At 68.3% G+C, this 113,831-nt stretch carries 108 protein-coding genes, 1 tRNA gene and 1 pseudogene (2 of these 110 only partly in view); 68 read left to right on the forward strand and 42 right to left on the reverse strand.

The features are described 5' to 3' along the window. The 7 genes from ACMGER_RS13535 to ACMGER_RS13565 all read right to left on the reverse strand — a co-directional run. On the reverse strand, positions 1-1,398 hold the 5' portion of the coding sequence (locus ACMGER_RS13535) for a glycosyl hydrolase family 28-related protein (RefSeq protein ID WP_436812884.1). It extends 129 nt beyond the left edge of the window; the window shows 1,398 of its 1,527 coding nt (coding positions 1-1,398); its start codon is at positions 1,396-1,398; the stop codon falls past the left edge of the window. Positions 1,399-1,770: 372 nt separating this feature from the next. After that, complete coding sequence (locus ACMGER_RS13540) at positions 1,771-2,988, reverse strand: hypothetical protein (protein ID WP_436812659.1); 1,218 nt, start codon at positions 2,986-2,988, stop codon at positions 1,771-1,773. A gap of 8 nt (positions 2,989-2,996) precedes the next feature. Next, positions 2,997-5,174: a GumC family protein gene (locus ACMGER_RS13545; protein WP_436812660.1), complete on the reverse strand. Its 2,178-nt coding sequence runs from the start codon at positions 5,172-5,174 to the stop codon at positions 2,997-2,999. A gap of 54 nt (positions 5,175-5,228) precedes the next feature. Then, positions 5,229-5,846, reverse strand: a complete 618-nt coding sequence (locus tag ACMGER_RS13550; protein WP_436812661.1) for a polysaccharide biosynthesis/export family protein — start codon at positions 5,844-5,846, stop codon at positions 5,229-5,231. A gap of 141 nt (positions 5,847-5,987) precedes the next feature. Continuing rightward, positions 5,988-7,358 (reverse strand): O-antigen ligase family protein, encoded by a 1,371-nt coding sequence (locus tag ACMGER_RS13555; RefSeq protein WP_436812662.1) that lies wholly within the window; start codon positions 7,356-7,358, stop codon positions 5,988-5,990. 263 nt (positions 7,359-7,621) lie between these two features. After that, positions 7,622-9,565: a glycoside hydrolase family 2 protein gene (locus tag ACMGER_RS13560; protein WP_436812663.1), complete on the reverse strand. Its 1,944-nt coding sequence runs from the start codon at positions 9,563-9,565 to the stop codon at positions 7,622-7,624. Positions 9,566-9,576: 11 nt separating this feature from the next. Then, entirely contained in the window at positions 9,577-11,940 is a 2,364-nt protein-coding gene (locus ACMGER_RS13565; RefSeq protein WP_436812664.1) for a GH92 family glycosyl hydrolase, read from the reverse strand. Between the two features lie 372 nt (positions 11,941-12,312). Here ACMGER_RS13565 and ACMGER_RS13570 point away from each other — a divergent pair, with 372 nt between their 5' ends. The 4 genes from ACMGER_RS13570 to ACMGER_RS13585 are packed head-to-tail and all read left to right on the forward strand — an operon-like array spanning position 12,313 to position 16,673. Next, on the forward strand, positions 12,313-13,491 hold the full coding sequence (locus tag ACMGER_RS13570) for a fumarylacetoacetate hydrolase family protein (RefSeq protein WP_436812665.1): 1,179 nt from the start codon (positions 12,313-12,315) through the stop codon (positions 13,489-13,491). A 59-nt stretch (positions 13,492-13,550) separates the two neighbouring features. Then, a complete protein-coding gene (xylB, locus tag ACMGER_RS13575) occupies positions 13,551-14,333 on the forward strand; it encodes a D-xylose 1-dehydrogenase (RefSeq protein ID WP_436812885.1) in 783 nt (260 codons plus the stop codon). 1 nt (position 14,334) lies between these two features. After that, positions 14,335-15,219 carry an SMP-30/gluconolactonase/LRE family protein gene (locus ACMGER_RS13580; protein WP_436812666.1) on the forward strand — a complete coding sequence of 295 codons (885 nt, stop codon included), beginning with the start codon at positions 14,335-14,337 and terminating at the stop codon, positions 15,217-15,219. A gap of 41 nt (positions 15,220-15,260) precedes the next feature. Then, positions 15,261-16,673, forward strand: coding sequence for a sugar porter family MFS transporter (locus tag ACMGER_RS13585; protein ID WP_436812667.1), 1,413 nt, complete (start codon positions 15,261-15,263; stop codon positions 16,671-16,673). Positions 16,674-16,915: 242 nt separating this feature from the next. On the opposite strand, the gene ACMGER_RS13590 is transcribed toward ACMGER_RS13585, so the two are convergent. Both ACMGER_RS13590 and ACMGER_RS13595 read right to left on the reverse strand, forming a co-directional pair. Further along, positions 16,916-17,980: a LacI family DNA-binding transcriptional regulator gene (locus ACMGER_RS13590; protein ID WP_436812668.1), complete on the reverse strand. Its 1,065-nt coding sequence runs from the start codon at positions 17,978-17,980 to the stop codon at positions 16,916-16,918. 226 nt (positions 17,981-18,206) lie between these two features. Continuing rightward, the gene (locus ACMGER_RS13595; RefSeq protein ID WP_436812669.1) at positions 18,207-20,360 is read right to left on the reverse strand and encodes an alpha-glucuronidase family glycosyl hydrolase; all 2,154 of its coding nucleotides are present in this window, start codon (positions 20,358-20,360) and stop codon (positions 18,207-18,209) included. A 281-nt stretch (positions 20,361-20,641) separates the two neighbouring features. On the opposite strand from ACMGER_RS13595, the gene ACMGER_RS13600 reads away from it, so the two are divergent. From ACMGER_RS13600 to ACMGER_RS13620, 5 genes are read left to right on the forward strand one after another with little or no spacing between them, the layout of a single operon-like run. Next, positions 20,642-23,020: a glycoside hydrolase family 3 N-terminal domain-containing protein gene (locus tag ACMGER_RS13600; protein WP_436812670.1), complete on the forward strand. Its 2,379-nt coding sequence runs from the start codon at positions 20,642-20,644 to the stop codon at positions 23,018-23,020. Continuing rightward, positions 23,017-25,383: a glycoside hydrolase family 3 N-terminal domain-containing protein gene (locus ACMGER_RS13605; RefSeq protein WP_436812671.1), complete on the forward strand. Its 2,367-nt coding sequence runs from the start codon at positions 23,017-23,019 to the stop codon at positions 25,381-25,383. Before ACMGER_RS13600 ends, ACMGER_RS13605 begins: the two co-directional genes overlap by 4 nt. Before the next feature lie 13 nt (positions 25,384-25,396). Further along, complete coding sequence (gene manD, locus ACMGER_RS13610) at positions 25,397-26,608, forward strand: D-mannonate dehydratase ManD (RefSeq protein WP_436812672.1); 1,212 nt, start codon at positions 25,397-25,399, stop codon at positions 26,606-26,608. Continuing rightward, a complete protein-coding gene (locus ACMGER_RS13615) occupies positions 26,605-27,903 on the forward strand; it encodes an MFS transporter (RefSeq protein WP_436812673.1) in 1,299 nt (432 codons plus the stop codon). The genes manD and ACMGER_RS13615 overlap by 4 nt, the downstream gene beginning before the upstream one ends. A 13-nt stretch (positions 27,904-27,916) precedes the next feature. Continuing rightward, the gene (locus ACMGER_RS13620; protein ID WP_436812674.1) at positions 27,917-29,143 is read left to right on the forward strand and encodes an SGNH/GDSL hydrolase family protein; all 1,227 of its coding nucleotides are present in this window, start codon (positions 27,917-27,919) and stop codon (positions 29,141-29,143) included. Between the two features lies 1 nt (position 29,144). Here ACMGER_RS13620 and ACMGER_RS13625 read toward each other — a convergent pair whose 3' ends face one another. Both ACMGER_RS13625 and ACMGER_RS13630 read right to left on the reverse strand, forming a co-directional pair. Continuing rightward, on the reverse strand, positions 29,145-29,612 hold the full coding sequence (locus ACMGER_RS13625; RefSeq protein WP_436812675.1) for a hypothetical protein: 468 nt from the start codon (positions 29,610-29,612) through the stop codon (positions 29,145-29,147). A gap of 143 nt (positions 29,613-29,755) precedes the next feature. After that, positions 29,756-31,264: a YifB family Mg chelatase-like AAA ATPase gene (locus ACMGER_RS13630; protein ID WP_436812676.1), complete on the reverse strand. Its 1,509-nt coding sequence runs from the start codon at positions 31,262-31,264 to the stop codon at positions 29,756-29,758. Between the two features lie 239 nt (positions 31,265-31,503). Here ACMGER_RS13630 and rpmH point away from each other — a divergent pair, with 239 nt between their 5' ends. The 6 genes from rpmH (at position 31,504) to ACMGER_RS13660 (ending at position 35,148) form a co-directional block, all read left to right on the forward strand. Next, a complete protein-coding gene (rpmH, locus tag ACMGER_RS13635; protein ID WP_233783256.1) occupies positions 31,504-31,638 on the forward strand; it encodes a 50S ribosomal protein L34 in 135 nt (44 codons plus the stop codon). Between the two features lie 20 nt (positions 31,639-31,658). Next, on the forward strand, positions 31,659-31,979 hold the full coding sequence (rnpA, locus tag ACMGER_RS13640; RefSeq protein WP_436812677.1) for a ribonuclease P protein component: 321 nt from the start codon (positions 31,659-31,661) through the stop codon (positions 31,977-31,979). A gap of 130 nt (positions 31,980-32,109) precedes the next feature. Then, the gene (yidD, locus tag ACMGER_RS13645; RefSeq protein WP_436812678.1) at positions 32,110-32,322 is read left to right on the forward strand and encodes a membrane protein insertion efficiency factor YidD; all 213 of its coding nucleotides are present in this window, start codon (positions 32,110-32,112) and stop codon (positions 32,320-32,322) included. 24 nt (positions 32,323-32,346) lie between these two features. Next, positions 32,347-34,047: a membrane protein insertase YidC gene (yidC, locus tag ACMGER_RS13650; RefSeq protein ID WP_436812679.1), complete on the forward strand. Its 1,701-nt coding sequence runs from the start codon at positions 32,347-32,349 to the stop codon at positions 34,045-34,047. A gap of 15 nt (positions 34,048-34,062) precedes the next feature. Beyond that, positions 34,063-34,704 carry a ribosome biogenesis GTP-binding protein YihA/YsxC gene (yihA, locus tag ACMGER_RS13655; RefSeq protein ID WP_436812680.1) on the forward strand — a complete coding sequence of 214 codons (642 nt, stop codon included), beginning with the start codon at positions 34,063-34,065 and terminating at the stop codon, positions 34,702-34,704. Positions 34,705-34,719: 15 nt separating this feature from the next. Then, entirely contained in the window at positions 34,720-35,148 is a 429-nt protein-coding gene (locus ACMGER_RS13660) for a nuclear transport factor 2 family protein (protein WP_436812681.1), read from the forward strand. A gap of 30 nt (positions 35,149-35,178) precedes the next feature. Here the strand turns inward: ACMGER_RS13660 and ACMGER_RS13665 are convergent, their stop codons facing one another. Further along, complete coding sequence (locus tag ACMGER_RS13665) at positions 35,179-36,171, reverse strand: NAD-dependent epimerase/dehydratase family protein (protein ID WP_436812682.1); 993 nt, start codon at positions 36,169-36,171, stop codon at positions 35,179-35,181. On the opposite strand from ACMGER_RS13665, the gene ACMGER_RS13670 reads away from it, so the two are divergent. The 3 genes from ACMGER_RS13670 to ACMGER_RS13680 all read left to right on the forward strand — a co-directional run bounded on the left by ACMGER_RS13670 (position 36,170) and on the right by ACMGER_RS13680 (position 39,594). Then, positions 36,170-36,733 carry a sugar transferase gene (locus ACMGER_RS13670; protein ID WP_436812683.1) on the forward strand — a complete coding sequence of 188 codons (564 nt, stop codon included), beginning with the start codon at positions 36,170-36,172 and terminating at the stop codon, positions 36,731-36,733. The genes ACMGER_RS13665 and ACMGER_RS13670 overlap by 2 nt on opposite strands. A 216-nt stretch (positions 36,734-36,949) precedes the next feature. Continuing rightward, positions 36,950-38,707 carry a polysaccharide biosynthesis protein gene (locus ACMGER_RS13675; protein WP_436812684.1) on the forward strand — a complete coding sequence of 586 codons (1,758 nt, stop codon included), beginning with the start codon at positions 36,950-36,952 and terminating at the stop codon, positions 38,705-38,707. Positions 38,708-38,931: 224 nt separating this feature from the next. Next, positions 38,932-39,594, forward strand: a complete 663-nt coding sequence (locus ACMGER_RS13680) for a glutathione S-transferase family protein (RefSeq protein ID WP_436812685.1) — start codon at positions 38,932-38,934, stop codon at positions 39,592-39,594. A 119-nt stretch (positions 39,595-39,713) separates the two neighbouring features. On the opposite strand, the gene ACMGER_RS13685 is transcribed toward ACMGER_RS13680, so the two are convergent. Next, positions 39,714-40,175 carry a cupin domain-containing protein gene (locus ACMGER_RS13685; protein WP_436812686.1) on the reverse strand — a complete coding sequence of 154 codons (462 nt, stop codon included), beginning with the start codon at positions 40,173-40,175 and terminating at the stop codon, positions 39,714-39,716. Positions 40,176-40,186: 11 nt separating this feature from the next. Between ACMGER_RS13685 and dapE the strand changes: the two genes are divergently transcribed. Then, complete coding sequence (dapE, locus tag ACMGER_RS13690; RefSeq protein WP_436812687.1) at positions 40,187-41,311, forward strand: succinyl-diaminopimelate desuccinylase; 1,125 nt, start codon at positions 40,187-40,189, stop codon at positions 41,309-41,311. On the opposite strand, the gene ACMGER_RS13695 is transcribed toward dapE, so the two are convergent. The 4 genes from ACMGER_RS13695 to ACMGER_RS13710 all read right to left on the reverse strand — a co-directional run bounded on the left by ACMGER_RS13695 (position 41,272) and on the right by ACMGER_RS13710 (position 45,582). After that, complete coding sequence (locus ACMGER_RS13695) at positions 41,272-42,954, reverse strand: putative bifunctional diguanylate cyclase/phosphodiesterase (protein ID WP_436812688.1); 1,683 nt, start codon at positions 42,952-42,954, stop codon at positions 41,272-41,274. The genes dapE and ACMGER_RS13695 overlap by 40 nt on opposite strands. Before the next feature lie 77 nt (positions 42,955-43,031). Continuing rightward, the gene (locus ACMGER_RS13700) at positions 43,032-43,520 is read right to left on the reverse strand and encodes a Smr/MutS family protein (protein WP_436812886.1); all 489 of its coding nucleotides are present in this window, start codon (positions 43,518-43,520) and stop codon (positions 43,032-43,034) included. A 25-nt stretch (positions 43,521-43,545) separates the two neighbouring features. Beyond that, positions 43,546-44,820, reverse strand: coding sequence for a murein transglycosylase A (gene mltA / locus ACMGER_RS13705; RefSeq protein WP_436812689.1), 1,275 nt, complete (start codon positions 44,818-44,820; stop codon positions 43,546-43,548). 87 nt (positions 44,821-44,907) lie between these two features. Continuing rightward, positions 44,908-45,582: a Tim44/TimA family putative adaptor protein gene (locus tag ACMGER_RS13710; protein ID WP_436812690.1), complete on the reverse strand. Its 675-nt coding sequence runs from the start codon at positions 45,580-45,582 to the stop codon at positions 44,908-44,910. 132 nt (positions 45,583-45,714) lie between these two features. Here ACMGER_RS13710 and secB point away from each other — a divergent pair, with 132 nt between their 5' ends. The 3 genes from secB to trpS all read left to right on the forward strand — a co-directional run bounded on the left by secB (position 45,715) and on the right by trpS (position 48,911). Continuing rightward, positions 45,715-46,227 carry a protein-export chaperone SecB gene (gene secB / locus ACMGER_RS13715; protein WP_436812691.1) on the forward strand — a complete coding sequence of 171 codons (513 nt, stop codon included), beginning with the start codon at positions 45,715-45,717 and terminating at the stop codon, positions 46,225-46,227. 107 nt (positions 46,228-46,334) lie between these two features. After that, on the forward strand, positions 46,335-47,894 hold the full coding sequence (murJ, locus tag ACMGER_RS13720; RefSeq protein WP_436812692.1) for a murein biosynthesis integral membrane protein MurJ: 1,560 nt from the start codon (positions 46,335-46,337) through the stop codon (positions 47,892-47,894). A gap of 9 nt (positions 47,895-47,903) precedes the next feature. After that, positions 47,904-48,911, forward strand: a complete 1,008-nt coding sequence (trpS, locus tag ACMGER_RS13725; RefSeq protein ID WP_436812693.1) for a tryptophan--tRNA ligase — start codon at positions 47,904-47,906, stop codon at positions 48,909-48,911. A gap of 38 nt (positions 48,912-48,949) precedes the next feature. Here the strand turns inward: trpS and ACMGER_RS13730 are convergent, their stop codons facing one another. The 4 genes from ACMGER_RS13730 to mutM form a co-directional block, all read right to left on the reverse strand. Then, positions 48,950-49,438 carry a methylated-DNA--[protein]-cysteine S-methyltransferase gene (locus tag ACMGER_RS13730; protein WP_436812694.1) on the reverse strand — a complete coding sequence of 163 codons (489 nt, stop codon included), beginning with the start codon at positions 49,436-49,438 and terminating at the stop codon, positions 48,950-48,952. Positions 49,439-49,673: 235 nt separating this feature from the next. Further along, positions 49,674-51,053 carry a chromosomal replication initiator protein DnaA gene (gene dnaA, locus ACMGER_RS13735; protein WP_436812887.1) on the reverse strand — a complete coding sequence of 460 codons (1,380 nt, stop codon included), beginning with the start codon at positions 51,051-51,053 and terminating at the stop codon, positions 49,674-49,676. Positions 51,054-51,480: 427 nt separating this feature from the next. Next, entirely contained in the window at positions 51,481-51,744 is a 264-nt protein-coding gene (rpsT, locus tag ACMGER_RS13740; RefSeq protein WP_436812695.1) for a 30S ribosomal protein S20, read from the reverse strand. A gap of 90 nt (positions 51,745-51,834) precedes the next feature. Next, positions 51,835-52,647 carry a bifunctional DNA-formamidopyrimidine glycosylase/DNA-(apurinic or apyrimidinic site) lyase gene (gene mutM, locus ACMGER_RS13745; protein WP_436812696.1) on the reverse strand — a complete coding sequence of 271 codons (813 nt, stop codon included), beginning with the start codon at positions 52,645-52,647 and terminating at the stop codon, positions 51,835-51,837. A 60-nt stretch (positions 52,648-52,707) separates the two neighbouring features. On the opposite strand from mutM, the gene ACMGER_RS13750 reads away from it, so the two are divergent. From ACMGER_RS13750 to ACMGER_RS13790, 9 genes are all read left to right on the forward strand, one after another. Then, the gene (locus tag ACMGER_RS13750) at positions 52,708-53,439 is read left to right on the forward strand and encodes a class I SAM-dependent methyltransferase (RefSeq protein ID WP_436812697.1); all 732 of its coding nucleotides are present in this window, start codon (positions 52,708-52,710) and stop codon (positions 53,437-53,439) included. A 154-nt stretch (positions 53,440-53,593) separates the two neighbouring features. Beyond that, positions 53,594-55,126: a 2-polyprenylphenol 6-hydroxylase gene (ubiB, locus tag ACMGER_RS13755; protein ID WP_436812698.1), complete on the forward strand. Its 1,533-nt coding sequence runs from the start codon at positions 53,594-53,596 to the stop codon at positions 55,124-55,126. 5 nt (positions 55,127-55,131) lie between these two features. Next, a complete protein-coding gene (locus tag ACMGER_RS13760; RefSeq protein ID WP_436812699.1) occupies positions 55,132-56,253 on the forward strand; it encodes a hypothetical protein in 1,122 nt (373 codons plus the stop codon). Continuing rightward, a complete protein-coding gene (coaBC, locus tag ACMGER_RS13765) occupies positions 56,250-57,419 on the forward strand; it encodes a bifunctional phosphopantothenoylcysteine decarboxylase/phosphopantothenate--cysteine ligase CoaBC (protein WP_436812700.1) in 1,170 nt (389 codons plus the stop codon). The genes ACMGER_RS13760 and coaBC overlap by 4 nt, the downstream gene beginning before the upstream one ends. Then, the gene (locus ACMGER_RS13770) at positions 57,409-58,209 is read left to right on the forward strand and encodes an alpha/beta hydrolase family protein (protein WP_436812701.1); all 801 of its coding nucleotides are present in this window, start codon (positions 57,409-57,411) and stop codon (positions 58,207-58,209) included. Before coaBC ends, ACMGER_RS13770 begins: the two co-directional genes overlap by 11 nt. Beyond that, a complete protein-coding gene (gene dut, locus ACMGER_RS13775; protein WP_436812702.1) occupies positions 58,206-58,655 on the forward strand; it encodes a dUTP diphosphatase in 450 nt (149 codons plus the stop codon). The genes ACMGER_RS13770 and dut overlap by 4 nt, the downstream gene beginning before the upstream one ends. Further along, entirely contained in the window at positions 58,652-59,050 is a 399-nt protein-coding gene (locus ACMGER_RS13780) for a hypothetical protein (protein ID WP_436812703.1), read from the forward strand. Before dut ends, ACMGER_RS13780 begins: the two co-directional genes overlap by 4 nt. After that, positions 59,047-59,799, forward strand: a complete 753-nt coding sequence (locus ACMGER_RS13785) for a HesA/MoeB/ThiF family protein (RefSeq protein ID WP_436812704.1) — start codon at positions 59,047-59,049, stop codon at positions 59,797-59,799. Before ACMGER_RS13780 ends, ACMGER_RS13785 begins: the two co-directional genes overlap by 4 nt. Next, positions 59,778-60,086: a peroxiredoxin gene (locus tag ACMGER_RS13790; RefSeq protein WP_436812705.1), complete on the forward strand. Its 309-nt coding sequence runs from the start codon at positions 59,778-59,780 to the stop codon at positions 60,084-60,086. The genes ACMGER_RS13785 and ACMGER_RS13790 overlap by 22 nt, the downstream gene beginning before the upstream one ends. Here ACMGER_RS13790 and galU read toward each other — a convergent pair. Further along, entirely contained in the window at positions 60,083-60,952 is an 870-nt protein-coding gene (gene galU / locus ACMGER_RS13795) for a UTP--glucose-1-phosphate uridylyltransferase GalU (protein WP_436812706.1), read from the reverse strand. The genes ACMGER_RS13790 and galU overlap by 4 nt on opposite strands. A 167-nt stretch (positions 60,953-61,119) precedes the next feature. Here galU and wecB point away from each other — a divergent pair, with 167 nt between their 5' ends. Together wecB and wecC are read left to right on the forward strand one after the other, a co-directional pair. Then, positions 61,120-62,256 (forward strand): non-hydrolyzing UDP-N-acetylglucosamine 2-epimerase, encoded by a 1,137-nt coding sequence (gene wecB / locus ACMGER_RS13800; protein WP_436812707.1) that lies wholly within the window; start codon positions 61,120-61,122, stop codon positions 62,254-62,256. Further along, complete coding sequence (gene wecC, locus ACMGER_RS13805; protein WP_436812708.1) at positions 62,240-63,535, forward strand: UDP-N-acetyl-D-mannosamine dehydrogenase; 1,296 nt, start codon at positions 62,240-62,242, stop codon at positions 63,533-63,535. The genes wecB and wecC overlap by 17 nt, the downstream gene beginning before the upstream one ends. A gap of 495 nt (positions 63,536-64,030) precedes the next feature. Here the strand turns inward: wecC and ACMGER_RS13810 are convergent, their stop codons facing one another. After that, complete coding sequence (locus ACMGER_RS13810) at positions 64,031-65,050, reverse strand: M48 family metallopeptidase (RefSeq protein WP_436812709.1); 1,020 nt, start codon at positions 65,048-65,050, stop codon at positions 64,031-64,033. Between the two features lie 165 nt (positions 65,051-65,215). On the opposite strand from ACMGER_RS13810, the gene ACMGER_RS13815 reads away from it, so the two are divergent. Then, positions 65,216-66,028, forward strand: a complete 813-nt coding sequence (locus ACMGER_RS13815; RefSeq protein WP_436812710.1) for a metallophosphoesterase family protein — start codon at positions 65,216-65,218, stop codon at positions 66,026-66,028. A gap of 147 nt (positions 66,029-66,175) precedes the next feature. Further along, positions 66,176-66,430 carry a hypothetical protein gene (locus tag ACMGER_RS13820; RefSeq protein ID WP_436812711.1) on the forward strand — a complete coding sequence of 85 codons (255 nt, stop codon included), beginning with the start codon at positions 66,176-66,178 and terminating at the stop codon, positions 66,428-66,430. A gap of 267 nt (positions 66,431-66,697) precedes the next feature. Here ACMGER_RS13820 and ACMGER_RS13825 read toward each other — a convergent pair whose 3' ends face one another. The 3 genes from ACMGER_RS13825 to rpsU form a co-directional block, all read right to left on the reverse strand. Beyond that, positions 66,698-67,339: an FKBP-type peptidyl-prolyl cis-trans isomerase gene (locus ACMGER_RS13825; RefSeq protein WP_436812712.1), complete on the reverse strand. Its 642-nt coding sequence runs from the start codon at positions 67,337-67,339 to the stop codon at positions 66,698-66,700. Beyond that, a complete protein-coding gene (locus ACMGER_RS13830) occupies positions 67,339-67,923 on the reverse strand; it encodes an FKBP-type peptidyl-prolyl cis-trans isomerase (RefSeq protein ID WP_436812713.1) in 585 nt (194 codons plus the stop codon). Before ACMGER_RS13830 ends, ACMGER_RS13825 begins: the two co-directional genes overlap by 1 nt. A 92-nt stretch (positions 67,924-68,015) precedes the next feature. Continuing rightward, positions 68,016-68,222 (reverse strand): 30S ribosomal protein S21, encoded by a 207-nt coding sequence (rpsU, locus tag ACMGER_RS13835; protein ID WP_146570052.1) that lies wholly within the window; start codon positions 68,220-68,222, stop codon positions 68,016-68,018. A 152-nt stretch (positions 68,223-68,374) separates the two neighbouring features. On the opposite strand from rpsU, the gene ACMGER_RS13840 reads away from it, so the two are divergent. The 4 genes from ACMGER_RS13840 (at position 68,375) to ACMGER_RS13855 (ending at position 73,454) form a co-directional block, all read left to right on the forward strand. After that, positions 68,375-69,589, forward strand: a complete 1,215-nt coding sequence (locus ACMGER_RS13840; protein WP_436812714.1) for a nucleotidyltransferase domain-containing protein — start codon at positions 68,375-68,377, stop codon at positions 69,587-69,589. Between the two features lie 9 nt (positions 69,590-69,598). Continuing rightward, positions 69,599-70,579 carry an NAD-dependent epimerase/dehydratase family protein gene (locus tag ACMGER_RS13845; protein ID WP_436812715.1) on the forward strand — a complete coding sequence of 327 codons (981 nt, stop codon included), beginning with the start codon at positions 69,599-69,601 and terminating at the stop codon, positions 70,577-70,579. A gap of 205 nt (positions 70,580-70,784) precedes the next feature. Then, the gene (locus tag ACMGER_RS13850) at positions 70,785-72,071 is read left to right on the forward strand and encodes an MFS transporter (RefSeq protein WP_436812888.1); all 1,287 of its coding nucleotides are present in this window, start codon (positions 70,785-70,787) and stop codon (positions 72,069-72,071) included. A gap of 69 nt (positions 72,072-72,140) precedes the next feature. Continuing rightward, on the forward strand, positions 72,141-73,454 hold the full coding sequence (locus tag ACMGER_RS13855; protein WP_436812716.1) for a UDP-glucose dehydrogenase family protein: 1,314 nt from the start codon (positions 72,141-72,143) through the stop codon (positions 73,452-73,454). Between the two features lie 114 nt (positions 73,455-73,568). On the opposite strand, the gene ACMGER_RS13860 is transcribed toward ACMGER_RS13855, so the two are convergent. Beyond that, entirely contained in the window at positions 73,569-73,814 is a 246-nt protein-coding gene (locus ACMGER_RS13860; protein ID WP_436812717.1) for a hypothetical protein, read from the reverse strand. Between the two features lie 116 nt (positions 73,815-73,930). Next, on the reverse strand, positions 73,931-74,923 hold the full coding sequence (locus ACMGER_RS13865) for a cysteine synthase A (RefSeq protein WP_436812718.1): 993 nt from the start codon (positions 74,921-74,923) through the stop codon (positions 73,931-73,933). A 9-nt stretch (positions 74,924-74,932) separates the two neighbouring features. Between ACMGER_RS13865 and ACMGER_RS13870 the strand changes: the two genes are divergently transcribed. The 8 genes from ACMGER_RS13870 (at position 74,933) to aat (ending at position 80,441) form a co-directional block, all read left to right on the forward strand. Continuing rightward, the gene (locus ACMGER_RS13870; RefSeq protein WP_436812719.1) at positions 74,933-75,298 is read left to right on the forward strand and encodes a type II toxin-antitoxin system VapB family antitoxin; all 366 of its coding nucleotides are present in this window, start codon (positions 74,933-74,935) and stop codon (positions 75,296-75,298) included. Next, a complete protein-coding gene (locus ACMGER_RS13875) occupies positions 75,295-75,687 on the forward strand; it encodes a type II toxin-antitoxin system VapC family toxin (RefSeq protein WP_436812720.1) in 393 nt (130 codons plus the stop codon). The genes ACMGER_RS13870 and ACMGER_RS13875 overlap by 4 nt, the downstream gene beginning before the upstream one ends. Continuing rightward, positions 75,684-76,169 carry a DNA-deoxyinosine glycosylase gene (locus ACMGER_RS13880; RefSeq protein WP_436812721.1) on the forward strand — a complete coding sequence of 162 codons (486 nt, stop codon included), beginning with the start codon at positions 75,684-75,686 and terminating at the stop codon, positions 76,167-76,169. The genes ACMGER_RS13875 and ACMGER_RS13880 overlap by 4 nt, the downstream gene beginning before the upstream one ends. 221 nt (positions 76,170-76,390) lie before the next feature. Beyond that, positions 76,391-76,630 carry a hypothetical protein gene (locus ACMGER_RS13885; RefSeq protein ID WP_436812722.1) on the forward strand — a complete coding sequence of 80 codons (240 nt, stop codon included), beginning with the start codon at positions 76,391-76,393 and terminating at the stop codon, positions 76,628-76,630. A 47-nt stretch (positions 76,631-76,677) separates the two neighbouring features. Next, entirely contained in the window at positions 76,678-77,640 is a 963-nt protein-coding gene (locus ACMGER_RS13890) for a class I SAM-dependent methyltransferase (protein ID WP_436812723.1), read from the forward strand. A 92-nt stretch (positions 77,641-77,732) separates the two neighbouring features. Beyond that, on the forward strand, positions 77,733-79,073 hold the full coding sequence (locus ACMGER_RS13895) for a DNA polymerase Y family protein (RefSeq protein WP_436812724.1): 1,341 nt from the start codon (positions 77,733-77,735) through the stop codon (positions 79,071-79,073). A gap of 124 nt (positions 79,074-79,197) precedes the next feature. Then, positions 79,198-79,575: a hypothetical protein gene (locus ACMGER_RS13900; RefSeq protein WP_436812725.1), complete on the forward strand. Its 378-nt coding sequence runs from the start codon at positions 79,198-79,200 to the stop codon at positions 79,573-79,575. A 158-nt stretch (positions 79,576-79,733) separates the two neighbouring features. Beyond that, positions 79,734-80,441, forward strand: a complete 708-nt coding sequence (gene aat / locus ACMGER_RS13905; RefSeq protein WP_436812889.1) for a leucyl/phenylalanyl-tRNA--protein transferase — start codon at positions 79,734-79,736, stop codon at positions 80,439-80,441. 35 nt (positions 80,442-80,476) lie between these two features. Here the strand turns inward: aat and ACMGER_RS13910 are convergent. From ACMGER_RS13910 to ACMGER_RS13930, 5 genes and pseudogenes are all read right to left on the reverse strand, one after another. Then, positions 80,477-80,920 (reverse strand): annotated as a pseudogene (locus tag ACMGER_RS13910) (DUF2155 domain-containing protein); the annotation flags it as partial. Further along, positions 80,902-81,294, reverse strand: coding sequence for an NADH:ubiquinone oxidoreductase subunit NDUFA12 (locus ACMGER_RS13915; protein WP_436812726.1), 393 nt, complete (start codon positions 81,292-81,294; stop codon positions 80,902-80,904). The gene ACMGER_RS13915 and the pseudogene ACMGER_RS13910, both read right to left, overlap by 19 nt. Positions 81,295-81,467: 173 nt before the next feature. Then, positions 81,468-81,971, reverse strand: a complete 504-nt coding sequence (locus tag ACMGER_RS13920; RefSeq protein ID WP_436812727.1) for a DUF192 domain-containing protein — start codon at positions 81,969-81,971, stop codon at positions 81,468-81,470. Between the two features lie 2 nt (positions 81,972-81,973). Further along, entirely contained in the window at positions 81,974-82,519 is a 546-nt protein-coding gene (locus ACMGER_RS13925) for a cold shock domain-containing protein (RefSeq protein ID WP_436812728.1), read from the reverse strand. Positions 82,520-82,623: 104 nt separating this feature from the next. Further along, positions 82,624-83,118 carry a regulatory protein RecX gene (locus tag ACMGER_RS13930; protein ID WP_436812729.1) on the reverse strand — a complete coding sequence of 165 codons (495 nt, stop codon included), beginning with the start codon at positions 83,116-83,118 and terminating at the stop codon, positions 82,624-82,626. A gap of 169 nt (positions 83,119-83,287) precedes the next feature. On the opposite strand from ACMGER_RS13930, the gene ACMGER_RS13935 reads away from it, so the two are divergent. The 6 genes from ACMGER_RS13935 to ACMGER_RS13960 all read left to right on the forward strand — a co-directional run bounded on the left by ACMGER_RS13935 (position 83,288) and on the right by ACMGER_RS13960 (position 89,083). Continuing rightward, on the forward strand, positions 83,288-85,048 hold the full coding sequence (locus ACMGER_RS13935; protein WP_436812730.1) for a fatty acyl-AMP ligase: 1,761 nt from the start codon (positions 83,288-83,290) through the stop codon (positions 85,046-85,048). Positions 85,049-85,247: 199 nt separating this feature from the next. Continuing rightward, positions 85,248-87,608: a putative bifunctional diguanylate cyclase/phosphodiesterase gene (locus tag ACMGER_RS13940; protein WP_436812731.1), complete on the forward strand. Its 2,361-nt coding sequence runs from the start codon at positions 85,248-85,250 to the stop codon at positions 87,606-87,608. A 110-nt stretch (positions 87,609-87,718) separates the two neighbouring features. Beyond that, positions 87,719-87,794: transfer RNA gene (locus tag ACMGER_RS13945), tRNA-Trp, on the forward strand. A 164-nt stretch (positions 87,795-87,958) separates the two neighbouring features. Continuing rightward, complete coding sequence (gene secE / locus ACMGER_RS13950) at positions 87,959-88,156, forward strand: preprotein translocase subunit SecE (protein WP_436812732.1); 198 nt, start codon at positions 87,959-87,961, stop codon at positions 88,154-88,156. A 27-nt stretch (positions 88,157-88,183) separates the two neighbouring features. Continuing rightward, positions 88,184-88,720, forward strand: a complete 537-nt coding sequence (nusG, locus tag ACMGER_RS13955; RefSeq protein ID WP_436812733.1) for a transcription termination/antitermination protein NusG — start codon at positions 88,184-88,186, stop codon at positions 88,718-88,720. Between the two features lie 126 nt (positions 88,721-88,846). Next, positions 88,847-89,083, forward strand: coding sequence for a hypothetical protein (locus tag ACMGER_RS13960; RefSeq protein WP_436812734.1), 237 nt, complete (start codon positions 88,847-88,849; stop codon positions 89,081-89,083). Positions 89,084-89,341: 258 nt separating this feature from the next. On the opposite strand, the gene ACMGER_RS13965 is transcribed toward ACMGER_RS13960, so the two are convergent. The 4 genes from ACMGER_RS13965 to ACMGER_RS13980 form a co-directional block, all read right to left on the reverse strand. Then, a complete protein-coding gene (locus ACMGER_RS13965) occupies positions 89,342-92,893 on the reverse strand; it encodes an RHS repeat domain-containing protein (protein ID WP_436812735.1) in 3,552 nt (1,183 codons plus the stop codon). Positions 92,894-93,074: 181 nt separating this feature from the next. Beyond that, positions 93,075-93,491, reverse strand: a complete 417-nt coding sequence (locus ACMGER_RS13970) for a hypothetical protein (RefSeq protein WP_436812736.1) — start codon at positions 93,489-93,491, stop codon at positions 93,075-93,077. Positions 93,492-93,535: 44 nt separating this feature from the next. Further along, positions 93,536-93,742 (reverse strand): hypothetical protein, encoded by a 207-nt coding sequence (locus ACMGER_RS13975; RefSeq protein ID WP_436812737.1) that lies wholly within the window; start codon positions 93,740-93,742, stop codon positions 93,536-93,538. Between the two features lie 245 nt (positions 93,743-93,987). Next, on the reverse strand, positions 93,988-94,902 hold the full coding sequence (locus ACMGER_RS13980; protein WP_436812738.1) for a hypothetical protein: 915 nt from the start codon (positions 94,900-94,902) through the stop codon (positions 93,988-93,990). Between the two features lie 134 nt (positions 94,903-95,036). Here ACMGER_RS13980 and ACMGER_RS13985 point away from each other — a divergent pair, with 134 nt between their 5' ends. The 11 genes from ACMGER_RS13985 to rplL all read left to right on the forward strand — a co-directional run bounded on the left by ACMGER_RS13985 (position 95,037) and on the right by rplL (position 102,030). Further along, positions 95,037-95,360, forward strand: coding sequence for an ArsR/SmtB family transcription factor (locus ACMGER_RS13985; protein ID WP_436812739.1), 324 nt, complete (start codon positions 95,037-95,039; stop codon positions 95,358-95,360). After that, positions 95,357-95,788 carry an SRPBCC family protein gene (locus tag ACMGER_RS13990; protein WP_436812740.1) on the forward strand — a complete coding sequence of 144 codons (432 nt, stop codon included), beginning with the start codon at positions 95,357-95,359 and terminating at the stop codon, positions 95,786-95,788. The genes ACMGER_RS13985 and ACMGER_RS13990 overlap by 4 nt, the downstream gene beginning before the upstream one ends. A 26-nt stretch (positions 95,789-95,814) precedes the next feature. Beyond that, complete coding sequence (locus tag ACMGER_RS13995; RefSeq protein WP_436812741.1) at positions 95,815-96,042, forward strand: hypothetical protein; 228 nt, start codon at positions 95,815-95,817, stop codon at positions 96,040-96,042. Between the two features lie 4 nt (positions 96,043-96,046). Beyond that, the gene (locus tag ACMGER_RS14000; protein ID WP_436812742.1) at positions 96,047-96,481 is read left to right on the forward strand and encodes a DUF1801 domain-containing protein; all 435 of its coding nucleotides are present in this window, start codon (positions 96,047-96,049) and stop codon (positions 96,479-96,481) included. A 14-nt stretch (positions 96,482-96,495) separates the two neighbouring features. Next, the gene (locus tag ACMGER_RS14005; RefSeq protein WP_436812743.1) at positions 96,496-96,906 is read left to right on the forward strand and encodes a DUF1801 domain-containing protein; all 411 of its coding nucleotides are present in this window, start codon (positions 96,496-96,498) and stop codon (positions 96,904-96,906) included. A 252-nt stretch (positions 96,907-97,158) separates the two neighbouring features. After that, positions 97,159-97,590 carry a 50S ribosomal protein L11 gene (rplK, locus tag ACMGER_RS14010; RefSeq protein WP_436812744.1) on the forward strand — a complete coding sequence of 144 codons (432 nt, stop codon included), beginning with the start codon at positions 97,159-97,161 and terminating at the stop codon, positions 97,588-97,590. 4 nt (positions 97,591-97,594) lie between these two features. Continuing rightward, on the forward strand, positions 97,595-98,293 hold the full coding sequence (gene rplA / locus ACMGER_RS14015) for a 50S ribosomal protein L1 (protein WP_436812745.1): 699 nt from the start codon (positions 97,595-97,597) through the stop codon (positions 98,291-98,293). A 226-nt stretch (positions 98,294-98,519) separates the two neighbouring features. Continuing rightward, positions 98,520-100,073 carry a L,D-transpeptidase family protein gene (locus tag ACMGER_RS14020; protein ID WP_436812746.1) on the forward strand — a complete coding sequence of 518 codons (1,554 nt, stop codon included), beginning with the start codon at positions 98,520-98,522 and terminating at the stop codon, positions 100,071-100,073. A gap of 20 nt (positions 100,074-100,093) precedes the next feature. Then, complete coding sequence (locus ACMGER_RS14025) at positions 100,094-100,435, forward strand: hypothetical protein (protein ID WP_436812747.1); 342 nt, start codon at positions 100,094-100,096, stop codon at positions 100,433-100,435. Positions 100,436-100,976: 541 nt separating this feature from the next. After that, positions 100,977-101,492 carry a 50S ribosomal protein L10 gene (rplJ, locus tag ACMGER_RS14030; RefSeq protein WP_436812748.1) on the forward strand — a complete coding sequence of 172 codons (516 nt, stop codon included), beginning with the start codon at positions 100,977-100,979 and terminating at the stop codon, positions 101,490-101,492. Positions 101,493-101,646: 154 nt separating this feature from the next. Then, complete coding sequence (gene rplL, locus ACMGER_RS14035; RefSeq protein WP_436812749.1) at positions 101,647-102,030, forward strand: 50S ribosomal protein L7/L12; 384 nt, start codon at positions 101,647-101,649, stop codon at positions 102,028-102,030. Between the two features lie 196 nt (positions 102,031-102,226). Here rplL and ACMGER_RS14040 read toward each other — a convergent pair whose 3' ends face one another. Continuing rightward, positions 102,227-103,150: a LysR family transcriptional regulator gene (locus ACMGER_RS14040; RefSeq protein ID WP_436812750.1), complete on the reverse strand. Its 924-nt coding sequence runs from the start codon at positions 103,148-103,150 to the stop codon at positions 102,227-102,229. A 147-nt stretch (positions 103,151-103,297) separates the two neighbouring features. Here ACMGER_RS14040 and ACMGER_RS14045 point away from each other — a divergent pair, with 147 nt between their 5' ends. Next, positions 103,298-104,287 carry an aldo/keto reductase gene (locus ACMGER_RS14045; RefSeq protein WP_436812751.1) on the forward strand — a complete coding sequence of 330 codons (990 nt, stop codon included), beginning with the start codon at positions 103,298-103,300 and terminating at the stop codon, positions 104,285-104,287. Between the two features lies 1 nt (position 104,288). Here ACMGER_RS14045 and ACMGER_RS14050 read toward each other — a convergent pair whose 3' ends face one another. After that, entirely contained in the window at positions 104,289-105,428 is a 1,140-nt protein-coding gene (locus ACMGER_RS14050) for a hypothetical protein (RefSeq protein WP_436812752.1), read from the reverse strand. 136 nt (positions 105,429-105,564) lie between these two features. On the opposite strand from ACMGER_RS14050, the gene ACMGER_RS14055 reads away from it, so the two are divergent. Continuing rightward, positions 105,565-106,209, forward strand: a complete 645-nt coding sequence (locus tag ACMGER_RS14055) for a DUF4893 domain-containing protein (protein WP_436812753.1) — start codon at positions 105,565-105,567, stop codon at positions 106,207-106,209. Between the two features lie 63 nt (positions 106,210-106,272). Further along, positions 106,273-107,412: an alpha/beta fold hydrolase gene (locus tag ACMGER_RS14060; RefSeq protein WP_436812754.1), complete on the forward strand. Its 1,140-nt coding sequence runs from the start codon at positions 106,273-106,275 to the stop codon at positions 107,410-107,412. A gap of 298 nt (positions 107,413-107,710) precedes the next feature. On the opposite strand, the gene ACMGER_RS14065 is transcribed toward ACMGER_RS14060, so the two are convergent. The 3 genes from ACMGER_RS14065 to ACMGER_RS14075 form a co-directional block, all read right to left on the reverse strand. Next, the gene (locus ACMGER_RS14065) at positions 107,711-108,955 is read right to left on the reverse strand and encodes a threonine synthase (protein ID WP_436812755.1); all 1,245 of its coding nucleotides are present in this window, start codon (positions 108,953-108,955) and stop codon (positions 107,711-107,713) included. A 45-nt stretch (positions 108,956-109,000) separates the two neighbouring features. Then, positions 109,001-110,155 (reverse strand): helix-turn-helix transcriptional regulator, encoded by a 1,155-nt coding sequence (locus tag ACMGER_RS14070; protein ID WP_436812756.1) that lies wholly within the window; start codon positions 110,153-110,155, stop codon positions 109,001-109,003. Positions 110,156-110,364: 209 nt separating this feature from the next. After that, complete coding sequence (locus ACMGER_RS14075) at positions 110,365-112,299, reverse strand: CocE/NonD family hydrolase (protein ID WP_436812757.1); 1,935 nt, start codon at positions 112,297-112,299, stop codon at positions 110,365-110,367. A gap of 519 nt (positions 112,300-112,818) precedes the next feature. Between ACMGER_RS14075 and rpoB the strand changes: the two genes are divergently transcribed. Then, a protein-coding gene (gene rpoB / locus ACMGER_RS14080; RefSeq protein WP_436812758.1) for a DNA-directed RNA polymerase subunit beta crosses the window boundary here: on the forward strand, positions 112,819-113,831 show its start. 3,142 nt of this gene lie beyond the right edge of the window; only the first 1,013 of its 4,155 coding nucleotides appear in the window; the start codon lies at positions 112,819-112,821; the stop codon falls past the right edge of the window.

A 113,831-nucleotide genomic window follows, 5' to 3' on the forward strand; every position in this document is an offset into this window, starting at 1 on the left:
CGCCGCGCTCGCTCCCATGCTCCACAGCGTCTCCACCGCCGCCTTCTGCCCTGCAGCAACCATGTACTGCGCGGCCGGCGTCGGCGCCTCCGCGTCGCGACTGTTGACGGTCACATGCCACCGACACCGGGAACCGAGCCACGGCAGCGTCACGCGATGCTCCGTCCCCGCCGTCGCAACCTGCGCCAAACCGTGCACATTACGAATCGTGATCGGTCCGACGGAGTCGTTCTCGACCACGATGACGTCCCCTTTCACTTCCTCCACCGCTCCGCCTTCCACCTGCAGCGCGACCAGGCCGGGACCAACCCGGATGGCCTCCGAGGCGAGATGACGAAATGAACAGTTGATCAAGGAAAATCGGCCGTGTCCGGTCTTGATCCCTTTCGATGCGAGGCTCTGGTTATAGTCGGGGTTGGATCGCATACCGTCGATCACACAGCCGTGAAGCGACAGCGAAAGATCCACCCCCGCACCCTGATTGATCGCATATCCAGGCGCATTACGGAAAATGCACCCCGTTACGAGCAAGTCGCTTCGATTGGCTCGACAGTGGATGTAACCTTGGAAGGTTTTATAAGGGACGTTGTTGGTGAAGATGCAGTTCGCCACACTCACCGATCTGATCTCCTCGGCACCGTCGCCGAGAAGCAGCGCCACATATTTCGTGTAGCAGAATACAGCGTTGACGATGGCGATGTCCCAACAGCGCCCTTCCAGGGAAATACCGTAGTTCGCCGCATATACATTCAAATTCGACAGGACGATGTTCTGGCTCTTGCGGATTACAATGCCGTTAAGGCATTGATCGATCTCGACGTCCGACACGATCCCGTCGGCTGCCTCGATTTCGATGCCGATCCCGACGGCGGTCAGGAACAATCCACTGATCTGGAAACCGGGAATGGCCGCGTAGATGAAACCTTCATTCGCCGTTCCGCCCAGGCCCATCAGCCGCTCGATCCGCACCGGCAGGCCGCCGGGATCCTCCACTCCGCGCCCCTTGTCCCGCCGGCGGCCCATGATGAACGTGGAATGCTTCACGTCCGCCGCATCGATGTAGGTCGAGAGCCCCTCGCCGATCAACGACTGACCTTTGCGCAGATAGACCGTACCGGCGATACGATACCGTCCCGCTGGAACGATGATGGAACTGAGGAGGTCCCACGACCATTCGGCATCGGCCTGGGCAGCACGGTTGAAGGCTTCGGTATCGTCCGTGACTCCGTCGCCTTTGGCGCCGAAATCGCGCACGTTGCGCGTCCTTCCTTCCATCGGGGGGCGGGCTTCGGCCGGCACCTTGACGAGGCCGCTTCCGACCCCGGCGCTCGCGATGGCAAGCATCCTGCGACGCGAAAGATCGCTTCCCGCCTTATCTTGCCGGTCTTCATCCGCCATCTTGATCACCTCAATGACTTTTTACGCTTCCACCAATCCGCGGTGTCGGACCATGCGGTGTCAACATCTCGCGTGCCCTGGAATCCGATTGCGGCAAGCCGTGCCACATCGGCAACCATCAGCGTCGGCTCCCCGTCGCGGACCGCGCGCTCACCCACGCGCGGATCGGGACACCCGCCCCGACTTCCCGGCGGACGTCATCGCTATCTGGCGCACTTCAATGGCCTCGCCCGATCTATGTTGACCAGGCCCTCGGGCTCACTCCGCAGAAGGTGCGCCGGCGCACACGCCGCATCCGAGACATGATTCTCCGTTGATGTGCGTCGCACTTCCCGAGAATGCGCCGCAGGCGACCTGGCGAGGGGGGCTGGATCAATGCGACGAACCGTTCGGCGGCATCGCACGAACGTCGACATCATCCAGGATCCCGTCGATCGTCGTCTCGGCGGCTCCGGCATACAGCGTCACTTCAAGCGATTGGCTCGGGCAGTCGCGGGGCACCGCAAACTGGACTCCGCTACGCTCTCGCCCCGGTGCGGTAACAAGTCGGGTTTGCGCGATCCTCTGCCTCGACGGCATACAGAACAGCTCGATGACCGAGTCGCCGAGTGTTGCGCCCTCATCCGCGCGGGCCTTGAACGCCAGCGTGTAGGTCGCCGGCGACAGCATCAGTCGCTGACGCGCAACGCGCCCCCCCGAGCCGCTGCGTGCTTCGACGTGCAGTTCGCCGCCGCGTTCGCCGGGCAGGATCTCGGCGCGTGCGTCGCCACGATCCTCCAGCTGCCAATCAAAGACGGTGGGCGCCTCGACCGCCGCTTCGAAGCCGCCGTTGCGCATACCCAGCCTCCTCGCACCGGGATTGGCGCGCGCGTAGAGGAACCAGGCCCGCTCGACGTCGTTGGCATCCGTCAGCCGCTGGATCAGGAGGTTGCCGGGATTGCGAGGCACGCGTCCGCCCGCCGCATAGAGGTCGGTGACCAGCTGCGACGCCGATACGAGATTCGTCGTATTGGCGCTGAGATAGTCGAGGAAGCTTGACCCCCAAGGCACGCCGGACCGCAGCATCCGGGCCAGCGGAACACGAATGTTGGGGTCGTCGGTGGCGCTCACGAGCACCGGGAACAAAACCGTCGGCATGGACGATCCGACCCGAAGCGCGATGTCGTAATGATGCAGCGCCTTGTTGATGTCCCCGCGCTGCACCGCGGCCTCGATGGCCCATAGTTGGGTGGGAAGATCGCGCCGGGACATCACCTGCGAATAGGCGAGCAGGGCCACGGCATGTCGGTCGTCGCCTGCCTGCGCGACGGCCATGCCCAGGACCCCGGCGGCGGACGCATTGGTGGCATCCCGCAGCAGCGCCCGCCTCGCCGCATTGGCCGCGGCGGCGGGATTGCCCGCAAGCTCGCTTCGCGCCAACGCCGCGAGCACCAGCGCATTGTTCGGCGCCAGTTTCGCCGCCCAGGCCGGGTCGCCCTTCCGGGCTGCGATCGCCAGGCTGAACGTCACGGCCTGCCAGGCGAGGACCGCCAAGCCGATCAAAAGGAGAAGGTGCGCTCCTCGCCTGACCGTGACAGAAGGATCACGCACGACTGCCCTCACGCCTCGGCGTTGCTTTTACGACCGTAATCATATCCGTATTCATAGCCGTAGCCGACATGGGCACGGCGGGCGTCGAACTTCGTCAGCACCGCACCGATCACGCGCGCGCCCGCGTCCGCAAGCCGCTCGAGCGCGGTACGCACCTGGCGCGACCGAATGCCGTGGGACTCGACGACAAAGATGACCGCTTCCACCCGATTACCGATCAGCGGCGCGTCGGCCAGGCCCATCACCGGCGGCGAATCGATCACCACATGGTCGAATCGGGTGAGCAGCTGCTCGAGCAGCTTCGCCAGGCGATCGCTCGTCAGAAGCTCGGCAGCGTTCGGCGGCAACGGCCCTGCCGTCATCGCGGTGAAGCCGTACTGGTCGGCCTTCACGAGCATGTTCTCCAGCGTATCGTTGCCTGCCAGGTAATTGCTCAAGCCCGCCTCATGCCCGCGCCCCAGCAGGTGATGGACGGATGGCGACCTCATATCACCGTCCACCAGAACGACGCTGCGGCCGCTCCTCACCAGCGTGGTGGCGAGGGACAGAGCGGTGGTCGACTTGCCTTCCGACGGACGCGTGCTGGTCACCGACAGGGTCCGCGGCAAGCCATGATCGGTTGCGAATTTGAGGTTCGCCTGCACCGCCAGATAGGCATCGAACAGTTCGGACTTGCGGTCGCGAAGCGCCTCCGTCGGCTCGCGGTTCTGCGCCCACGGCACCGTCCCGAGCAGCGGGACCCCAAGCCGCTGCCGCACATCGGCCGGATCCATGATCGACTCGTCGATGTGTTCGAACAGCAGCGCCAGCCCTGCGCCGACGATCGTGCCCAGGATGACGGACAGCAGCAAATTGAGCAGCAGCTTCGGGCTCGAACGGCGATCGGGCGTCGACGCGGTGTCGACGACAGAGATGTTGTTCACGCCCACGCCGCCGGTGATGCCGATCTCCTTGTAGCGTTGCAGCAGGCCGTCATACAGCGCGCGATTGGTATCTACTTCGCGCTGATAGATATTGTACTGGATGCTGCGGCGACGGAGGTCGATCAGGCTGGCCTTGAGGCCCTCAACGCGGTTCGAGAGCGCCTGCTCCCGCTCCAGCGCGCTCCGATACTCCGATCCGAGCGAACCGGAAACGCGGCGTTCCTCGCGGGCGATGCTGCGATCGAGCTGATCGATCTGGGACTGGAGGGCGCGCGCCGCCGGGTAGCCGGGCTCGAACTGAGTGGCAAGCTTCTGATAATCGGCCGCCAATTCGGCACGTTTCGCGCGCATCACGTTGATCGCGCTGTTGTCGAGCGCCTCGGCGGAATCACCGCCGCGCGCGCGTAGCTGATCATAACGCGCCTGCGCCTTGACGCGGTCGGCTGTCGCCCGGGCTAATTCGCCATTGAGCGAGGCCAGATTGTCGGCAACGATCGAGCGTTCCGCCCTGCTGTCGCTCGGTCCGCCGGTGTTCGGCAGGTTGATGATTCGCTGAGTTGATGCATAGGTGACGAGCTGCCGCTCGGAATCCTCCAGTCGACGCCGCAATTGCTCGAGGCGGTTCTCGAGGAAGTTGCGCGCATAGGAGGTCGCTTCGTAGCGGCGCTCCAGCGTCGCCTGAATGAAGTTCTCCGCCCAGGCGTTCGCGATCCGCGCCGAAAGCGTGGCGCTGGGCGTTGTGACAGAGATGTCGACAAGGCGCGAGAGCCGGGTCGGAGTCACGCTCATATTCTTCAGCAGGATATCGCCGGCGAGCCGGGTGCGCAGGCCACGGTCGGCAGCCACGAAGCGGCCGTTCTTGGCGCTCTGTCCACCATAATCCGCCGGATCTTCTCCGAACATCGCGAAGAATGCCGGGTCGTCGTCCAGCCTGAGCTTGCTGGCGACGCGCTCGGCCAGCGACTGCGAGCGGAGCAGGCCATATTGGGTCTGGTAGAATTCCTGATCGGCGTCGCTCGCCTCCTGCTCGACTCCTTGCAGGTTGACGATCTTGTTCGATTCGCGCGCGATCTCAAGCTGCGTCGTGGCCGTATATTTCGGCGTCATCAGCAGCGTGACGATCAACCCCGCGAGCAGGAAGCCGAGGATCGTGCCCGCGATCACGAATTTCCAGCGCTTGGCAATGCGCAGATATTCCAGCGCAAGCGGCGGGGCTTCGCGACCAGTTGTTGCGGCATCTTGCTGATCGATCAGCACGTTCATCCGATCTGCGCTCCGCCGGCCCAGTGCTTCTGGTCGGTTCATGTTCCGCAACCCTTAGTTAAAGAGCGCGACGAGCGGCGCCGCAATGATAGGCGCCGTCGCCGCGACGTCGCGGAAGAGGCGCCGGGTCGGCGAATCTCCGACGATGACGACGTCGTTGGCGTAGATGGCAGGATCCGGATAGCGGCCGCGCCGGATCGCACTCAGATTGTAAAGCCCTGCAAGACGCTGGTTGTTCACCGTCCGCAAGATCACGACGTCATCCAGCTTCGCAAATTCGGAAAGCCCCTTGGCAGAGGCGATCGCCCGCATCAGCGTCGTCTGGTTCGTCACCGGGTACAGGCCGGGCTGCGCGACCTCGCCATCCACCGTGACGACCTGGCTGACGGAGGACTTCACGTTGATCGTAACGTCAGGATTCTTGACATAGCGCCCTCGCAACAGCGACTCGATCTGCGCCGACAATTCCGACGGAGTCTTGCCGCGCGCGTCCACCTCGCCGATCAGCGGCATCGCGATCCGGCCGCTGAGGTCGACCTGCAAATCCCTGCTCAGTTCGGGAACACCGAACACTTCCAAGTTGATAACGTCCAGGGGACCGATCAGGCTCGCCCGATCCTCCGCCGACAGATCGGCGCGCTCAGGCGCGGGCAGCACCGTATCGTTGAGCACGGTCAGCCCCGGCGCGGGCCGGAGCGGTTCGTTGGACGCGCATCCGCCGAGGGCGAGACAAACGGCAGCTGCAATTAAACATGAACGCATCGATGAGCGAGCTCGAAACAATGGAGAGAAGGGCCGGTGCTATAGGGGGAGCTAGAAGTCAGGTAAAGCAGGCTCTTCCCCATTCGCTCTACTTGACCGCCCGACGTCGGCCTGGCGCATTTCGCCCAGTGCCACGGCGATCTGGAAAATCAGCGCACTGGCGATCGCCATCATGGTCGGCGTTCGAAGCGGATAGTCCACCGCGCTCGCCACCAGCATCAGGAGCAAGCCGATCGATGCGGCCCGGCCGCGCACGATCACGCTGCGTGCGCTCCCGTTGCGCCACAACCGCACGCAAGCGATCGTCAGCCACCCGACCGCCACCGCCAGCAGGATCAGCGCCGGAGCCCCGCCTTCGAGCACCACCTGGACGAGATCATTATGGGCCTGATTGAAATATGTCCACTCGAGCAGGCCGAAGGGTTCGGCGTGCCGGAACGCAGGATCGAAGGATCCGAAGCCCGACCCTACCGGGAAATACGACTTCACCATCTCCACGACCGTAGGCAGAGCGCGCGCGCGCTTGTCGACCAGCGGATCAGCCGCGAACAGCCGGTCGATTGCCTGCGCTCGCCCGAAATAGACCGCAATTCCGAGCAGCAGCAGGATGATCGACGCCACCATCACGGCCAACATCATTCCCGACAGCCGTCCTGACGTTCGACCGTGCCTTCGTCGCCAGCTCCAGACGACCGCAAGACTGCCGAGCAATCCGAGGCCGCCGAGCAGCACGCCCGCCCGCGACCCGGTCGACACCAAGACGATCATGATGAGCGCCGCCACCGCCGCCGCCGACCACCGCGCTGTCGTGCCCGTCGTATCGTCCCGGCGAAGCACCTCCCAGCTGGCCAAGAGAGGCAATCCCATCGCAAGAAGCAGCGCCTGGTGATTGCGATTCGTGAAGATTCCCAGCGCCAAGCCACGCACGTTCAGATGATAGATGGCGGTGAAACCGTCGGTACCCGTGACGAGTTGCACGATCCCGATCAGCATCGAGGCCAGCACCACCGCCAGCAGCACCCACAATACCCAGCGCCAGTGACGTGGCTCCAGCACCGCCAGTCCGTAGAGCGCCGCAACCGGAACAGTCAGCGAGAGCAGCGAATTCAAGGCCAGATCAGGAGCGATCGCAAGAGGCCGCCAAGGCTGCTCGAAACCGGCCGCCGCGGCCGCCCCCGCAAGGGCCGATCGTCCCGGAAGCGCGGTCCAAATCTGGGGAGGCAGCGGGATCAGCTGGATGCAAACCAGAGCGACGGCCGCTCCCAGCAGGAGCGCCGGCAGCCTGATCGCGGATGGCGCGGTGTCCGTTCTGCGCAGCGTCGCCGCGGCGATGACGAGGATCGCAACCACTCGTAGCGGCGCGTGCGCCAGTTGATCGTACCGGCTCGAGCCGCCAAACAGGACCAGCGCGACAACGAACACAAGCAATAGCGCGGCAAATGCGTGAGCGCCCGTTATCGCACTCGCGGTACGGCTTCTGCGACGCCGCGCCCCACGCCCCTTCGCACGATCAACACTCACAGACATTCACCCTGTTCTCAAAGCGCCCGGTCACGATCTGCATAATGGCCGGGCTCCGAATAGAAGGCGCAAATCGGTCCAGACAAAGCCAACGCCGAGCGAGCGGCCTTTAGCGGCCACCTCACAGCACGGCAATCCGGCCCGAACCGCCCTATTCGCCACATTCAGCGAGCTTGGTCGGTCTCCCATAGCGGCGCTGCGATCCTGGCGAGTGTCTCGGCGGGTGCCTTCGCGACGGCCCGGTCGTAGGTGAGCAGCCCGTTCACCTCGTCCTCGACGTCGGTGGTCTGGGTATAGACCGCGGCGCTGAGGCCGTGGTCCCTCGCCTGGCGGATCACCTCCTCCAGCTTGCGGCGATAGCGGGCGAGATAGTCGGCTTCGTCCTTCGCGGTCTGATACCCCCAGTTGCGCTTGCCCGGCCGCCAGATGTGCCCCTCGACCGGCAGGCCGATGCCGCCGTATTCGCCGAGCACGATCGCCCGCACGCTCTGCCGCTCGGGCCGCCGCGGCACGTCCTCATAAGTGTGGATGTCGAACACATCCGACACGTTCGGCGCGACGTCGAGCCAACCGCTGTCGGCGTTGACCAGCCGGCTCGGGTCCATGCCCTTGACGTAGCGCGCCAGCGTCGCGGAGTCGTACTGGCCCCAGCCCTCGTTGTTCACCACCCACATCACGATCGAGGGGAAAGCGCGCAGCCCGCCGATCATGCGGGCGAGCTCGTTCTGGTGCACCGCCATCAGGTCGGACGAGAACACCGCCTGGCTCTGGCTGGTGCCGGTGACGAACTGGTCCTCGCCGCCGCCCGAGGGCATGTCCTGCCAGATCAGCATCCCGAGACGGTCGGCGTCGTAATAGTAGCGTGCCGGCTCGACCTTGATGTGCTTGCGCAGCATGTTGAATCCCGCCTTCTTGAGGAAGACGAGGTCGCTCTTCATCGCCTCCTCAGAGGGCGGCGTGTAGAGCCCGTCGGGCCACCACCCCTGGTCGAGCGTGCCGTTCTGGAAATAGGGCCTGTTGTTGAGCAGCAGCACCGGCTGGCCGGCGACGCGCCCCGGCCCGACCGAGATCTTGCGCATCGCGAAATAGGTCTCGACCCGGTCGCGCGGCGCGCCGGCGACCTGCGCCGCGGCATAGGTGTCGCGCTCGCCCCTGGTGAAGCGCGCGTCGTAGGCGACGCGATCGCGCTCCGGCCTCCCCGCATAGGGATCGCGGACCGTCACCAGCTCGGCGGTCAGGTCGTAGAGGAACGGGTCCTCGGGCGACCAGAGATGCGCGTTCGGGATCGCCAGGGTCGTGTGGCGATTGGCGCGGATCAGGGTGGAGGCGATCGTCCTGCCGCCGCTGCGCGCGGTCAGCCGCACCGCGTCGGTGTCATTGGCCCAGCCGCTCAGGGCGACGTCGACCTCCACCACCCCACGGTCGATGTCGGGCACCGCGCGCACATCGGCGATGTGGAGCTTCGACACCGGCTCGAGCCACACCGTCTGCCAGATGCCGCTGACCGCGGTGTACCAGATGCCCGACGGGTCGAGCGACTGCTTGCCGCGCGGCTGGCTGCCGGCGCTGGTCGGGTCGGCGACCTGGACGACGATTTCGTTGCCGCCCGGCCGCAGATAATCGGTGATGTCGAAGCCGAAGGGGTCGAACCCGCCCTCATGCGCCCCGACCATCGCGCCGTTGACCCACACCCTCGCCGCATAGTCGACCGCGCCGAAGTTCAGCTTCACATTCTGCCCCGCCCAGTCGGCCGGCACGGTGAAGCTGCGGCGATACCAGAGGCGGTCGTCCGGCGTGACCTTGCGCGCGACGCCGGACAGCTTCGCCTCGACCGGGAACGGCACCAGGATCGCGCCGTCCCACCGCGTCGGCTGCGGCGCGGCGGCGCGGGTGATCGCATAATCCCAGCGGCCGTTGAGGTTCAGCCACGTGTCGCGCTTCATCTGCGGACGCGGGTAGCTGCGCCAGGCATTCTCGGGCGTCACCTCGCGCCCCCAGCGCGTCATCACCTCGCCGGTATAGACCGCATCCGCGCCCTGCGCCGCCACGCCGCCCGCATCCAACACGAGCGCCAGCCCCAGCAGCGCACACGCCAGCTTTCCGATCATCGCCATCCCCCTTACCGCGCCGGTCCTGACAGCGACGGCGGCGCATCGGCCGGCGCGCTGCCCCATGCCGGGTTGGGCTTCGGCCCCATCTCCAGCACCAGCCTGGCGCCGTCCTTGATGTCGTCATGGCTGAACCACGGCCTGGTCCAGCGCCGGCCGTTCAGCGTCGCCGACTGGACGTACATGTTCGCCGCCGAATTGTTGCGGGCGACGATCTCCAGCAGCTTGCCGTTGCCCAGGCGCAGCTTGACGGTGTCGAAGATCGGGCTGCCGAGGACATAGTACTGGCTCGATGGATCGACCGTGTAGAAGCCCATCGCGCTCAGCACGTACCAGGACGAGGTCGCCCCCTGGTCGTCCATGCCCGGAAAGGCATAGCCCGACGCATCGCTGCCGTAGAGCTGATCGAGGATGCGCCGCGTCAGCGCCTGCGTCTTCCACGGCTGGCCGCTCCAGGCATAGAGATAGGGCGCGTGCTGGTCGGGCTGGTTGCCATGGACGTACTGGCCGATCATGCCGGTGCAGTCGCGGCAGATGCCCTTCGGGTTGTACGGCGTGCCGAAGAACGCATCGAGCTTGGCGTTGAACGCCTTGCGCCCGCCCAGCAGGTCGATCAGCCCCTGCACGTCATGCGGCACCAGCCATAAGGTCGACCAGCCCGACGCCTCCTTCATCATGAAGTTGTAATAGGGCTCGCCAGGATCGAACGGCGCGATCCACTTGCCGTCGGCGGTGCGGCCGCGGACGAAGCCGGTCGAGCGGTCGAACACGTTGCGATAGTTGAGCGCGCGCTGGCGGAACAGCCGCGCATCGTCGTGCCTGCCGAGCCGCTCGGCATATTCGCCCATCGCGAAATCGTCCCACGCATATTCGAGCGTGGTCGCCGCCCCCGCCTTGCCGCCGGCATAGGGCGGGCTGGGGTTGCCGTCGGGGACGGTGTCCGCGATCCAGCCGTTCTTCTGGTACTCGGCGAGATAGTCGCGCGGCCCCTTGGGATCCATCGCGTTCCTGCGGAGATATTCATAGGCCGCGGCATAGTCGAACGGGATGCCCCGCCGCCACGCGCCGAGATACAGGAACACCGCATTGTCGCCGTGGAAGGAGGTGTTCATGAACCCCTTCTCGCGCGCCATGTCGAGCTCCGACTGCATCACGTCCCGCGTCAGCTCGGGCTCCATCAGCTCGAGCAGCACGATCTGGTTGCGGCCGGTATCCCAGAAGGGCACCGGGCTGTAGCGGTCATAGTCGACCGTCCGCACCTGCCCCTTGGCATCGGTGAACCGTTCGCCCTTGCCCGCGATCAGCCGCGGACTGGCGAAGGACTGGAACAGCGTCGAATAGAACAGCATCCGCTGCTTTGCCGTCCCGCCGGTGACCTCGACCCGGTTCAGCAGCTTCGCCCATTCCCCGCGCGCCGCATCATGGACGCGCCGGAAGTCCCAGCCCGGCTGCTCCGCGCGCAGCCGCTGCTCGGCCTCGGCATAGCTGTGGCCGTGCGCCATCTTCATCAGCACCGTCTCGCCGGCGCCGGTGGCGAAGGTGAGATAGGCGCCGGCATAGCTGCCCGCGACGCTGCGCCGCCCGGGCTCGACGTCCTTGTCGCCGATGCCCCAGCCCTTGTGCTCGCTGGTCGCGCGGAAGGTGCCGGAGGCGGCGAACGGTCGCGAGAACTCCGCGACGAAATAGGGCCCGTCGGCGCCGTGCCCGGCCTCCCGATCCTGCGAATGCCCGCGGACGATGCGATCGCCGACGATCTCCACCTCGCCGCCGTCGCGGCGCAGGTTGACGATGACGTTCGACCGCTTGTTCTCGGGAAAGGTGAACCGCATCAGGCTGGTCCACTGCGTCGCGGTCAGCTCCGCCTTGGTCCGGAAGGTGTCGAGATAGACCGAATAATAGCCGGGCGAGGCCACCTCGCGCGACTTGTCGTACCAGGATTGGCTGTAGGCCGGCGGTACCGTCCAGTCGCCGACCACCGGCATGACGATCGGCTCGGCGCGTGCGCCATAGGAGCTGCCGCCGCCGCCGGTGAAGCCGATCATCGTGGGATTGGGGTAATGATAGGGCGCCGGGACGCCGAACGGATAGCTGAGCTCGACGTTGACGTTGACCGGCGCCGCCTCGGTCGAGCTGTGCGGCAGCCGCGCTCCCGGCGAGGTCTGGCCCGAATAGGCGGGCTCCCCCGGCGGCGGCGCGTTGCCGAGCAACTCGGGCCGGTCGAGCGGCGCGGTGCCGACGAGGGGATTGGCCTCATCGACCGGCTGTCGGGACTGCCCGGCCTGCGCATAGACCGCGCCCACGCCAGCAATGGCGCAGGCCGCCGCTGCCGCGAAAAGGAACGCACGCCGGCGCGTGTTTGGAGACTGAATCGCCATCACCCCCTCATTCGCTGCGAGGGCGTGCGCCCTCTCCCATGCTTCTGTTTTCGCCGCGCGATCGCCGGCCGAGCCGTTGACCGCCCGATCGCCTCAACCTCGATTAAATAAACCTTTTTGTCAAATGAAAGTGATTAGTGTAGCAAGGGTGTTCAGCGACTGTCCCTCTCCGAATGGGCGCATCGGGTGGACAGCGCCCCGCGCTGTTCAGGTCATGCCGGGGGCATGACCGACCCGAAACTCTTTCCCAATGGGAGAGGGAATGACGGGAGAACACCATGCCCCAACCGGCCATCCGACCAAGGTTTCGCTTGACACTCGTCCCCTCTCACAAGATGGTAGCGCTACCACCTAAACAAGACCGGGACGGGGATGTTTGACAGGATTTTCAGCGCGGATCGTGCGTTGCCGGAGGACTGGCGGCAAGGCAAATTCCTCGGCCGGCTGCAAGGCCCTGAAGGCCCGAGCCCGATCCTCGTCGCGGACGGCATCGCCTATGACATGGCCGCAGTCGTCCCGACCGTCTCGGCGCTGGTCGAACGACGCGCCTTCGATCCGGCCGGCGGCCGCGCGCTCGGTCCGCTCGACGAGCTCGCGATCGGCATCGGCCCCGATCACGGCGCCGGCTACGGCCTGCTGAGCCCGCTCGACCTCCAGGTCGTCAAGGCGGCCGGCGTCACCTTCGCCGTCTCCACGCTGGAACGGGTGATCGAGGAACGCGCGCTCGGCGACGCCAACGCCGCGGCGGCGGTGCGCGCCCGGCTCGAAACCATCATCGGCGGCACGCTGCGCGCCGTCACCCCCGGCTCCGCCGAGGCGGCGGCGCTCAAGGAGGCGCTGGTCGCCGAGGGTATGTGGTCGCAATATCTCGAGGTCGCGATCGGGCCCGACGCAGAGATCTTCACCAAGGCGCCGGTGCTGGCGGCGGTCGGCTGGGGCGCCGAGATCGGCGTGCGGTCCGATTCGACCTGGAACAATCCCGAGCCCGAGATCGTGCTGCTCGCGGATTCACGCGGTCAGGCCGTCGGCGCCGCGCTCGGCAACGACGTCAACCTGCGCGATTTCGAGGGCCGCTCCGCCCTGCTGCTGAGCAAGGCCAAGGACAACAACGCCTCCTGTTCGATCGGCCCCTTCTTCCGCCTGTTCGACGGCGGCTTCACCATGGACGACGTGCGCCGCGCCGAGGTCGAGCTGCTGATCGAGGGCGAGGACGGCTATCGCCTCGAAGGTCGCAGCAACATGAGCGAGATCAGCCGCGATCCCGAGATCCTGCTCAGGCAGACGATGAGCGAGCACCATTATCCCGACGGGTTCGTGCTGTTCCTCGGCACGTTGTTCGCTCCGACCCAGGACCGCGACGAGCCGCAGCGCGGCTTCACCCATAAGGTCGGCGACGTCGTGACGATCGCCGCGCCGCGGCTCGGCCGTCTCGTCAACCGCGTCGTCACCGCCAAGGACGCAGCGCCGTGGCGTTTCGGCATCGGCGCGCTGATGGGCAATCTCGCTGCGCGCGGATTGCTCGGCGCGCTCCAGCCCGAGACCGCCGCGTGAACGACATCGCGACCTCCCCTCCAGGGCGGCCGACATCTGATCAGGACCCTATGTTGAGTATCTCCCAACCATCCTCCGTCGCGCAGCACGCCATCTATCCCAGCCTCGTCGACAAGCGAGTGCTCGTGACCGGCGGCAGCAGCGGCATCGGCGCGGGACTGGTGGAGGCGTTCGTCCGCCAGGGATCGCGCGTCGCCTTCATCGACATTCTCGACGAGGAGAGCCAAACGCTGACGGAGCGGCTCGCGCCGGATAGCCGCCACGCGCCGCAGTTCACCCATTGCGACCTGACCGACGTCGCCGCGCTCAAGAGCGCGATGGAGAAGATCGAGCGCGAGCTCGGCGGCTTCGACGTCCTCGTCAACAATGCCGCGAGCGACGACCGCCACGCGATCGAGCAGGTCACGCCCGAATATTGGGACGAGCGCATGGCGGTGAACCTGCGCCATCAGTTCTTCGCCGCGCAGGCGGTGGTGCCGGCGATGAAGCAGGGCGGCGGCGGCGTGATCCTGAACTTCGGCTCGATCAGCTGGCACCTCGCGCTCGGCGAGCTGGTGCTCTACCAGACCGCCAAGGCAGCGATCGAGGGCCTGACGCGCAGCCTGGCGCGCGACCTCGGCCGCGCCAACATCCGCGTCAACACCATCGTCCCCGGCAACGTCCAGACGCCGCGCCAGATGAAATGGTACACCCCCGACGGCGAGGCGGAGATCGTCGCGGCGCAATGCCTCGACGGCCGCATCCAGCCCGAGGACGTCGCCGCGCTGGTGCTCTTCCTCGCCTCCGACGATGCGCGTATGTGCACGGGACACGATTATTTCGTCGACGCGGGGTGGCGCTGACATGACGGGCAAGGTGGATCGGGTCGCTGAGGTCGGAGCGGAGCTCGGCGAAGGCCCGGTGTGGGTCGCGCGCGAGAACGCGCTGTGGTTCGTCGACATCAAGCGGCAGCACGTCCACCGCTTCGATCCCGCGACGGGCAAGCTCGCCAAATGGGACATGCCGGCGCAGGTCGGCTGGGTGCTGCCGGCGCGCGGGCACGGCTTCGTCGTCGGGCTGCAGCGCGGCCTCGCCGCCTTCGATCCCGCCGACGCCAGCCTGCGCCCGATCGGCGCGGTCGAGCCCGACCGGCCGCAGAACCGGCTGAACGACGCCACCACCGACGCCCAGGGCCGCATCTGGTTCGGCACGATGGACAATGCCGAGGGCAAGCCGACCGGCCATTTCTACACCTTCGACGAGCGCGGCGTGCGCGACACCGGTCTCCCGCCGGTGACGATCACCAACGGCCCGACGATCTCGCCCGACGGCCGCACGCTCTATCCGGTCGATACGACCGGCCGCACCATCTACGCCGTGCCGATCAACGACGACGCGACGCTGGGCAAGCCGCGCGTCTTCGTCAAGATCGAGGACGGCGCCGGCTATCCCGACGGACCGACCATCGACGCCGAGGGCTGCGTATGGATCGGTCTCTACGGCGGCTGGGGCGTGCGGCGCTATGCGCCCGACGGCAAGCTGGTCGAGACGGTCAAGCTGCCGACCGCCAACGTCACCAAGATCGCGCTCGGCGCACCCGATCTCAAGACCGCCTATGTCACCACCGCGCGCCAGGGGCTGGACGCCGTCGCGCTCGCGGCGCAACCTGAGGCCGGGGATCTGTTCGCCTTCGCCGTCGATGTGCCGGGCTTGCCGGTCGCCGAGGCGGCAGTCACGATGAAGACATAACGGCCGGCGGGATGTCCGCCGCCCACATGGGAGGGGTCAAATTGGCCACGACACAGGCAGCAGCACGCACGAACTACGCGTTCGTCGCCCTGGTCGTCGCGGTGGCGACGATCGGCGGCTTCATGTTCGGATATGATTCGGGCGTCATCAACGGCACCCAGGAGGGGCTCGAGCGGGCGTTCGACCTGTCGAAGCTCGGCACCGGGCTCAACGTCGGCGCGATCCTGATCGGCTGCGCGGCGGGTGCGTTCGCTGCCGGACGGATGGCCGACCTGATGGGCCGCCGCAACGTGATGATGATCGCGGCGGTGCTGTTCATCCTGAGCGCGATCGGCGCGGGCGCAGCAGGATCGTCGGCGGTGTTCATCATCGCCCGCATCGTCGGCGGCCTCGGCGTCGGCGCGGCGAGCGTGCTCGCGCCGGTCTACATCAGCGAGGTGGTGCCGGCGAACATCCGCGGCCGCCTGTCCAGCATCCAGCAGGTGATGATCATCACCGGCCTGACCGGCGCCTTCTTCGCCAATTACGCGCTGGCGCACACCGCCGGCGGATCGACCGCGCCGCTGTGGGGCGGCTATCCGGCCTGGCGCTGGATGTTCTGGCTGCAGGTCATTCCGGCGACGATCTATCTCGTCACCTTGCTGCTGATCCCCGAAAGCCCGCGCTACCTCGTCCTCAAGGGACGCGACGGCGAGGCGGAGGGGGTGCTGACCCGCCTGTTCGGCAACGACCACGCCCGCGCCAAGGTCGCCGAGATCCGCGCCAGCCTCGCCGCCGACCACCATCGGCCCAAGCTGTCCGACCTGATCGGCGCCAACGGCCGCGTCCGGCCGATCGTCTGGGCCGGCATCGGCCTCGCCGTGTTCCAGCAGTTCGTCGGCATCAATATCGTCTTCTACTATGGCGCGGTGCTGTGGCAGTCGGTCGGGTTCAGCGAGAACGACGCGCTGATCACCAACATCATCTCCGGCCTCGTCTCGATCGCGGCATGCATCGTCACGATCTTCACCGTCGACCGCATCGGCCGCAAGCCGCTGCTGCTGATCGGCTCGGCCGGCATGGCGGTGACGCTGGCGCTGATGGCCTATTCCTTCTCGACCGGCATATTGGGCGAAGGCGGCCATCTGCAATTGTCGCCCGGCTTCGGCCGCATCGCCTTCATCAGCGCGCTGGCCTATTCGGCGCTGTTCAACTTGAGCTGGGGCCCGGTGATGTGGGTGATGCTCGGCGAGATGTTCCCCAACCAGATCCGCGGCTCCGGCCTGGCGGTGTCGGGGTTCGCGCAGTGGATCGCCAATTTCGCGATCTCGGTGAGCTTCCCGGCGCTCGCGGCGGGGGTCGGCCTGCCCTTCACCTACGGCTTCTACGCGCTGAGCGCCCTCGTCTCCTTCTTCTTCGTCCGCGCCCTGGTCCACGAGACCCGCGGCCGCGAGCTCGAGGACATGGTCGGCTAAAGACTGTCCAGTTGAGCTTAAATCACCGTGCTCCTGCGCAGGCGGGAGCCCAGAGTCGCAGGCGACTTCGCTCGAAACCCTGGGCTCCCGCCTGCGCGGGAGCACGTCGCTTCAACTAAAAGGGGACAATCTTTAGCACCCCATTCGCCCTGAGCTTGTCGAAGGGCCGTCCTTCTTCATCCAGCACCGGAGAAAGAAAGCGGCCCTTCGACAGGCTCACGGCGAACGGACCAACCGAATCCCTACACCACCGGCGGACGCCGCCGCGGCGCGGCGTCGGACTGGCGGCGGACCAGCGTGAAGTCGAGCTGGCGGTGCACCGGCGCCTCGGGCGACCCCGATCGCCGCGCCCGAATCTCGCGCACCAGCTGCTCGACCGCCGCCAGCGACATGTCGGTGATCGGCTGGTGGATGGTGGTGAGCTCCGGCCAGATCGTCGTCGAGAGCGCGGTGTCGTCGAACCCGCACACGGTGAGGTCGCTCGGCACGTCGAGCCCGCGCCGATGCGCCACCGCTACCGTCGCCGCCGCCATGTCGTCGTTGCTGGCGAAGATCGCCGATGGCGGATCGGCGACCCCGAGCAGCTGCTCCGCCGCGTCGAGGCCCGACCGATAGGTGAACAGCCCCTGCACGATCAGCTCGTCCGCGACCGGCAGCCCCGCCGCGGCGAGCGCATCGCGATAGCCCTCCAGTCGGCGCGCGCTCGCGGTCTGGTTGGGATTGCCGGTGATGAAGCCGATCCGCCGATGGCCAAGCCGGGCGACATGCCGTGTCATCTCGAACGCCGCGCGATGGTCGTCGATGCTGACCGCGGAGAAGCCGGCCGGGGGGTGCCCGCTCGCCACCGCCACCGCCAGCGCGTCGGCGCGGCGCAGCACCGCGTGCAGCTCGGTCGAATCGCACAGCGGCGGCGGCAGGACGATCCCGTCGACCCCGTCTCGAATCAGCCGTTCCGCCACCTCGCTCTCATGCTCGCCGGGATCGCATTTCTCGACGATCAGCTGCACGTTGGCGCGGCTGGCATAGTCGAGGCTGCCGACCAGGAACTCGCTGAGATAGGCGGCGCTGGGGTTGCTGTAGAGCAGTCCGATCCGGATCGGATGCGCCCCCGCCAGGCTCCGCGCCGCCTGGTTCGGCGAATAGTTGAGCGCGGCGATCGCCTCATTGACGCGCTCGCGCGTCGCCGGGCGCACGCTATCCTCGTTGTTGATCACGCGCGACACGGTCATCGGCGAGACGCCCGCCCGTTTCGCCACGTCGTTGATCGTCGCGGCATTGCCCTGCCGCCGGGATGGTCTTCGGCTCAAGCCGCGATACTCCTTGCGCTCTCGCTACGCCGTCGGTTCGGCCAGCGCAACAGACGGCAAAGAAATGGCGGCCGGATCGCTCCGGCCGCCAGCGAGGATACCGACGCCGCGCGGGGATGGGAGGCTGCGCGCCGCCGGTGGGTCGGAAAGCTGAAGATGGTATCGCTCACATCCTTGAGCGCTGCCCAGGCCCGCTTGTCAACGCCGATGCGGCGAACGGCGACGCTCAATGCCCCGGTGCATAGGGAAAGCTGAGCGCCTTGTAATAGTCGAGATCGTGCGCCGGCGGCGCGCTGCCGGCGGGCAGCGGCAGGCGGTTGACGCTCTGGAAATAGGCGATGCAGGCGTCGCGCCACCACCCGGCCTCCGCTTGCTGGATCGCCAGGAAGGCGGCGGTCTTGCGGAACCGCTCGGCATCGACGCGCCCCTCCAGCGCCTGCCAGCCCGCCCGCATCCTCGCCACCGCCGCGACCCCGCCGTCATAGCGCCGCACCAGCGTGTCCCACAGCGTCGTGCCGTCGGCCATGCGATGCCTCCACGGCAGATGGTGGAACCACAGCAGATAGTCGTCGCCGACGCTCTTCAGCGACCCGAACCGCCGCGCCACCGGCGGCGCATATTGCGCGATCGCGTCGCTGCCGCTGGCGGTACGGTCGAAGCCGATCCCGTCCTTGTCGGCGCGATGGTAATAGGCCGGGTTCCACTCGGGCCGCGCGAGGTCGCTCACCCACGGTGCCGGCCCGTAATGATGCCCCGTCCCCATCATGTGCGCGAGCCCGAGCGGCGTCATGTAATCGACCACGGCCTGCCGCGACGCCATCATCGTCTCGACGACCGGCCCGACCAGCGCCGGATCGGGCGCAAAGGTCATCCGCGCCCAATCCCCCGCGATCGCCCGCGCCGAGGCTTCCGGGTCCCACGCCAGCCGCCCGAAGGCGTACCAGTCGGCCTGGTTGAAGGTCGACCCGCTCCAGTCGCGATCGCTGCCGATGTTGGCGACCCCGGCGATCCCGGTCAGCCGATGGCCGTCGAGCGACCCGTCGACCACCCGCGCCACCGTCGAGCCGGGCCCTTCGGCCATGGTGTCGGTCTTCAGCACCTCCTCGAACAGCGCGCCCAGGTAGACGAGGTGCGTCGCCTGGCCGAGATATTCCTTGGTGATCTGGACCTCCAGCATCAGCGGCGTCCGGGGCATCGCGCCGAACAGCGGATGGAAGGGCTCGCGCGGCTGGAAGTCGATCGGCCCGTTCTTGACCTGCAGCAGCACGTTGGCGGCGAACCTGCCGTCGAGCGGCTTGAACTCGGAATAGGCCTGCTTGGCGCGATCCTCGCTGTCATGCTCCGAATAGACGAAGGCCCGCCACATCACGATCCCGCCATGCGGCGCCACCGCCGCCGCCAGCATGTTGGCGCCGTCGGCATGGGTGCGGTGATAGTCCTGCGGCCCCGGCTGCCCCTCGCTGTTCGCCTTGACCAGGAACCCGCCGAAGTCGGGGATCGCGCGATAGATCTCGTCGGCCTTGGCCGCCCACCACGCCCGCACCGCCGGATCGCGCGGATCGGCGGTCGGCAAGCCGCCGATCTCGATCGGCGCGGTGAAGCGCGCCGACAGGTAGACGCGGATGCCGTAGGGCCTCAGCACGTCCGCCACCGCCGCCGCCTTGGCGATATAGGGCGCGGTCAGGCTGTCGGCCTTGGCGTTGACGTTGTTGAGGACCGTGCCGTTGATGCCGACCGAGGCGTTGGCACGCGCATAGTCGGTATAGCGCGGGTCGGTCCACGCCGGCAGCTTCCACCAATCCCAGATCGACTGGCCGGCATAGCCGCGCTCGACCGAGCCATCGAGATTGTCCCAGTGGTTCAGCACGCGCAGCCCGATCTTCGGCGCCGAGGCGATGTCGATCCGGTCGATCGCCTCGCCCCGCTGGATGCGCGCGAGCCAGGCGAAGGCGCCGTAGAGCACGCCGATGTCGCGGTTGGCGGCGATCACCGTGACCGGGGCGCCGTTCACCGTCGCGGTGCGGATCAGATAGCCCTCGCCGCCGATCTTGGAGAGATCGAGCCGCAACGCCCCAATTGCCGGCACCGTCGTGGGCGTGCCAAGCAGGATCGCTCCCGCGCGCGGCGCACCGGCAAGCGGCCGCGTTCCGGTCAGGCCGGCGATCCCGCGTTCCAACTCGTCCGCCGCTGCGCGGATCGTCGACGACGGGCGTTCCGGCAGCACGATCGCGGTGGCATGGTCTCGCACCGCGGCGGCGCTCGCCGGTGCGAGTGGTCGGTAACGGAGCCACAGGTCGTAGCCATCCTCGGCAAAGGCAGCCGTGGGGACAAGCCACAGCATTGCGCAAACCATCGCCGCCAACCGCCCGAACCAGCCCATCCGCATCCTCCCTCGCCGTTCTGCCGTGACCAGACCTGAAGCCTTCCTTCGTCATTCCCGCGAAGGCGGGAATCCATTCTGGCTGGCCGTGGTGGGACCCACGAGCTTCAGCGACAATGGATTCCCGCCTTCGCGGGAATGACGAAGAGGAGACAATCGGCCGTCCCACCTTCGTCGGCATTGACATCGTTCGCCCAACCGATAGCATTGGTAGCGCTATCAATAAAGCGCCCGCGCGATGTCCCTCGCAGCGGGCCGCACCCACAGAGAGGATTCGACCGTTGCGCACCCTGCCCGCCCGCCGCCTGCTGACCGCTCTCCTGCTCGGCACGGCGATCCTCCCGGGCACCGCCGCGCTGTCGCAATCCGCGCCGCCCGCCGTCGAGGCGAGCGCGCTCTACAAGAACCCCAAGGCCCCGATCGCCGACCGCGTCGAGGACCTGCTCAAGCGCATGACGCTCGACGAGAAGGTCGCCCAACTGCTGACCGTGTGGGTCGGCAAGACCAAGCTGCTCGACGCCAACCAGAAGCTCGATCCCGCCAGGATGGCCGAGCTCTACCCCAACGGCATCGGCGGCTTCGCCCGTCCTTCCGACGCGCAGGGCCCGGTCTCGCCGCGGGTGGTGCCCGGCCGCGACATCGCCCGCACGATCGAGCTGGTCAACGACCTCCAGCGCTATGCCCTCACCAAAACCCGGCTCGGCATCCCGATCCTGTTCCACGAGGAGGGGCTGCACGGCTATGCCGCGGTCGGCGCCACCAGCTTCCCGGTGCCGATCGCGCTGGCGTCGAGCTGGGACCCCGACCTCGTCCGCCGCCTCAACGGCGTGACCGCGCGCGAGATCGCCGCGCGCGGCGTCACCTTGGCGCTGAGCCCGGTGGTCGACATCGCCCGCGACCCGCGCTGGGGCCGGATCGAGGAGACGTTCGGCGAGGACCCCTATCTGGTCGGCGAGCTCGGTGTCGCCGCGGTCGAGGGGCTGGAGGGACCCGGTAAGCCCGAGCGGCTCGCCCCCGGCAAGGTCTTCGCCACGCTCAAGCACCTGACCGGCCACGGCCAGCCGGAGAGCGGCACCAACGTCGGCCCGGCTCCCATCTCGACGCGCGAGCTCAGGGAGAATTTCTTCCCGCCGTTCGAGACGGTGATCCGCCGCGCCGGCCCGGCCGCGGTGATGCCGAGCTACAACGAGATCGACGGCGTCCCCAGCCATGCCAACCGCTGGCTGCTGCGTGACGTGCTGCGCGGCGAATGGGGCTTCAAGGGCGCGGTGACCAGCGACTATTCGGCGATCGACCAGCTCGCCGACCTCCACCACATCGCCCCCGATCACGCTAGCGCCGCGGTGCTGGCGCTGCAGGCGGGCGTCGACGCCGACCTCCCCGACGGGATCAACTATGCGACGCTCGCCGATGCTGTGCGCGCGGGCAAGGTGCCGGAGAAGCTGGTCGACGACGCGGTCCGCAACATGCTGACGCTCAAGGTCCGCGCCGGGCTGTTCGAACATCCCTACGCCGACGTCGCCGCCGCGCGGAAGGTCACCAATGACGCCGATGCCGTCGCCGCCGCCCGCCTCGCCGCCGAGCGCTCGATGGTGCTGCTCAAGAACGACGGCACGCTGCCGCTGAAGCCCGCCGGCACGATCGCGGTGATCGGCCCGAACGCGGCGGTGGCGCGGCTCGGCGGCTATTACGGCCAGCCCCCCCACCCCGTCTCGCTGCTCGACGGCATCAAGGCCAAGCTCGGGTCGAAGGCGCGGATCGTCTATTCCGAAGGCGTCAGGATCACCGAGAACGACGACTGGTGGGCCGACGACGTCAAGCTCGCCGACCCCGCCGAGAACGCCAGGCGCATCGCCGCGGCGGTCGAGACGGCCAGGGGCGCCGACACCATCGTCCTCGCGATCGGCGACACCGAGCAGACCAGCCGCGAGGCCTGGGCCGACAACCATCTCGGCGACCGCGCCAGCCTCGACCTGGTCGGCCAGCAGCAGGACCTGTTCGACGCGCTCAAGGCGCTGGGCAAGCCGATCACCGTCGTCATGCTCAACGGCCGCCCGCTCTCGATCCAGAGGGTCGCCGAGCAGGCCAATGCGATCATCGAGGGCTGGTATCTCGGCGAGCAGGGCGGCAACGCGCTCGCCGACGCGCTGTTCGGCGACGTCAATCCGGGCGGCAAGCTGCCGGTCAGCATCCCGCGCAGCGTCGGCCAGCTGCCGATGTTCTACAACTACAAGCCGACCGCGCACCGCGGCTATCTGTTCTCGCCCAACACGCCGCTGTTCCCGTTCGGCTACGGCCTCAGCTACACCAGCTTCGAGATCGGTACGCCGCGCCTCTCCTCCCCCACGATCGCGCGCGACGGCAGCGTCGACGTCGCGGTCGACGTCGCCAACACCGGCGCGCGGGCGGGCGACGAGGTGGTGCAGGTCTACGTCCGCGACGACGTCAGCTCGGTCACCCGCCCGGTCAAGGAGCTCAAGGCCTTCCGCCGCGTCACGCTCAAGCCCGGGGAGCGGCAGACGCTCATCTTCCGCCTCGATCATCACGCCTTCGAGCTGTGGGACAAGGACATGAAGCGCGTGGTCGAGCCCGGCACCTTCACCATCATGACCGGCGGCAACTCGGTCGACCTCAAGACCGCGACGCTGACCGTCCGATGATCGCCCGCCGCCGCCTGCTCGGCCTGCTCGCCTCGGCTTCAACCCTGCCGCTGCTGCCTCGCGCCGCGCTTGCCGCAGCGCCGCTCTACAAGGATGCGCGCGCCCCGATTCCCGACCGCGTCCGCGACCTCATCGGCCGCATGACGCTGGAGGAGAAGGTCGCCCAGCTCATCGCGCTCTGGGCGACCAAGGCCGAGGTGATGGACGGCCTCACCTTCGATCCCGCCAAGGCCTCGGCCACCTATCCGCACGGCGTCGGCGCGATTGCGCGCGCGTCGGACAAGCGCGGCGGGCCGGGCATCAGCGGCGCCGCCGGCGGTAACGCCGCGCGCTGGCGTACGCCGGCGGAGACGGTCGCCTTCGTCGACGCCGTGCAGCGCTGGGCGCTGGAGCAGACGCGGCTCGGCATCCCGGTGCTGTTCCACGAGGAATCGCTTCACGGCTATATGGCGACCGAGGCGACGATGTTCCCGCAGGCGATCGCGCTGGCCGGGACCTTCGACACCGACCTCATGCGCCGCGTCCAGTCGGTGATCGCGCGCGAGGTCCGGGCGCGCGGCGTGCCCTATGTGCTTTCCCCGGTGGTCGACATCGTCCGCGATCCGCGCTGGGGCCGCATCGAGGAGACCTTCGGCGAGGACCCTTATCTCTGCGCCGAAATGGGCGTGGCCGCGGTCGAGGGGCTGCAGGGGCCCGGCAAGTTCGACCGGCTTCCGCCCGGCAAGGTGTTCGCGACGCTCAAGCACATGACCGGCCACGGCCAGCCCCAGGGCGGCGAGAACATCGCCCCCGCCCAGCTCTCCGAACGCGAGCTGCGCGAGAATTTCTTCCCGCCCTTCCGCGCCGTGGTCGAGCGCACCGCGATCGCCGCGGTGATGCCGAGCTACAACGAGATCGACGGCGTCCCGAGCCATGCGAACCGCTGGCTGCTCCACGACGTGCTGCGCGGCGAATGGGGCTTCGACGGCATCGTCTCGAGCGACTACGGCGCGGTCGAGGAGCTCGACAAGTTCCACCACGTCGCCGCCGATCTGGAGGAGGCGGCGCGGCTCGCACTGGCGGCGGGGGTGGACAGCAACCTCCCCGATGGCCGCGCCTATCGCACGCTCGCCGAGCAGGTTCGGGCCGGCAAGGTCGCGGTGGCGGCGGTCGATGCCGCGGTCGGCCGCATCCTCACCTTCAAGTTCCGCGCCGGCCTGTTCGAGAACCCCTATGGCGACGCCGCGCTGACGGCGCGGATCACCGGCAACGACGAGGCCCGCGCGCTGGCGCTGGAGGCGGCGCGCAAGTCGCTGTGCCTGCTCAAGAACGACGGCACGCTGCCGCTGAAGCCGGCGGGCACGATCGCGGTGATCGGACCCAATGCCGCGATCGCACGGCTCGGCGGCTATTCGAGCGTGCCGAAGCAGGCGGTGAGCCTACTCGAAGGAGTCCGGGCCAAGGTCGGCGACAAGGCGCGGATCGTCACCGCGCAGGGCGTGTTCATCACCCAGAGCGAGGACCGCTCGGCCGACGAGGTGATCCTGGGCGATCCCGTGAAGAACCGCCGGCTGATCGCCGAGGCGGTCGAGGTCGCCAAGGGCGCCGACGTGATCGTGCTGGCGATCGGCGATACCGAGCAGACCAGCCGCGAGGGCTTCGCCGCCAACCATCTTGGCGACCGCGCCGACCTCGACCTGCTCGCGCAGCAGAACGACCTGTTCCTGGCGCTGGCGGCGCTCGGCAAGCCGGTGGTGGTGTGCGCGATCAACGGACGCCCCCCGAGCTGGCCGACCGTGGCCGATCGCGCCAACGCGATCCTCGAATGCTGGTATGCCGGCCAGGAAGGCGGCACCGCGATCGCCGAGGCGCTGTTCGGCGAGGTCAATCCCGGCGCCAAGCTGCCGGTCAGCGTCGTCCGTCACGCCGGCCAGATCCCGCTGTTCTACAATCACAAGCCAAGTGCCCGGCGCGGCTATCTCTTCGAGAGCACGGCCCCGCTGTTCCCCTTCGGCCACGGTCTCAGCTACACCAGCTTCGACATCGGCAAGCCGGTGCTCTCCTCCGCGAGCATCCCCCGCGACGGCCGCGTCACCGTCTCGGTCGAGGTCCGCAACACCGGCGCACGCGCGGGCGACGAGGTCGTCCAGCTCTACGTCCGCCATCTGACGCCGTCGGTCACGCGCCCGGCGATGGAGCTCAAGGGCTTCCGCCGCGTGACGCTCGCCCCCGGCGAGGCACGCACCGTCACCTTCACCCTCGGCCCCGAACATTTCCGCATCTGGAACGCCGAGATGCGCGAAGTGGTGGAGGCGGGCCAGGTCGCGATCATGGTTGGCAACAGCTCCGCCGCGGTCCAGTCCGCCACGCTCGCCATCGTCTGAACGGGAGCCCTTCGTGCCCAGGATCACCTCCGCCCGCGTCATCGTCACCTCGCCGGGCCGCAATTTCGTCACGCTGAAGATCGAGACCGACGCGGGCATCCATGGCCTCGGCGACGCCACGCTCAACGGCCGCGAGCTGGCGGTGGCGAGCTACCTCGCCGACCATGTCATCCCCTGCCTGATCGGCCGCGACGCGCATCGGATCGAGGACGTCTGGCAGTTCCTCTACAAGGGCGCCTATTGGCGGCGCGGCCCCGTCACCATGTCGGCGATCGCCGCGGTCGACACGGCGCTGTGGGACATCAAGGGCAAGATCGCGGGCCTGCCCGTCTACCAGCTCCTCGGCGGCGCCAGCCGCGAGGGCGTGACGGTCTACGGCCATGCCAACGGCAGGACGATCGAGGAGACGATCGACAACGCGCTCCACTACAAGGAGCAGGGCTACAAGGCGATCCGGCTGCAGTCGGGCGTACCGGGGCTCGCCTCCACCTACGGCGTCTCGAAGGACCGCTATTTCTACGAGCCCGCCGACGCCGACCTGCCGACCGAGAACCTCTGGTCGAGCGAGAAATATCTCCGCTCGGTGCCGCCGCTGTTCGAGAAGGCGCGCGAGGCGCTCGGCTGGGACGTCCATCTGCTCCACGACATCCACCACCGCCTGACCCCGATCGAGGCCGGCCGGCTCGGCAAGGACCTCGAGCCCTACCGTCCCTTCTGGCTGGAGGACGCGACGCCGGCCGAGAACCAGGCGAACTTCCGCCTGATCCGCCAGCACACCACCACCCCGCTCGCGGTCGGCGAGGTCTTCAACTCGATCTGGGACGCCAAGCAGCTCATCGAGGAGCAGCTGATCGACTATATCCGCGCGACCGTCGTCCACGCGGGCGGCATCACGCACCTCAGGCGCATCGCCAGCTTCGCCGAGCTCTACAACGTCCGCACCGGCTGCCATGGCGCGACCGACCTGTCGCCCGTGTGCATGGCGGCGGCACTGCACTTCGACCTCAGCGTGCCGAACTTCGGCATTCAGGAATATATGCGCCACACCGAGGAGACCGACGCGGTGTTCCCCCACGCCTACAGCTTCGAGGACGGCCTGATGCACCCGGGCGACGCGCCCGGCCTCGGCGTCGACATCGACGAGACGCTCGCCGCCAAGTATGAATATAAGCGCGCCTTCCTGCCGGTGAATCGGCTGGAGGACGGCACGATGTTCAACTGGTGACCGGCGCAGCGCCCCCCGCCGCATCGCGGCCCCGCCCGGTCGGCTACATCCGCTGGACGATCTGCATCCTGCTGTTCGCGGCGGTGGTGCTGAGCTATGTCGACCGGCTGGTGCTGCCGGTGCTCAAGCCGACACTCCAGGCCGAATATGGCTGGAGCGAAACCGGCTACGGCTATGTCAACGTCGCCTTCCAGGCCGCCTATGGCATCGGCTTCCTGTTCTTCGGCCGGCTGATCGACCGGGTCGGCGCCAAGGCCGGCTATCTGATCGCGATGGGCACCTGGACCGTCGCGCACATGGCGCAGGCGCTGGTCACCTCGACGCTCGGCTTCGCGATCGCCCGCATCCCGCTCGCGATCGGCGAGTCGGGCACCTATCCCGCCGCGCTCGCCGCCGCATCGGAATGGTTCCCGCAGCGCGAGCGGGCGCTGGCGATCGGCATCTTCAACGCCGGCGCCAACGTCGGCGCGATCGTCACGCCGCTGATCGTGCCCGCCTTCACGCTGTGGCTCGGCTGGGAAAGCGCCTTCTGGGGCACCGGACTGCTCAACCTCGTGTGGATCGCGGCCTGGGTGATCTACTACCGCCGCCCGCGCGAGCATCCGCGGATCACCGAGGCCGAGGTCGCCTATATCGAATCCGATCCGCCGATCGTGCAGCAGCCGGTGCCGTGGCGCCGCCTGCTCGCTACCCGCCAGGCCTGGGCGTACATGGCCGGGCGCTTCCTGATCGACCCGGTGTGGTGGATGTTCCTGTTCTGGCTGCCCGACTTCCTGAGCCGGCGCTACGCCATCGACCTCAAGGGCTACGGCCCGCCGTTGATCGCGATCTACGTCATCGCCGATGTCGGCTCGATCCTCGGCGGCTGGGCGTCGTCGCGGATGCTGGCGCGAGGCGTCAGCGCCAATCGCGCGCGCAAGCTGGCGATGCTTGGCTGCGCGCTCATCGTGGTGCCGGTCGCCTTCGCCGCCTATGCGCCGAGCGCCTGGATCGCGGTGCTGCTGATCGGGCTCGCCTGCGCCGGGCACCAGGGCTTCTCGTCCAACCTGTTCTCGATGCCGTCCGACCTCTACCCGCGCTGGGCGCAGGGCTCGATCGTCGGGCTGGGCGGCTTCGCCGGCGCGGCGGGCGGGATGCTGATGTCGACCTATGCCGGCTGGGTGCTTGAGACGGTCGGCAGCTACACGCCGATCTTCCTGTTCTGCGGCGTCGCCTATCTGCTCGCGCTGGCGGTCGTCCATGCGATCAACCCGAGCTACGCCCCCGTCACCAAGTTCGCGCCGGCGGCGCCATGAAGGAGCCGAGGAGATGATGCGACTGCGTCCGACATGGCTGGCGGCGCTCGCCGGCATGGCGATGCTGTGCACCGGCGCCGCGCCCGCGGAAACGCCGTCGCCATGGCTCGGCAGCTGGGCCGCGTCGCAGCAGGTCCCCGAGCCGCACAACGCCCTCCCCGACGCCGACCTGACCGATGCCACGCTGCGCCAGGTCGTCCGCCTCAGCGCGGGCGGCCAGTCGGTGCGCGTGCTGCTCTCCAACGCCTTCGGCACCGCGCCGCTGGTGATCGACGCCGCGCACGTAGCGCTCGGCACGCCGGGCAGCGCCCGGATCGGACACGGGCGCCCGCTGACCTTCGACGGCGCGCCACGGGTGACGATCCCGGCGGGCGCGAGCTACTGGTCCGATCCGGTCGCGATCGAGGTGCCGCCGCTCGCCAGCCTGGCGGTGTCGGTGCATCTGCCAGCCGCACCCGCCCGCCAGACCAGCCATCCGGGCTCGCGCGCCACCTCCTATCTGGTGCGCGGCAATCATGTCGGCGACCCGGACCTGCCGGGCGCGAAGACCGTCAACCACTGGTATCAGCTCGCGGCGATCGACGTCCGCGGCACTGGCCGCGCGATCGTCACGCTGGGCGATTCGATCACCGACGGGCACGGCGTCCGCGACAACCGCGACGAACGCTGGCCCGATCGCCTCGCCGAACGGCTGCAGGCCGATCCGAAGACGCGCATGGTCTCGGTGCTCAACCACGGCATCGGCGGCAACCGGCTGCTGCTCGACGGGCTCGGCCCCAACGCGCTCGCCCGCTTCGATCGCGACGTGCTGGCGATGAGCGGGGTGCGCTACCTGATCGTGCTGGAGGGCGTGAACGACCTCGGCACGCTCACCCGCGACGCACCCGTGAGCGCAGAGGCGCACGCCGACCTCGTCCGCCGGCTGATCGGCGCCTATCGCCAGATCGTCGCCCGCGCGCGCACCCATGGCATCAAGGCGATCGGCGCGACGATCACCCCTTATGGCGGATCGGACTATTACCACCCCGACGCCGCCAACGAGGCGGACCGGCAGGCGATCAACGCCTGGATCCGTACGCCCGGCAACTTCGACGCGGTGATCGACTTCGACGCTGTCCTGCGCGACCCCGGCAACCCCGCGCGGATGCGGCCCGCCTATGATTCGGGCGACCATCTCCACCCCGGCCCCGCCGGATACGAGGCGATGGCCGACGCCATTCCGCTGGCGCTGTTCCGCTGAGCTATGCGTCGGTGATCGGCGCCCGCATCGGCACGATCGCAGGGCGCATCGCCGCCGGTTCCGTCGTCGTGAAGAAGATGGGCCGGTCATACGCGCCCGGATCGGCTTCGTCGGCAAGCGCCAGCATGATCCGCGTCGAGCGCAAGGCGACGTCCATCGGCGCGAAGGCGGCGGCGCCGTCGGCCTCCGGCGCATCGTTGGAGAGCAGGGCGACCAGCTGCTCCTCGTCCTCGCTCAGCGCCGACGTCCCCGCCTCGCTGGTGCGGAAGCGCCGCCCGGATCGCGCCTCGAACAGGGCCAGCAGGCTGTCGAACACCGGCGCGAGAATGCCGAGCCCGAACGGCTGGAGTCGCGCGAACAGCGCAGGCTGGACCGGCGCGCAGGCATCGCGGACGGCGCGCCAACAGCGGGCGGCTTCAACGATCAGGAAAGCGGCGGAACGGGTACGGGGGACAGGCATGGCGCACATTTGACATCCTTCTCACCCCTTTGGCCTCCCTAGTTCTTGCGATCGGTTCGCAACGCGCTAGCGGGACTAAATGGCAGGAAAAAGACAGATGCGACGAGTTGAGGACGCCGCCGATCTCGCCCATGAACCGGCTCGGCTGCAGGTTAGCTGCGCGGCGCCTGCCGCCGGTAGCTGAGCGCTTCGGCGACATGCACGCGTCCCACAGTTTCCGCCCCGGCGAGATCGGCGATGGTGCGGGCGACGCGGAGCACGCGGGTGTAGCCGCGCGCCGACAGCCGCATCGCCGCGGCCGCCTGGGCGAGGAGCTGCCGGCCGGGCTCGTCGGGCGTGGCATGGGCTTCGAGCAGCTTGCCCTCCGCCTCGGCGTTGGTGCGGGCGGCCTCGCCGCTATAGCGTCCGGTCTGCACGGCCCGCGCCTTGGCGACGCGCCCCGCCACTTCGGCTGAGCCCTCGGCGGGCGGCGGCAGGACCAGGTCGGCGGCACTCACCGCCGCGACCTCGACGTGGAGGTCGATGCGGTCGAGCAGCGGACCCGACACCTTGGCCTGATAGTCGGCCGCACACCGGGGCGCCCGCGCACAGGCCAGCGCCGGGTCGCCGAGATGGCCGCAGCGGCACGGGTTCATCGCCGCGACGAGCTGCACCCGCGCCGGGAAGGTGACATGCGCGTTCGCCCGGGCGACGCTGACCGTCCCCGTCTCGAGCGGCTGGCGGAGCGAATCGAGCACCGCGCGCTGGAACTCGGGCAGCTCGTCGAGGAACAGCACGCCGAGATGGGCGAGGCTGACCTCGCCCGGTCTGACCCTGAGCCCGCCGCCGGTCAGCGCCGCCATCGATGCCGAATGGTGCGGCGCACGGAACGGCCGCGCGCGTGTGAGCCGGCCGGCGGTCAGCGTCCCCGCCACCGACTGCACCATCGACACCTCCAGCGCCTCGGCGGCGTCGAGCGGCGGGAGGATGCCCGGCAGGCACGACGCCATCAGCGACTTGCCCGCACCCGGAGGGCCGATCATCAGCAGGTTGTGCCCGCCCGCCGCGGCGATCTCCAGCGCGCGCTTCGCCGTCTCCTGCCCCTTCACCTGGCGGAGATCGGCGCCGATCTCCGGTTCCTCGACTTCGCCGGGCGCCGGCGCTGAAAGCAGCTGCTGACCCTTCAAATGGTTGAGCAGGCCGATCAGGTCGGCCGCGGCGAGCACCCCGACCGACCCCGCCCATGCCGCTTCCGAACCCTGTCCTGCCGGGCACACCAGCCCCTTCCCCTCCCCGCTCGCATGGAGCGCCGCCAGCAGCACGCCCGGCGAGGCGGTGATCCGCCCGTCGAGTCCAAGCTCGCCCACGCAGACGTAATCCGCCAGCGCCTCGGCATCGACCACGCCCATCGCCGCGAGCAGCGCCAGCGCGATCGGCAGGTCGAAATGCGACCCTTCCTTCGGCAGGTCGGCGGGCGACAGGTTCACGGTGATGCGCTTGGGCGGCAGCGACAGCCCCAGCGCCGCGATCGCGCCGCGCACCCGCTCGCGGCTTTCCGCCACCGCCTTGTCGGGCAGGCCCACCACCACGAACGCCGGCAAGCCGGCGACGAGCGTGCATTGCACCTCGACGCTCCGCGCCTCCAGCCCGAGATACGCCACCGTCGAGACGCTCGCGACCATGAATGTTCCCCCTGCCCGGGCAGCACTCATAGCGGCTTTATCGGGCTTGGGAACGGATCGGGATCGGCCGGATATCCCGACGCCCGTGTCTTGCATCGGCGATACACCCTCGCCACATGCTGCCCATGCAGCGAGGCGGCTACATCCGTTGACTTTGGCGTTCGCTCCCGATAAGGCGCGGTTCGTTCGGGCCGTCCCCTGTGGCGGCCTTTTTAATTCTAGACACCAGGGAATGACCGATGAAGCGGACCTTTCAGCCGAGCAATCTGGTGCGTGCGCGCCGGCACGGCTTCCGCGCGCGGATGGCGACCCCGGGCGGCCGCAAGGTGATCCGCGCCCGCCGCGCCCGCGGCCGCAAGACGCTGTCGGCGTAAGCGCAGGCACGCTGGCGCGGATGACGCGCCGGGCGGACTACCTTGCCGCCAATTCCGGACGCCGGGCGCCAATGCCCGGTTTCGTCCTGCTCGTGCGCGACCGCGCCGACGGCGATCCGACGATTCGCGTCGGCATCACCGTGTCCAAGAAGGTCGGCAACGCGGTGGTCCGCAACCGCATGAAGCGCCGCTTCCGCGAGCTCGCGCGTGCGGTGCTGCCGGACAGCGGCGTTCCGGGCGCCGACCATGTCCTGATCGGCCGTCCCTCCGGCATCGAACGCGATTTTCACGCGCTTAAGGCCGAGCTCGCCAAGGCGCTCGCCAAGGTGCGGCGGGTATGATTCGAATCTTCGTCATGCCGGACGTGTTCCGGCATCCACCGGGCGGCGAGCACATCGCTCTCGCCTCCTGCTCTGCACTGGCGGCACGGTGGACCCCGGCACAGGGCCTGGGTGACGCGGAAGGGCCGACATGATCGCCCGCCTCCTCATCCTCGTCGCGCGTGCATGGCAGCTCGGCCCCTCGCTGATCCTGCCGCCGTCGTGCCGCTACCAGCCGAGCTGTTCGGCCTATGCAATCGAGGCGCTTCGCCGCTATGGCGCGTTGAGGGGCGGCTGGCTGGCCGCACGGCGCATCGCACGCTGCCATCCATGGGGCGGGCACGGCTATGATCCGGTGCCGTGAGAGCCGGTTTTTTCGGGGACTGACGTGAAGGACGACCAGAAGAATTTCATCCTCTTTGCGGTGATCGCGGCACTGCTGCTGTTCGCCTGGCCTTGGGTCGCGAGCCGCTTCTTCCCCACCAATCCCCCGGTCACCAAGATCGAGGGCGGCAAGACCAAGGTGGTGACGCAGCCCGGTGCCGATCCGGCTGCGGACAGCGCGGCGGCGCTGCGCGACCGCCAGACGGTGCTGCGCGAGACGCCGCGCGTGCGCGTCGACACCCCGACGCTCAGCGGCTCGATCAACTTGAAGGGCGCGCGCATCGACGATCTGGTGCTCAAGAACTACAAGGAGACGATCGCGAAGAACGCGCCGCCGATCCGCCTCCTCTCCCCATCCGGCGCGCCGGACGCCTATTTCGCCGGCTTCGGCTGGCGCGGCAGCGCCGGCCTCAAGGTGCCGGACGCCAATACCGTCTGGCGCGCCTCGGGCGACCTCCTCGCGCCGGGCAAGCCGGTGACGCTCGAGGCCGACAACGGCCAGGGCCAGCGCTTCCGCATCGAGCTCGCCATCGACGACCAATATATGTTCACCGCCAGGCAGTCGGTGCTGAACGGCGGCGCCGGCGCGGTCGCGGTGTCCCCCTACGGCTATCTCAGCCGCAGCTCGAAGTCCGTGGACGTCGACCAGTGGGTCGCCCATGTCGGGCCGATGGCGGTGCGGAACGGCAGCGCCGACTACGTCAACTGGAAGGACGTCGACAAGGCGCCGTCGCAATATACCACCACGGGCGGCTGGGCCGGCTTCACCGACCATTATTGGCTGGCGGCGCTGGTGCCCGATCAGAAGGCGCCGGTCGACATCCAGCTCCGCGCCGCGCCGAACGGCGGCTACCAGGCCGATTTCGCGGTCCGCGATCCCGCCGAGATCGCACCCGGCAGGGCGATCACCCAGACCTCGCGCTTCTTCGCCGGTGCCAAGGAGGTGAAGACGCTGGAGGCCTATGAGCAAGCCGGCATCGTCCAGTTCGACCGCGCGATCGATTGGGGCTGGTTCGCCGTGATCGAGAAGCCGATGTTCTACTATCTCGACTGGCTGTTCCGCGCCGTCGGCAACTTCGGCGTCGCGATCATCCTGCTGACCCTCACCATCCGCGCCCTGCTGTTCCCGATCGCGCAGCGCCAGTTCGCCTCTATGGCACAGATGCGCGCGGTCCAGCCGAAGATGAAGGCGCTGCAGGAGCGCTACAAGGACGACAAGCCGCGTCTCCAGCAGGAGATGATGAAGCTCTACAAAGATGAGAAGGTCAATCCGCTCGCCGGCTGTGCGCCGACGCTCCTCCAGATCCCGATCATGTTCGCGCTCTACAAGGTGCTGATCCTGACGATCGAGATGCGGCACCAGCCGTTCGTCGCCTGGATCAAGGACCTGTCGGCGCCCGATCCGCTGACGCCGGTCAACCTGTTCGGCCTGCTCGCCTTCACGCCGCCGCACTTCCTGGCGATCGGCGTGGTGCCGATCCTGCTCGGCATCTCGATGTACTTCCAGTTCAAGCTCAACCCGGCGCCGACGGACGAAGTGCAGAAGCAGGTGTTCGCGATTATGCCGTGGATGATGATGTTCCTGATGGCGCCGTTCGCGGTCGGCCTGCAGGTCTACTGGATCACGTCCAACTGCCTGACGATGCTGCAGCAATGGGTGCTCTACCGCCAGCACCCACAGCTCAAGACGGCGCCGGCGAAGTGACAGTCGCGGATCGTCATGGCTGAGGAGTTTGACGCGGACCTCATCGAAGCCGCCCGCAAGACCTTCGCCGGCCCGGTCGCGTTCCTCAAATCGGCGCCGTCGCTCCAGCACCTGCCGGAGGCCGACGTTCCCGAAGTCGCCTTCGCCGGCCGGTCGAACGTCGGCAAGTCGTCGTTGCTCAATGCCCTCGCCAACCGCGGCGGCCTTGCACGCACCTCGAACACACCGGGGCGGACGCAGGAGCTCAACTTCTTCGATGTCGGAACGCCGCTGCGCTTCCGGCTGGTCGACATGCCTGGCTACGGGTTCGCGGAGGCGCCGAAGGACCTGGTCCGCAAGTGGCGTTTCCTGGTCAATGATTTCCTGCGCGGCCGCAGCACGCTCAAGCGCGCGCTGGTGCTGATCGACTCGCGTCACGGCATCAAGCCGGTCGACCGCGAGGTGATGGACATGCTCGATGCCGCCGCCGTCAGCTACCGCCTCGTCCTCACCAAGGCCGACAAGATCAAGGCGAGCGAGCTCGCCGCCGTCACCGAGCGCACCGCCGAGGAGGCGCGCAAGCGCCCGGCCGCGCACCCGGAGATCATCGCCACCTCGAGCGAGAAGGGCCTGGGGCTGCCCGAACTGCGTGCAGCCGTGCTAGAAGCGGTCAGCTGAACAGCGGAGAGAGGAATGCTGAAAGTCATGCTCGCGCTGGCGCTCGCGGCCGGCGCGCCGGCATTGGGGGCGGGAGACACCGAAGCCGAGATCAGGGCCGCCTCGAGAGCGTTCGACGACGCCCAGCTCCACAAGGACAAGGCTGCGCTCGACCGTTTCCTCGCCAGCGACTTCAAGTTCGTGCGCGGCTCGGGCAAGTTCACCGACCGCAACGAGTTCATCGCCGGCTTCACCGACCCGAACGTCACCTTCGAGCCGTTCGTGATCAGGAATCCCATATACGTGCCGCTCGGCGACGATGCCGGCATCGTCGGCGGCGAAGGCATCATCCGCGGCACCGAGAGCGGCAAGCCGTTCGAGGAACGCTTCCGCTACGCCGACACCTTCCGCCGCATCGGCGGGCGGTGGCAGGTCGTCTATGTGCAGGTCACGCCGATCAGGTAGGATGGCCGCCACCCGGCGGCGGCCGGCGTCTCATCGCCGCATGTTCCCCCGTATCACCGCAGCGGTTAGCTCACGCCGCAGGGAACTCTCCAGACCGCGCTCAACCATATAGTTGCACGTTGGCTCCAGCATACTGTCGGCCATCATCGAACGATACAGCGACGGGCTTGCCCGGCGAAAAAGCGATATGCCGCGGTCCGGAACGGTGAACAGGCCGAATGTCCCGCCGACATCCTCGCGCAGCCATTGCGCAACCGCGCGATAGCCGAACGTGATCGGGTCGGCCGCCAGAACGCGCCCCGTGCGATCGTCGCCGGCCGCGTTGGCGAGCACGCGCGCCGCCCCTTCGGCTCCGATCATCGAACGCGCGATGTCCTCCGCTGGCATCGGCCAGATGCGGGTGCGGCGCCAGAGCCCCAGCATACGCTCGACCTTTCCGATCCGGGTCGTTCCGATGATCGCCGGGAATGCCACCGTGAGGATGCCGAACCGGTCCGTCTGCAACCGCTGTAGCGCCTGATCGCCATCGCGCTTCGAGCGACCGTAGGCGTCGACCGGGGCTATGGGCGTCTCCGGACCGATGCGGGAGCATTCACCGAAGATCGAGAACGAGCCGATGGTAACGTAGCGCACCGCACCGGCATCGCGCGCGGCCTTCGCCAATGCGACCTGGAGCTCGACATTAACCTCGCGCAGTTCGGCTTCGGTGCCGCGCACCGTCCCTGCGCAGTTGATGACGGCTTCCACCCCTTCGAAGCTGCCTGCCCGCAGGTCACGATAATCACCGACCGAAGTAACGCGGGGATGATTTCCGACCCGCGCAACCGCGCGCGCCTCCGGTAGTAGCGTGAGCAGATGACGCGCGATGGCACTGTTGCCGCCGATGATCAGGACGCGCGGGGCTCCGGGTGTCATGCCTGCTGCTATGGGAACAACGATCTCGAAAAGAAAGCCCTTTCCAGCCGGTTTCTTCGGGATGCTATCGAGGCTAAGAGCGCTTTGCACAATCCAACGGGTTCCCATGCCGAAGCGCTTTTTCGATATCGCCGTTGTCGTAGCCTCGCTGCCGATTGTCCTTCCTTTGGCGGCTATCGTCGCCTTAGCGGTTCTGGTGACGGACGGCCGACCGATACTCTACTGGTCACAGCGTGTCGGTCGGCACAACCGTCTCTTTCTCATGCCAAAATTTCGCACGATGCGGCGAGACACACCGGCGGTGGCGACCCATCTGCTGACCAATCCGGACGCCGCCCTCACGCCGATCGGCCGAGTGTTGCGGTCCACCAGCCTGGACGAGATACCACAACTCCTCAGCGTGATTCGCGGGGACATGTCGCTCGTTGGGCCGCGTCCAGCTCTGTTCAATCAGGACGACCTGATCCGTCTTCGCACCAACTATGGTATCGACGGTCTCGTACCTGGAATTACCGGCTGGGCACAGGTGAATGGGCGCGACGACCTCTCCATTCCCGCGAAGGTTGAATTCGAAAAGGAGTATCTCGAGCGCAAGTCATTCCGAATGGATATTAAAATATTGCTGATGACAGCCATCAAGGTTCTCGATAGAGAGAGCGTTCATCATTAAGATTTTTGACTAGTATCCAACAGCGTATAACCGGAATTAAAAATGATAGCAAAGCGGCTGACCCCCCAGTATTTTATCGCTTTACCACGAAGCGTGAAGCGGGCGGTTGCCTTGTGCTTCGATATTGTTTTTGTGATCGTCGCCACTTGGACTGCGTTTTACCTCAGAATTGGAGAAATTCCGACCGGAGACTATAACGTACTAGCGCCCACGCTGGTGGCGATCGTCCTCGCATTGCCGATCTTCGTCCGTTACGGCCTCTATCGCGCGATCTTTCGCTATACCGGCTGGCCTACGATCGTCACCATCACCAAGGCCGTGGCGCTGTACGGGGCCATCTATCTCTGCATCTTCACGCTGTACGGCGTAGCCAACGTCCCGCGCACGATCGGAATCCTGCAGCCGCTGCTGGTACTGCTGATGGTGGCCTCCTCGCGTATCCTCATTCGGCAATGGCTGAACGAAGCTCCGCGCTGGCTCCACAATGGCGATCCCAAGCCCGGTATCCTGATCTATGGGGCCGGTTCCGCCGGCCGGCAGCTGGCCTCGGCGATCACGGACTCGCGCGGCATGAGGCTCATCGGCTTCCTCGACGACGATCCCGGCCTCATCGGCGGGACAGTCAAGGGTCTGCCGGTCTACGCCGGGAAGGACATCGACCGGCTGGTGGAACGGTTCACCATTTCCGACGTGCTGCTGGCGATGCCGTCCTGTTCGCGTTCCCGCCGAGCGGAGATCGTCGCGACGCTGAAGACGTTCGGCCTGCGGATCCAGACTCTGCCGGCGGTACTCGACATCGCGCGCGGCAAGGTCTCGATCAGCGAGCTGCATGAAGTGGATATCGAGGACTTGCTGGGGCGGACCCCGATCACGCCCGACGAAGCGTTGATGCGCAGGAACATCGACGGCAAGGTGGTCCTGGTCACCGGTGCCGGCGGCTCGATCGGCCAAGAGATCTGCCGGCAGATCGCGCGCTATGATCCGTCGATCCTGCTGCTGCTGGATTCGAGCGAGTTCGCGCTCTACTCGATCGAGCGCGAGCTGCAGAAGCAGCTCGGCTCCGGCACGCGCACCGAGCTGGTGCCGCTGATCGCCTCGGTGCGGGATCGCGACCGCATCGACAGCATCATCGGCCAGTGGCGCCCGACCACGATCTTCCATGCAGCGGCTTACAAGCACGTCCCGCTGATCGAGTTCAACGTGGCAGAGGGCATCCTGAACAACACCTTCGGCACGCTGAACATCGCCGAGGTGGCGATTGCGCACGGCGTCAGCAACTTCGTCCTCATCAGCACGGACAAGGCGGTGCGCCCCACCAACGTGATGGGCGCGACGAAGCGGGCGGCGGAGAATGTGCTCCAGGCGCTGGCAGCGCGCCGGACCGGGACCTGTTTCTCGATGGTCCGGTTCGGCAACGTGCTGGGTTCGAGCGGATCGGTCGTGCCGCTGTTCCGCTCCCAGATAGTCGAGGGTGGGCCGATCACCGTGACCCATCCGGAGATAACGCGCTATTTCATGACCATCCCCGAAGCCGCCCAGCTGGTCATCCAGGCTGGCGCGATGGCGACCGGTGGCGACGTGTTCGTGCTGGACATGGGCGAGCCGGTACGGATCATCGATCTCGCCCGCAACATGATCACGCTGTCCGGGCTAACGCTGCGCGACGGCGACAATCCCGACGGCGACATCGAGATCTGCGTCACCGGTCTGCGTCCGGGGGAGAAGCTCTACGAGGAGCTGCTGATCGGCGACAACCCCGAGCCCTCGTCGCATCCGCGGATCATGCGCGCGCGCGAAGGCTTCATCGAAGAGCCGCGGCTGCGGGCGTTGCTGGCCGCGCTGCACGAGCGGCTGACAAAAGGCGATATTCCGGCGGCGAAGGCCATCCTGATGCAGATCGTGCCCGAATTCACCTCCAACACCGAGATCCTCGCGCTCGACGGAACCGTCCCGCAGAGAGCGCAGGCCTACTAGGTTGGTTGCGACGCCATCAGCATGTGCGGACTCATCCATGGGACGTCGGCGGCGTTCTGCGCCGCGTCGCGGCTGGCGAGCCGAACGATCCTGCCATCGTCGATCGCGCTGACGCTCGAGCATGGCTGACGTACCGATGACGCCGCCTCCTTTGCCCGTGCTCGACAAGCGGCCTCCCGCAACACGCTCGACTTCGTCGAAGGAACGCGGCTAGGACGCAGCTCATGAAGCTCATCATCGGCAACAAGGCCTATTCGTCCTGGTCGCTGCGCGGCTGGCTTGCCTGCAAGCAGTCGGGCCTGCCGTTCGAGGAGATGGTGGTCCCGCTCTACGACGAGGAATGGGAGAAGCGGCGCGAGGGCGACGAGTTCGCGCCGTCGTCGGGCAAGGTGCCGATCCTGTGGGACGGCGACGTGGTGGTGTGGGACAGCCTCGCCATCATCGAATATCTGAACGAGGCGTCGGGCGGCGACAAATTCTGGCCGACCGATCCGGCGGCGCGGGCGATGGCGCGGTCGATGGCGGCGGAGATGCACTCGAGCTTCGCCGCGCTCCGCCGCAAGCACAGCATGAACATCCGCCAGGTCTACCCTCCGCAGCAGCCGGACGAGGACGTGCTCGCCGAATTGCAGCGGATCATGGAGCTGTGGGCGCAGGCGCGTGCGCGCTTTGGCGGCGAGAAGCAATTCCTGTTCGGCGAGTTCGGCGCCGCCGACATCATGTTCGCACCGGTGGTGACGCGGCTCGTCACCTACTCGCTGCCCGTCGCCCGCTTCGCGCCGGCATATATGAACGCGGTGCTCCAGCACCCCTTCATGCAGGACTGGATCGCCGCCGCGCAGGAAGAGGAATGGGTGATCGAGCAGTTCGAGCGGACGCCGGCATAGGACGCTCATAGCCCCTTCCCTTCAGGGGGAGGGGTTGGGCGGGGCCTATCCTCAGGCGGTTGAGCCCGCGGCACCGCCCCACCCCCAACCCCTCCCCTGAAGGGGAGGGGCTTGAGAGGTCATTTGATCCGCTCGGTCCGATACGGCGTCCCGTCCTTGTGGACATAGCCTTCGGGCGTGAACTTCATGTCGATGTCCGGATAGTCGCCGCCGAGATCGTCGCCCGCGCCGACCACCACGAACACGCAATCCGCATCGCTGCGGTTCTGAAGGTGATGGCCGTTGGCCTCGCCGGCCGGGAACGAGGCGCAATCTCCGGGACGCAGCACCGTCTCGCCGCCGTCGTCGACGAGCACCGCCTCGCCCGCCAGCATCACCAGGAACTCGTCCTCGCCGATGTGCCAGTGGCGCTGCGACGACCAGGCGCCCGGCTTCAGCGTGACATGGCTGACGCCGAACCGGGTGAGGCCCGATGCGGGCGCGAGCCGACGATACCAGCGCCCCTGCACGGCAGCATCGAACGGCGCCGGATAGCCGGTGCGGTTGGTCTGCGGGATTGCGTCGAGGTCGAGCTTGGGCAATGCCGCCTCCGATGGCCAAGGATCAGGTGGATGTCGTAGCGCTGGCGAAGGCGCTGATCGAGTGCGAAAGCGTGACGCCGGCGCGAGGGACCGTGTTCGACGTGCTGGAGGCGGCGCTGGCGCCGCTCGGCTTCGCGATCGAGCGGTTCGTGGCGGGCGGCGAGGTCGAGAACCTGCTCGCGGTGCGCGGCTCTGGCGGGCGGCACTTCGCCTTCGCCGGCCATCTCGACGTCGTGCCGCCGGGCAACGGCTGGACCAGCGGCCCGTTCGAGGGCGCGATCCGCGGCGACCTCCTCTACGGACGCGGCGCGGTCGACATGAAGGGCGCCATCGCCGCCTTCGTCGCCGCGCTCGCCGCCGCGCCGGCCGAGGGCACCGTCAGCCTGATCGTCACCGGCGACGAGGAAGGCCCGGCGCTCCACGGCACCCGCGCACTGATCGACCGCATGGCCGAGCGCGGCCTGGCGCCCGACCTCTGCCTGGTCGGCGAGCCCACCTCCGCCCAGCGCCTCGGCGACACGGTCAAGATCGGCCGGCGGGGCTCGGTCAACATCTGGATCGACGTGCCGGGGCGGCAGGGCCATGTCGCCTATCCCCATCTCGCCGACAATCCGATTCCCAAGCTGGTGGCCGCGCTGGCGGAGATCGATGCGGTGGTGCTCGACCACGGCAGCGAATGGTTCCAGCCCTCGAACATCGAGCCGACCGACCTTATCGTCGGCAACCCGGCGACCAACGTCATCCCCGGCGCCGCCTCGGCCCGGCTCAGCATCCGCTTCAACGACCAGCAGCGCGGGGAGGATCTGGTCGAGCTGATCCGCCGCATCGTCCATTCGCAGGCGCCGGAGGCCGAGGTGCGGGCGATGATCTCGGGCGAGGCGTTCCTGACGCCGCCCGGCACCTTCTCGACGATGGTCTCCGACGCGATCGAGGCGCAGCTGGGCCTCCGCCCGGAGCTCAGCACCACCGGCGGCACCTCCGACGCGCGCTTCCTCTCGAAGCTGTGCCCGACGGTCGAGTTCGGATTGGTCAACGCGACGATGCACAAGCTCGACGAGGCGGTCGCGCTCGCCGACCTCCGCGCGCTGTCGGCGGTCTACGCCGACATCCTCCAGCGGGCGCTGTCCTCGCCCTGAACCCAGGCGAGGAAGGCGGCCTCGTCCATCGGCGGCGCGACCACATAGCCCTGGATCACGTCGCAGCCGAGCACGCGCAGCACATTGGCCTGGGCATCGTCCTCGATCCCCTCGGCGACCACTTCATAGCCGAGCCCGTGGACCAGGCTGATCACCGCCTGGGCGACCGCGCGCGCGGTCGCCTGCTGCGCGACCAGCTCGGTCAGGCTGCGATCGAGCTTCACCCGGTCGATCGGCAGGTCGCGCAGCCGCGGCAGGTTGGAATAGCCGGTGCCGAAGTCGTCGATCGCGACGGTCGCGCCGTCGGCGCGCAGCGCCTTGATCGCGTCGATCACATCGTCCGAGCAAAGCATCGCCAGCGTCTCGGTCAGCTCGATCTCGAGCAGCGCGGCCGACGCGCGCGCGGTCCGCATCGCATCGCGCAGGCGGCGGAAGAAGGTGGCGTTGTCGAGCTCGCGCGCGCTGATGTTGACCGCCAGCCGCGCGTCGATGCCGAGCGCGCCCCAGCGGGCGATGGTATCGGCGACGCTGTTCACCACCCATTCGCCGATCTCGACGATCAGGCCCGTCTCCTCGGCGCGGCGCAGGAAGCTGCCCGGCAGCCTCAGCTCGCCCGAGGGGTGGCGCCAGCGCAGCAGCGCCTCGGCGGCGACGATCCGCCCCTCGCCGATCGCGATCTGGGGCTGGAACACCAGCGCGAACTGGTCGCGCTCGATCGCAACGCGCAGGTCCGCCTCGAGCTTCGCCCGCCCGGCGATCTCGCTGGCGAGGCTCTCGGTGAAATGCTCGGCGCGGCCGCGGCCCGAGCCCTTGGCATGGTACATGGCGGCGTCGGCCGAGCGCATCAGCTCGGCGAGCGTGGTGCCGTGGTCCGGCCGCATCGCGATGCCGATCGAGGCGCCGACCGCGATCTCCTGGTCGCCGAGGCCGAACGGCTCGCTCAGCGCGAACAGGATGCCGCGGCCGATCCGGTCGGCATCGCCGACGCTGGCGAGCGCCGGGAAGAACATCGTGAACTCGTCGCCGGCAAGACGGCCGATCAGCGGCGCGAGCGCCGCGTTGCGCGGCGCGAAGCGATCGGACACCGCGCGCAGGCGGTTGGCGACCATCGCCAGCAGCTGATCGCCGGTGGCGTGGCCGAGCGTGTCGTTGACGCCCTTGAAGCGATCGAGGTCGATGAAGAAGATCGCCGCCCTCGCCTCCGGTCCGAGCCCGGCGAGGACATGCTCGGCGCTGCGGCGGAAATTGGTGCGGTTGGCGAGGCCGGTGACGGGATCGAACATCGCCAGCTGCTGGACGTTCTCGATATGACTGTGGAGCTGCCGGAACAGCCCGTTCATCGCGGCGGCGAGCGCCGGCACATGCTCGCTCACCTCGTCGGGAACCTCGCTTTCGAGGTCACCGTTTCCCGCCTTGGCGAGTCGCGCGATCGCGGCATCGATCGCCGCGGCCGTGACGCTCACCGTCCGTTCGGCGTACGCCCAGCACATCACGGCGCAAACGATCGCCGGGACCAGCGCCTGGCTGGCGCTCTCGCGATCGACTCGCCCGCCCGACGTCGCGATCAGCGCGAGGATGAACACCACCGCGCCCGCGCACATCGCGAAGGCGATCGCCCGGCTCTTGAGCGAGAAATTCTCCATGTCCCCGTGTGACGCTCGCCCTACATTGTCGAGCGCCCTGCGCTCTGTCCCCATGCGGCGATGATGGCGGCGAAGGGTTAAGAAACTTGTCGTGGCTTTCGTAACACTATGTAAAGTGCGCCGGCCCCGCCGTGCCGCGGATGCGCGCCGCGCACCGCCGCGATGCGGTCGGCATGGCGCGAGGCGGCGAGCCAGTCCCCCACCGCCGCCCGGATCGCGCCGCGCGCGTGCCGTTCGGAGTCCGGGCGCGGCGGCTTGCCGGTGACGAGCAGGATCAGCCGCTCTCCCGCCGCGATCGCGCGATCGAGCGACTGGTCGAGCAGCAGATAGGCCGAATTGAGCCCGTGGCCGTGAAGATCGACGGTCCGATCGGGCACGACCAGCCCACGCGCGAGCCGACGGTCCCAACTCGCGTCGAGCGTTGTGCCGGGCCCCGACGGCTTCGGTTTGGGCGTGGGCACCTGAGCCGGGGGCCTATTCGCGGTCGACGGTTTACGCTGCACCGGCGCCGGAGCGCCGGCGGCCGACGGCGGCGGCGCCGGCCGGAGCGGCCGCACGCTCGCCATCACCCGCCGCCACAGCGCCGCTTCCTCAGCGCTGAGCCGGCGCTCCGCCACCGCTGCCTCCCGCCTGGAGCCGCGCCAACGTGCCTGTCGGCACCAGCAGGAAGGCGGTGCCGCGCGCCGACATGCCGCCGGCGATCGCCCGCGCCTCAGCACCCGCGCCCCAGAAGGTATCGACTCGATTGGCGCCCTTGATCGCCCCGCCGGTATCCTGCGCGATCCACAGGCCGTCGGCATCGGCGCGGTCCATCGACAGGAACACGGGCGCGCCCAGCGGTACGAACTTGGGATCGGCTGCGGCGCTCACCTGCCCCGTCACCGGAACCCCCAGCGCACCGAGCGGCCCCGGGCCGGTCAGCTCGCGGAAGAACACCCAGCTCTTGTTCTCCTCCATGATCGCGCGGCCTTCCTCGGGATGGGCACGCAGCCAGGCCATGATGCCCTGCATCGACGCCTCGCCCGGACCCAGCAGCCCACGCTGGCGCATCAATGCGCCGATGCCGGTATAGTCGCGGCCGTTCTGCCCGTCGTAGCCGATCCGCATCACCCCGCCGTCGGGCAGACGCAGCCGCCCGGAGCCCTGGACCTGGAGGAAGAACAGCTCGACCGGATCGGCCGCCCAGGCGATCTCGAGCCCGCGCCCGGCAAGCGCACCGCGGTCGATCTCGGCGCGCTCGTAGTAAGGCACCAACTTCTGCCCATCCACGCGCCCGCGGATGCGCTTGCCCTTGAGCGTGTCGGAGAAGAGGCCGAGGTCGACCTCGATGATGTCCTTGGGCCGGGCGTAGATCGGCACCTCATAGCCGGGCTGACGCGTACGCGATCCGGCGATCTCGGGCTCGTAATAGCCGGTGGCGAAGGCTTTGCCGTCGGCGACCTGCACCGCCTCGAAATGGCGGTTGAAGACATCGCGTGCATCGCCGTCGCGCGTGCTCGCCGCCGCCTGGCAGGCGGCCGTCCAGTCCTCCGGCCGGGTCAACCCCGACGCATCGGGGCGCCGCGTCAGCACGGGACAGGAGATGCGGAATGCCGCGAGCGCGCGTGCGGCGCCATCGGGCGTGATCGGCAATGCAGCGACCGCCGGCCCGGCGACGACGCCGGCCGCGGCCGCCGTCACGGCACCAGCGGGTGCCGGCGCGGCCGGCTGGGCGACCATCGGGGTCGAGGGAGCGGGCTGGCGCACGGGCAGGTGATCGCCGGGCGCGGCCGGCGGCGCCCTACCCGGACCTTCGCCGGGCGGCACGATCCCGCTCGCGCAGCCGCCGAGCAGCACCAGGACTCCGAACAGAGCTAGTCTACGCACACGCGCCCCTCCCGCTGGCCCTGCGAAGGCAAGGCGCCGATCCTCGGGAGGGATTAGAGGAAACCGCCGGCCTCAGACAAGCCGCGGTCAGGCTTCGTCGGTGTCGGCGAGCTTCCAGTTGGGATCGCCGCTGCGGAGCGTGCGGGTGAAGGTCCACAGCTCGTGCGTCTCGATCGCGTCGGTCAGCGATCCGGCGATCACTGCGCCATCCTTGTCGCGGGTGACGGCGGCGACATCCGAATCGAACCGCACGGTGATCCGCGCGGTGCGGCCCTCGACCTGCGCGTCGGCGATGGCGGCGCGTTCGATGCTGACCAGGCGGTTGTCGAGCACCTCGCCCCTCGCCTCGCGCTCGTCGATCTCGCGCTCGAACGCGGCGCGGACATCGTCCTCGCACAGCCAGCCGAGCGTCTCGCGATCTCCCTTCCAATAGGCTTCGAGGATCATGCGATAGGCACCCTTGGCCCCTTCAAGGAACTGGACGACATCGAAGCCGGGATCGGCCGACACCACCGTGCGCAAGCCGCCCTCGGCGCTGCTCTCGATCGCGCGCGGCGCCGCCTCGCGATGCTCGGGTGTCACGTCGATCGTGCGCGGCATCGCCGGCGCGCTCAGACGCTCCTCGGCCGGCTTCAGCGGGGTCTGCTCATGTCCCGTGCGCTTGCCCAGGACCGAATAGAGCCTGAGCGCAAGGAACGTCGCGACCATGGCGAGGAGAATGACGTAAAACACCGTGCCTCCAAAGCATCGAACGCCCAACATAGGCAAGCGTTGCGTGACATTCAAATCGGACGGTGCGCGCCATTGTCTCGTCCCGCGGCGGCTGCTAGTCGCCACGGCTGTTTTTCGAGGGGCCGGGCCGCCGGCGCCATCTTCCACGAAGGGATTAACGAAATGGCCGAAGAGAGCATGGACGCCGGCATCGGCGAGACGCTCGGCAATGGCGCGGACACCGCCCCGGTCGCGGGCGTGCTGTCGCAATATGTGAAGGATCTCTCGTTCGAGAATCCGAACGCGCCGGCGATCTACCAGAACCAAAGCGCGCCCAAGATCGACGTGAGCTTCAACATCGGCTCGGCGCAGGTCGGCGAGGACGTCTACGAGGTGGTGCTGAAAATCGAGGCGCGTGCCGAGACCGAGAACGGTCAGGTCGCGTTCGTGGTCGACCTGTCCTACGCGGGCCTGTTCGGCCTGCGCAACGTGCCCGCCGAGCAGATGCAGCCGTTCCTGCTGGCCGAGGCGCCGCGCATCCTGTTCCCGTTCGCGCGCCACATCGTCGCCGAGGCGGTGCGCGACGGCGGCTTCCCGCCGCTGATGCTCGATCCGATCGACTTCGGCGCGCTCTACCTCCAGCAGGCGGCCCAGGCCGAGCAGCTCGCCCAGGGCGAGACCGCCGGGCAGGCGTGACTCCCTCGATCCGTTCGCGCTGAGCTTGTCGAAGCGCTGTCTTTCCTTTCCGTCGAAAGAAGTGCAGCCCTTCGACAGGCTCAGGGCGAACGGGGACTAAGCGCCGGATGAATCTCGCACGTTCGCTCGGTTCGGTAGGCGGGCTGACCCTCGTCAGCCGCGTCCTCGCCCTCCTGCGCGATTCGCTTCAGGCGACCTTCGTCGGCGCTGGCTTCGCCTCCGACGCCTTCCTGGTCGCCTTCCGCCTGCCCAACATGTTTCGCGCGCTGTTCGCGGAAGGCGCCTTCTCCTCCGCCTTCATCCCGCTGTTCAACAAGAAGGTGGCCGAGGGCGGCGAGCTCAACGCCGGCCTGCTCTTCGCCGAGCGCGCGCTGGCGCTGCTGTTCCCGATCCTGCTGGTGTTCACGCTCATCCTGATCGCCGCGGCGTGGCCGCTCACCTGGCTGCTGTCGGGCGGGTTCAACAACCCGACGCCGGAGCAGTTCGCCTATGCCGTGACCCTCTCGCGGATCACCCTGCCCTATCTCGCGCTGATCAGCCTGGTGTCGCTGCTCGGCGGCATCCTCAACTCGCTCGACAAATTCTGGGTCAACGCCGCCGCGCCGATCCTGCTCAACGTCGCGATGGTCGTGGGACTGTGGTTCTTCCACGGCGCCGATCCCTATGAGACCGCGCGCGTGCAGGCGATCAGCGTGCCGGTCGGCGGGTTGCTCCAGCTCCTCTGGCTGATGTGGGCGTGCCGCCGGGCGGGCGTGAAACTGCGCCTCGTCGTGCCCCGCATCGACGAGGACGTTCGCGCGCTGTTCCGGCTCATCATCCCCGCCGCGGCCGGCGCCGGCGCAGCGCAGATCAACCTGGTGATCTCGACCGCGCTCGCCGGCGCGCTGCTCGATCCCGGCGCGATCAGCTACATCTACTACGCCGACCGGCTGAACCAGCTCCCGCTCGGGCTGATCGGCATCGGGCTCGGCACCATCCTGCTCCCGACCATCTCGCGCTTGCTGTCGAACGGCAAGGACGGCGAAGCGATGGAGACGCAGAACCGCGGCATCGAGCTGGCGCTGTTCCTGACCTTGCCGGCCACCATCGCGTTCATCGTCGTGGCCGAGCCGATCGTCCGCGGCCTGTTCCAGCACGGCCAGTTCACCGCCGAGGATACGATCAAATGCGGCTGGGCGCTCAGCGCCTTCTCGATCGGCCTCCCCAGCTATGTGCTGGTCAAGGTGCTGACCCCCGGCTTCTACGCGCGTCACGACACGAAGACGCCGGTCCGCTACGCCACCATCTCGATCGGCGTGAACATCGCGCTCAACCTCGCGCTGATCCCGCTGATCGGCCATGTCGGCCCGCCGCTCGCGACCGCCGTCGCCTCCACCATCAACGTCGCGATGCTCTACCGGACGCTCCGCAAGCGCGGCCATTTCGAGAGCGATCAGCGCCTGCGCCGCCGCCTCCCCCGTCTCGCCGTTGCGGCGGTGCTGATGGGCGCGGTGCTGTTCGGCTGCGAGCGGCTGCTCGACCCCTATCTCACCGGCGGCTTCTGGATTCGCCTTGCCGGTCTCACCGCTCTGGTCAGCCTGGGCGTTGCGGCCTATGCGGTCGCCTGCTTCATCACCGGGGCGTTCCGGCTCAGCGACCTCAAGGCGCTGGCCCGCCGCCGAGCCTAGAGGACCATAATGCGCGTCGTTTCCGGCATCCAGCCCACCGGCAATCTCCATCTCGGCAATTACCTGGGGGCGGTGAAGCAGTGGGTACGGATGCAGGACGAGGTCGCGGCCCAGGGCGGCGAGACGATGTATTTCATCGCCGACCTCCATGGCCTCACCCAGTGGATCGATCCCAGGGAGCTCACCGCCAACACGATCGAGATGACGGCGACGATGATCGCCGCCGGCATCGATCCCGAACGCTCGATCCTGTGGAACCAGGCGCGCGTGCCCGCGCACAGCGAGCTCGCCTGGCTGCTCAACAACGTCGCGCGGGTCGGCTGGCTCAACCGGATGACCCAGTTCAAGGACAAGGCGGGCAAGGACCGCGAGGGCGCCAGCGTCGGCCTCTACGACTATCCGGTGCTGATGGCGGCCGACGTGCTGCTCTACAGGACCACGCACGTGCCGGTCGGCGAGGACCAGAAGCAGCATCTGGAGCTCGCCCGCGACATCGCCACCAAGTTCAACACCGACTATGGGGTCGAGCTCTTCCCGCTCCCCGAGCCGATGGTGAGCCAGGAGGCGCCGCGCATCATGAGCCTGCGCGACGCGACGGCGAAGATGTCCAAATCCAACCCGTCGGAGATGTCGCGCGTCCATCTGGTCGATTCGGACGACGACATCTCAGCCAAGTTCCGCAAGGCGAAGACCGATCCCGATCCGCTGCCCGATTCGTTCGATGCGCTCGCCGATCGTCCCGAGGCGCGCAACCTGGTGACGATCTTCGCCGCCCTCGCCGACCGCACGCCGCAGTCGGTGGTCGAGGAATATGCGGGACAGGGCTTCGGCCGGTTCAAGCCGGCGCTGGCGGACCTGGCGGTGTCGGTGCTGGGCCCGATCCGCGAGCGGCTGACCCGCCTGCTCGACGATCGCGCCGCGGTGTCGGCGGTGCTGGCGAAGGGCGCGGAGAAGGCGGCCACGCTCGCCGCTCCGACGCTGAGAGCGGCGCAGGACGCGATGGGCTTGAATCTCTAATCTCCCCTCCCCTTCAGGGGAGGGGCTTAAGCCGGGCCTCAAGCCGCCCCCCGTCCTTCCAACCGCAGCAGCATCGCCTTCGCCTCCAGCCCGCCGGCGAAGCCCGTGAGGGCTCCATTGCTCCCGATCACCCGATGGCACGGCGCTATAATCGAGATCGGGTTGCGCCCATTGGCCGCCCCCACCGCCCGCGAGGCGCTCGGCCGGCCGAGCTGGCGGGCGATCTCGCCATAGCTGCGCGTCTCGCCGAACGGGATCGTCAGCAGCGCCGCCCACACGCTCTTCTGGAAATCGGTGCCGCGGAAATCGAGCGGCAGGTCGAATGCCTTGAGTTCGCCCGCGAAATAGCGATCGATCTGGCGCGCGGCCTCGCACAGCAGCGGATCATCCGCCGCCTCGACCATCGTCCCGAGCGGCACCCGCGCGGGATCGTCACCTTCCCATAATATTGCCGCGAGACCCTTGTCGCTCGCGACCAGCATCAGCTCGCCGACCGGCGAGTCGATCGTCTTGAATGTGTCGACCATCGTTCGTTCCTCCGATTGCATCGTCCGGAACGAGATAGCGGACGGCCGGTCATGCCGCTTCCCGAGGCTTGCGTTCAATCGGTGATCGGCACGGGGCGCCATACCCGTCACCCCGGCGAAGGCCGGGGTCCACCGCGAGGCTGGCTGTGTAGCAAGAGGCTCTTGGATCGAACTTGCGGCATGGTGGACCCCGGCCTTCGCCGGGGTGACGGGCGGGCAGATGGCCGCGACCCTACTACCGCTCCAGCACCCGCATCAGCGCCTTCACCGCGCCGTCGATCTCGGCGTCCTTCGCGCGCAGCTCCTCGATCCGCTTGACCGCATGGATCACGGTCGAATGGTCGCGGTTGCCGAACTTGCGGCCGATCTCGGGCAGCGACCGGGTGGTGAGCCGCTTGGCGAGGTACATCGCGATCTGCCGCGGCCGCGCCACCGCCACCGCGCGGCGGGCGGAGAGCAGGTCGACCGGCTTCAGGTCGAAATGGGCGGAGACCGCCTTCTGGATCTCGTCGATCGTCACGCGCCGCTGCGGCCCGTTGAGCGCCTCCCCCAGCGTCTCGACCGCGAAGTCGAGCGTGATCGGCTGCCCGATCAGCTGGGCATAGGCGACGACGCGGTTGAGCGCGCCCTCGAGCTCGCGCACGCTGCCGGTGATGCGGCCGGTGAGCAGTTCCAGCACCTCCTCCGGCACGCGCGCGTCGGGCATGTCCTCGAGCTTGCGCGCGACGATCGCGCGGCGCAGCTCGGGCTCGGGCGCCTTGATGTCCGCCACCAGCCCCGACTGGAGCCGGCTCAGCAGCCGCGGCTCGATGCCGTCGAGCACGTTGGGCGAGCGATCGCACGCGATCACCAGCCGCTTGCCCGCACTCATGAACTCGTTGACGGTGTGGAAGAACTCCTCCTGCGTCGAGTCCTTGCCGGCGATGAACTGCAGGTCATCGATCATCAGCAGGTCGACCGAGCGCAGCTTCGCCTTGAACGCGTGCGTGTCGCGGTTGCGCAGCGCATGGACGAACTCGAACATGAAGCGCTCGGCCGACATGTAGAGCGCCGCCGCGTCCGGGCACGCTTCGCTGAAGGCATGGCCGATCGCGTGCATGAGATGCGTCTTGCCGAGCCCGGTGGTCGAGTGGAGGTAGAGCGGGCTGAACCGCGGCGTGCCGGGCTCTGCCAGCAGCTTGGCGGCGTTGAAGGCGACGCGGTTCGACTGGTCGACCACGAACCGGTCGAAGGTGAAGCGCGGATCGAAGCTCTGCACCTGCCCGCGCTTGACCGGCGCGCGCTCGGGCAGCTCGGCCGGCGCCGGCGAATCGACCGTCAGTACCCGCTGCGGCCGCGTGTCGCTCAGCGTCTCGATCGAGACCGAGCGCAGCTCCGGCAGGATCGCGCGGAACTCATAGAAGAGCCGGTCGGCATAATGGCTCTTCACCCAGGTCGTCACGAACGCCGAAGGGAAGCCGAGGCGGATGGATTCGGAGTCGCTGCCCTCGATCAGGACCGCGGGCTTGAGCCACTGGTCGAACAGGCGCTGGCCGGCCGAATGGCGGAGGTTCGTTCGCACCCGGTTCCAGGCCTTTGCCACCGCATCGTCCAACCCCTCGCGCCTCAAAGCCATCCCGCTCACGTGCATAAACCCTTTATGTTCTAGGTCGCGGTGCACCCCCGCGCCCCTGTTTTCAGCCGACAAAGCTCCCCACAGCCGGAATCGCCATCCGCCTGCAGAACGCTGGAATGTGAGTGCCGGGACGGCAGATTGCGGCCCGGAAGGACTGTTTAGGTACGTCTGCGTGAGTCGATCAAGCCCGACTCATGTCAAGATTCTGAAATATAGATGTTGACTCACGGATTCCCGTCGGATTTTTTCATTTCTGCTTTCAGGACGGTATCTTAGCCAGAATTTCTCGAAATTCGGTCTCGCGAATCGCGGCGAATCCTGACTTTTCTGTGAAACCTATGTTACAGTGTTCACCTGCTGTTCACGAACGCCGAAAGCCCCGCCGGATGCTTCCCGGCGGGGCTGATCAGGTCCGTCTGAAACAGCGTCAGGCGAGCGCGGCGACGCGCTTGTTGAGGCGGGAGAATTTCCGCGAGGCGGTGTTCTTGTGGAACACGCCCTTCGCCACGCCGCGGGCGAGCTCGGGCTGGACCTCGGCGAGCGCGACGGCCGCGGCGGCCTTGTCGCCGGCGTCGAGCGCGGCCTCGACCTTCTTCACGAAGGTGCGGATGCGGCTCACGCGCGCACCGTTGATCTCCGCGCGACGCTCGTTGCGCCGAATCCGCTTCTTCGCCTGTGGCGTATTCGCCATGTCGTATCCGTTCCTGCTTGTTCCTGGATGCGGCCGGCAGGGCCGCGGAAAGGCGGTGCCCTTAGCGAGACGCCGCCCTTTGGTCAACCGTCAGCGCTGGCATTTCGGGCACCAGAAGGTCGAGCGGCCGCCCTCGACATGGCGCACGACGCTGCCGCCGCATCCGCACGATTCGCCCTCGCGGCCATACACCTTGAACTGCTTGGAGAAATAGCCGAGCTCGCCGTCGGGCCGCGCATAGTCCCGCAGGCTCGAGCCGCCCGCCTCGATCGCGGCCTCCAGCACCTCGTGCACCGCCTGCACCAGCCGCGCGCGTTCGGGCGCGGTGATTCGCCCGCCTGGCCGCGTCGGCGCGATCCGCGCCTCGTAAAGCGCCTCGCAGACATAAATGTTGCCGAGCCCCGCCACCACGCGCTGATCGAGCAGCAGCGCCTTGATCGACGCGATCCGATCCGCGAGCACGCGCGCCAGGTGATCGGCGGTGAACGCCGGCCCCAGCGGCTCCGGCCCGAGCGCCCGGAACGCCGGCCAGTCCGCCAGTTCCCCGGTCGGCACCAGGTCGAGCGAACCGAATCGCCGCGGATCGTTGAGCGCAAGTCGGTGTCCCGCCCCCGTCTCCAGCACGACATGATCGTGCGGCAGCAGCTCCGCCGGATCGACCCGCCAGCGCCCGGACATGCCGAGGTGGAAGACCAGAGTATCGCCGCGATCGGTATCGATCAGGCCATATTTGGCGCGCCGGGAGAGGCCGGTCACCGTCGCGCCGGTCAGCCGCTGCCCCAGATCCTCCGGCATCGGCCGCCGCAGGTCCGGCCTGCGCAGCGTCACCCGGGCGATCCGCTGGCCCTCCAGCACGGGGCGCAGGCCGCGGACGGTGGTCTCGACTTCGGGCAGTTCGGGCATCGTTACTCCATCGATGCCGCGCCTTTGCTTGTCTCGCAGGCTGCGGCTAGAGGGCGGCTCATGCCCGATACCGTCTCCTTCGGCTACGAGGACATCGCCCCCACCGAGAAGACCCGCCGCGTCGGCGAGGTGTTCGCGAGCGTCGCCGGCCGCTACGACCTGATGAACGACGCCATGTCGGGCGGGATGCACCGCTTGTGGAAGGACCGCTTTGTCCGCCGCGTGAAGCCGCGCGCGGGCGAGCAGATCCTCGACATGGCTGGCGGCACCGGCGACATCGCCTTCCGCCTGGCGAGGAGCGGCGCGAGCGTGACGGTCGCCGACATCAACCCGGCGATGCTCGAGGTCGGCATGGAGCGCGCCCAGCAGCGCGGCATGGACGGCCTCGTGTGGACCGAGGCGAACGCCGAGACGCTCCAGTTCCCCGACCGTTTCTTCGACGCCTACACCATCGCCTTCGGCATCCGGAACGTGACCGACATCCCGGCGGCGCTCCGCGAGGCGCATCGCGTGCTGCGGCGGGGCGGGCGTTTCTATTGCCTGGAGTTCTCGACCACGCTGTGGCCGGGATTCGCCGACGCCTACGACGCCTATTCGCACCATCTGGTGCCCAAGCTCGGCAAGCTGCTCGCGAACGATGAGGACAGCTATCGCTACCTGATCGAATCGATCCGGCGCTTCCCCGACATGGCGCGGTTCGAGGCGATGATCGGCGAGGCCGGCTTCGTCCGCACCCATGCCGAGCCGATCCTCGGCGGGCTGGTGGCGATCCATTCGGGCTGGAAGATTTGATGGCGGCCGCAAGATCCTCCCCGGCACGGGGAGGGGGACCATGCGAAGCATGGTGGAGGGGGCCCTCCACCGGCGACTCGCTCGCTGCCTGCCCCCTCCACCACCGGCCTGCGGCCGGCGGTCCCCCTCCCCGTGCCGGGGAGGATTTTGATATATGACCCACCCAGTCATCCACCTCTGGCGCCTGCTCAAATGGGGCCGCATCGCCGCGCGCCACGGCGCGCTGCGCGGCATCGAGCAGGACCCCAACACCCCGCCGCCGGTGCGCCGGCTCGCCCGCATCGCCCGCTTCGGAGCGCGGGTGCCGACGGTGCCGCGCTACGCCGACGCCTTCCAGGCGATCGGCCCCGCCGCGATCAAGCTCGGCCAGACGCTCGCCACCCGTCCCGACCTGGTCGGCGAGGAGGCCGCGCGCGACCTGATGCGCCTCCAGGACGCGCTGCCCCCGGTCCCGTTCGAGGCCGCCTGCCGGGTGATGGAATCGAGCCTCGGCCGCCCGGTCGGCGAGCTGTTCGCCAGCATCGAGGACGTGCCGATCGGCGCCGCCTCGATCGCGCAGGTCCACCGCGCCGTCACCACCGACGGCCGCCGGGTCGCGGTCAAGGTGCTGCGCCCGGGCGTCGAGGCCGAGTTCACCAGGGCGATCGACACCTATGAATGGGCGGCCGCCCAGGTCGAGGCGATGGGCGGCGAGGCGGCGCGGCTGCGCCCCCGCCTCGTCATCGCCACCTTCAAGCGCTGGACCGCGCGCGAGCTCGACCTGCGCCGCGAGGGCGCCTCGGCCAGCGAACTCGCCGAGGGGATGCAGGCCGAGCCCGACTTCGTCGTCCCGGCGATCGACTGGCAGCGCACCTCGGGCAAGGTGCTGACGCTCGAGTGGGTCGACGGCATCAAGCTGTCGGACCGCGAGGCGCTGATCGCCGCCGGCCATGACCCGAAGCTGCTCGCGGGCAAGCTGGTGCGCGCCTTCCTGCGCCAGGCGATCGCGGAGGGTTTCTTCCACGCCGATCTTCACCAGGGCAATCTGTTCGCGCTGCCCGGCGACCGCATCGCCGCGATCGACTTCGGCATCATGGGCCGGATCGACCGGCGTGCGCGGGTGTGGCTGGCCGAGATCATCTACGGCCTCATCACCGGCAACTATCGCCGCGTCGCCGAAATCCATTTCGAGGCGGGCTATGTCCCCCCGCACCACAATGTCGCCGAGTTCGCCACCGCGCTGCGCGCGGTCGGCGAGCCGATGCGCGGGCTGCCGGTCAAGGACATGTCGGTCGGCCAGATGCTCGACGGGCTGTTCAACATCACCCGCGACTTCGACATGCAGACGCAGCCGCACCTCCTGCTGCTCCAGAAGACGATGGTGGTGGTGGAAGGCGTCGCCACCGCGCTCGATCCCGACATCAACATGTGGGAGGTCTCCGAACCCTTCGTCGGCGAATGGATCAGGACCGAGTTGGGCCCCGAGGCGGCGCTCGCCGACCGGCTGGTCGAGGATCTGCGCACCCTCGCCCGCCTGCCCGACCTCATCCGCAACATCGAGCGCCGCTATCCGCCGCCGGGCGGCGCCCCCCCCGCCCCGCCGCTGCGCGAGATCGAGGTGGTGCGGGTCGGCGGCGGCTGGCGCTACGTTGCGGTCGCCGCGCTCTCGGCGGCGGCAGGCGCAGGGGTGATGTGGTGGCTGGGCTGAGTATTATGCCACGCGCTAAGCCCCGTCCCCTCCCCCCTCTCTGGCTCGCCCATTCGAGCCGGTTCGCCGGCCTGTCGCGGCGGCGTGCGCTCTGGGTGGTCGCGGCGCTCGTGGTGCTGATCGCGGCGAGCCTCACCGCGCTGGCCGCGCCCCTGCCTTCGCCCGACGACGGCCAGCGCCTCAATGCCTTGGGTCCGCTTGCGCTCTACGAGAGCGTGATCGACGGGCTACGCGCGGGCGGCGACTATTACCAGCTCACCGCGGATGCCCTGCGCGCCGGAGGCTATCCATTGCGGCCGTTCACCGCCTTCCGCCTGCCCGCGCACAGCATTCTGCAGGCGGAGCTGCCGCGCCTGGCGGCGGTCGGGCTGCTCGGATTGCTCGCGGTCGCGGTGGCGGCCGCCTGGTGGGTGCGGCTCAGCCGGGCGCTGCCGCGGACGCCCGCGCGGCTCTCGGCGGTCGTCCTGCTGGCCGGCGGGCTCGCCACCTTCGTCAACACCGACCTCATCGCTCTCCATGAACTATGGGCGGCGCAGCTGGTCGCGCTGTCGCTGGCGCTGCGCACGCCGACGCGCTGGCTGGCCCCCGTCGCGATCGCGCTGCTCGCGATGCTGGTGCGCGAGACGGCGGCGCTCTACGTGCTGGTGATGGCGGGCATGGCGCTGATCGAGCGCCGGCGCGGGGAAGCGTTCGGCTGGCTCGGCGCGCTCGTCATCTTCGCCGCCGCACTGGTCGCCCATGCCTATGGGGTAGCGCAGGTCATGGGGCCGCTCGACCCCGCGGTCACCGACTGGGCGGGGATGCTCGGCTTCGGCTTCTTCGTGCATTCGGTCGCGGCGGTAACGGCGCTTCAGCTGCTGCCGCTGGCGGTCGCGGGGCCGCTGGTGGCGCTGGCGCTGTTCGGCTGGGCCTGCTGGCGCGACCCGCTGGCGCTGAGGGCGCTCGCGACCTTCTCGGCCTATGCGCTCGCGCTCGGCCTGTTCGTCCAGCCCGACAGCTTCTATTGGGGGCTGATGGTTGCGCCCATGATCCTCGTCGGCCTGGCGTTCGCGCCCGACGGGCTGCGCGATCTCGCCCATGCGCTGCTCGACAGGCGCCGCGTCCGCGTCCAGAGGATAGCGCCATGAGGCGCATCCTGCTCATCGTCGGCGGCGGCATCGCGGCCTACAAGGCTTGCGAGCTCGTCCGGCTGATCCGCAAGGCGGGGATGCGCGTCACCTGCGTGCTGACCGAGGGCGGGCAGCATTTCGTGACCCCGATGACGCTGGCGGCGCTCAGCGAGGACCAGGTCTACACGACGCTCTGGGACCTCAAGGACGAGGCCGAGATGGGCCATATCCAGCTCAGCCGCCAGGCCGACCTGATCGTCGTCGCGCCCGCCACCGCCGACCTGATCGCGCGCATGGCCGCGGGCATCGCCGACGACCTCGCCACCACCTTGCTGCTGGCGACCGACAAGCCGGTGCTGGCCGCCCCGGCGATGAACGTCAGGATGTGGCAGCACGCCGCCACGCGCCGCAATGTCGCCACGCTGCGCGCCGACGGCGTGACGGTGATGGAGCCCGACGAAGGACCGATGGCGTGCGGCGAATACGGCCCCGGCCGGCTGCCCGAGCCGGAGGCGATCCTCGCCGCGATCGAGCGGCACTTCGCCGGCCCGGGTCCGCTCGCCGGCAGGCATGTCGTCGTCACCGCCGGCCCGACCCACGAGCCGATCGATCCGGTCCGCTACATCGCCAACCGCTCGTCGGGGAAGCAGGGCTTCGCCATCGCCGGCGCGCTCGCCGAGCTGGGCGCGCGGGTGACGCTGGTCGCCGGGCCGGTGACGCTCGCGACGCCGGCCGGGGTCGAGCGCGTCGACGTGGAGACCGCGCGCGAGATGGCCGACGCGGTCGAGGCGGCGCTGCCGGCGGATGCCGCGGTGCTGGTCGCCGCCGTCGCCGACTGGCGCGTCGAGCCCGCCGCGCACAAACTCAAGAAGGGCGACGGCCCGCCCGCGCTTGCGCTCTCGTCCAATCCCGACATCCTCGCCACGCTGGCGGTGCACCCGCAGCGTCCTCGGCTCCTGATCGGCTTCGCGGCCGAGACCGAGCGCGTCACCGATCGTGCCGCCGAGAAGCGCACGCGCAAGCGGGTCGACTGGATCGTCGCCAACGACGTCTCCGGCGACGTGATGGGCGGCGACCGGAACACGGTGCATCTTGTCACCGCCGACCGGATCGAGGACTGGGAACCCATGACCAAGGAGGATGTCGCCCATCGCCTGGCTCAACGGATCACCGATGCGCTATAGCTTCGTTCCTCTCCTGCTGCTTGCCGCCTGTGCGCCGAAGCCGATGTCGTCCGGCGCCGCGCCGGCGCAGCCGACGCTCCATACCGAGACGTTTGGCAAGACGCCGCGCGACGCGGTGCGCACGCTGATCGTCGTCCTCCACGGCGACGCGCCGGCCGCGCCGCCCTCCTATCAATATGCCGCCGCCCGCACCTTCGCCGCCGCAGTGCCGGAGAGTGCCGTGGTCGCGGTGCTCCGTCCCGGCTACAGCGACGCCGACGGCCATCGGTCGCCGGGCGAGCGCGGCCTCACCACCGGCGACAACTACACCGCCGACCGCATCGCCGCGGTGGCGCAGACGATCGCCGCGCTCCGCCAGCGCTATCCGAACGCCCGCACCATCCTGGTCGGCCACTCAGGCGGTGCGGCGATCGCCGCCGACCTCGCCGGCACCCGCGGCCGGCTCGTCGACGGACTGGTGCTGGTCGGCTGCCCCTGTATGCTCGACGAGTTCCGCGCCGGCATGGAGAAGCGCATCCCCGAGGCGCCGTTCGAAGCGCCGGTCGACAGCCTCGATCCGTTGAAGACGGTGGGCGGCATCCCCTCCGACACCCGTACCGCGATCATCGTCGGCGCCAGGGACGAGATCGCCCCGCCGGCGCTCTCGCGCGGCTATGCCGAGGCGCTGGCGCTGCGCGGCATCGCCACCGATTTCCGCATCGTCCCCGACAAGGGCCACGAGATCCTCGACGATCCCGAGGTGATCGCGGCGCTCCGGCGGCTCGCCGCATCGCTGCCGAGGCGGCCGTGAGCCTCGCGCCGATCCGCATTGCGCTCAAGCGCCTGCCGCATGGCGAGGACCTGCCGCCGCCCGCCTATGCCACCGACGGCGCGGCGGGAATGGACGTGGTTGCGGCCGAGGCGCTGACGCTCGCGCCCGGCCAGCGCCATGCGGTCGCGACCGGCTTCGCGATGGCGATCCCGCCCGGCTACGAGGTCCAGGTCCGCCCGCGGTCGGGCCTCGCGCTCCGCCATGGGGTCACCTGTCTCAATACCCCGGGAACGATCGACAGCGACTATCGTGGCGAGGTAAAGGTGATCCTAGCCAATCTCGGTGACGCTCCGTTCACGATCGCGCGCGGAGACAGGATCGCGCAGCTCGTCCCAGCCCCCGTCCAGCCCGCCATGCTCGACGAGGTCACCAGCCTCGACGAGACCGCGCGCGGGGACGGAGGCTTCGGATCGACCGGACGATGAGCATCGCCCCCGCCCTCCTCCTCCTGTCCCTCGCGCTCGCGCAGCAGCAGCAGCTGCCCGGCGGCGGCACGCTGGACTGGGACCGGCTGTCGCCGCTGCCGTGGCGCACGCCGCCGCAGATGACGGCCGACCTCAGCCAGTTCGTCGAAGACGAGGTGCAGGCGAAGCGCTGCAACCCGCCCAAGCGGACCGACGGCAAGGCCGCGGTGGATGTCGACGTCGCGGTGCTGGTGCGCGCCGACGGCACGGTGCGCGTCGCGGTGCCGCGCGCGATCGACTGCCCCACGGTCGAGCAGTTCGCCGCCGGCCTCGTCACCAGCTTCGCCCGCAACAACCTCCGCGCGGCGCCGGAGGGCTGGTATCGCGCCACCGTCACCTTCGCAGTAGGGCAATGACCCTCACCGACGCCGAGCTCGACCGCTACGCTCGGCACATCGTGCTTCGCGAGTTCGGCGGTGCCGGGCAGATGCGGCTCCGCACCGCGCATGTCGCGCTGATCGGCGCCGGCGGCATCGGTTCGCCGGCGATCCAGTATCTCGCCGCCGCCGGCGTCGGACGATTGACGGTGATCGACGACGATGCGGTCGACCTAGCCAATCTTCAACGCCAGACGCTGTTCGGCACCGGCGACATCGGCCGGACGAAGGTCGAGGCCGCCGCGGACGCGGCGGCACGGCTCAACCCGCATGTCGAACTGCTTCCCCTTCACGAACGGATCGATACGGACAATGCCGAACGGCTGCTCGCCGGCGCGGACGCGATCCTCGACGGCAGCGACAGCTTCGCGACGCGCGGCGCGGTCGCCGATGCGGCGCTGCGCCTGCGCGTCCCGCTGGTCTCGGCCGCGGTCGCGCAATTCGAGGGGCAGCTCGCCGTCTATCGCGGCTGGGAGGCCGGCAAGCCCTGCTACCGCTGCCTGGTCGGCCACCCCGAGGACCGCCCGGAGGAAAGCTGCGCCGAAGCCGGCGTGCTCGGCGCCCTCGCCGGCGTGATGGGCAGCCTCGCAGCGCTGGAAGCGATCCGCGCTGTCGCCCCGTTCGGCGACGACCCTGCCGGCAAGCTGCTGCTGGTGGACGCGCTGTCGCTGCGCGTCCGCACGGTGGCACTGCCCAAGGACCCCGGATGCCCGACGTGCGCGGCCTGACCGTCGTCGTCACCACCGCCGATCCCGAGCGCTGGCGCGCCGCGCTGATGCTGGCGAGTGCCGAGGCCGCGCTCGGCGGACGCGTGCGCGTCTATTGTCACGAAGCCGCGGTGACGCTGCTGGCGCGCTCGGAGCTGGTCGACACGGCGCTGGAGCTGGGCGTCGCCCTGATCGCCTGCCAGACCGGCCTCGCCGCCCACGCGCTGCCGCTCCCCGACTTCGCCGAGGCCGGCGGCCTCGTCAGCCTGCTCGCCGACCTGGCCGAGGATCGGCTGGTGACGGTTTAGCCGATCAGCTCGCGCGCGAACCCGCGCACCGCGGGGCCGATGTCGTCGCGGGCGAGCGCCAGCGCCAGGTTCGCCTGGATGAAGCCCGCCTTGTCGCCGCAATCGAAGCGCTGCCCGGCGAAGGTGACGCCGTGGAACGGCTGCTCGCCGATCATCCGCGCCATCGCGTCGGTGAGCTGGATCTCGCCGCCCGCCCCTTTCTCCTGTCCTTCAAGCACACGCATCACCTCCGGCTGGAGGATGTAGCGTCCGATCACGGACAGGTTGGACGGCGCGGTGCCGGACGCCGGCTTCTCGACCAGCCCCTTCACCTCGGTCAGCGCCCCGTCGCGCGCGCCCGGCGTGATGATGCCGTACATGTGCGTCTGGTCGTCGGGCACCTCCTGCGCGCAGATCAGGTTGCCGCCGACGCGATGATAGGCGTCGACCATCTGCCTGAGGCATCCCGGCTCCCCCACCATCAGATCGTCGGCGAGCAGCACCGCGAACGGCTCGTCGCCGACGATGTCGCGCGCGCACCACACCGCATGGCCGAGCCCGAGCGGCTCCTGCTGCCGGACATAGGCGACCGCGCCCGGCTCGAGCCGCGTCGGCTCCAGTATCTCCAGCGACTTGCCGCGGCCGCTCATCGTCGTCTCGAGCTCATAGGCGATGTCGAAATGGTCCTCGATCGCGGTCTTGCCGCGGCCGGTGACGAAGATCATCTGCTCGATGCCGGCTTCCAGCGCCTCGTCGACCGCGTACTGGATCAGCGGCCGGTCGACGATCGGCAGCATCTCCTTGGGCATCGCCTTGGTCGCGGGCAGGAAGCGGGTGCCGAGCCCGCCCACGGGAAACACGGCCTTGCGCAGCGGCTTGATGGTCAATGGAGGTCCCCGAAGAGTTGCGGTCATCCCCTATTCCAACCGTCATCCCGGCGGAAGCCGGGATCCAGGGCCAAACAGGACATCGCTTGTGACCCTGGATCCCGGCTTTCGCCGGGATGACGGTCGAGTTAGCGCGGTCTTAAGCGGCACGGCCTAACGGGGATTCTATGGCAAGCAAGGCTCACAAGGTCCTGGTCGTGTTCGGCACGCGGCCCGAGGCGATCAAGCTGTTCCCGGTCGTCCGCGCGCTGGCCGCCGCGCCGGGCATCGACGTACGCACCTGCGTGACCGCGCAGCACCGCGGATTGCTCGATCAGGTGCTGGCGATCGCCGGCATCGCGCCCGACATCGACCTCGACCTGATGGAGCCCGGCCAGTCGCTCGACCGGCTGACCGCGCGGCTGCTGACCGGCCTCGGCGAGGTGATGGACGCCGAGCGGCCCGATCGTGTGATCGTCCAGGGCGACACCGCCACCGCCATGGTCGGCGCGCTCGCCGCCTATTACCGCAAGGTGCCGGTCGGCCATGTCGAGGCCGGACTGCGCTCCGGCGACATCTGGCAGCCTTGGCCCGAGGAGGTGAACCGCCGCATCGTCGCGCCGATCGCCGACCAGCATTTCGCTCCGACCGAGACCGCCGCCGAGGCGCTGCGTCGCGAGAATGTCGATCCCGCAACGATCAACGTCACCGGCAACACCGTGATCGACGCGCTGCTCGCGACGCGCGAGGCGATCGCGGCCGATCCCTCGCTCGCCGCCGGGCTCGACGCGATCGCCGATCGCTTCGCCGGCAAGCGGCTGATCCTCGTCACCACCCACCGCCGCGAGAATTTCGGCGACGGCATGACGGAGATCGCCCGCGCGATCGGCCGAATCGCCGAGCGCGGCGACGTCGCGATCCTCTTCCCGGTCCACCCCAATCCCAATGTCGTGTCGGTGATGGACGCGATGCTCGGCGACCGGCCGAACGTCGCTCGCATCGACCCGCTCGACTATCCGCACTTCATCCGTGCGCTCGGCATCGCCGAGCTCGTCCTCACCGATTCGGGCGGCGTGCAGGAGGAAGCCCCGGCACTGGGCAAGCCGGTGCTCGTCATGCGCGAGACCACCGAACGCCCCGAGGGCGTCGCCGCCGGCACCGCCCGGCTGGTCGGCGCGAAGGAGGACGCGATCGTTTCCGGTATCTTCACCCTTCTCGACGACAAGGCCGCCTATTCCGCGATGGCGCGCGCCCACAACCCGTTCGGCGACGGCCAGTCCGCGGCAAGGATTGCGAGGATCGTCGCGGATGGTTTCGGATGTTGAGCTCAAGGTCGCGGTCCTCGGCCTCGGCTATATCGGTCTTCCCACGGCGGCGGTGATCGCCCGCACCGGCGCGAAGGTGCTCGGCATCGACGTGCACCGGTCGGTGGTCGACACGATCAACTCGGGCAAGGTGCATATCGAGGAGGTCGACCTCGACGGCCTCGTCTCCGGCGTGGTCGCGCGCGGGACGCTGCGCGCCTCGCTGCAGATCGAGCCGGCCGACGTGTTCGTGATCGCGGTGCCGACCCCCTTCGACGACGATCGCCGGCCCAACATCGGCTACGTGCTGCGCGCCGCCACCACTCTCGCCGCGGTGCTCAAGCCCGGCGACCTGGTCGTGCTCGAATCGACCTCGCCGGTCGGCACCACCGAAAAGGTCGCGGAGCTGCTCGCCGAGCTGCGCCCCGATCTCCGTATCCCCGGCCACAGCCGCGAGACGCCGGACGTCGCCATCGCCTATTGCCCCGAGCGCGTGCTGCCCGGCCGCATCCTCATCGAGCTGATCGACAACGACCGCGTCATCGGCGGCATCACGCCGCGCTGCGCGCGCAAGGCGCTCGGCTTCTACCGGCGTTTCGTACGTGGTGCCTGCGTCACCACGACCTCGCGCGCGGCCGAGATGACCAAGCTCACCGAAAATGCCTTCCGCGACGTCAACATCGCCTTCGCCAACGAGCTGTCGGTGATCGCCGACGGCATGGGCGTCGACGTGTGGGAGGTGATCCGGCTCGCCAACCGCCATCCGCGCGTCAACATCCTCTCGCCCGGCCCCGGCGTCGGCGGCCATTGCATCGCGGTCGATCCCTGGTTCCTGGTCGCCGCCGATCCGGCGAACAGCCCGCTGATCCGCACCGCGCGCGAGGTCAACGACCGCAAGGTCGCGGTCACGATCGCCAAGGCGGCCGCGCTGATCGAGGCGCATCCGGGCGCGGTGGCGGTGCTCGGTCTCGCCTTCAAGGCCAACATCGACGATTTCCGCGAATCGCCGGCGCTCAAGGTCGCCACGGCGCTGGCCGAGCGCTTCGGCGAGCGCATCCGCATCGTCGAGCCCCACGCCCGCGCGTTGCCGGGCGATTTCGCCGGCACCGGCGCGACGCTGACCGACATCGACACCGCGCTCGAGACCTGTCCGGTGCTGGTCGTGCTGGTCGACCACGACGTGTTCAAGTCGGTCCCACTCGACGAGCGCGCCGACAAGGCGGTCTACGACACCCGCGGCATCTGGCCCGACCAGCCGCGCCTCAGGGCCGCCCAGGACGCGCTCCGGCTGGCGAGCTAGGGCGGATCGGCATCGGAGTATCTACTTCGTCACCCCGGCCTTGTGCCGGTGTCCACCGAGAGGTGAGGACTGGAAAGGAGATTCTAGCATATCCGATGAGGCCTTGTGGACCCCGGCACAAGGCCGGGGTGACGGTTGGAAATCGGCCCACCATCGTCCCTTGCAATGTAGGACTTCGCCTGCTTCGCTCGCCTGGTTCGACCGCGCGAGCCCCGGTCCGCTCTTTGATCCTGTCGATCCTTACTGTGCCGCGTCACTGTAGCGCCTGTGCCGCGTTGCTGTAGCGTCCCTGGCGCGTCGCCGCCGCGTCCGCGTCGCGATCATGCCGCGTCCCTGCAGTGTTCAAGGCGTGTCGGCTCGCAAACACATGACCTGAGTCAATTTAGTCAACATTTTCGGGCGCACCGGCACCGGAAGGTCTCATCCGGAAGGGGCCCGATCTACCCATGACTTTCGTGACCTTCGACGGATTTCCGCGGGTTTCCGGCGCCTGCCCTAGAGCCCAGCGACCAGCGCCTGCCAGTCGTTGCTCATCGGCTTGTCCCGCTCGGCCAGGATCGGCGGCACATAGGGCCGCGCCGGCGACGCGGCGATCGCCGCCGCCTCGCGGTCGAGCAGCTTGGCGCGCAGCGTCCAGCGCGGATGGGTGCGCGCCAGCAGGATGCTGCTGAAATGCGCCTTGCCGAACCAGCGCCAGAACCGCGCCGGCGCCGCCGGATCGTAGCCCGCATTGGCCATCAGCGCGATGCCCAGCATGTCCGCCTCGATCTCGCTGCGCCGGATATAGCCGACCGAGCGGCCGATCGCCTCGAACAGCCCGCGGTCGACGCCCGCCTGCTCAAGCCGGACCCGATGCCGCAGGATGTTGTGCGCGAGCTCGTGCGCGATGACGAAGGCGAGCTCGTCTTCGCTGTCGATCGCCTCGACCATCTTGGTGGTGACCTGAACCGTCGCGCCGTCCGCCTGGGCGTCGTAGCTGTCCTTGACGACCACCTCGAACCGGCTCGCGCAGCCCGTCTCGGGCTTGAGCGAGATCGTCAGCGGCTGCCCCTGGCGGAGCAGATCGAGGCGCAGCTCTCCCGACTCCGCCCGCTCCCGCAGCCGCCGGTCGGCGGCGATCAGCCGATCGGTCGATTCGGCCGCGCCGGTATCCATCGGCCCCGGCTCCAGCACCTCACCGTTCGCGCGAAGGATCGAATCGCCGGCGCGGATGCCCGCCCGATCGGCCGCGCTCCCGCTGACCACGCCCTCGACCGCGATCGGCGCCTCGAAGCCGAAGAAGCGGCGCGCCTCCCCTCTCGCCGCGACCGCATATTGCGAGAGATCATGGATCTGCAGCCCGGTCCGCGGGGCGAGATCGCGGCAGAGCGCCCGGTTGGCGAGCGTGAGCCGCTCCCCGATCGCCGCCACGCGCAGGTCCTCCGCCCGCAAGGCCGCGAGCACGTCGGGGACGCCCGCGGTCTGCGCCTGCGCAGCCGGCACAACCGGCGTCGCCAGCGCGAGCAGCGCCGGCAACCACCACCGAACTCCCCGCCGCGGCCGGCGACCGCCCCGCCTGATCTTGTCCATTCCGGTGGCGATAGCGCCGCCGCGCGGCTGGGCAAGCCCTTGATTGCTCCCGCGATTGCACCATCCGTCCGCAGGGACTATTGGCACCTCCAACTGCGCCAAGGTGAACGAGTGGCATTGAGTTTACTTCGCCGTTTCGGCCTTCCCGTATCCGCTGCACTTGCGAGCGTCCCCGAGGGGGAACGCGTCTATGCGATCGGCGACGTTCACGGCCGCCTCGACCTGCTCGACCGCCTCCTCGAGCAGATCGCGGCCGACGACGCCGCGCGGGGGCCGGCACGATCGCAGCTGATCTTCCTCGGCGACCTGATCGACCGCGGGCCGCAGTCGCGCGAGGTGGTCGAGCGCGTGATGCGTTTGACGGCCGAGCGCCCCGACACCCGCGTGATCGCCGGCAATCACGAGGAGATGCTGCTCGCCGCGCTCCGCTCGGAACGCGGCGAGGCGATGCGTTTCTTCATCCAGAACGGCGGCCGCGAGACGCTGCTCAGCTACGGCATCAGCGAAGAGGAATATGAAGCGGGCTCGCTGACCGATCTGCGCGATCTCGCCCGCGGGCGCATTCCGGTCGACCATGTCGCCTTTCTGCGCAGCCTCGAGCCCTATGTCGCGGCCGGAGACTATCTGTTCGTCCACGCCGGGATCCGTCCCGGGGTCGCGATCGAGGAACAATCCTCCGGCGACCTCCAGTGGATCCGCGGCGAGTTCCTGAGCTCGAAGCGCGATCACGGCCGGATCGTCGTCCACGGCCATACCGTCTCCGAGGGGATCGACGAGCAGCCCAACCGAATCGGGATCGACACCGGCGCCTTCGCCACCGGCAATCTGACGGCGATCGGCCTGGAGGCGACCGAGCGCTGGTATCTCTCGACGCTGGGCAGCGATGCTGCGGTGCCCAGCGCGGCTATTGTGCAACAGGCTTGATCGAATCTTAACCGAAGCATAGGGTTTTGCTGGCAATCGCCGCTGCGTCTGCGAGAAGCCAGTTGCACCCGGCGATTGCCTGTGCCATTGGCATCCGGGGACTTAGTCGCCGCCATTTGGGTGGAATGGTCATAAAGGGAGTTTGACATGCGTCTTGCCAATCTTGCTGCAGCGACTTCGGCGCTCATGCTTATCGCCAGCCCTGCGCTTGCTGCGAGCGCAAACCCGGCGGCCAAGCTGTCGGTCGCTTCGTCCGAGTCGGTCCGCGCCGGTGCCAAGCTCAAGGACGGCAGCCGTATCTCTCCGATCCTCGGCGTCGTCGCCGCGATCGTCGCCCTGGGCGGCATCGGCATTGCGGCCGGCGTGTTCGACAGCGGCAATGACGAGCCCGACAGCAACTGATCTCGGCGGATCGCGACTGCATCCGAACGGCGGCCGGTCAATCGGCCGCCGTTTTTTATTGTCCATCTAATGGCACCGCTCGCAGCCGGAGGATCGGCGCAAGGGCGGATCGACACCTCCACTCGGCTCCTCAGAAGCTTCGCATCGGCGTCACGAGCGGCCGGAGCCGTTGGCAGTTCGTTCCGTTGCCGGGCCCCACTGAGGCCACCGCACCCGCATAGCGCTTGGACAGAGCCGAAGTTTTGAAGGGCTGAGCCGCGCCCTCGGTTATTGACGGCCAGGCTGCGAACGGTCGCGGGTGCGATCGTTCTCCGTACCGCCCGGCGCGCCGCCGCTCTGCATCCCCATCTGCTGCTGCATCTGGCGGATCACCGCCTCGGGCAGAAAATCGAGCAGCTTGACGTCGAATACCAGCACCGAATTGGCGGGGATCGGCCCCGCCGCCTTGTCGCCGTAACCGAGGCTCGGCTTGATCCAGAAGCGGTATTTGGAACCCTTGGGCATCAGCTTCAGCGCTTCGGAGAAGCCGGGCACCACGCCTGCCACCGGCAGCGGCGTCGGCTGCTCGGACCTGTCGAAGGTGGTGCCGTCGGTGAGCTTGCCCTCATAGGTGACAAGCACGACGTCACTGTCGGTGGGGCGAGCGTCGCCCGTCCCCTTCTCCAGTATCTTGTACTGGAGGCCCGACGCGGTCTCGGCGATCGCCTTGTCCTGGGCCTTGTTGGCGGCGAGGAAGGTCGCGCCAGACGCCTGACGCGCTTTCCACGCTGTCCAACCCGACTGACCGGCCAGCGTCAGCAGGATACCGATCAGGATTCCGGCGATCAGGAACATCGCCGCCGCCCAGCGGCGCCGGGCGGCGGTCGGATCGCGCGGAACGATGGTTTTGGAAGGCGCGGCTTGCGCCATCAGCGGCCCGGCTGAGGCGCGGGCGCCGCGCCACCCGGGATGCCCCCGCCCTGCATCATCTGCTGCTGCATCTGCATCTGGCGGATCACCGCTTCGGGCAGGAAGTCGAGCAGTTCGACGTCGAATACCAGCACCGAATTGGGCGGGATCGGCCCGGCACCCTTCGCGCCGTAGCCGAGGCTCGGCTTGATCCAGAAACGGTACTTGGCGCCCTTGTGCATGAGCTTCAGCGCTTCGGAGAAGCCCGGCACGACGCCGGCGACCGGCATCGGCGTCGGCTGCTGGGATTTGTCGAAGGTGGTGCCGTCGACGAGCTTGCCCTCGTAGTTGACGAGCGCGACGTCGGTATCGGTCGGGGACGGACCGCCCTGCCCCTTCTCCAGCACCTTGTACTGGAGGCCGGAAGCGGTGGTGACCACACCCGGCTGGCGCGCGTTCTTGCCGAGGAAGGTCAGCGCCGGATCGGTCGGCATCTGCCACGCCAGCGCCGCCGCCGCGGCCACCGCGAGCAGGATGCCGAGGACGAGATAGACGATCACCCGCCGCTTGGTTGGCGGAATCGGAACGGCGGTGACCGTCGACATGGCTGGCGTCCTAGTCCCCGGCGGGCGCCGGCAGGAGAAAAAGTTGACTAAATTGACTCAATGTCACCGCTCGGGGTGCGGATCGCCGACGCTTACTTGACGCCGTCGCGCTCCATGCGCTTGCGCTCGAGCTTGCGCGCGCGGCGGACTGCGGCGGCGCGCTCGCGGGCGCGCTTCTCGCTCGGCTTCTCATAGTGACGGCGCAGCTTCATCTCGCGATAGACGCCTTCACGCTGCAGCTTCTTCTTGAGCGCGCGCAGCGCCTGGTCGACATTGTTGTCGCGAACGATGATTTGCATAAATCCGCCAAACTCCGGTCCAAATGGAAACGCGCCGCGGGTAAACGCCCGCAGCGGGAAGCGCCGCCCCTAGCAGCGGACGCCCGAAAAGGCAAGCCGCCGAAGTGGTCCTTACCAAGGTTGCCAGGCCGCCGCCGAAGCGGCACGCCTTAATGATGCCTTTGAATGCAAGCGCGGAATTCCGGCTCGTCTGTGCCTGCTGCCGGGCGCCGAGCGATCCCAGGCGCGAATCGGCCATTGCGGATGCGAGCCGGGCCGTCCGCGACTGGCGCCGCGTCATCGCGATCGCCCGGCGCCATCGGGTGATGGGACTGGCGGCCGACGGCATCCGCCGCTGCGACGGCGTTCCGGACGAGATCGCCGGCGAGCTGAAGGGGCTCGCCCGGGGCATGGCGGCGAACGGACTTCGCCAGATCGCCGAGACGACCCGTCTCGACCGCGCCCTGCGAGCCGCCGGTGCGCGGCCGCTGTTCCTGAAGGGGATGCCGCTCGGGGTGCTCGCCTATGGCAATCCGCTACTGAAGCATTCGATCGACATCGACTTGGTCGTGGAGCCGGACGCGCTCGCTGCATCAGCCGTGGTTCTCGACGACGCTGGTTATGTCCTCGATCTGCCAGCACCCGATCTGCCGCCGGCGGCGCTCGCGACCTGGTTCCGCTATGCCAAGGAAGCGAGCTGGCACCACCGCGTCTTCGGCACGCGCGTCGAGCTCCACGGCCGTCTGCTCCATAATCCCCTGCTGGTGCCGACTCTAACCGTGTTCAGCCCGCGACAGGCGATAGCAATGCGGCCGGGGGCCGAGGTCGAGATGCTGGCCCCGGCCGAACTGTACGTTCATCTCGTCGCCCACGGCGCGGCGCACGGATGGGCGCGGCTCAAATGGCTGGCCGACCTGGTGGGAGTCGTCCGCAGCGGTGCGCCGAGCGTCGGCGAACTACATGCAGCGGCCGAGGTGATGGGGGCAGGCCGCTGCTCCGCGCAGGCGCTGCTGCTGGGCGAGACGTTGCTGGGACTGGAGATTCCGCACGCATTCGCGGCCCGGCTGCGAGCCGATCGCATGGTACGGCCGCTCGCTTACGTCGCACTCGACTGCATAACTGGCCGGAACGAGGCCGAGGAGTGCAGGAACCCAACGGGCATACCGCTGGCCGTTACCGCCTCGCAGTTCCTGCTCCGCCCCGGCTGGCGCTACAAATGGGCACAGCTTTGTGCTCAGTCGGCCAACCCGACGGACCGCGCGCGGCTGGCGGATCGGCCGTGGCTCGCCGCACTGGCGCCCGCGATCGGCGGCGTCCGCTGGACGGCGCGCAACCTCGGGCTGATATCCGGCGCGGTTCCGCTGGCGCAATCCGCGCGCGAGCGATAATCGGAGGGCATGAGCTCCTCCCCCGTCCTCCTCACCGGCGCCGCCGGCTTCATCGGCCATGCCGTCGCGCATCGGCTGCTCGACCGCGGTGAGACGGTGGTCGGAGTCGACAATTTCAACGACTATTACGATCCCGGGCTCAAGGAGGCGCGGGTGGCGACGCTTGCCGGCCGCGACCGCTTCCGCATGGAACGGCTCGACATCGCCGACGCCGATGCAATCTCGGCACAAGTGCGTCAGGCGGGCGTGACGAGGATCGTCCATCTCGCCGCCCAGGCCGGAGTCCGCTACAGCCTCGAAAACCCTTTCGCCTATCAGCGATCCAATCTCGCCGGCCATCTCGCGATCCTCGAAGCCGCACGGCACGCCCCCGGCTTCGAGCATCTCGTCTACGCCTCGTCGAGCTCGGTCTATGGCGACCGGCCGCTCGACGGCTCGGGCTTCCGCGAGAGCGATCCGGTCAATGCGCCGGTCTCGCTCTATGCCGCCACCAAGCGCGCCTGCGAGCTGATGAGCGCGAGCTATGCGCATCTCTACGGCATCCCGCAGACGGGCCTCAGGTTCTTTACCGTCTACGGCCCGTGGGGGCGGCCGGACATGGCCTATTTCAGCTTCACGCGCCGCATCCTCGCCGGCGAACCGATCGAGGTGTTCGGCGAAGGCAGGATGGCGCGCGACTTCACCTATATCGACGACATCGTCGACGGCATCGTCGGCGCGCTCGACCGGCCGCCGGATGGCGAGGCGCCGCGCATCCTCAACATCGGCGACAGCAAGCCGGTCGGGTTGATGGAGATGATCGGGACGCTGGAGGCCGCGCTCGGACGGGAGGCGGAGAAGATGCTGCGGCCGATGCAGCCGGGCGATGTCACCGCCACCTATGCCGACGTTTCCGCGCTCAGCGCGCTGACGGGGTATCGGCCGAAGGTGATGCTGGCTGAGGGGCTCGGGCGGTTCGTCGAATGGTATCGGAGGTATTATCGGTCCTAAAGTCCGCCCGCCACAGGTCGGACGGACTCCAGGCAGCGAGCTCCGGCCCGCGCCCGCCGCCGGCTCAATTGTCGCAAGGCCGCTGACCCAGGGCAATCGATTCGCGACGAAAGGGGACGCTGCCCATGCGTGCCGGGCGACTTCAAGACCCGATTGCCGCAGGGGGCGCTCTCCGCCTACCCTGGTCGCAAACCGGGAGGGTCCCATCACCACGACACGTCCGAGGCCGCATCGCCTGCGCTCGATCATCGGGGGATCGGCCGGCAACCTGGTCGAATGGTACGACTGGTACGCCTATTCGGCCTTCACCCTCTATTTCGCGCCGCATTTCTTTCCCGAAGGCGACCGTACGGCGCAATTGCTCAGCTCCGCCGCGGTGTTCGCGGTCGGCTTCCTGGTGCGGCCGCTCGGCGGGTGGTGGATGGGCGTCTATTCCGACCGCTACGGGCGCAAGGCAGGCCTGGCGCTGTCGGTGACGCTGATGTGTCTCGGTTCGCTGCTGATTGCGGTGACGCCGGGATATGAGACGATCGGGGTCGCCGCCCCTGCCCTGCTGGTGCTCGCTCGGCTGATGCAGGGGATCTCCGTCGGCGGCGAATATGGCGCGGGGGCGACCTATCTTTCCGAGATGGCGGGACGGCGGCATCGCGGGTTCTTCGCGAGCTTTCAGTACGTCACGCTGATCTCCGGGCAGCTCGTTGCCCTCTGCGTGCTGCTGGTGCTGCAGGCGGTGATGAGCGAGGCGGCGCTCGACGCCTGGGGGTGGCGCATCCCGTTCGCGATCGGGGCAGCGCTGGCGGTGATCGTCTTCTACATCCGGCGGCGCCTGTCCGAGACCGAGAGCTTCGAGAACGCCCGCGCGGAGGGAGCGCCGCGCTCCTCGTTCAGCCGGCTGCTGACCGAGCATCCCCGCGAGTTCGCGATCGTGCTGGCGCTCACCGCCGGGGGCACGCTCGCCTTCTATGCCTATTCGATCTACCTGCAGAAGTTCCTGGTCAACACCAGCGGCTTCACCCGCGAGACCGCGTCCGCGATCAGCGCGGGGTCGCTGCTCCTGTTCATGCTCGCCCAGCCGATCGGCGGCGCGCTCAGCGACCGGATCGGACGCAAGCCGCTGATGGTGAGCTTCGGCGTGCTCGGGGTGCTGCTCACCTATCCGATCTTCGTGACGCTGGAGGGGACGCGGGATGCGACGACGGCCTTCCTGCTGGCGCTGGCGGCGCTGCTGATCACCACCGGCTATTCGTCGATCTCCGGCGTGGTGAAGGCGGAGCTGTTCCCGGCGCATATCCGCACGTTGGGCGTGGCGCTGCCCTACGCCATCTCCAACGCGCTGTTCGGCGGCACTGCGGAATATGTGGCGCTGTGGTTCAAGCAGGCAGGCTATGAGCGCGGCTTCTACTGGTACGTGACCGCGCTGATCGGGGTGTCGCTGGTGACCTATCTCACCATGCGCGACACGCGGGACGAAAGCCTGATCCGGGAGGATTAGGGCACCCCTTTCCTCTTCCTTGCGTACCGCCTAGACGCCGATGCGAAACCAAGTCCAAGGGGACGTCTCTTGCGGATTGCGATGATCGGGACCGGCTATGTCGGGCTCGTTTCCGGCGCCTGTTTCTCCGATTTCGGGCACGAAGTGGCCTGCGTCGACAAGGACGAACGCAAGATCGCGGCGCTGCACGACAACGTCATGCCGATCTACGAGCCGGGCCTTGCCGAGCTGGTCGCGGCGAACGTTCGTGCCGGCCGCCTCTCCTTCACCACCGACCTCGCCGAGGGCGTGAAGGATGCGGATGCGGTGTTCATCGCCGTGGGCACGCCCTCGCGGCGTGGGGACGGCCATGCCGATCTTTCCTACGTCTTCGCCGCTGCGCGCGAGATCGCCGAGAACCTGACCAGGCCGGCGGTGATCGTCACCAAGTCGACCGTACCGGTCGGCACCGGCGACGAGGTCGAACGCATCATCGCCGAGGTCGCGCCGGACAGCGGCGCCAGAGTGGTCTCCAATCCCGAGTTCCTGCGCGAGGGGGCTGCGATCAGCGACTTCAAGCGGCCCGACCGCGTGATCGTCGGCACCGACGACGAGGCGGCGCGGCAGGTGATGCGCGAGATCTACCGGCCGCTGTCGCTCAACCAGTCGGCACCGGTGCTGTTCGTCGGACGCCGCACCGCCGAGCTCACCAAATATGCCGCCAACGCCTTCCTGGCGGTCAAGATCACCTTCATCAACGAGATCGCCGACCTGTGCGAGCAGGTCGGCGGCGACGTGCAGGAGGTGGCGCGCGGCATCGGGCTCGACAACCGCATCGGCCGCAAGTTCCTGAACGCGGGGCCGGGCTATGGCGGCTCGTGCTTCCCGAAGGATACGCTGGCCCTGCTCAAGACCGCGGACGACAACGACACGCCGCTGCGCATCGTCGAGGCGACGGTGCAGGCGAACGACAGCCGCAAGCGCGCGATGGGCCGCAAGGTGATCAAGGCGATGGGCGGCGAGGTGCGGGGCAAGACCATCGCGGTGCTCGGCCTCACCTTCAAGCCCAACACCGACGACATGCGCGATGCGCCGAGCCTGGCGGTGATCCAGACGCTGCAGGACGCGGGGGCGAAGGTGCGCGCCTATGATCCGGAGGGTGTCGAGCAGGCACGGCCGTTGCTGAACGACGTCGAGTTTGTGGATAATGCCTATGTCACGATGGAGGGCGCTGACGCGCTGGTGATCGTGACCGAATGGGACGAGTTCCGCGCGCTCGATCTCGGCCGCATCGCACGGACGCTCAGGACACCGCTGCTGGTGGACCTGCGCAACATCTACCCGCCGGCGGAGGCGGCGCGGGCAGGGCTGAGGCTGGTGGGCGTGGGGCGGGTGCAGGCCTGACATCCGCCGTCATCCCGGCGAAAGCCGGGATCTCATGAGGCCACAGCGCTCCGATCGCCTGAGATCCCCCGGCTTTCGCCGGGATGACGGCGGAAATGGAGGATGCGGGTCTATCTACTTGGCAGGAGCCGCTTCAGCTTCGCCGGTCGTGCTCGGGGCGACGCCGAGCTCGGCGAGCGGCTCGGCGGGCTTGGCGCTGTTGTCGAGCGAGGCGTCGGCGAGGTTGGCGACGGTCGCCGCCTTCGACGCGCCGACCGCTTCAGCGGGCGCGCGGCTCGCCGAGTTGAACACGGCGCTCGCCAGCGCGATCAGCACGAGCACCGACGCCAGGCCGGTCATGCCGACCCGCACGCGCTGCATCGTCTGGGATGAGTCCTGGGGAGCGGGCTTCATAGCTGTGGTATAAATGTAACATCTCGTAACGGACTTGTCGAGCCGAGCCGATTCCGGGGACGAATCGAGCGCGCCGACGGACGTCAACGCGTCTCCAGCCAGGCCGGGACGCTCAGCCCTTTGCTCTGCAGCCACTCGCGATTGTAGAGCGTCGAGAGATAGCGGAATCCGGTATCGCACAGGATCGTTGCGATCCGCTTGCCCGGACCCAGCGCGCGCGCGAGCCGCACCGCGCCGGCGACGTTGATGCCGGAGGACAGCCCGAGGCAGAGCCCCTCCTCCGTCAGCAGGCGGCGGACCCATTCGAGCCCCTCCTCGTCGCCGATGCGGAACTGGGTGTCGATCGGCGCGCCTTCGAGATTGGCGGTGATCCGCCCCTGCCCGATCCCCTCGGCGACCGAGGAGCCCTCGGACTGGAGCTCGCCGCAGGCGTAATAGCTGTAGAGCGCGGCGCCGTGCGGATCGCTGAGCGCGATGGTGACGTTCGCATCCTTGGCCTTGAGCCCGAGCCCCACGCCCGCCAGCGTGCCGCCGGTGCCGACCGCGCAGGTGAAGCCGTCGATGCTGCCCTCCATCTGCTCCCACAGCTCCTCGGCAGTGCCGACGATATGGGCGCGGCGGTTGGCGATGTTGTCGAACTGGTTGGCCCAAACCGCGTTCGGTGTCTCCTCGGCGATGCGGCGCGAGGTGTGGACGAAATGGCCGGGGTTCGAATAGGGCGCCGCCGGCACCAGCACCAGCTGGGCGCCCAGCGCGCGCAGCGTGTCCATCTTCTCGCGGCTCTGCGTCTCGGGCATGACGATGATCGTCTTGTAGCCCTTGGCGTTGCCGACCAGCGCCAGGCCGATGCCGGTATTGCCGGCGGTGCCCTCGACGATGGTGCCGCCGGGCCGGATCTGGCCCTTCTCCTCGGCGTCCTCGACGATGAACAGCGCGGCACGGTCCTTCACCGAGGCGCCGGGATTAGCGAACTCGCACTTGCCGAAAATCTCGCAGCCGGTGAGGTCGCTTGGTCCCTTGAGGCGAACGAGCGGCGTGTTGCCGATGAGCGCGATCGTGTCGGGTGTGATGGCCATGGCGCAGACATGGCGCGGCGACGCGGCGGCGGCAAGCGAGCGAAACTATCCGCGGTGCAATTGGCGGCGGAGCGGCCTATGGTAGAACCGTTGCCGACGGAGGTAGAAATGGGCGTGCAGCTCAACATCAAGGATGCGGAGACGATCCGGCTCGCGCGCAAGCTTGCCGAGCAGAAGGGAGAATCGGTCACCGCGACGATCAAGGCGGCCTTGGAGCGCGAATATCGCGAACGCGAAGAGCAGCTGCAGGAGAGCCTGCGCAGAGTAAGGGAGATCAGCGCCCAATTCCGCGCCGGCCTGCGTCCGGAATGGCAAGGCAAGAGCTCCAAGGAGATCATGGATGCGATCTACGACGAGGACGGCCTGCCGATATGATCGTCGACACCTCGGCGATCGTCGCGATTCTGGCGGGAGAACCGGAGCGGGAGGAGTTCCTCGCCCGTCTCGCCGAGGCGCCGAGGGTGCTGATGTCAGCCGGCAATTGGATCGAGCTATCGGCAGTGGTTACACGTTCGATGCGCAAGGACCATGCGCTGAAGCTCGATGGACTATTCGAGGATCTGGCGATCTCGATCGCGCCGGTCACCGTCACGCAGGCTGAAATCGGCTGTCGCGCCTATCGTGAATATGGCCGCGGCACCGATCATCCGGCTTATTTCAATTTCGGCGACTGCTTCGCCTATGCACTAGCCAAGGATACCGGGGAACCGCTCCTGTTCAAAGGCGACGGCTTCAGTCGCACCGACATCACGCCCGCGCGGTGACGCTGAAGCGCAGCTTTCCGCCCGTCGTCGACGCCGACACCCGCCTGCTCGTCTGCGGCAGCCTGCCGGGCGAGGCGTCGCTCAAGGCGGGACGCTACTATGCCCATCCGCAGAACCAGTTCTGGCGGCTGATGTCGCCGGTGATCGGGCACGACCTGGCGGCGCTCGATTACGAGGCGCGGCTGGCGGCGCTGCTTGCCGCCGGAGTCGGGCTGTGGGACGTCGTCGCCAGCGCGCGGCGCAAGGGCAGCAGCGATGCCGCGATCCGTGACCTCGCGCCCAACGACCTCGCCGCGCTGGTGCGCCGCCTGCCCCACCTTCGCACCGTCGCATTCAACGGCGGCACGGCCCATCGCCACGGCGCGAAGCTGCTCGCCGACCTGCCGATCACGATCGCCGCGCTGCCCTCGTCGAGTCCGCTCCACACCGTCGGCCTCGCCGCCAAGCGATCGGCCTGGAACGCCCTTCGTTCCTTCCTCTGAAGGCCCCGTCGCTAATGCCCCTTAATGCGGCGTATATGGCGGCGATCCGCAATCCCCGTCGAACCTTAATGCCGGCGGCGCCTATCTGATCCGGGCGGCGCGAAGGGTCGCGTCGTGCACGCCGGCGGGCCGTCCGCCGGTCACGGAGTCCTTTGATGCCGACATCGATTCGCCGCTCTCCCGCCGCGCCGGGAGGACAGCGCGCATGATGGACGATCACCATGCCCGCCGTCGCGCTCCGGAGCATCACGACCGCGCTCAGCATCGTGAACCTGATATTGATCCTCCGCCTCGGCCGACGGCTGAAGCGGCAGCACCGGGCCAGGATGACGCAGCTGCTGCTGATCAGCCGTCGGCTGCCGCGGCAGCCCCGGCTGCAGCTCGTCGAATCCTCCGCCACGGCGCCGCCGCCGTCCTCTCCGGTCGATCCGACCGCCGGATTCAGGGACCCTTGTCGCTGAACGCCTTCCGCCGCGGCTGAACTCTTTCCTCTCCATCGGAGCCCATCATGGCGACCCACCATCTTCTTGCCGGCCCTAACGGCCGCGCCCGATCCCGCGCCTCGACCCCGGCGGACGACGCCGCCCATGCCTATGACTGCGCCGGCAGCGCCTATCGGCGCTATGCCGACGCGACCGAGGGCGGCCTGTTCGCGTTCGGCGGGCGCTACGACCATGCCGACCGGGCGCTGTGGACGCGGATCGATGCCGCTCTCGTCAGGCTGCGCACGCAGCGCCGCCATGCGATCCGTATCCTCGACCTCGGCTGCGGCCCCGGCACCTGGCTGCTGCGGGCCGTCCATCGCGCTCGCGAGCTGGGCTTCACCGCGATCGAGGGGCGCGGGATCGATCCGTCGCCGGAGATGATCGCCCTCGCCCATGGTGCCGCGCGCACGCTCGGCGATCCGGCGATCGGGATCGAGTTCGCGGTCGCCGATCTCGAAGCGGCGCTCGCCGAGGAGGACGACGCCTCGTGCGACCTGGTGCTGTGCCTCTACGGCGTGCTCAACCATCTGCCGGTGCCGGCCCATGCGTCCGCCGCCGCGGCGATGGCGCGGGTCGCGCGCGAGACCGTGATCGCGACCGTCCGCGCCGCCGGCAGCCTGCCGACCATCTATGTCGCCGGCATCGAGGCGGCGGCGCACTTTCGCCAGGACAATGCGCGCGATCGCATGGAAGTGGACCTGATCGACGGACGCCACCTTACGTTCAACTCGCACCTGTTCCGCGCGGCGGAGCTTACGGCGCTGTTCGCCGATCATTGCACGATCCGCGAAGTGACCGGGCTCGACATCTTCCACAGCCGCTTCGCCGATCATCCGGACTGGAACCCGCCGGGCATCCACGACGACGCGACCCGGCATCGGCTGGACCGGCTCGAGCAATTGTGCGCCGACGACGAGGTGCTGATCGACAGCGCTGCGCACATCCTGCTGGTGGCGCAGCCCCGCCACCGGTCCGCCGGCGCCTAAGGTGCGGGCCGACACCGCCGCCGGACCGGCGAGGTTCGTGCGGCGGCGCTTCTCCGCTCGCGCAAGCCGCAATGTTCTGCTAATGTTCCGACATGGCCGGACGGAGTCGCCTGCACCGCGGGAGCGAGAAAGGAAGCGCCACGCCACTCGCCTTCCCGCCGCGGCCCCTGCGCTGGCTGTTCCTCGATCTCAACAGCTATTTCGCCAGCGTCGAGCAGCAGCTCTCGCCGGAGCTCCGCGGCAAGCCGGTGATCGTGGCCCCGGTCGACAGCGACACCACCGTCGCCATCGCCGCCTCGGTCGAGGCAAAGCGGTTCGGCATCTCCACTGGCACACCGGTCTGGGAAGCGAAACGCAGATGCCGCGAGCTGCTGATCGCGCCGGCGCGGCACGAGAAATATGTCGAGTTCCACAATCGAATCGTCGACGAGATCTGGCGGCACGTTCCGGTCACGCGGGTTTGCTCGATCGACGAGGTCGCCTGCCGCCTGCTCGACAACGAGAACGGCCGCGAGGCGGCGGTGGCGCTGGCGCTCCGGATCAAGGCGGGCATCCGCGCCAACGTCGGCGAGTGCCTGACCAGCTCGGTCGGGATCGCGCCCAACCGGCTGCTCGCCAAGCTCGCGTCGGACATGGTGAAGCCGGACGGGCTGGTGGTGCTCGAGGGCAAGGACCTGCCGCACCGGCTCTACGACGTGCCGCTGCGCGACATCGCCGGGATCGGCGCCAAGATGGAGCGGCGGCTGGCGCGCGACGGGATCAACGACATCCGCCAGCTTTGCGAGCGGCGGCCGCGTGACGCGGGGAGCGCCTGGGGCGGCGTCAACGGCGACCGGCTCTGGTACCTGCTCCACGGCGTCGATCTGCCCGAGAAGCCGACGCAGAGCCGCTCGATCGGGCACAGCCATGTCCTCTCGCCGCCGAAGCGCGGTCTGGAGCCGGCGCGCCTCACCGCGCGGCGCTTGGCGCTCAAGGCAGCGAGCCGGCTCCGGCGCAAGGGCTATGTCAGCCGCCTCCTCGTGCTCCACGGCAAGTTCGAGGACGATAAGTCGAGCTGGCGCACGTCGATCCGCCTGCCGGCGACGCAGGACAGCTTCGCGGTGCTGCACGCGCTCGATTCGGTGTTTCCGCGGCTGGCGACGGCGGGGCGGGCGCGGCCGGGCGGCTTCCGGCTACGGATGATCGGGGTGACGCTCGCCGAGGTCGTGCCGGCGGCGGGCGATCAGGGTTCGCTGTTCGCGAGCCTCGATCCCGGCGACCCGCTCGCCCGCGAGACTCGGACGCTGTCGCTGAGTCGGGCAATGGACCGGATCAACGAGCGGTTCGGGCGCAACGCCGTGGTGGTCGGTCCGCTGCACGGCGGGCGCATCGATCGTGTCGGCACCAGGATCGCGTTCGGGCGCATCCCCGAAATGGATGAGTTCCATGAATGAAATCCGTGGCTTCCTGCCGAAACACAAGATAACTGCTTAAATGCTGCATTGCACGGGCGCCCAAATCGCTGCAAAGCTAGGGTCTTGACGTCAGTTGCTGCGTGCGCGAAGGCACCTCCCCGTCATGAAAAGCCTCCTCCCCGCTCTCGCCGCGGCCGCGCTCCTGCCGCTCGCCGCCTGCAACAACCAGCCCGAGGTCGTCGACACCCGCTCGAAGGATCCGCTCGCCGAGCAGATCAAGAACGCGCCGCCGGTCGAGCTCCCACCGGCGATGGAAGCGTCGGTGACCTTCCGCTGCAAGGACAACAGCCTGGTCTATGTGGACTTCTTCCAGGGCCACAAGCAGGCGAACCTGCGCACCGACAAGGCCGGCTCGCCGATCCAGCTCAAGGCGGATGCCGAGGGCAATCCCTATCAGGGCGACGGCTACACGATGACCGGCGACAAGAAGCAGATCGACCTGACCGCGCCGGGCAAGGGCGCGCAGAGCTGCAAGGCCTGATCTCGACTGCCAAACGGGACAACCAAATCGGAATAAGGGCCGGCGGAGCGATCCGCCGGCCCTTTTGCTTGGGAGCGCGGCAGGATAGGTTGGGGGCCGTGAGCCGGCCAGCCGCCCCCACCCGTCTCGACCCCGACCTGGTGCTCCGCGCCTATGCGATGAGCGTGTTCCCGATGGCGGACTCGCGCGATGCCGAGGGGGTCTACTGGGTCGAGCCCAAGCAGCGCGCGGTCCTGCCGCTCGACCGCTTCCATCTCTCGCGCTCGCTCAGGAAGACGATTGCCCATGATCGCTTCCGCGTCACCTCGGACACGGCATTCGAAGGGGTCATCGCGCTGTGCGCCGAGCCGACCGGCGACCGCGAGGATACCTGGATCAACCCCAGCATCGAGGAGGTGTTCGTCACCCTCCACGAGCGCGGCTTCGCCCATTCGGTCGAGGTGTGGGACGGCGAGCGGCTGGCGGGCGGGCTGTACGGCCTTGCGCTCGGCCGCGCCTTTTTCGGCGAAAGCATGGTGAGCCGCGCGCGCGACGCCTCGAAAGTGGCGCTCGCCTGGCTGGTGGCGCGGCTCAGGGTCGGCGGGTTCACGCTGCTCGACTGCCAGTTCCAGACCGAGCACCTCGCTTCGCTGGGCGCGATCGAGGTGCCGCGGTCGCACTACAACGCGTTGCTGGGCTCCGCGCTGGGCGCCTCGGCCGGAGGGCTGGCGGCAGGCGTGCCTTCGGTCGACGGTGATTGGGGGGCGCTCGATGCGCTTCGCGTCCGCCGTTCCCCGCCTCCGCCCGAGGGGGTGGGCGAGAATGTCACCGTCTCGGGGCCTGTCGCCGGGAAGGACATCGTGCAGCTCTTGGGCCACACGTCATAGACCGGGTGCTGGACGACGTTCAGTGACGGCCGTTCCTTGTAGACCCAGCCCGAGAACACGCGCCGCCAGGCATCATCGGTGCCCTGGACGTCCAGCTGGAGGAAGGCGCCGGTAAGCTGGTCCGGCTCCCAGGGCGCGGTCTTCTCGCAGGCGCGCAGGCGGATGATCGCGTTGCCGATGCGGATCGCCTGGCCCGGCTTCATCGTCAGGTCACGGCTGTTGCCGTTGCGCTTGTTGAGGAAGCCCACCACCGCGACACGGTCTGCCATCGGCGTCTCGCCCTTCTGCAGGGCCGGGACCTGCTCGACGGCGACCGGCGAGGGAGCGAGTGCGGGCGTCGTCGACGTCGACGCGGCGGGTGGGGCGGCGGCGCGGCCGACGCCCAGCCATTCGGCACCCTGCCACGCGCCTGTGCCCAGCACGGCCAGGAGCGCGGCGCCGCCGAGCCAGCGCGTCCAGCTCATTCGCCGGGCGTCCATGCCTCATAATCGCCGGTTGCCGCGGCGCGGACGCCGCCCGCCTCAAGCGCGCCCGACGGGCGGTAGGCCGAGGTCGTCCCGGTCAGGTTCGGTACCGGCGGCTTCTGCCACGGCCGGACCGGCGGCAGCGCGCGATCGGGCACGTCGTCGATCTGGTGGTGGAGCCAGCCGAACCATTCGGGCGGGATGCGGCTGGCATCGTTGGAGCCGCTGTAGATCACCCAGCGGCGCGGGCGGCCCGCGGTGTCGCGCCCGCCCTCGTAATAGAGGTTGCCGAGCGAATCCTCGCCGACCTTCGTCTTGCCGCGCAGGCCCGCCATGGTGCCCCAGGTGGCGCCGGTCCACCAGGTAAACGGATTGAGGTTGATACCCATGCGCCGCGGATAGCCGAGCCTCGTGCCGGTGCCAACCTTTTGAGTCGGCCTTGTTCGAACGGATTCGTGCTCCTGCGAAAGCAGGAGGCCTGGATCCCGTGCGGCCGCTTGCGGCCTAGGCTCCTGCTTTCGCAGGAGCACGAGCCCGCTTCATTCCGGCGGAGGCCGGCCTGCTACTTGGGCCAGGCGACCTTGTCGCCGGTCGCGATTCCGAGCTCGGCGGCGCGGCCGCCGACGATCTCCAGCACCGCCGCCACCGGCTCGCCCGAGGGAATCGGGTCGGTCGAGAAAGGCACCGCATTCTCCGCGATCGTCGCGATCGTGCCGTCGGCGCGGATGAAGATGATGTCGAGCGGCGTCGGCGTGTTCTTCATCCAGAAGCTCGCCTCGCGCGGCGGGCCGCCGTTGGCCGGATAGGGCACGAAGATCATCGCATCGTCCTTGCCGAGATCGGTGCGGAACATGAGACCCCGCTCCTGCTCGGCGGGCGTGCGCGCGATCTCGGCGGTGAAGATGTGCCTGCCGTTGGCCGAGGTGATCGTGACCGGAACCTTCTTGGTGGCTGCCGTCGCGTCGGCGGACCGGTCGCCGCCGGAGAAGGTGTAGATGGCACCGGCCGATGCCGCCGCGGCAAGCACGAGCCCGGCGGCCGCCATGGCCACGAATCCCGAACGCATGACTACTCGTCCTTCTCGACCTCGACCGCCAGCGGCCCCTTCTCGCTGTCGACGATGCGAGCGCGCAAGGGCTGATCGGGCTCGACCTCCTCGATCCCGGCGCGGCGCAGCGTCTCCATATGGACGAAGATATCGCCCGGAACGTCCCGGCGCACCAGGAATCCGTAGCCCTTGAGGCGGTTGAACCATTTGACCGCGACCGGCTCGAACGGACCGGCCTCGGCGATCAGCTTCAGCCGGTCGGCACGATCACCGCCGCCGCGGCCGCGCGGGCCCTCGACCGCGTTCGAGAGGTCGATCGAGAGGATCGCCGACGCCTGCGCCCCGCGATCGCGCCGCACCGTCTCGCACACGACGCGCGCGCCCTCGGGCAGGCTGCGGCGCCCGTGCGCGCTCAGCACGGAGAAATGAAGTAATATGTCGCCCAAGGCGGGATCGTCGGCGACGATGAAGCCGAACCCGCGCGTGACATCGAACCATTTGACGACGCCGCTATGGACTTCAGGAGCCGTCAAACCGCTGCCCTGTTCGACGGATCCATCGAACATATCCATATCATGACTCGTCGCGACCTGCCCCACATCGGTACGCATCGAAATTCCCCCGGGCACGTCTGTAACACAGGCTCGGCGAAGGGCGCAAAATCTTTGAACTAGCCATTCTGAACTGCTTCTCCCGTGTCCGAAAATGGCACTTCTCCGGGTTTCATCGCGACGATCCAACGCGCCAGCTCGAGCGGATGTCCCGCGCGCAGGAGTTGGCCGAGCGCACGCTCGCGCGCCGTCCGGTCGGGCATCTCGGCGGCATAAGGCCCGATTCGCCGCCGCCGCGCAAAGGCGAGCGCGCTCTGCTGTGCGCGTGCCGCGATCACCGGCCGGAGCGCCGCCGTCGCCTCCTCGCCGATGCCGGCCTGGCGGAGCTCGCCGGCGATTCGCCGAGCACCCAGCCCCCGCCGCGCCATCGATGCCGCCCGCGCTTCGGCGAAGGCGGCATCGTCGACGTAGCCGAGCGCGCCCATCCGACGGGCGACCGCCGCGGGATCGGGCGGCTCCAGGCCGTCCCAGCCGCGCTCGCGGATCTTGCGGTCGAGATAGCGGCGGAGCTTGGCCTCCGTCGTCGCGAATCGCTCGACGTAACGGAGCGCCAACCGTTCGAGCCCGGACGGATCGAGAGCGGGACGTGGGCGGGCCGAGGACATGCGCCTTGTTTGTGCCACAGTGACAACCGAATTTGAACGCCTGCGCACGGCAGGGGCGGTGGTTATTTCAGCGCTGCCCCAAGGGGGAACACGGCGCAGACGAGGGATGCGACGACGAATGAATTCGGTGACCACGGTGCCTTTGGAGCAGCCTGCGGCGCTGGCTGCGACTCCGACCGAGGATGCGCTTCCACGCCGCTTCTCAGATTTCGAGACACTGGGCGAGGCGCTCGACTATGCCGCGAGCGGCAGGCGCGGGCTCAATTTCCATGACGCGCGCGGCGCGCTGGTGCGGCCCTATCCCTTCGCCGAGCTGCGGAGCGATGCGCTCGCGCAGGCGCGGCGGCTGATCGCGGCCGGCGTGCAGCCGGGCGACCGCATCGCGCTGATCGCCGAGACCGGCGCCGAGTTCGCCAGCCTGTTCTTCGGCGTGGTCTATGCCGGCGCCTGGCCGGTCCCGCTGCCTCTGCCGACCAGCTTCGGCGGCGCGAGCTCCTATATCGAGCAGCTGCGCGTCCAACTCGCGAGCTGCGATCCCAAGCTGCTGTTCTATCCGGCCGAGCTCGCGCAGATGGCGCACGAGGCGGCGCGGATCGCGGGCGTCGAGGGGATCGACTGGGAGAGCTTCACCGCGCGCGAGGCACCCGAGGCGACGCTGCCCAAGGCGAGCGCGGACGACATCGCCTATCTCCAATATTCGAGCGGCTCGACGCGGTTTCCGCACGGCGTCGCGATCACTCACCGCGCGCTGCTCAACAATCTTGCCGCGCACAGCCACGGCATGAAGCTGATCGAGAGCGACCGCTGCGTTTCGTGGCTGCCCTGGTACCACGACATGGGGCTGGTCGGCTGCTTTCTCTCGGTCATCGCCAACCAGGTTTCGACCGATTACCTCAAGACCGAAGATTTCGCGCGCCGGCCGCTCGCCTGGCTCGACCTCATCAGCCGCAATTCCGGCACGTCGCTCAGCTATTCGCCGACCTTCGGCTACGACATCTGCGCGCGCCGCATGTCGAGCCAGACCAAGGCGAGCGACCGCTTCGACCTGTCGCGCTGGCGCGTCGCGGGCAACGGTGCGGACATGATCCGGCCCGACGTGATGCAGAGCTTCGTCGACGCCTTCGCCGACGCCGGCTTCCAGGCCAAGGCGTTCCTGCCGAGCTACGGCCTGGCCGAGGCGACGCTGGCGGTGTCGATCATGCCCCCGGGCGAGGGCATCGTCGTCGAGCTGGTCGAGGAGACCCAGCTGTCCGGCATCGAGGCGGGCGAGGACCGGCCGCAGCGCTTCCGCGCGATCGTCAACTGCGGCAAGCCGGTCCGCGACATGGCCGTCGAGATCCGCGAGGAGGACGGCACGCCGCTGCCCGAGAAGGCGATCGGCAAGGTGTGGTGCAGGGGGCCGTCGGTGATGACCGGCTATTTCCGCGATCCCGACGCGACCGACGCCTGCCTGGTCGACGGCTGGCTCGACACCGGCGACATGGGCTACATGTCCGACGGCTACGTCTATATCGTCGGCCGCGCCAAGGACATGATCATCATCAACGGGCGCAACCACTGGCCGCAGGACATCGAATGGGCGGTCGAGCAGCTTCCGGGCTTCAAGGCCGGCGACATCGCCGCCTTCGCGATCACCACGCCGGGCGGCGAGGAGACGCCGGCGGTGCTGGTCCAGTGCCGCACCTCCGACGATGCCGAGCGTTCGCGCCTGCGCGACGCGATCCGCGATCGGGTGCGCGCGGTGACCGGCATGAACTGCGTGGTCGAGTTGGTCCCGCCGCGCACGCTGCCGCGCACCAGCTCGGGCAAGCTCAGCCGGGCCAAGGCGCGCAATCTCTATCTGACCGGCGAGATCAAGCCCTACGATATCGCGGCCTGACGCGGTCGCCGGGACCTTCGTTGACGAAGGACGCCCGGCGGAAGGTTGATACGGTTCGCATTCAACAATTTAGCTCCTCCCTGAAAGGGAGGGGCTTAGAACATGACCGCGTGACGTGCTTGAATGGCGATCTGCTCTAATGCGACGGATCGCCGGGCGCCTAACGATCCGTCAACCGTCTTGCCGCTAGGCAGGACAGGTGGACGAGGGGACGACATCGCAGTTCGCGCAACCGCGCATCGACGCGCGTGCCCTGCTGGGCCTCTATGATCCGGCGGACACGACCGATTGGGGACCGATTCGCGCCGCGCAGATGAACGCCGGCGCCCAGATGGCGCTGTTCATGCTCGCCGCCAATGTGATCGGTGCCGCCCTGGTCGTGCTGGCCTTTGCGCCCCTTGTCCCGCTCTGGGAACTAGTGAGCTGGGGATCGATCGTCGCGGCGGCCGCTTCCGCGGTCGCTTTCCGACGGCTGGCATCGCGCCATCGCACCACCAGCACCGCCAGCGTCCGCGATGTCCGCGGCACAGTGATCGACGGCATCGCGCTGGCGGCGGTCTGGTCGGTGCCCCCGCTGCTGTTCGCATTCAAAGCCGATCCGACGACCTTGCTGGGGCTGTGGATCATACTGTCGGTGCTGATGGCCTCCGCGTCCTTCGCCATGGCGGCGCTGCCGCTGGCGACGCTGACCTTCCTGTTCGCGGTCGGCAGCGCCGCCATGGCCTCCTTCGCGGTGGTGCGCATGTACGGCTTTGCCGGATCGGTTGCGGTATTCACCACCGTGCTGATGGCAGCGTGCTTCGCGCGCGGGCGTGCGCTGGTCGTCATGCGCGCGAACGAGCTGGCGCTCGACGAACGCGACGAGACCGTCAGCCTCCTGCTTCGCGAGTTCGAGGAGGACAGCCAGGCCGACTGGCTGTGGGAGATCGACGCCCAGCGGCGCGTCGTACGCGCAAGCCCGCGCTTCGCCCATTCGATCGGCCGCGATCCGCGAGCGGTCAACGGCATGTCCTTCTTAGAGGTGCTGGCCGGGCCGACCTGGGAGAACGGCAATTTCGCCGCCGCGCTGCGCGAGATGGCCGACAAGCTCAAGGCGCGCGAGCCGTTCCGCGGGCTGATCCTGCCCGTCCATGTCGACGGCGAGGAGCGCTGGTGGGAGATGTCGGCCTCGCCGCGCTACGACGAGGCCGGCGGCTTCATCGGCTTCCGCGGCGTCGGCTCGGACGTGACCGACCAGCGTCGCACCGCCGACAAGATCAACCGCATGGCGCGGTTCGACACGCTCACCGGCCTTCCCAATCGCCTGCTCATCCACGAAGCGCTCGGCCATGCCATGATCGAGGCGGAGAAGTGGGGATCGCGCTGCGCCTTCATGATGATCGACCTCGATCGCTTCAAGGCGGTCAACGACACGCTCGGCCATCCGATCGGCGACCGGCTGCTCGGCCGCGTCTCCGAGCGGCTGAAGATGCTGATGACCGACGACGAGATGATCGGCCGGCTCGGCGGCGACGAGTTCGCGGTGGTGGTGCGCGACGGCACCGACATGGCTCGATTGGAGAGGCTCGCCCGCACGATCATCGCCACGCTGAGCGAGCCCTATGAGGTCGACCAGCACACGCTCTACATCGGCGCCTCGGTCGGGCTCGCCATCGGTCCGCGCGACGGCCGCACCGCCGAGATGCTGATCCGCTCGGCCGACCTCGCGCTCTATCGCTCGAAGGATGCCGGCGGCGGATCCTTCCACGCCTATGAGCCGCAGCTGCACATGCAGGCCGAGGAACGGCGCGTGCTCGAGATGGCGCTGCGCAGCGCGTTGGAGAAGAACGAGCTCCACCTCGCCTATCAGCCCGTCGTCGATGCCGGGGCAGGCCGGCCCACCGGCTTCGAAGCGCTGCTGCGCTGGACCCATCCGGATCTGGGGCCGATCTCTCCCGCCAAGTTCGTACCGCTCGCCGAGGATGCCCGCCTGATCGCCCCGATCGGCGAGTGGGTGCTGCGCACCGCTTGCCACGAGGCCGCAGGGTGGGAAGCCCCGCTGCGCGTCGCAGTCAACATCTCCGCCGAGCAGCTCCACAATCCCGCCCTCGTCGCCGTCGTCGCCAATGCGCTGGCAAGCTCCGGCCTTCCCGCCGACCGGCTCGAGCTCGAGGTCACCGAAAGCGTCTTCATGCGCGAGGGCACCGCCGCGACCCAGATCCTGGAGAAGCTGCTCGATCTCGGCGTCCGCCTCAGCCTCGACGATTTCGGGACCGGCTATTCGTCGCTCGGCTATCTCAGCCGGACGCGCTTCTCGTCGATCAAGATCGACCGCAGCTTCGTCCAGGCCGCCTCGAAAGGTGTCAAGGAGGCGATCGCCATCATCCGCGCGGTGGTGGCGCTCGCCAAGTCGCTCGGCATGGCGACCACTGCCGAGGGCGTCGAGAGCGAGGACGAGCACCGGATGGTGCAGGAGCTCGGCTGCACCAAGGTGCAGGGCTATTACTTCGGCCGGCCGCTCCCCGTCGAGGAGGCGCGCGCACTTGCAAGCCGTGCGGCGGGCCAGGCCCGCGCCGCCTGAAGAAAGCGCTTTCAATGTAGGATTTCGCTTGCTTAGGTGCCCCTGCGGCGGCCGATTCGTCCCTCGCCCCTTGCCCCCAGATCGCCGGATCGTTAGAGGGCGCGGGCCGTAGGAGTGTAGCTCAGTTGGTAGAGCATCGGTCTCCAAAACCGAGGGCCGGGGGTTCGAGTCCCTCCACTCCTGCCAATCCCGGTCGTTGCGGATAGCGGCGCTTGCGCTAAAGGCCGGGCCTCGCTAGATAGCGACCCCAATCCGACAGCGTGGATGGGCTGCGCCGGTGCCTTGATGAGGGCCGGGCAGCGGTCCTATGCTCGCTGACGGACCCCAAGCGAGCAGAAGGCTGATCCCAAGTGGCGAAGACGTCCCCGATCGAATTCATCCGCCAGGTGCAGGCCGAGACCCGCAAGGTCGTCTGGCCGACGCGCCGCGAGACGGTGATGACCGCCGTCATGGTGATGATCATGGCGGTGCTGCTGGGCCTGTTCTTCTTCGGCATCGATTCCGTGTTCGACGCGATCGTCCGCGGCCTGCTGAGCCTCGCCAACTAAGCCATCACGGGAACGGACACGCACATCATGTCGCGCTGGTACATCATCCACGCCTATTCGGGCTTCGAGAACAAGGTCCGCGATTCGATCATGGCCGAGGCGACGCGCCTGGGCCTGGACGCGTTGGTCGACGCGGTCGAGGTGCCGACCGAGACGGTGACCGAGGTCCGCCGCGGCAAGAAGGTGCAGTCGGAGCGCAAGTTCTTCCCCGGCTACGTCCTCGCCAAGCTCGCCATGAACGACGACGTCTACCACCTCGTCAAGAACACACCGAAGGTGACGGGCTTCCTAGGCAGCTCGGGCAAGCCGCAGCCGATCAGCGAGGCCGAGGCCGCGCGCATCCTCAACACCAAGGAGGAGGCCGCCGCGGCGCCCAAGGCCAAGGTCAAGGTCGATTTCGAGATCGGCGATTCGGTCAAGGTGCTCGACGGTCCGTTCGCGACCTTCAACGGCATCGTCGAGGAGCTCGACTTCGACAAGTCCAAGGTCAAGGTCAGCGTGTCGATCTTCGGCCGCGCGACGCCGGTAGAACTGGACTTCGACCAGGTCGAGCGCAGCAAGTAGCCGCCGCCATCCGCGCGGATTCAAGTAAAAGGGCCGGGAGCGGATGCTCCCGGCCCTTTCGTTTTACCCGTTGCCGGCGGTTGCCCGCTGAGTCCGCTGATGCGGCAACGGGCAGGATCAGGCAAGATGCACTACCCTGAGTTGGGTCAGAATTTAGTGCATTCAGCAAACTGCCACCGTAATCCCGAGCTGCTCGATTCCATCATCGTCAAAACTCAGATGGAGGCCCAGCACGCCCCCAGGTTGGCCGGCGGAACGGCAGCGATGGACGAACCAGGGGGCGGCATCCGATTGCATCATCAACTCTATATTGCTATTGCGATAATCACTGAAGATACAACAAGAAATCCCGGTTGGGATTGATCACTATGCGGCGTTAGTTCTTCGATTGATCGATCTTCCATGGATTATCAGGATAATTTTTCATCCTGAAGTACCACATCAAGGCTGCTGGCGTGAAAGCAATTGCGAAAACTACCAGCCATCCAAGATAACCTTCAATATCCAATCGCTTGGTAAGAGAATAAGCTATGAATATGCAGATTATGAACGGCACCAGCAGGGCCAGAATATCCCTTGGCGTTATGAGGTGATTTCCCGCTTTAAACATTTCGACCTCTTTTAACATCCGGTGTTGACGACCGGTATATTGACACCGATTGAGGCACCGCCATTCGCGAAGCCAGCAGCACCGACCCGTCCAACCGACGCCTCAACTTCACCAGCGTTTGTGCCAACAAGATTTGAGGTTACACTTCCTCCTACTCCGAGCCCTCCGCCAACCGTGCCAGTCAGATTGGCAGAGACGATCCCGCCTTGGCCTAGATTTCGGCCAAATCGGGGGCCAGAGTTACTGAGCGCTGTCCCATAATTCAGACCTCCTTCCAATCCGAATCCAACACCCACGGCAACGTTGGCATTGAAGCCGAAGCTGCCCTTAGCCAGATCAATCTGGATACCGGCGCCTAATGAGCCGCCAAGCCCGAAGTATCCATCAACTCCGCCACCGATCTTGATCGGAGGTAGCTTGCATAGCCAACTTATCTCAGGCGTTGCCTTTTGCGGCGATGGAGGGGTTGCGACACGTCCGCCGCCACCGCCACCGCCGGGGCTGCCGCCGCCACCGCCCCAGGACGGTAGCCCCCAGCCACCACCACCGCCGCCTCCTCCACCGCCGCCGCAATCGACAAAGTCGTGTAGCCTTCCGTCCGCCAACTCGATCGTGAGAGTAACGCAGGATAGACCTGTCGGATCGATGAGATTGATCGGGTCGTTTCCGACGTACCTATAGAGATTCATCCCATCACTGTATCCGAGGGGATCGGTCTGCAAGAACCGGCCGAGCGTGGGCGAGTAAATGCGGGCCTTGGAGTATTGGAACCCCAGCTCCGACAGCCAGATCTGGCCGGTATATTGGAACCGCCCGCTGTTGCCGCTGCCGGGAATGCCGTAGTCGTCGTAGCTGTTCACCGCGACCGCGTTGCCCGCGTCATCGGTGATCCTGATCACCGATCCGCGCTCGTCGGCGTCGAGCCAGCGCCGGCTCGCGGTGCCGGCCCCGTCATAGGCTACGATCGGATCATCCGTTCCCGGCCCGTGCACATAACGCTTCGCGATCACGCCGCCCTGACGCTCGGTCACCAGCGCGTCGCCGTCCCAGTCCCACGCCAGCCCGGACTGCGTCACCTGATCGATCCGACCCGCCGGATCGTAGTAGATATAAGTCCCGTTTGCGCCCGAGAGCTGATTCTTGCTGTTGTAGAGATAGCCGGCACTTCCCGCCGAGGTCAGGTTGCCGCGCGCGTCATAGGTCGGCACGACGCTCCCCCAAGCCGTATATTGATTGAGGCCATTCACCGTATAAGGACGGTCCACATTGGATGCCCCCGTCCAGGCATAGGCGTCGTTCGATCCCGTCCGCGACGTGATCTGGCCCGCCGGATTATATCCGAATGTGATGGTGGCCGGCTGCGTGCCGCCATTGAGGGTCAGAGCGGCCAGGCGCGATACGGCATCATAGCCGTAGCTCGTCGATGTGCCATTGCCGAGCGTACGCGATATGCGCCGCCCGAGGTCGTCGTAGCCGAACGCCGCCAATACGAACCCGCCGTTCTCACGGATCGCGGTCATGTTGCTCGCCGCGTCATAGTCATAGGTGACGTAGAACCCGTCGTCCCAGGTCAGCCGCGTCCGTCGGCCCGCCGCGTCATACTGGCTCGTCAGCGTGCCCCATGCGCCCGCCTCGCTCGTGGGCCGCCCGAGTGCGTCATAGCTGTAGCCGGTCTTATGGCCGTTCCCATCCAGCGCCAGCAGCAGATGCCCCAGGAGGTCATAGCTGTAGCTAATGTTGGAGTCGGTGATGTCGACCGGGTTGTTGAAGGTCGTCGACGTCACCCGGTTAAGGGCATCATAGCCAAAACTGACCGACTTGCCGTCGCGCAGCCGCCGGCTGGTGATGTTGCCGTTCGGGTCATAGCCGAGCTGTTCGTAGCTCCCGCCCGGGAACGTCGTGGTCAGCAGCCGGTCGAACCCATCGTAGCCATAGGTGGTGAGATTGCCGTTGGCATCCGCCACCGTCGCCACCCGGCCGTTGCTGCTGTAGGTGGCGGTCACGTCATCGGCTACATCGGCCGTGCCATAGCCTGTGGTCACCTTGGTCATCCGGTCGGCATTGTCGTAGCTGTACTTGGTGATCCGGTCCGGACCTGCCGACCCCGTCGCCTGCAATGTGCAGGCCGACACCGGCAATGATCCGAACGCCGTCACGTTCATCCGCATCGCCGAACAGTCCAGACGTCCGGCGGCATCATAGCTGTATTGCACCACGCTCTGCGCCGCGCCGCCGGCGATCAGCGTATTGCTAGCCTTGCGGCTCGCGGCGTCATAGGCGGTCAGCACCACCTCCGTCGCGACGAAGTTCGTCCAGTCCGTCGCCTGGCTCGGCACGGTGCCAAGTTCGATGGAGATCCGCTGGCCCTTCGCGTTATACGCATAGAGATGCGCCTGCCGCGCGCGTGAGCCACTGCCGTCCGGATCGGGCGCCATGTCTGCCGCCAACGTGCGGTCGGCGTAGTATTTGAACAGCGCCGTATCGCCCGTCCCGGGCAGCGGACCATCCACGCTCACCCGATTGCCGACGTCGTCATAGCCGATCGTGGTCGTCGCGCTGAGGCTGCCATCGCCCGCCGCCCCGGTGACGGTGATGGGCAGCATGTTGGCGTTGTAGCCGATCGTCGTCCTGCTCTCATCGGCGGTGCCGACGCATGACGCCGTCGTCCGGCAGCTCGAGATGCCGCTCACCAGCTGCACGCCGCCGATCGTCGTATAGCCGTAGGTCGTCTTCGGCCGCACCGCACCCGCGGTCGGCGCCGGTGCAGTCACCGTCTCAATCTCGCCAGCAGCCGTGTAGGTATAATCGGTCTGGTTGTTCTTGGCGTCCCTCGTCCATTCGGGCTTGTCGCAAGTTGCCGCACTGGCGCAGGGAAAGCTGGCGTTGGTGACGATGTCGGGCGGCGTTCCCGGCGTCTTCGAGACCTGGCGCGTCTCGGTGACGTTGCCGCGCGCATCATAGGTGTATTGCGTGTAGTTGCCCTCGGGCGCGATCACCTTGGTGAGGCGCCCATTCGCGTCATATTCCATGGTCGTGGTCTGGGGCACCGCGCCCGGAACCCTGGTCACCTGCGTCATCCGCTGCGAGGCGATACTGAACTTGTAGGTCGTCGCGTGGCCGAGCGGATCGGTGACGGTCGTCGTCCGAACGCCGCTGTCATCCGCGTAGGTATAGGTGGTCGTGCCTGCCGCCGACGTTACCGTGTACACCCGGTTCGATCCGTCATAGGTGACGGTCACGTCCTCGGCACTGCTCCCGGGCCGCTTGATCCCGAGCACGCCGACGCCGTTCCAGCGATAGGTGGTCGTCCGCGCCATGGCGTCGGTGATCGACCAATAGGTCATCCCGCCGGAATTGGTCCGTGAGAAATTCTGAGTGCGAACGCTTGCCCCGGAGACGAGCGTATTGGTCAGTGAGACGCCGACCTGATTGCCCCATGTCCCGAAGTCAGGGAATTCTCCATTGGATTCATCCCAAGAATCGATAGGCTCGTAACCGTAGGTCAGCTTGTAACCACTAGTGCTTTCTACCGATCCGGCACGATAGGCATATGTATGCTGCAAGCAAGCATAGCCGACAGCCAGGGGCTTATAACTCGCGCAATACCAGAGACTGTCATAATTATAGGTGAGCTTGACGCCGTTCGGCCATGTCACGTCGGTGATGAGGCCGATGAATGTCTGATAGGGATAGGCGCTCTGCTTGGTCCTGTCGAAATGCGCGACGGCGCCGTCGCTTCTCGTATTAGGTGTAGATGTCGCCGGAGAGCGACAGGGTCGATCCGTTCCCTTCGGTGTTGGCGTAGGTCGATCCCGAGACGGTGAAGCGATCGCTGTTGCCGCCGAGCACCACGTAGACCGTGGAGCCGGAGACCGTCAGCGCACCCCATAGGGTATCGCCGCCGGCGCCGCTCTTGCTGAACCTGCGGAAGCTGAGGCCGGCGACATCGCCCTGGCCGGCGCTCAGCTCGGGCGCGTCGTAGCTCATCTTGCCGAGGAAAAGATCGACGCCGTTCGCGTCGACCGACTGGCGGACGGGCGGCGCAGCGTTGGTCTGCGCCAGTGCCGGAGCCGCTACGCCGGAAGCGAGGATGGTCGAGAGCGCGAGCAGCGCGCGGCGCGCACGCAGCCGGCCGCGCTCGACATTCGTCGAGTTCGTCATGAATTGTCTCCTGTTGGACGTCGTGAGGGAACTTGCCGCGCTTGCTAGGGCGTGCCGGTCACCTTCACGTTGGTGCGATTATCGGCCTTGTCGAGCGTGTAGTTGGTCACGACGCCGTTGTTGACGCCGCCGCCGCGCTCGACCTTCACCAGCCGTCCGCGCGCGTCGTAGGTGTAGGTCACCGTCTGCGCCGCCATCGCCCAGGTCGCCGCCGCCGCAGAGCCGATCGCCACCGCAAGAAGCAGCGGCACATGCTTTCCGGGCCTCCTCGTTTGGATCGACGTCGGACATTCCTCGTTAGGTGTCATTGCAACCCTCCTCATGCGTTCCATCATGCGAGCCGATAGAGACGGCGAATCGGAACAAAAAGCGAACTAGACATGAAAATCCTACGTGTATCCAACAATCGGCCGGGGAGCTCGACCGTCGCTCGGCTTCATGCTCGCTACGGGTCTAGCGAGCAGCCGGTCGAACCCAAGCGGCGAAGACGTCCCCGTCAATCAGCGCCGTCGTCCCCGTCCCAATCGGTGATCCGCCAGCCGCCGAACAGGGCGCGGCGGGGGGCGTGGGGCGGCTGGGCCGGATCGGCCTTGCTCCAGCCCGTCACCTGCTCGAGATCGGGGAGGACGGGCACCTCGCCGGGCCAGCCGCTCGGCACGCCGCGCGCGCGCCGGGCGGCTTCGGCGATGAGGAAGGCTTCGCGGTCCCGCGCCATCCGCGCCTCGTGCATCAGGGCAAGACGCATCGAATACGCATCGCCGGATTCGCCGCGCCGGCGCCGGGCCTCGGGCGGCACCTCGGCCAGCCGCGCCTCCTTCTGGTGGAGATAGAGCAGCTGGAGCGCCTGCTCGGGCGTCATGCGCGGCATGGCGGGGCGGTCGTTGTGGCGCCAGTCGTCATGCTCATGCGCCTCGATGGCGAAACCGGCGAGCAGCGCGGCCTCGACCTGCTCATAGCCCTCCTGGAGCGCCAGCCGCATCTCGCGCGCGAAGCCGGGATCGCGGCGGCGCAGATCGTAGAAGGCGGCATGGGAAAAGCCCGCCGCCGCCGCGGCGAGGCGGACGTTGGCGGTGACGCTGAGCGCGGCGAGGAAGGTCTGGCGCGCGGCGCGGGTGAGCGCTCCCTTCTGCGCGCGGCGGAGCTGGACCCGGCCCGAGGCGGTGCGGACCGGGCGCGGCTCCCCTTCCCCCTCCCCCGCATCGGCGACACGGCCGTGCAGCCGCGCATGGGCGACGGCGAGCGCGGCATCCCATTGCGCGGCGAAGGCGGGGTGCCTGGCGCGGCGCTTCGTCAGCATCGAGCGGTTGAGGCCGAGCTGCTCGGCGGCAGCGCGGGCATTGCCGGTGCGGCGCAGGACGCGCAGGAAGGCGCGGTTCTGCATCACCTGGTTGCGGTTGAGCGGTCTGGTCATATCCGAGGGGTCGCAGGAAAAATCCTACATTTCTAGGGGGGATCGGTATTCGATAATTCAGCCCCTCCTTGAATTGACAGACTCATAACCCGCAAGCTATGCGACAACTCATAGTCAACGAGTTATGGGTTTCGATGCCGCCTGCCCACGACATGCTGTTCCGGACGCTCGCCGATCCCACGCGGCGGGCGATCTTCGAGCGGCTGTGCCGGGAGGGGGAGCAGACGGTGGGAGCGCTGACGGCGCAGGCCGGGGTCTCGCAGCCGGCGGTGTCGAAGCATCTCGGCGTGCTCAGACAGGCCGGGCTGGTGCGCGCCCGGCAGGACGGCCGGCAGACGCACTACAGCGCACAGCGCGGTGCGCTGGCGCCGCTGGTCGACTGGACGAGCCGGATGACCGGGTTCTGGGAGCAGCGGTTCGACGACCTCGAGGACTTGCTGAAAAGGATGGATCAATGACCGAGACCATGGCCGGGACGCGCAGCGTCGTCGTCGAGCGCGACATCCCGCATCCGCCCGAGCGGATCTGGCGCGCGCTCACCCTGCCCCATCTGATCGAGGAATGGCTGATGAAGAACGACTTCGATCCCGTCGTCGGCCACCGGTTCAACCTGACCGGCGAGTGGGGCGGCGTGCTGGACTGCCAGGTGCTCGTCGTCGAGCCGGACCGCGAGCTGTCCTACAGCTGGACCTTCCGGCACGACGATCCGGCGTTCGCCCTGGAGAGCGTGGTGACCTTCACGCTCACGCCGACGGGCACGGGCACCCGGCTGCGCATGGAGCAGCAAGGCTTCCGGCCGGATCAGAAACAGGCCTATGGTGGCGCCAGGGCGGGGTGGCAGCAGTTCCTCGCCCGGCTGGAGCAGGTCGCGGCGCGTGCCGACTGAGAGGTTTTCCAGAGAGGGAGGCTCCGATGAACTGGAATTCGTGGATCCGGCAGGCGCATCGCTGGCTGTCGATCGTCTTCACCGTGACCGTGATCGCCAATTTCGTCGCGATGGCGCTGGGGGAGCCGCCGGCCTGGGTGGTCTATTCGCCGCTGCCGCCGCTGTTCCTGCTGCTGTTCAGCGGGCTGTACATGTTCGTGCTGCCCCATGCCCTCCGGTGGCGCGGCGCGCGGCGCGCGGGCAGCGGGGCGTAGCGCCGTGGCCAAGTCGTCCGATACACCGGGGAACGCCGCGGAGCCGAAGCTGCTGTCCGGCGGCAATCCCCAGATCGCCAAGGGCTATGGCGACGCGCCGGTGCAGGCCTATGTCGCGGCCATGCCCGGGTGGAAGCGCGAGATCGGGCGCCGCATCGACGCGGTGATCGAACGCACCGTCCCCGGCGTGCGCAAGGCGGTGAAGTGGAACTCGCCCTTCTACGGCGCCGATGAGGAGGGCTGGTTCCTCTCGTTCCACTGCTTCACCCGATACGTCAAGGTGACCTTCTTCCAGGGCGCGTCGCTGCACCCCGTGCCGCCGGGCAAATCCAAGTACGAGGCGGTACGCTATCTCGACATCCATGAGGGCGCGTTCGACGAGGCGCAGTTCGCCGACTGGGTGAAGCAGGCGAGCCGGTTGCCGGGCGAGCGGTTGTAGGAGAGGACGGGCGGATGACCGACGGACATGGGGAAAGGTCCCCCTCGGAGCTGATCGACGCGCGGATCGCGGCGCTGGGCGACTGGCGGGGCGAGACGCTCGCCCGGTTGCGCGCGGTCATCAGGGCGGCCGATCCGGACGTGGTCGAGGCGGTGAAATGGCGCAAGCCGTCGAACCCGATGGGGGTGCCGGTGTGGGAGCACGGCGGGATCATCTGCACCGGCGAGACCTACAGGGACAAGGTGAAGCTGACCTTTGCCCGCGGGGCGGCGCTGGAGGACCCGGCGAGGCTGTTCAACGCCAGCCTGGACGGCGGCACCCGGCGCGCGATCGATTTCCGGGAAGGCGATCCGATCGACGAGGCGGCGCTGGCGACGCTCGTCCGCGGCGCGGTCGCGCTGAACCTCTCCCGCGGGCGCGGCTGACCGGGCGGGCGTTCAGCAAATTAAGCCCCTCCCCTTCAGGGGAGGGGTCGGGGGTGGGGCAGTGCCATCTCATCGAGCCAGTGGTTTGCGGCAAGGCCCCACCCCAACCCCTCCCCTGAAGGGGAGGGGCTTGAAGAGGTTGCGCCTCTGCCCCTTCTCCGCTATGGGCGCGCGCTCCGTCACATCGATGGACCCCTGCGGGAGGGCGCCGCTGCGCCCGTTCGGACCGCTAAACTTGAAACAGAGTGAGTCATGGCAAAGAAGATCACAGGCTACATCAAGCTGCAGGTGCCCGCCGGCGCCGCCAATCCGTCGCCGCCGATCGGCCCGGCGCTGGGTCAGCGCGGCGTCAACATCATGGAATTCTGCAAGGCGTTCAACGCCGCGACCGGCGACCTCGAGAAGGGTGCGCCGACGCCGACGGTGATCACCGTCTATGCGGACCGTTCCTTCTCGTTCGAGACCAAGACCCCGCCGGCGAGCTACCTCATCAAGAAGGCGGCGAATTTGAAGTCGGGCTCGAAGGAGCCGGGCAAGGTCTCCGCGGGCAAGATCCAGCGCTCGAAGCTGGCCGAGATCGCGCAGATCAAGATGAAGGACCTGAACGCGAACGACATCGAGGCGGCGACCCGCATCATCGAAGGCTCGGCCCGCGCGATGGGCCTCGACGTGGTGGAGGGCTGATCCGATGACCAAGCTCAGCAAGAAGGCGAAGGCGCTGGCGGCTGCGGTCGACCGCGAGAAGCTCTACGGCGTCGATGAGGCGATCAACCTCGTCAAGACCCACGCGACCGCCAAGTTCGACGAGACCATCGAGGTGGCGCTCAACCTGGGCGTCGATCCGCGTCACGCCGACCAGATGGTGCGCGGCGTGGTGACGCTGCCCAAGGGCACCGGCAAGACCGTGCGCGTCGGGGTTTTCGCGCGCGGCGCGAAGGCCGATGAGGCCCGCGAGGCGGGGGCCGACGTGGTCGGCGCCGAGGACCTGATGGAGATCGTCCAGGGCGGCACCATCGACTTCGACCGCTGCATCGCGACCCCGGACATGATGGGCATCGTCGGCCGCCTGGGCAAGGTGCTCGGCCCCAAGGGGCTGATGCCCAACCCGAAGCTCGGCACCGTGACGATGGACGTCGCCAAGGCGGTCAAGGACGCCAAGGGCGGCCAGGTCGAATATCGCGTCGAGAAGGCCGGCATCATCCACTCCGGCATCGGCAAGGCGTCGTTCCCGGCCGAGGACCTGCGCGCGAACTTCGACGCGCTGGTCGACGCGGTGATCAAGGCCAAGCCGTCGGGCGCGAAGGGCAAGTACCTGAAGAAGGTCGCCGTCAGCTCGTCGATGGGCCCGGGCGTCAAGGTCGACACGGCGGAGGTCGCCGGCGCCTGAGGGGCGTATCCCATTTTTCCGCCGTCATCCCCGCGAAAGCGGGGATCCAGAGCCAAACAGGTTGTCGCGTGTGACCCTGGATCCCGGCTTTCGCCAGGATGACGAGCGGGTGGGGTACCAGCCAACATCCCATGCAAAGAAAGGGCCGGAAAGGATTTTCCGGCCTTTTTCTTTGAAGCCGCAGGCCAGAATGGGGTAAAGGCGGGCCATGCCGATCAGGAATGAAGTGAAGCCGACCTCTTTCGGACGCGCCCGCCTAGTAGTGGCGTGGTCCGCGCTGGCCGTCGCGATCGCCGCTCCCGCGTCCGCGCAGCAGGCGCCCAAGCCGCCGCAGCAGTTGCTCCCGCAACAGACGCCACAGCAAACGGGGCCAGTGCAGGCGCCGCCCGCCGCGACCACGGGCACGCCGCCGCAGAACACGCCGGTGCCGGTGCCGGTCGTACCGCCGCCGCCGGTGATCCCGCTGCCGACGCTGAGCGCGGAGCAGGCCGCGCAGCTCACGACGATGCTGCACGACGGGCGGATGGCGCAGGGGCTGCGCTATGTCGGCGACGAGCGGCCGATCCCGACCGAGAACGACGCGCTGGTGCGCGCGGCGCTCGACTATGCGCGGGCGGTGCACAGCGGGCGGCTCGATACCGCGGATTTCGAGGACGACTGGGGGCTGCGGCCCACCGCCTACGATCCCCTGCCCGCCTTTGCCGAGGCGGTGAAGACCGACAGCCTCGGCCGCTGGATCGCGCAGCTGCCGCCGCCCTATGCCGGCTATGACGGGCTGCAGAAGGGCCTGGAACGATACCGCGCGATCGCCGCGGCGGGCGGGTGGAAGGCGCTGCCGGCGGGGCCGGACCTCACCGTGGGCGCGACCGGCGCACGGGTGGCGGCGCTGCGCGAGCGGCTGGCGGTCGAGGACCCGGAGGTGGTCGGGACCGGCAGCAAGTTCGACGCCGAATTGAAGGACGCGGTGGTGCGGGCGCAGCGGCGCTACGGCCTCAAGCCCACCGGAATCGTCTCGACGCAGACGCTCGCCGCATTGAACGTGCCGGCCGAAGACCGCGTGCGGCAGATCATGGCGAACATGGAGCGCTGGCGCTGGCTGCCGCCGGAGCTGCCCAAGGACCGCATCCAGGTCAACATCGCCGCCGCGGTGCTGACCGTGTTCGAAGGCGACACGCCGATCATGTCGATGAAGGGCGTGACCGGGCGGCCTGGCGACGAGACGCCGATGCTGCAGTCGACGATCCACTCGATCGTGCTCAACCCGCCGTGGAACGTCCCCACCGGCATCGCCCAGCGGGAGCTGTTCCCGAAGGGTGCGGGATACCTCAAGGCCAACGGCTTCCGCGTGATCGGCGAGGGGCCGAACCGCCGGCTCCAGCAGCGAGCCGGTCCGCAGAGCGCACTGGGGCGCTACAAGTTCGACTTCGACAACCGCTATGCGGTGTACCTGCACGATACGCCGGTGCAGGCGAAGTTCGCGAGCTACGACCGGCTGGCCAGCCACGGCTGCGTGCGGCTCGAGCGGCCGGCGGAGCTGGCCCAGCTGCTGCTGAGGAGCGATCCCGCCTGGACGCCGGAGACGATCCAGGCCGCGGTCGACGCCGGCAAGACGCAGCGCGTGCAGCTCTCCCGCCAGGTCGCGGTCTATCTGCTCTACTGGACCGCCTTCGCCAGCGCCAACGGCACGATGAACTTCCGCGGCGATCCCTATGGCTGGGACAAGCTGCTCGCCGACAAGATCGAGAAACGCTCGGCCGCGCAGGCCGCGGTCGCCAACTGAGACCAACAGGAGAACCGGACTTGACCACCCGCCGCCTTGCCCTCGCCGCCGCCTCCGCGCTGGCGCTGACGCTCGCCGCCTGCTCCGGGTCGGAGCCCGAGCCTGTGCCGGCGAACGACGCGGCCGACACCGCGACCGAGGAGGTCGTCAACGAGGCGCCGCCGGTCGTGAACGAGGCCCCGGTGGCCGAACCGACCGCGAACGCGACCGCCGCGCCGGCCCCCGCGGTCCAGGACGACCGTACCGCCGACGAGCAGATGTACGACGACGCCGACGCCACCGGGATGACCGCCCGCGTCGACCGCAGCGGCGGCGAGACGGCGAACGAGAGCGCGCCGGCGGAGGTGACGGAGGAGAAGTGAGCGCTGCTAAGGTACTAAGAAGAAGGAAATTAACGGTTCACGCGAAGGCGCGAAGGCGCAAAGGTGTCTCGCCGGCGGCGCTCGTCTCGCGTCAGCGAGACCCTCATGCCTGCGGCTACCTAGCTTAAGGAGCCGCTGACGCGGCCGAGGCTACGGCAAGCGGCACATCTTCGCGCCTTCGCGCCTTCGCGCGAACAAATTTCTTCTTTTCTTCATGCTTAGCGCGAGCCAATCCCCTTCCCACGAGGGATAGGATTTGACTTTTGAGCGTACGCCGCTATTGGCGCCCGCTTGCCGGTTCGGGTTCGCCTGTGGCCGGCGCCGTCCGAGACAGCGGGTGGCCGGGTTCTGCCGGCCTTAATCTCCCGCCTAGACGGGGACAGAATTCTTCCGGGCGCCGGCTGCCGGCGCACCGGATCGGGCCGGGCATTGCCGCGGCCGAGATGATCCTGCCCCTCACGGACAAGTGCGCTCGACCCCACAGGGCCGGGCGAGTGGACCGGGCCGTGCCCCAGGCATGGCTCATTTTGAGGAGAATGGCATGGATCGTTCGCAAAAGGCCGAGTCCGTCGCCGAGCTGAACCGCACCTTCAACGAGGTCGGCGTGGTGGTCGTCACCCGCAACCTCGGGCTGACCGTCGCCCAGTCGACCCAGCTGCGTTCGAAGATGCGCGACGCCGGGGCGAGCTTCAGGGTCTCGAAGAACAAGCTTGCCAAGATCGCGCTCGAGGGCACCGATTACGCGGGTCTTTCCGACCTGCTGACCGGGCCGACCGCGCTCGCCACCTCCGTCGACCCGGTCGCCGCAGCCAAGGCGGCGGTCGACTTCGCGAAGACGAACGACAAGTTCGAAATCGTGGGCGGCGCGATGGGCAAGCAGGTGCTCGACGTGGAGGGCGTGAAGGCGCTCGCTTCGCTGCCGTCGCTGGACGAGCTGCGTGGCAAGATCGTGGGCCTGCTGGTGGCGCCCGCCACCAAGCTCGCGACTGTCACCCAGGCGCCCGCGGCCCAGCTGGCGCGCGTGTTCGGCGCTTACGGCAACAAGGAAGCGGCGTAACGATCGAGGAACGGCACCGGCCCGCTCCCCCACCCGGCCACCCATCTAGGGTACGCTGTCTGGGTGGCCGGGTGGGGGAGCGGGCCGGCACCGCGACAAACGATACACCGCTGGCAATCTACCGACTTTAACCTGATCCGATTGGAGTATTGAAATGGCTGATCTGAACGCGCTGGTTGACCAGCTTTCCGAACTGACCGTCCTCGAGGCCGCCGAGCTCTCGAAGCTGCTCGAAGAGAAGTGGGGCGTTTCGGCCGCCGCTGCGGTCGCCGTTGCCGGCCCGGCCGCCGGTGGCGCCGGTGGCGCCGCCCCGGCCGCCGAGGAGAAGACCGAGTTCGACGTGATCCTGACCGGCGACGGCGGCAAGAAGATCAACGTCATCAAGGAGGTCCGCGCGATCACCGGCCTTGGCCTCACCGAGGCGAAGACGCTGGTCGAGTCGGCCCCGAAGGCCGTCAAGGAAGGCGTCAACAAGGACGAGGCCGAGAAGATCAAGAAGCAGCTCGAGGAAGCCGGCGCGAGCGTCGAGCTCAAGTAAGCTTCGCTGCTTGGTTGACATGGAAGGGCGGTCCCGGTCGGGGCCGCCCTTTCTTTTTGGCAGACATCATCCCGGCGAAAGCCGGGACCTCCGCAGGCGTCCGGATGCCCGCTTCGCGAGCAGCTTCCGTCCGGGCGGCGGGGTCGCGTGCACGGCCGAGCAGCAGTCGGTGGTGTTCCGGCTTCCATAGGCGGCTTCAGGGCGGGGACGGCGAACCTGCGTCGCCCTCCCTCACCTCGCGCAGATAATCGACGAAGGCGCGCAGCGGCGCCGGCATGAGGCGCCGGCTCGGATAATAGAGGAACGGACCGGAGAAGCTCTGCCACCAGTCCGGCAGCACCGGCGCCAGGCGGCCGGCGGCGAGCGCGTCTGCGACGAACGCCTCGAAGGTGCTGAGGATGCCGAGGCCTGCCTCGACCAGGGTGAGCTCCAGCTCGAGGACGTTGGTGGCGACCACGCTGACGGGGTCGACGCGGACCAGCTTGCCGTTCCGTTCGAACTCCCACGCCGGGTGGGTGCCGTGGACGAAGCGGTGGCGGATGCAGCGGTGGGCGAGCAGGTCGCGCGGGTGCGCCGGCGTGCCGCGCCGGGCGAGATAGGCGGGCGCGGCGACGGTGGCGAAGCGCTGGATGCGCGGGCCGATCGGGACGGCGATCATGTCCTGCTCCAGCCGCTCGTCGTAGCGCACGCCGGCGTCGAAGCCGGCGGCGAGCACGTCGACGAAGGCGTCCTCCGCCTGCACCTCCACCGCGATGCCGGGATGGGCGGCGAGGAAGCCGGCGAGGATCGGCGGCAGGACGACGCGGGCGACGATGGTCGGCACGTTGAGCCTGAGCGTACCGGTCGGGCTGTCGCGGAAGGCGTTGACCGCATCGAGCGCCGCCCTGACCTCGCCCAACGCCGGCGCCAGCCGGTCGAGCAGCCGCTGCCCTGCCTCGGTCGGTGTGACGCTGCGCGTGGTGCGGTTGAACAGGCGCACGCCCAGCCGCTCCTCGGCACGGCGCACCGCCTGGCTGAGGCTGGATGGCGAAACCCCCTGCATCGCCGCCGCGCCGCGGAAGCCGCGGTAGCGCGCGACGGCAACCACGGCGCCCAGGTCGGCAAGATCGAGCTCAGCCATCGTGCATTCCGGCATTGTGCATTCCGGCATTGTGCATTCCGGCATTGTGCATTTTGACGCACAGCATGTGCAGATCATGCCCGATTATCGAACGCGGTGCCAGAGCGCATATGGGCGCCGTCCCCTCTCCAGTGAAGGATAACGACGATGGAACAGCATCAACTCGGCACGACCGGCCCCATGGTTTCGGCGTTCGGACTCGGCTGCATGGGCATGTCCGGCATGTACGGCGAGTCCGACCGCGGCGAGAGCATCGCGACGATCCACGCCGCGCTCGACGCCGGCATCAACCTGCTCGACACCGGCGACTTCTATGGCATGGGTCACAACGAGATGCTGATCGGCGAGGCGCTGAAGGGCGTGCCGCGCGACCGCTATCTGCTCAGCGTCAAGTTCGGCGCGCAACGCGATCCGGCCGGCGCCTGGATCGGATTCGACGCGAGCCCGGCGGCGCTCAAGACCGCGCTCGCCTATTCGCTGCAGCGGCTCGGCGTCGACCATATCGACATCTACCGGCCGGCGCGGCTCGATCCCAGGGTGCCGATCGAGGAGACGATCGGGGTGATCGCCGAGATGGTGCAGGCGGGATACGTCCGCCACATCGGCCTGTCCGAGGTTGGCGTGGAGACGATCCGCCGCGCGGCGGCGGTGCATCCGATCGTCGATCTGCAGATCGAATATTCGCTGGTCTCACGCGGGCCGGAGGATAGGATCCTGCCGGCGCTGCGCGAGCTCGGCATCGGCACGACCGCCTACGGCGTGCTCTCGCGCGGGCTGATCGGCGGGCATTGGCAGGGCAGCGCCGGCGAGGGTGACTATCGCGCGATGAGCCCGCGCTTCCAGGGCGAGAACCTCGACCGCAACCTGGCGCTGGTCGAGGCGCTGCGCGGCGTGGCGGAGGCGCGCGGGATCAGCGTCGCGCAGGCGGCGATCGCCTGGGTGGCGGCGCAGGGACAGGATATCGTGCCGCTGATCGGCGCGCGCCGGCGCGACCGGCTCAGCGAGGCGCTGGGCGCGCTCGACGTGACGCTCTCCCGGAAGGACCTCGATGCGATCGAGGCCGCCGTCCCGCGCGACGCGGCGGCGGGGGATCGCTATCCGGCCGCGCAGATGGCCGCGCTCGACAGCGAGCGGTGAGTCAGGCGGCGCGCGGCCTGGCGGGTGCCGGGTCGAAGCGCCGCGCGCTGACGGGGGCATAGCGGCGCGGGCCGCGGTCGAGCCAGATCGGGCCGAGCTTGGCCACCGCGGCGTCGCCGGTGCCGATCATGAAGGCATCGCCCTGGCCGCGGATGCTGAGCCCGCCGCGCCAGCGCAGGTGCACCAGCACCACCGGCACCACCATCGGCCGGCCGCCGACTTTGGCGACGTGCATCGCCTCGATCGGCAGGGTGAGGCTGCCGCGGGCGCGGTGCGTCTCGCCGGGGGCGAGCGACAGCGGCTCGCCGGCCGGCATGGCGCCGGCGCTGGCACCGAACGCGGCGATGCGGGCCTCGAGGTCGGGTCCGGCGGTGACCATGCCGAGCGCGATGCGGATGCCGTCCGCGGCCTGGGCGCCGGTGTTGGTGACGGCAAGCTCGAACTCGAGCGCCGCCGCGCCGTTGCCGATGCTGACGCCGGCGGGCAGCACCTCGGCGGTGAGCGGCCGGGCGACGGCCGGCAGAGCGGCTGGCGTTGGCGGCGGCGCAGGCGGGCGCGACGGCAGCGGCGGCGTCGCAGCGAGCGGCGGCGTCGGCGCGACCACCGGTGCAGGTGCCGCCGCCGCCTCCAGCATCTCCGGCCGACGGCGGCGCCACCACCATAACGCGGCGCCGCCCGCGAGCAGCGCCAGCGCGCCGCCTGCCAGCCATGGCCACGGCGGCGCTGCCGATACAGGCGCGGCGGGCGCAGTCTCGAGGGGAGGCGCGACCGGCGCAGGTGACGGTGATGCGGTGACGGCGGGCACGGCGCCCGCGCTTGGCGTGGGCGTCGGGATCGGCGTGGGCGCGGCGGCAGTCGGCTGCAAGCGCGGCGGTGCCGGGGTAGCGCGAGGCGTCGGCCGCGGCGTGGCGCGCACGGTCGGCACCACCGGCGGAGGCGCGGCGATCGGAGCCGGCGTGGGAGTCGGCGACGACGCAGGACTGGGGGTCGGGGCTGAGGCCTGCGTGTTGGACGGCGGCAGGCTGTAGCGCTCGACGCCGGGAACGGTGATGATCATCGGCGACTGGCTGTTCTGCGCCATCGCGGCGGGCGCGGCGAGGCCGCCCGCGACGCCGGCAGCGAAGATGGCGAGGCCCCTCATCCCCTCGCGCCTAGCGCGCGGCGCCTGAACCGCGGCTGCACGGGGCTTTCGCGGCGATGCGGGCGGCGATGTTAACCAATTCTTTACCATTTGGATTCATTCTTCGTTTACTCCCGCTAACGCGAGATGACATCCCATGCGAGCCCTTGGGCCCCTGTTCGTGCTGCTTTGCGCGCTCAGTGCGTGCGCCTCGTCGACGACCCGTTCGCGGGCGATCGTCGCGATCGATCCTGCGCCGGCCACGCCCGGCTGGCGCGACACCGCCGACCCGGCCGATGCCGCCGCGCTCGATTCGCTGCCGGCGCTGTGGAGCGAGGCGCTGACCGCGCCCGCCAAGCGCGGCCAGCGCGCCGCGGCGATGGGCGATGCGGCGCTGCTCGACCCCAAGGCGGCGCTCGACCACCCTGCCCTGCCGCCCGGGTCCTATACGTGCCGCGTGGTCCGCGTCGAGCGCGGGCGGACGCGCGGCTTTCCGCCGCAGTTCTGCTTCGTCGGCGGCGAGGCGGACGGGCGTTTGAGCTTCAACAAGCAGACCGGCAGCGACCTGCCCAACGGCTGGCTCTATGCCGACGAGAACGACCGCTACGTCTTCCTCGGCGCGCAGCAGCGCAAGCCGGGGGACAATTCGATCGCCTATGGTACCGACCGCTCGCGCGACGTCGCCGGCGTGGTCGAGCGGGTCGGCTCCTTCCGCTGGCGGCTGGTGGTGCCGCGCAGCAAGCCCAAGGCGCTGTGGATCTACGAGCTGACGCCGGTGCCGGCCGAGCGGCAGCCGGGATGACGACGGACCGGTTCCGGGGCCGTAATATTCCGTTGCGCGCCGCGACGTGGTAGAAATGCCGCCATGCGTCGCCTGCGAGGAATCCTGGGGAGCATCCTGGCAACGGCCCTTCCGGCGGTGCCCGGCGCCGCTATCGCCCAGCGCGCCGGAACGCTGATCGCGGCCCAGCCCGTCAACGATGCCCCCGCGGGGATGCGGGCATGGCGGGTGCAATATTGGACGATGAACGAGCGGAGCCGGCCGATCCGCGTGACCGGCATGGTGATCGCGCCGGATAGGCGCGCTGCCGGCGCGCCTCGCCCGGTGATCGCCTGGACGCACGGGACGTCGGGCGTGGCGCAGCGCTGCGCGCCGTCCCGGAACGGCAGCAACTTCACCGTCATCCCGTCGCTCGGCGAGGTGATCGGGCGCGGCTATACCGTCGTGGCACCGGACTATCCCGGCCTCGGCTCCGACATGATGCATCCCTATCTGGTCGGGGTCGATACCGGCCGCTCGGTGCTCGACGCCGTGAGAGCCGCCCAAGGCATCCGGGGTGCGGCCGCCGGCACGCGCTTCGCCGTCTGGGGTGAATCGCAGGGCGGCCATGCGGCGCTGTGGACCGGGCAGCTGGCGCGCAGCTATTCGCCCGAGCTCGACCTGGTCGGCGTCGCCGCGATCGTGCCGCCGACCGATCTCGCCCGCAACTTCAAGGAGGGCAGCGATCTGCGCGTGCGGGCGATGCTGACGGCCTTCACCGCAACAAGCTGGTCGCGGCTGTACGGCGCGCCGATGTCGACGTTCGGCCGCAAGTCGACGCAGAACGTGATGACGCGGCTCGCCGACAATAATTGCGTCGAGCCGAACACCAAGCCGCGGCTGGGCACGATCGTCGGCATCGCCGTGGCCCAGCGGGCGATCCGCAATCTCGACCTCAGCCGCGAGGAGCCCTGGGGACGGCTGATGCGCGCCAACAGCCCCTCGCCCGATGCCGTGCCGGTGCCGCTGCTGATCGCGGAGGGAAGCGCCGACGTCGTCGTCGCGCCGGCGGTGACGCGCGACTTCGCCCGCCGCGCCTGCGCACGCGGGAAGACGGTGCGCTACATCTCCGTGCCCGGCGGCGAGCACGCGACCGTGGCACGCACCGAGGCGCGGGCGACGCTCGACTGGATCGATGCGCGGTTCGCGGGGCGAAGGGCTCCGAGCGATTGCCGGCGGCTGTAGGGTCGATCGGCATTCAACGCCTAGGACCGATCGACATTTGAGGAGATGGCGGACATCCCGCCCCTCCTCAGGGTCACCCCGGACTTGTTCCGGGGTCCACTGAGCCTCGCGGGCTGCGCTCAAATCTCTTGTCCAGTCCTTGCCTCCCGGTGGCCCCCGGCACAAGGCCGGGGTGACGGCTGGAAATCTGGCTAGGAAAGGACCTGCAACCTCAAATGTCGATCCGCCCTAGCCCTTTCCCTTCGGGGGAAGGGCTAGGGCGGAATGTCGTCCGGCCCAGTGCGGATAAGGCTCCGGCCTACAAGCTCGCCAGATCGATCTCGCCGTGCCGGTCGAGCGTGCGCGACTTGTCCGGCATCGGATATTTGAGGCCGGTCGCGCAGTTGAACAGCACGACGCGCTCGTCACTGCCGACGAGCCCTTCCGCCAGCGCGCGGTCGTAGGCGGCGAGCGTCGCGCCGCCTTCCGGACAGAGCAACAGGCCGTCGCCGGCGGCCTCGTCGACCGCCGCCAGGATCGCCTCGTCCGACACCGCCAGCGCAGCGCCGCCCGAGGCGCGGACCGCATCGAGGATCAGGAAGTCGCCGACCGCGCGCGGCACGCGGATGCCGGCGGCGACGGTATGGGCATTCTCCCAGCGCTCGGCATGGCGCTCGCCGGCCTCGAACGCCTTGACCATCGGCGCGCAGCCCTCCGCCTGGACCGCGTACATGCGCGGGCGCCTGGGGCCGATGAAGCCGATCGCCTCCAGCTCGTCGAACGCCTTCCACATGCCGATCAGGCCGGTGCCGCCGCCGGTCGGGTAGAAGATCGCGTCGGGCAGTTCCCAGCCGAGCTGCTCGGCGAGCTCGAGGCCCATCGTCTTCTTGCCCTCGATCCGGTAGGGCTCCTTGAGCGTCGAGAGATCGAACCAGCCGTTGGCCTTGGCCCCCGCCCCCACGATCGCTCCGCAATCGTCGATCAGGCCGTTGACGCGATAGACGCGCGCACCCTGCGCGGCGATCTCGCGCACGTTGATCTCGGGCGTGTCGTCCGGGCAGAAGATCACCGCCTCGATCCCCGCGCGCGCGGCATAGGCGGCCGCGGCGGCGCCGGCGTTGCCGTTGGTCGGCATCGCGATGGTGGTAACGCCGAGCGCCTTGGCCATCGAGATCGCCATCACCAGCCCGCGCGCCTTGAACGAGCCGGTGGGGAGCCGGCCCTCGTCCTTGACGATCGGGGCGCGCGCTCCCCGTTTCGCGCCGACGCCGTCGAGGGTGACGAGCGGCGTGGCGTTCTCGCCCAGGCTGACGATGTTCGCCGCCGAACGCACCGGCAGCAGCTCGCGGTAGCGCCACAGGTCGGCGGGGCGGGCGGCCAGCGCCTCCCGGGTCATCGCCGCCTTCACGCCGTCGAGGTCGTAGCGCACGAGCAGCGGCCGGCCGGCGCGGGACAGGCCATGGAGCAGGTCCGCCTCGTAGCGCTCGCCGGTCATCGAGCATTCGAGATGGGTGACGAAGCTGGGGAGCTCGGCGGTGAGGTTGGCGAAGGGGTCGGGACACATGGCGCGGCGCATCGGCCTTCGCGCGGACGCCGTCAATGGCCGCGATCAGCTCCGCACCGGCAGGGCGAAGGATGCGGCGAGCGCGACGAGATCGGCCTGGCGATGGACGTTCATCTTGTCGAACAGGCGTACGAGGTGCGTCTTGACCGTGCTGACGCCGATGTCGAGCGCCTCGGCGGTTTCCGCCACCGTGCGCCCCGACACGATCTTTTCGAAGACGCGCCGTTCGGCGGCGGTCAGGTCGAACAGCGCGGCGATGATCTCGGCGGGCGGCGACGCCGGCGCCTGGAGCGGCGAGACGAAGATCGCGGCGACCGCGGCCGGGGCGATGCCCGGGCGCAGCCGCCCGTGGCGGAGCGGCAGCACATGGAGCGCGCGGGGCTCGTCGCGCAGGCCGCGGATCGGTATGCCGAGCCCCATGCGGCCGAGCGCGCTTTCGTCGTCGGCCGCCTGCCTGACCGCGACCGCAAGCGCGGCGGCGACGCCCTTAGCGCGCGCGGTCACCAGATTGCCCCTCAATTGCAGCAGGTCGTCGCGCGCGAACATCTCTTCAGCGGCGCGATTGGCATGAATCCTCTGCAGGTCGGCGCCGACGAGCACCACCGGCGTCGCCAATGTGTCGAGCACCGCCTGGAAGGTCATCGTGGCGACGGACTTGATGTCGAGCAGCCGGCTGATCGCCGCGGCGCGCTGGAGATGCGGGATGAGCAGGCGCACGACCTCGATCTCGCGCTCGCCGACCAGCCCGGCGCTCTCGTGGCGGTTGAAGCCGATCACGCCGATCGACCGCTCGTCGCGGACGAGGCCGACCGAGATCGAATCGATGAACCCCTGCGGCCGGTTGAACTCGATATGGAAGCGGTCGGTGGTGTCGGGGGCGATCGCCGCCGGATTGACGTGGGAGAGCACCGCGGGCTCGTCGAGCGGCAGGCTCTGGATGACCTCGGCGCCGCCCCATTGCTCGACAAGCTCGGGGCCGAAGAAAGATACCCGCTCCAGCCAGGGCTCCTCGAAGCCGGTGGTCGCGGCGAGCAGCGGATCGCCATCGGGGAGTGCGATCAGGCTGATCGCGCCGGTGCGCAGGTCGAGCTCGCGGCAGATCATGTCCATCGTCGCCGGCCACAGCGCCGGGTCGAGCGCGCAATCGTAGATCGCGCCGATGATGTCGGAGAGCATTTCCAGCGAAATCGATTCGCGCACGCCCGCCCCCGTTAAGCAACGCCACCGACGGCGCGGGAAATACTTGAAAAAGGGATGTGCGCCAAGCGGGCTCTCCACCGTCCGGTGGACGCGCAGCTCCGAGCAGAGTCCGGTTGTCATCCCGGCGAAAGGCGGGATCCATAGCCAAACGGGTCATCCCTTGTGACCCTGGATCCCGGCTTTCGCCGGGATGACGGCACGAACGAGGCTCAGTCTGCCGCCTTCACCGCCGACTGGTCGACCGGCACCACCGGAAGCAATACGCGGCTCGGCGTCGCGCCGCCGCGCATGATGGTGACGGTGGCCTTCTGATAGTCGTCCTTCTTCGCGTAGAAGATGTTGGGGACGTACTTCTGCGGGTTGCGGTCGTAGACCGGGAACAGGCTCGACTGGACCTGGATCATGATGCGGTGGCCGGGCTGGAAGACGTGGTTCACCGTCGGCAGGCGGAACTTGTATTCCTGCACCTTGCCCGCCGGGATCGGCCTGGGATTGGCGGGGTCGTCGCGGTAGCGGCCGCGGAAGATGTCCATCGCGATCGGCCACTGATATCCGCCCATCTTGGGATCGGTGGCATATTCGGACGGGTAGACGTCGATCACCTTGACCACGAAGTCGCCGTCGGTGCCGGTGGTCTTGGCGAAGATGTCCGCGATCGGCGCGCCGGAGACGCGGACCGGCGCCTTCAGCACCTCGGTTTGGTAGGTCATCACGTCGGGCCGGCCGTCGACGAAGCGCTGGTCGGTGACGAGATAATCGCCCCAGCGGCCGTCGCGGAAGTTCACCGGGCGCGGCAGGTGCGGCACCGGCTTGGCGGGATCGGAGACGTAGCTGTCGCCGCCGGCCGCCCCCGCGTCGAAGCCCAAGCCGCCGTCGGCCCGGAGGTAGATCGGCTTGAGCGGCGACGGGCAGCCCTCCTGGCAGGCGAGCGGCCAGTCCTTGAACCTGTCCCAATGGTTCTCGCCGGTGTTGTAGATCGCCACCGTCGGCAGGTTCGCGGGCGGGCCGTCCTTCAGATACTGGTTGAAGAAGGGCAGCACCATGTCCTCGCGGAACTGGGCGGCGGTGTCGCCGTTCCACTGGAACGGGCCGAGCTCGCGTCCCTCGCGGTTGATCTGGCTGTGGCGCCACGGGCCCATCACCAGATAGTTGTTGCCGACCTTGCCGGCCTTCTTGAGCGCCTCCCAGCTGTGGATCGCGCCCCACATGTCCTCATGGTCCCACAGGCCCTGCTCCCAGAGCGTCGGCACGTTCGAGGGGTTGGCGGCGACCAGCTTGTCGAGCGCCTGGCCCTGCCAGAAGGCGTCATAGGCGGGATGCTCCGACATGCGCTTCCAGAAGGGGAGCTGGTCGTAGCCGGACTTCTTCGCCCAGTCGCCGGCCGAGCCGGTGCGGAAATTGTCATAGTCGTCCCAGCCGCCGGTGGGGGGCGCCTTGCCCGCGCCCTTGAAGCCGGTCTGCGCGCCGATCCAGGCGATGTTGGCGAGGCGGAAGGCGCCGTAGTGGAACCAGTCGTCGCCCATCCAGCCGTCGACCATCGGGCTCTCCGGCGCCGCGACCTTGAGCGCGGGGTGGGGGTTGAGGAGCGCCATCACCACGGTGAAGCCCTCGTAGGACGAGCCGATCATGCCGACGCGGCCGTTCGATTCGGGCAGGTTGGCCTTGTTCACCAGCCAGTCGATCGTGTCATAGGCGTCGGTGGTGTGGTCGACCCTGGTCGGGTTGAGCGGGCCGATCGGCGGGCGGGTCACAACATAGTCGCCCTCGGAGCCGTATTTGCCGCGGATGTCCTGGTAGACGCGGATATAGCCGTTGTGCACGAAGATCTCGTCGGCGAGCGGCAGCGTCGACAGCATCGACGGGCTGTCGTCGGTGCGCGCCGCGCGGCCCTTGGCGTTGTAGGGGGTGCGGGTGAGGACGATCGGCGCGTTGGTCGCGCCCTTGGGCACGACGATGACCGTGTAGAGCCTGGTCCCGTCGCGCATCGGGATCATCACCTCGCGCTTGTCGTAATCCTGTTCGGGCGACGCCGGCACCGCGAACCTGGGCGGGATGTCGCCGCCGGCCGGGGCGGTCTGCTGCTGAGCAGCGAGCGGGGTGAGCGCGACCAGCGCGGTCGCGGCCAACAGGAGCGGCTTGATCATCGGAAGAACCCTCGGGATGTAATAATGATACACGACCATTGCGCCGCGGTTCGGCGAAGATCAATGGTCGGAAGGTTCGGCGCCTCATGCTGCCGCGCTGCCCGTCCCCCAACCGTCACTCCGGACTTGGTCCGGGGTCCACCGGGAGGCGCGGGCTGAAGCAAGAGGCTCAAAGTCATCCGCCGAGGTTGGGTGGACCCCGGCCCAAGGCCGGGGTGACGGCTGGGGGATAGGCGCGCTCCGCCCTCCGGGGTCAGATGACGGACGTGAAGCAAATTTGCCGCTCAACGCATTTGACACCGCCCTGCCCCGCACCTATATGCCGCCCTTCACCACAGCCTCGGGAAATGATGCGTCGTCGCGCAGCGCATCGGTCGGATTGAGGTTCGTGGTTTAAGAAGACGCTTCGAAGGCTGCAGTTTCCGAATACCGGAGACATGCGGCCTTTCGCGTCTTCCGCTGCGGCCGGCCCCAGGTTCACGGGGCGATGTTCGACGGCTGACGAGGCAAAACACACACATGGCGACCAAGGCGATCGAGAGCGGCACCGTGAAGCGCCGCATCCGCAAGGTGTTCGGCGACATCCACGAAGTGGTGCAGATGCCGAACCTGATCGAGGTTCAGCGCGAGAGCTATGAGCAGTTCCTCCGCTCCGACAAGGCGATCGGCCATGTCTCGGGCCTGGAGAAGACGCTGCGCTCGGTCTTCCCGATCCAGGACTTCGCCGGCACCGCCTTCCTCGATTTCGACGACTATGTCCTCGAGGACCCCAAGTTCGACGTCGAGGAATGCCGCCAGCGCGGCATCACCTATGCCGCGCCGATGCGCGTCACGCTGCGCCTGACCGCGTTCGAGGTCGATCCCGATACCGAGGCCAAGTCGGTCATCGATATCAAGGAGCAGGACGTCTACATGGGCGACATGCCGCTCATGACCGAGAACGGCACCTTCTTCATCAACGGCACCGAGCGCGTCATCGTCAGCCAGATGCACCGCTCGCCGGGCGTCCTCTTCGATCATGACCGCGGCAAGACCCATGCCTCGGGCAAGTATCTGTTCGCCGCGCGCGTGATCCCGTACCGCGGCTCGTGGCTCGACTTCGAGTTCGACGCCAAGGACATCGTCAACGTCCGCATCGACCGCAAGCGCAAGCTGCCGGTCACCACGCTGCTCTATGCCCTCGGGCTGAACAGCGAGGACATCCTCAACTATTTCTACAACCGCGTGACCTATGTCCGCGGGCCGGGCGGCTGGCAGATCCCGTTCGCGCCCGAGAACTGGCGCGGCGCCAAGCCGATGTTCGACATCGTCGACGCCAAGTCAGGCGAGGTGATGTTCCCGGCCGGCCAGAAGATCAGCCCCCGCGCTGCCAACAAGGCGCAGAAGGATGGTCTGGAGACGCTGCTGATCCCGACCGAGGAGATCTTCGGCCGCTACTCCGCCTATGACCTGATCAACGAGAAGACCGGCGAGATCTACATCGAGGCGGGCGACGAGGTGACCGCCGAGAACCTCGAGAAGCTCGACAAGGC

The organism is Sphingomonas astragali, from assembly GCF_051400615.1.
GTDB lineage: Bacteria > Pseudomonadota > Alphaproteobacteria > Sphingomonadales > Sphingomonadaceae > Sphingomonas.

Coding starts and splice junctions, on each gene's coding strand:
- ACMGER_RS13545 (WP_436812660.1), bottom strand. CDS start 5,174: ATGAACGTGCTGATCGATCAGCAAGATGCCGCAACAACTGGTCGCGAA.
- ACMGER_RS13560 (WP_436812663.1), bottom strand. CDS start 9,565: ATGATCGGAAAGCTGGCGTGTGCGCTGCTGGGGCTGGCGCTCGTGTTG.
- ACMGER_RS13565 (WP_436812664.1), bottom strand. CDS start 11,940: ATGGCGATTCAGTCTCCAAACACGCGCCGGCGTGCGTTCCTTTTCGCG.
- ACMGER_RS13570 (WP_436812665.1), top strand. CDS start 12,313: ATGTTTGACAGGATTTTCAGCGCGGATCGTGCGTTGCCGGAGGACTGG.
- ACMGER_RS13580 (WP_436812666.1), top strand. CDS start 14,335: ATGACGGGCAAGGTGGATCGGGTCGCTGAGGTCGGAGCGGAGCTCGGC.
- ACMGER_RS13595 (WP_436812669.1), bottom strand. CDS start 20,360: ATGGGCTGGTTCGGGCGGTTGGCGGCGATGGTTTGCGCAATGCTGTGG.
- ACMGER_RS13605 (WP_436812671.1), top strand. CDS start 23,017: ATGATCGCCCGCCGCCGCCTGCTCGGCCTGCTCGCCTCGGCTTCAACC.
- ACMGER_RS13620 (WP_436812674.1), top strand. CDS start 27,917: ATGATGCGACTGCGTCCGACATGGCTGGCGGCGCTCGCCGGCATGGCG.
- ACMGER_RS13625 (WP_436812675.1), bottom strand. CDS start 29,612: ATGTGCGCCATGCCTGTCCCCCGTACCCGTTCCGCCGCTTTCCTGATC.
- ACMGER_RS13630 (WP_436812676.1), bottom strand. CDS start 31,264: ATGGTCGCGAGCGTCTCGACGGTGGCGTATCTCGGGCTGGAGGCGCGG.
- rpmH (WP_233783256.1), top strand. CDS start 31,504: ATGAAGCGGACCTTTCAGCCGAGCAATCTGGTGCGTGCGCGCCGGCAC.
- rnpA (WP_436812677.1), top strand. CDS start 31,659: ATGACGCGCCGGGCGGACTACCTTGCCGCCAATTCCGGACGCCGGGCG.
- yidD (WP_436812678.1), top strand. CDS start 32,110: ATGATCGCCCGCCTCCTCATCCTCGTCGCGCGTGCATGGCAGCTCGGC.
- yihA (WP_436812680.1), top strand. CDS start 34,063: ATGGCTGAGGAGTTTGACGCGGACCTCATCGAAGCCGCCCGCAAGACC.
- ACMGER_RS13660 (WP_436812681.1), top strand. CDS start 34,720: ATGCTGAAAGTCATGCTCGCGCTGGCGCTCGCGGCCGGCGCGCCGGCA.
- ACMGER_RS13670 (WP_436812683.1), top strand. CDS start 36,170: ATGCCGAAGCGCTTTTTCGATATCGCCGTTGTCGTAGCCTCGCTGCCG.
- ACMGER_RS13665 (WP_436812682.1), bottom strand. CDS start 36,171: ATGGGAACCCGTTGGATTGTGCAAAGCGCTCTTAGCCTCGATAGCATC.
- ACMGER_RS13680 (WP_436812685.1), top strand. CDS start 38,932: ATGAAGCTCATCATCGGCAACAAGGCCTATTCGTCCTGGTCGCTGCGC.
- dapE (WP_436812687.1), top strand. CDS start 40,187: ATGGCCAAGGATCAGGTGGATGTCGTAGCGCTGGCGAAGGCGCTGATC.
- ACMGER_RS13695 (WP_436812688.1), bottom strand. CDS start 42,954: ATGGAGAATTTCTCGCTCAAGAGCCGGGCGATCGCCTTCGCGATGTGC.
- ACMGER_RS13700 (WP_436812886.1), bottom strand. CDS start 43,520: ATGGCGAGCGTGCGGCCGCTCCGGCCGGCGCCGCCGCCGTCGGCCGCC.
- ACMGER_RS13710 (WP_436812690.1), bottom strand. CDS start 45,582: ATGTTGGGCGTTCGATGCTTTGGAGGCACGGTGTTTTACGTCATTCTC.
- secB (WP_436812691.1), top strand. CDS start 45,715: ATGGCCGAAGAGAGCATGGACGCCGGCATCGGCGAGACGCTCGGCAAT.
- murJ (WP_436812692.1), top strand. CDS start 46,335: ATGAATCTCGCACGTTCGCTCGGTTCGGTAGGCGGGCTGACCCTCGTC.
- trpS (WP_436812693.1), top strand. CDS start 47,904: ATGCGCGTCGTTTCCGGCATCCAGCCCACCGGCAATCTCCATCTCGGC.
- ACMGER_RS13730 (WP_436812694.1), bottom strand. CDS start 49,438: ATGGTCGACACATTCAAGACGATCGACTCGCCGGTCGGCGAGCTGATG.
- dnaA (WP_436812887.1), bottom strand. CDS start 51,053: ATGGCTTTGAGGCGCGAGGGGTTGGACGATGCGGTGGCAAAGGCCTGG.
- rpsT (WP_436812695.1), bottom strand. CDS start 51,744: ATGGCGAATACGCCACAGGCGAAGAAGCGGATTCGGCGCAACGAGCGT.
- mutM (WP_436812696.1), bottom strand. CDS start 52,647: ATGCCCGAACTGCCCGAAGTCGAGACCACCGTCCGCGGCCTGCGCCCC.
- ACMGER_RS13750 (WP_436812697.1), top strand. CDS start 52,708: ATGCCCGATACCGTCTCCTTCGGCTACGAGGACATCGCCCCCACCGAG.
- ubiB (WP_436812698.1), top strand. CDS start 53,594: ATGACCCACCCAGTCATCCACCTCTGGCGCCTGCTCAAATGGGGCCGC.
- ACMGER_RS13760 (WP_436812699.1), top strand. CDS start 55,132: ATGCCACGCGCTAAGCCCCGTCCCCTCCCCCCTCTCTGGCTCGCCCAT.
- coaBC (WP_436812700.1), top strand. CDS start 56,250: ATGAGGCGCATCCTGCTCATCGTCGGCGGCGGCATCGCGGCCTACAAG.
- ACMGER_RS13770 (WP_436812701.1), top strand. CDS start 57,409: ATGCGCTATAGCTTCGTTCCTCTCCTGCTGCTTGCCGCCTGTGCGCCG.
- ACMGER_RS13780 (WP_436812703.1), top strand. CDS start 58,652: ATGAGCATCGCCCCCGCCCTCCTCCTCCTGTCCCTCGCGCTCGCGCAG.
- ACMGER_RS13785 (WP_436812704.1), top strand. CDS start 59,047: ATGACCCTCACCGACGCCGAGCTCGACCGCTACGCTCGGCACATCGTG.
- ACMGER_RS13790 (WP_436812705.1), top strand. CDS start 59,778: ATGCCCGACGTGCGCGGCCTGACCGTCGTCGTCACCACCGCCGATCCC.
- wecB (WP_436812707.1), top strand. CDS start 61,120: ATGGCAAGCAAGGCTCACAAGGTCCTGGTCGTGTTCGGCACGCGGCCC.
- wecC (WP_436812708.1), top strand. CDS start 62,240: ATGGTTTCGGATGTTGAGCTCAAGGTCGCGGTCCTCGGCCTCGGCTAT.
- ACMGER_RS13820 (WP_436812711.1), top strand. CDS start 66,176: ATGCGTCTTGCCAATCTTGCTGCAGCGACTTCGGCGCTCATGCTTATC.
- ACMGER_RS13825 (WP_436812712.1), bottom strand. CDS start 67,339: ATGGCGCAAGCCGCGCCTTCCAAAACCATCGTTCCGCGCGATCCGACC.
- ACMGER_RS13830 (WP_436812713.1), bottom strand. CDS start 67,923: ATGTCGACGGTCACCGCCGTTCCGATTCCGCCAACCAAGCGGCGGGTG.
- rpsU (WP_146570052.1), bottom strand. CDS start 68,222: ATGCAAATCATCGTTCGCGACAACAATGTCGACCAGGCGCTGCGCGCG.
- ACMGER_RS13840 (WP_436812714.1), top strand. CDS start 68,375: ATGATGCCTTTGAATGCAAGCGCGGAATTCCGGCTCGTCTGTGCCTGC.
- ACMGER_RS13845 (WP_436812715.1), top strand. CDS start 69,599: ATGAGCTCCTCCCCCGTCCTCCTCACCGGCGCCGCCGGCTTCATCGGC.
- ACMGER_RS13860 (WP_436812717.1), bottom strand. CDS start 73,814: ATGCAGCGCGTGCGGGTCGGCATGACCGGCCTGGCGTCGGTGCTCGTG.
- ACMGER_RS13865 (WP_436812718.1), bottom strand. CDS start 74,923: ATGGCCATCACACCCGACACGATCGCGCTCATCGGCAACACGCCGCTC.
- ACMGER_RS13870 (WP_436812719.1), top strand. CDS start 74,933: ATGGCGCGGCGACGCGGCGGCGGCAAGCGAGCGAAACTATCCGCGGTG.
- ACMGER_RS13875 (WP_436812720.1), top strand. CDS start 75,295: ATGATCGTCGACACCTCGGCGATCGTCGCGATTCTGGCGGGAGAACCG.
- ACMGER_RS13885 (WP_436812722.1), top strand. CDS start 76,391: ATGCCCGCCGTCGCGCTCCGGAGCATCACGACCGCGCTCAGCATCGTG.
- ACMGER_RS13890 (WP_436812723.1), top strand. CDS start 76,678: ATGGCGACCCACCATCTTCTTGCCGGCCCTAACGGCCGCGCCCGATCC.
- ACMGER_RS13895 (WP_436812724.1), top strand. CDS start 77,733: ATGGCCGGACGGAGTCGCCTGCACCGCGGGAGCGAGAAAGGAAGCGCC.
- ACMGER_RS13900 (WP_436812725.1), top strand. CDS start 79,198: ATGAAAAGCCTCCTCCCCGCTCTCGCCGCGGCCGCGCTCCTGCCGCTC.
- aat (WP_436812889.1), top strand. CDS start 79,734: ATGAGCGTGTTCCCGATGGCGGACTCGCGCGATGCCGAGGGGGTCTAC.
- ACMGER_RS13915 (WP_436812726.1), bottom strand. CDS start 81,294: ATGGGTATCAACCTCAATCCGTTTACCTGGTGGACCGGCGCCACCTGG.
- ACMGER_RS13920 (WP_436812727.1), bottom strand. CDS start 81,971: ATGCGTTCGGGATTCGTGGCCATGGCGGCCGCCGGGCTCGTGCTTGCC.
- ACMGER_RS13925 (WP_436812728.1), bottom strand. CDS start 82,519: ATGTTCGATGGATCCGTCGAACAGGGCAGCGGTTTGACGGCTCCTGAA.
- ACMGER_RS13935 (WP_436812730.1), top strand. CDS start 83,288: ATGAATTCGGTGACCACGGTGCCTTTGGAGCAGCCTGCGGCGCTGGCT.
- nusG (WP_436812733.1), top strand. CDS start 88,184: ATGTCGCGCTGGTACATCATCCACGCCTATTCGGGCTTCGAGAACAAG.
- ACMGER_RS13960 (WP_436812734.1), top strand. CDS start 88,847: ATGCACTACCCTGAGTTGGGTCAGAATTTAGTGCATTCAGCAAACTGC.
- ACMGER_RS13970 (WP_436812736.1), bottom strand. CDS start 93,491: ATGACGAACTCGACGAATGTCGAGCGCGGCCGGCTGCGTGCGCGCCGC.
- ACMGER_RS13980 (WP_436812738.1), bottom strand. CDS start 94,902: ATGACCAGACCGCTCAACCGCAACCAGGTGATGCAGAACCGCGCCTTC.
- ACMGER_RS13985 (WP_436812739.1), top strand. CDS start 95,037: ATGCCGCCTGCCCACGACATGCTGTTCCGGACGCTCGCCGATCCCACG.
- ACMGER_RS13990 (WP_436812740.1), top strand. CDS start 95,357: ATGACCGAGACCATGGCCGGGACGCGCAGCGTCGTCGTCGAGCGCGAC.
- ACMGER_RS13995 (WP_436812741.1), top strand. CDS start 95,815: ATGAACTGGAATTCGTGGATCCGGCAGGCGCATCGCTGGCTGTCGATC.
- ACMGER_RS14005 (WP_436812743.1), top strand. CDS start 96,496: ATGACCGACGGACATGGGGAAAGGTCCCCCTCGGAGCTGATCGACGCG.
- rplK (WP_436812744.1), top strand. CDS start 97,159: ATGGCAAAGAAGATCACAGGCTACATCAAGCTGCAGGTGCCCGCCGGC.
- rplA (WP_436812745.1), top strand. CDS start 97,595: ATGACCAAGCTCAGCAAGAAGGCGAAGGCGCTGGCGGCTGCGGTCGAC.
- rplJ (WP_436812748.1), top strand. CDS start 100,977: ATGGATCGTTCGCAAAAGGCCGAGTCCGTCGCCGAGCTGAACCGCACC.
- rplL (WP_436812749.1), top strand. CDS start 101,647: ATGGCTGATCTGAACGCGCTGGTTGACCAGCTTTCCGAACTGACCGTC.
- ACMGER_RS14040 (WP_436812750.1), bottom strand. CDS start 103,150: ATGGCTGAGCTCGATCTTGCCGACCTGGGCGCCGTGGTTGCCGTCGCG.
- ACMGER_RS14045 (WP_436812751.1), top strand. CDS start 103,298: ATGGAACAGCATCAACTCGGCACGACCGGCCCCATGGTTTCGGCGTTC.
- ACMGER_RS14050 (WP_436812752.1), bottom strand. CDS start 105,428: ATGAGGGGCCTCGCCATCTTCGCTGCCGGCGTCGCGGGCGGCCTCGCC.
- ACMGER_RS14055 (WP_436812753.1), top strand. CDS start 105,565: ATGCGAGCCCTTGGGCCCCTGTTCGTGCTGCTTTGCGCGCTCAGTGCG.
- ACMGER_RS14060 (WP_436812754.1), top strand. CDS start 106,273: ATGCGTCGCCTGCGAGGAATCCTGGGGAGCATCCTGGCAACGGCCCTT.
- ACMGER_RS14065 (WP_436812755.1), bottom strand. CDS start 108,955: ATGTGTCCCGACCCCTTCGCCAACCTCACCGCCGAGCTCCCCAGCTTC.
- ACMGER_RS14075 (WP_436812757.1), bottom strand. CDS start 112,299: ATGATCAAGCCGCTCCTGTTGGCCGCGACCGCGCTGGTCGCGCTCACC.